The organism is Paenibacillus sp. JGP012, assembly GCF_014203995.1.
GTDB classification, from domain to species: domain Bacteria; phylum Bacillota; class Bacilli; order Paenibacillales; family Paenibacillaceae; genus Paenibacillus; species Paenibacillus silvae.
Window position 1 is genome coordinate 53,821 of record NZ_JACHKG010000007.1, and the last position, 115,343, is coordinate 169,163.

Genomic DNA, 115,343 nt, shown 5'->3' on the forward strand with positions numbered 1-115,343 from the left:
CCTGATTCACGTATTTTTCAAATGGCTCTTGATCATTTTGGACTGAAGCCTGAGCAGTGCCTCTACATTGGTGATCATCCGGTAAACGATATACAGGGGGCAGCGAAGGCAGGCATGAGTACGATCTGGATCAAGGTGAATCAGCCTTGGCGTGAGGGGATCGAGGCAGCACCGATACATACGATCCATCAGCTCCACGAATTGAGAAGCCTATTGTAGATGATCTTAAGTTGAATTATTCTTTTACACGTTAACGGAGAGGACAGAAAAAACCTGAAAAAGCGAAGCGGTCGCCTTTATCACCGGATTTTTCCCTTTGGAAAAGGGAATCCAAAAAATCTGGGGATAACAGCGATTGGAAGGTTATTCTGTCATCGGAGTGGACTGTGTATAATCTTTAGTTCAACTTATATAGAGACAAAAACAGAGATAGACCTATACAGGAGGGCATATGTAATGAACAAGTTACAGGAAGAACTGGCGGAGCTGCTGCCGCTTGCACAACTTGAAGAGATGTCAGGTGAAGAAATCGTAGGTGGCATTGCGATGGATATGTATCGGGCTGAATTTTCAGTGATTCGCGAACGACTCTCTGAGCTGCCGGAAGTGGCAAGGGATATTCTGCTGATCATTGATCTGGACACCGAGCTGTCGATGAATGGCTTAACAGGTTACCTCGAGAATGCGAGTGGGCAGTATTTGGGCCAGACGATTGAGGCATTGGTGCGAATAGGTGATGAGACAGACGCGGCAATTTTGCAAAAGGTGCAGCAACTCCTGTCGGAACATCATGTCACCGTAGACCAGTTAAGAGCCAATGTCGAGAGTCTGTCAGAGCACGATATTACAACAAGCTTGCAGACGCATGGAGCACATATCCATGAGGTGCTGCAGCAAGTGCAGAAGGAAGCGGATTCGCTAAGTTTTCAAACGGATAATGAAGAAAGCTTTGATCTGCTGTATCAGTATGTTGATGAACATAAGGATCGGTTGAGACAGCAGCTGGAACAGTTTCTCACATGAAAAAAAGGAGCTGAATGAAAGCACATGAACAAACGTTTGGGGATCGAAACGATCGTAGTTACTTTCGTATGGGTACTTGTCCTGTTGGGTTGGAATGTAGTTCAAGGCATGCTGGCCACATTCAAGCACGCGCCGAAGATAACACAACTGCACCCATCGGGTGCGGTATCACGAGTAGAGTTCGGCAGTGTGACAACTCCCGATGTACTTATGATTACTTTGGGGGCAGTCAGTGCCTTGCTGTTTGCTGTAATCTATTACGCAGCTCGCAGCTGGCAATTGAAAAAAAGAAACCGCACATCGTGATTCGGCTTGTTTGTATTTATTCCGTTAACAAGCTATTGACCAAAGCAGTTCTTTCCTGAACAGGCTGAGAGAGAGAACTGCTTTGATCAGGAGTTATATTACAACCAAGAAGTATTACAGATGTTTGGAAATGACTTCTTCCAGACCTTGTGCGACGGAATGTGCCCCTCGCTCCAGATGACGTTCATACAGGTGAAGTCGCACATACGTTTCATCCGTGCCCATAGCCTCCGATAACATGCCGCTAAGTCCACGAGCACGGCGGTCGATCTGTAATAACAGCTCCAGTGAATCGCCCATGGGATAAAAAAGTACTTCCAGTTCGTCCAGATACCCACGGAACTTGCTGGTAGGCACATATTCGAATTCCTGCACAAATGGCAGATTGCCGCCAAGCTTGGGCGCATAGTCGTTGGTCACTTCACGCAGCTTGAATCCGAGCAGATCAATGGCATCCAGAACGATCTGCATCTCACGGGATGGCACCACATGTAATCGGTCCCGATCTGAAGGGTCTACTGCGCTGGAGATATCCAGCCCCGTTTCCACCCATACGTCCGCACGGTGAAGGGTAATTGGAAGATTCTGTGGCAGATCGAATTGAAAGCTCTTCTCGAGCTTGTCACCAGGCTGCAGCGTGAATCCATCTGTAAGCAGATATTTTGCAACGACAGCCGTCTCCTGTATTTTGCGATCGTTGCTTTCCCGAATGTAGTGCGTTTTGATAGACAGATAGATTCGATCCACCTGCTGCTCCACGTCCCCACCTTCAATATACACAACCCCGGACAGAGTACCTCCCGGCATGACCTCTGTTGTATGTAATTCTGTATTTACCTTTGCTGCACCTACACCAACACTAGCCAACATTTTTTTGAAAAATGACATGATAGCAACCTCCAGATTCCATGGTTTTTGAGAGGGGAAAATTAGGGCGTGTCTGAAAACTCTGAAGGCGGCAGATTTTGCTGAATTTTCGTTCCAAGCCAGGAAGTTTTCCGCAGGCGTGCCGGGGCACGTCAAGGGAAAGTGACGCAGCAGGGGGCGAAAAGGCGGTAAAAGATGCACTTCAGTAGGTTTCAAGACACGTCCTAGACTTCGAGCTTAATACGGCTTCCAGAATAGATACGTTTCAATTTTTGAAAAAACAGGGGAAACGGCATTTTTCTGTCGAATACTGGATAGAACAGAACTGTTAAAATGCGTAAAATGGCAACAAAAGGATGGAGGAACGGCATGCGAAAAACGATGATATTCGGAATAATCGGAGTAGTGTTGTTAGTCCTCGTGAGTGTATGGATTTACCGTTATGCTGCACCGAGTCTGACTGAACAGGACGTTACAATGACCGGCACCATAAGGCAGCTGGATTTGGAAACGGTTGAAGTAGTGCTGGCGGTTACACGAACCAAAGAGGAGCATGAACCACATTTTATCTTCCCTTTAGTTCCCGGCTGGGGAGGGCTTTCATTCACAGAGGGGCAAGAGAAAGGGTTATTCAGGCCTTCGTCCGTAGGAACTTCCTATCATGATCAGGTTATTCTGGAGCAGACGGTGAAAACAGAGGATCACAACGATAATCAGATCACAAAGCAGGTACTTTCACAAGATCTGACAGGCTTTTCTGTACCTGATGAGGAGGGAACATATAAGATGCGTTTTACGCTTAAATCACTGGATGAAACCGTTCAGCCGCTTCACAATCCGATGGTTTATTATGTTCATAATGAACGGTGGTTGGGTAAAAACCTGAGCTGGGCAGCTGGCCAGAAGCTGGATATCGTGAAGGAGGAGGTGGAATGAACAACGTATATCAAGCGGGGGAAATAACGGTTCGGTTGCTGGAGACAAGGGATCAGCAAACGCTTGTAAAATGGTTGTCCGACCCGGAGGTGCTGCAATATTACGAGGGCCGGGATCAACCGCATGATCTGGAGCGGGTAAGAACACATTTTTACAATCAGGAGGATGGAGCTTGCCGCTGTATCGTGGAATTTAACGGTAGGCCAATCGGATATATTCAGTTCTATGAACTTGAGGCAGAGGAACGTGCGGCATATGGTTATGGTGAGAAGGATGGATTGATCTACGGGACAGATCAGTTTATCGGTGAACCGGATTGCTGGAATAAAGGGCTCGGTACACAATTAGTACAGTCTATGACGTCGTATCTGGTCCACGAGAAACGGGCTCGAAAAGTCGTGATGGACCCGCAAGCATGGAATGAACGGGCATTGTCCTGTTATGAGAAGTGTGGCTTCAGACGGGTTAAACACCTTCCGAAACATGAATGGCATGAAGGACAGAAGAGAGACTGCTGGCTGATGGAATATACCCCTTAGCGTACAGTGCAGACCGTGTTAAGATGAAGATTAGATTATCAAAGGGGGACTTGAAATGGACTTCAGATATCCAATTGGGCAGTTTGCACATACAGGTGAAGTTACACTGGCTCAAAGGAAGCAGTGGATTCAGGATATTGCCGAACTGCCTCAACAAGCAAGAGAAGCGGTGAAAGGCCTTAGTGAAGAGCAGTTATGCATGCCATACCGGGAAGGCGGCTGGATGCTGAAGCAGGTCATTCACCACATGGCAGACAGTCATATGAACAGTGTGATTCGTTTCAAGCTTGCTCTGACAGAGGACACCCCTGCAATTCGGCCTTACGACGAAACACGCTGGGCAGAGCTGAGTGACTCCAGAGAGCTGGATATCGAGGTTTCCTTACAGCTGCTAGAGGCTCTGCATCACCGCTGGACGGCATTGCTGAATACCTTGTCTGATGAGGATTATGCCAAACAGTTCTATCATCCTGCATCGAAGGAAACGATGCGACTCGACTATTGCGTGGGATTGTATGCGTGGCATGGCAAACATCATGTGGCACACATCACTTCGCTTCGAAATCGAAAGGGAATATAAAATGCGCAGCAAACTTTGGTTGCTGTACAAATGTTTATGAATATGAGGAACAAAGAACACGATTAGGAGGAGAATAGCGTGAACAGCATACATATTCGCCTTCTGGATAGACAGGACCCTCCGGTTATTGCACAGGCATTTCAGGAGCAGGGATGGTATAAGCCTTCGGAATTATATGAGCGGTATTGGGAAGAGCAACAGAACGGGGAACGTGTGACGCTGATCGCTGAACTGGACGGGCAATTTGCCGGTTACGTCAATGTGATCTGGACATCGGATTACCCTTCGTTTCTGGAGCAGGGCATTCCGGAGATCAGTGACTTCAATGTGTTGATGAAGCACCAGCGTAAGGGCATTGGTTCTGTGCTGATGGACCGGGCCGAGCTGATGGTGAGGGAACGTTCGGATATGGCCGGTCTTGGTGTGGGGGTCTATGCCGATTATGGCAAAGCCCAGGTGTTATATGCCCAACGTGGATATATTCCAGATGGCCGGGGGCTTTACAGGCAGGATCATTACCTTCAACCGGGTGAAGAGACCGTTATCGACGACGATGTTGTTCTGTATTTAACCAAAAAGCTGGGGTAACATGTTATACTCAACTGGAATCTGAGCAACCTAAAGCAGATGTCTATGAAGATGACTTGATTAGAGGAGTGGTGCAGGCATGTTTAGCAAAGTAGGCCAGATTATGCTGTACGTAAATAACCAGGATGAAGCACTGGCATTCTGGACGGAGGTTGCCGGATTCCATATTGTGGACGAGGTTACCCTTGATGGAGGAATGCGCTGGATCGAGATCACGCCGACAAAAGACTCACAGACAAGCATTGTATTGCATGATAAAGAGGTCGTGGCACGGATGTCGGAGGGCATCAATCTGGGTACACCTTCCCTGATGTTTTTCACAGATGATCTGGATCGGTTACATGCGGATTTGTCTGCCAAACATGTAACGGTTGGAGAGATCGTTGAGATGCCAACAGGACGTGTGTTCAATTTTGCTGATAATGAGAAAAACTATTTTGCCGTCATGGAGCGGAAGGGTTAAAAATAGCCGAAACATAGCTGGTTCATCATTGTGATTTCAAGCGGGCGACATGTACTGTCGGCCGCTTTTTCCATGTGGAAGAACAGAGGAAATAGCTCATTAAATATACAAGGAAAATAGAGAATGAATGGTTAAAAATGTTATAATAGAGTGTAGATTGTTACGCTGAATGTATTGATAAACTGTGGTGAAAAACATGGATGTTAAGTGATGAAACGAGAGGGGTTTGGACTTGGGAAAAACGATTAAACGTGTGCAGGATCTCTATGACATGCTCGATGCAGATTTCAGATCGGCAAAGCAATTTTGGGAGCCGTTCTATGAGAATCGGGACAGACCCATTCCTTTTTTTCCAAACAAACCAGATGAAAATTTAGTTGAGAGTGTAGATGCAGGCCTACTGAGCGGGGGCAGGGCACTCGAACTGGGCTGCGGGCCAGGTCGGAATGCATTGTATCTGTCTCGCCAGGGTTATCAGGTCGATGCGTATGATCTGTCTGAGACTGCGATTGCCTGGGCAAAGGAACGGGCTGCTGAAGAGCAGCTGGATGTGAATTTTGAATGTCGTTCGGTGTTTGAACTGGCACCACAGGAGGAATACAATCTTGTCTATGACTCGGGTTGTCTTCATCATCTGCTGCCGCATCAGCGAATTCCTTATCTCGAGATGATTCAGCATGCGCTGAAGCCGGGAGCCTATTTCGGCATGACCTGCTTTGCGCCGGGTTTCGGTGGCCAGGGTGGGCCGGAGCATGTGATGGATGATTGGGATGTCTATCGCGAGAAGTCGATGCGGGGCGGGCTTGCTTTTACAGAAGAGAAGCTTCGTTATTTACTGGAGGATGCATTCGAGTGTGTAGAGCTGCGCCCCATGAAGGCGATGGATCAGGAAGAGGCTTATTTTGGCCTGCCTATTCTGTGGGCGACGTTGTGGAGAAAGAAGCAGTAGAAAGGTGGAGAGCTGATGGGAAGCAGATACTTGATCATCACAGGCACATCGAGAGGCATTGGCAGACAGCTTGCAGAGCTTTGTTTGGAAAAAGGAGATGTGGTCTACGGTATAGCACGCGGTACATCCGACTTGGGGGATACGTACGAGCGGTATACTCACGTGCAGTTTGATGTCGAAGACATCCACAGCATCGATGATCTGATCTCGGGCATATTGGAGCAGATTCCGCTTCTTGATGTGGAATGCATCGGACTAATAAACAATGCAGCCATGCTTGAGCCGTTGAAACCGATCGACCAGTGTCTTGCGGATGAGATTAGCGTTCAGCTGAATATCAGTTTGGCTGCGCCGATGATTTTGACGTCATCTTTTATCCATTATACGAATCATATGACAGCAGAGCGCAAAATCATCAATGTAAGTTCTGGATCGGGCAGTTATCCCGCGCCTTCCATGGCAGCCTACTGCACGTCGAAAGCCGGAATCGACATGTTTACAAAGTGTGTAGCGATGGAACAAACCTCGCAGCCCAATCCGGTGCATATTATCGCCTTTGATCCGGGCATGGTGGACACGGAATTGCAGGCTGTGGCAAGAGAGAAGGATGCAGAGGAATTTGTACTCTCCAGTGTATTCCAGGAGGCATACGAGTCAGGTCAACTGAAATCCCCGCGTGACGTGGCGCAGGATATCTTGAAGCTGCTGGAGGAAAGCGGTTATCCGTCCATAAGCAACTAAACAGGAGGAGGAAAAAGAACAGTGAATCTGGTATATCATCGTAAATTATAAGTGGTTGAGATAAAAGTACAAATATTGCCTTGTTGGCCCTGCACTTTCTGTGCAGGGCTGTTGGCATTGTTTTTTGTACAAAATGGTGTGCGGCAGGAACGTTTTTCCCTGTATACTTAGATATATAAATGTACTTACGACGATTTCTAAAATGTGCACTTCAGTACGGGTTCAGGAGGATTACATGCAGCAAGAACAAACGGCTGGTTTCCAGGGCGACTGGCTTCAATTTATGATTATGACCAACAAACTGGAACTGCCTCCGCTGCCAGCGGATACGATGGATCGTCCGAGGCTTAGTTCACAATACACTGAAGTTATTCAGTCCAAAATGACCTTGCTGACTGCCCCCGCCGGCTCGGGGAAATCAACGTTACTAGGTAGTTGGCTGAGAAGCGCGGCAGGACATGCCGCCTGTGTCTGTCTGGATGAGAAGGATCAGGATCCCCTTCAGTTTTGGCTCTATATCATTCATGCCCTGGAACGCGTGAGGCAGGGGTTATGTGGAGATGTTCTGCCTTCGTTTTTGCAGCGATATGCAATTGATCCGAGATCAGCATTAATATTGTTGTTAAATCGTGCTGCTCAGAGCAGTCAGCATGCACTGCTTATTTTGGATGATTACCATGCCATAACGCGGCCGGAAATTCATGCGCAGATGCAGGAGTTTATTGAACACCTTCCTTCGTCTATTCATCTGGTCATATCGAGTCGCACGTATCCTGCGTTTAAGCTTGAGAAGCTGCGCCTCAGAGGAGAGTTGAAGCAGCTTACACTTCAGGAGCTTGCGTTTACAGCCGAGGAGGGCATTGAATTTTGCCAAAACGTTATGCATATGGAACATGCCAGCAGGGATGCGCTTGAGTGGGTACAACAGACGGAGGGATGGGCAGCGGGTCTGAAGCTGCTTGCTTTATCTCACACATTGAGCATAGACCCGGTCAAAAGTTCAATGCCCTTGATCTCCTCATCCCGATATCGTGCAAATGATGCAGAGACAGGAAACAGAGTCATTTCGGATTATTTGTTAGAAGAGGTATTCCAGCGTCAGTCATCGGAAATGCAGCGCTTTTTGCTTCGAACTTCGATAGCAAGAAGCATGAACAGCCATTTATGTCAGGTTTTAAGCGGTTTGGAAGAAGCTCCACAGTTGTTAAGACAGCTCGAGAAGGAGCATCTTTTTCTTATCCCGCTTGATCGGGAAGGCGTGTGGTATCGTTATCATCATTTATTTTCGGCATTTCTGAAGCGTGAGCTGCTGCGCAATCATTCAGCAGAGATAAATGATTTACATGGACTTGCCGCTCTGTGGTATGAACAGCAAGGCTCCCCATCCGAAGCGCTTGATCATTATATTCTTGGACAACATTTACAGGACGCGGCCAGGCTGCTGGAAGAGCTGTTTGCCCATTTTATTATGGGAGAGTGGTGGACGCTCCGTAAATATTTTGATGTTTTGCCGCTGGAGATTGTGAAGGCTCGTCCCAAGTTGTATATGTCTTATCTGTTTCTTGTTGCGCGCGAAATGCCTTACGGAGAAATGGTGAAGCAACTGGATGAGTTGGAGCAAGTCATCCGCGTGCGTCTTCAAGGGCAGGTTGCACCAGAAGTTATTGAATATTTGCTGCAAGTGATCTGCGTAATGAGGGCCTATGTGGCTTATCTTAATCGGGATTTGGAAGGACTATCGTCTTATCTCGTGTCTTATATTGATCAGGGCTACCCGGATGATATCGCTTTTCAGTATATGGACTATGATCGAAGAGAAAGTATGCGGCTGCGCAGCTTTCATGGCGTTCAGGGTTACTTGAGGAGAGCGGAGGCCTGTTTTGGAGCCATTACAAAACGCTGGTTTGCCGAGCCTGCCTATGTAACGTCCTACTATGGTGTTGGATATGGCGAGGTTTTAATGGAACAGGATCAGTTATTGGAAGCCGTGAAGTATGCGGACCTGGCCCTTGAAGTGGCTTTACAAATCAAGGTGGCGGCGCTGCTCGTTCCTGCATATGTTCTGAAAGCCAGAATTGAATTCAATTTGGGCAGACCTGAGGAGAGTGTCAAGCTGCTGCTGCAGGTCGAAAGTCTGTTATCTGTTAAGGATAAGGATTACTGGCAGCCGACTTTGGAAGCACATCGTAACCGAATAGGGCTTGAACTGAGTCCTGTGGACACCGCCACGCGTATTCTCGCTGACACTGTAGATGGAGATATTCATTCCTTTGAATTAAGCTGTGACCAACTCTTTCAGTGCATGGTTCGCATACGTGCAGCAATAATTGTTGAGCGGTATGATTACGCACGAGAGGAACTGAAACGAGTTCGTGAATACGCTGAACAACGTGATCTGTTGACTGAACAGATTGAATGCGGACTGTTAGAGTCCATATTACTGCAAAAGCAGGGATCTCCGGACGCTGGTATCACTGCGCTATCCCGTGCCCTGATTTTGGGGGAACCTGAGGGATATATCCGTTCGATTGTTGCTGAAGGAGCACAGCTGAAACATTTGCTGCAACAATACTTGCTTCTTCGCCGTACCAAGGCCATTCCGGATGACGGAGTGAAAATGACGTATGTGAAACAACTGCTGTCTGCTTTTGTCCGAGACCAAAAGGTACGTGGGCGTTCTGCAGCCTACGAAGTGAAGCAGGATCAGAAGGAAGTGGGGTTAAGCCCCATGGAGCAGAAAATATTTGCTCACATCTCAGAAGGCTTGACGAGCAAGCAGATTGCAGCCGAATTCGGGATATCACCTGGCACAGTAAATACACATATTCGCCGTGTGTTTGCCAAACTGGGAGCAAGCAGCCGTACACATGCCGTGCAGATTGCTGAGCAGCGTGGCTTGTTATAATGTGTGGAACAATGTCTACTTTTTTGTAGACTGTCTGAAAGATGAACTGTCTCCTACAATGAACATATTGAAATAACGCTCTGAACCTTCGGTGTCATCAGCGTTAAGATCCTGTAGGAGGTCGTGTATAGAAATGTCTAATCGTATATCCAATCGCAAAGGGTACGCTGAGCACAATAGGAAAAAGGTTTCGCCGTATTTGGCAGCCATGCTATCCTTGACGCTCATTGGAGCTCCAGGAGCAGTGAGTGCGGCTGATGACGCCACAAGCATTCAAGACTTGCAGCAGGCGGCACCATGGGCCAAGGAAGCCATTGAAAGGGCAGCCCAGCAGCAGTTGATTGTTCCAGACGGAGCAGGTCGTTTCAACCCGGGCGCATCCATGACAAGAGGGGAACTGGCACATATGCTCGCTCAGCTTCTGGAGATAGACACCTCATCGTCAAACCAACGTCCAGGTCAGTCATTTAAAGATCTGGAGCAAACGAGTGCGAACGGATCTTATATCTATGCTCTCCATTCATCTGGAATTATGAAGGGATATCCGGATGGAACGTTTCGGGCGAATGGTTTAGTGACCAGGGAAGAGCTAGCTGTTACGATGATTCGGACATTACAGAGCATAGGGTATGATGGGGTGTCCAATCAGCAGCAATCTTTATCATTTAAGGATACAGCTGTTATTAGTGCATGGGCTCTTCCCAGTGTGCAGCAGGCCGTTGAATTAGGTATCCTCAAGGGAGAGAACGGATATTTCGCGCCAAAACGCTCTACGTCCAGACAAGAAATGGCTGTTATTGCGGTGCGTGCAACGGAAGCAATTAAAGCATTGAATGAAGCAGCGGGTTCAGAACAGGGTGGTTCCAACCCGGCGTCCCCAAACCAAAATTCGGGCAAGGTAACAGAAACACAGGGTACGACATCAGGATCGGCTGGAACAGGGAATAGCACGGGGAACAATAACAGTAATACTGGAGCTACGCCAGGTGGAACAGCAGGTGGAGGAAGCGGATCAGGATCGGTTAATCCAAGTAACCCTGCTGGCCCCTCGAATCCTTCTAATCCAACTAATCCGTCAAATCCGGGAAGCGGTAACCGTGCGCCTGTTGTTGCTCCGGGAGGTTTGCCTGCTCAGGAATTGACGCTGGATCATCCTTTTAAAGAATGGCAAGCCTCCTCTTATTTCAGTGACCCGGATGGTGGAGCATTGAAGTATGTTGTCTTGTCGGGGGATGAGAATGTCGTATCCTATACTGTGATTGGGCAAGTGATTCGACTTGTACCGCGGAATGCCGGTGAGACGATGCTGACTATTCAAGCCGTGGATGACCAGGGTGCAAGTGTAACGGCACAGCTTCAGGTTAAAGTACAAGTGAATACGATTAGCCGTCAATTCCCTGATCCGCATTTGGCTGGAGCTATGGCGTACTGGCTGCAAAAGGATGTGAATGATCCGCTGACCAGAGAGGAACTGGCCGAGGCTCTTGTTCAGACGGATGGCGGATTGTATGCGACCAATGCAGGTATTTCCGATCTTACGGGTGTCGATATATTTAAAGGATTAAATGTCGTTGAAATTGATCTTTCCGGTAACGAAATAAGCAAAGCGGATGCCTCCGGATTTAAACAATTACGTTGGTTGAAACTATCAGGGAATAAGCTGAGTGAAATGAATGTTACAGGACTGGATCAGCTGCAGTATTTGAATCTGGCAAATAATCGGCTTACAGCGTTGGACGTGGGTGGACTACAAGCATTGCAGACTCTGGATGTGGAAGGGAATGAGCTTGTTCATCTGCCCGCCGGCATTACTGATTTGCCCGAACTGAAATACTTGAACGTCAGTGACAACCCGATACGTCTTAGAGAAGAGCCCGATTTCACAATGCATCATGCGCTGCTGCAGCGTTTGTCGATGTATGGTTTTGATGATGCTTCACCTGATGTGGTAGAGGCCCCTGCGGGGAATATCGCTTATGTAGGTGAAGGTGAGCTTGAAATCGACCTGTCTTACATGTTTGAAGATGAAGATGACGACAGGTCCACGCTTGTACTACAAGCTAAATCGCCTGATGCCCAATTGGCAGCTGTCAGAATGGATGGGCAGAAGATGTATGTTACTGCACTTGGAGCGAGCAGTCAGCCGGTTCGATTTGAGGTAGAAGCTACAGACCCTTTGGGCAAGCTTGGAATAGGTTACGTATATGTTGATCTGAAAGAAAAAGAATAGAGAATTGAAATCAGATTAAAATGATTTACAGTAGACGCACTTTCCTGTCAGGAAGGTGCGTTGTTTCTATTTTAGATCAAATTGTATAAGATGAAGTGGAGTCGTGTTCGAATGCAAACGATGGGAAGCAGCCCTGATTTATAATGAATTACATCATGACGAAAAGGGGAATAAAGAATGACACTTGTAAACATCACACCAAGCACAGCAGAGGATTCCGCATATGTTCGCCAGCAATTAATAGCTTATAACGCGGCACATGTGAACGAAGCGTTAAGAGATCGATACGAGGAGCTTCACTTCCATATTCGAAACGAAACGGGACAGATCGTGGCCGGGGTACTCAGCACGCTATGCTGGAACTGGGTAGAGCTGGATATTTTGTGGGTCGATGCGAACGAAAGACACAAAGGATATGGGACACAGCTGCTTCTGGAGGTTGAGCGTTTGGCCCGGGAGAAGGGCTGTGATTTCATCATGTTGAACACGTTCTCGTATCAGGCTCCGGAATTTTATCGAAAACACGGATATCAGCTCATGACCATGATTGAAAATGCACCCACGGGACACCAGCATTATTATTTCAAAAAGGATATTTCACCTGAGAACGGGAGTGATGTCTAACGATGATTACGATCAAGCAGATTGAACCACAGGATTTGCCGGGGCTAAACCAGCTATATCATGAATTAATGGGCACACCGCCCGATGAACAGCAGATGAATGAGCAGCAAATGCAAAAAACGTTTCAATATATGGAGAAGAACGGGCATTACTATGTGCTTGGAGCCTATGATCATAATGAGCTTGTTGGATCGGTCATGGGGATTGAGTGTATGGATTTAATGGGTTCATGCGAGCCATTTATGGTTGTAGAAAACGTCATTGTTTCGGATCGTGTACGCAGGCAGGGCATCGGACAGAAGCTGATGCTTCAGATTGAACAGATTGCGAAAGATCTGGGGTGTGCTTACATCATTCTGGTGTCCGGTGATCAGCGTAAGGAAGCGCATAGATTTTATGAGAAACTGGGCTTTAGGGACGAATTGGTTCAAGGGTATCGCAAACATTTGGAAGACAAGAAATAGGAGGAAGATGTGTTCCTCCACATCGTGAAAGAGGGAGTGAACCCTTAGCGGACGCTCTCTTTTTTTGTTACACTTTCAGAAAAAGAATACATAGGAGGTTACCGAAACATGCGTATCGTGGATAACATTAAGGTCTGGGGGGAACCGCTGGAGAATGCTGTGAGTCAGGCGGTAACTTGTTCCCAACATGGAGACGTGCTGGGTGTAGCTCTTATGGCCGACCATCACAAGGGATATTCGCAGCCGATTGGCGGGGTTGTTGCTTATCGCAACATGATCAGTCCATCCGGGGTAGGTTATGACATTGCCTGCGGTAACAAAGCTGTGCGCACCAATCTGATGTGGGACGATATTCGTGACCGGATTGCCGTCATTATGGATGATATTCAGACAACCATCTCATTCGGCGTAGGCCGTAACAACCCTACTCCAGTCGAGCATGAGCTGTTCGATGATCCGAGCTGGAAGCTTTTTGATTCGATCGAAAGCGGACTGCAGCAGAAGCTGAAAGTTCTGGCACGTAATCAACTTGGAACCGTGGGCAGCGGCAATCATTTTGTGGATATTTTCGTGGAGGAGAAGACGGGCAAGGTATGGATTGCCAATCATTTCGGCAGCCGTGGCTTCGGGCATAAAGTGGCGAGCGGGTTCCTCAATCTGGCAGCAAGACGAGAGTTCAGTGGTAAAGCTCCGGGTGAATCGATGGATCAGCCGCCAACCCTGTTTGATCTGGACAGTGAAATGGGTGATATGTATTGGGCAGGTATGACACTGGCTGGGCGTTATGCATATGCCGGACGAGATTACGTGATTGAGCAGGTGCTGGGTATCCTTGGTGCGAGTGCTGAATATGCCGTACATAATCATCATAACTTTGCGTGGAAAGAGCAGCATATGGGCGAGGAAGTCGTTGTTGTTCGTAAAGGGGCTACACCACTGGCTCCAGGGCAGCTTGGTTTTGTTGGTGGGAGCATGGGAGACATGTCCGTCATTGTGGAGGGTATCCAGAGTGAGGAAAATACCGATTCCTTCCGCAGCACGGTTCACGGAGCCGGGCGCATCATGAGTCGTACCCAGGCGGCAGGCAAAATGAATTATAAGCTCCGCAAACGTATGGGCGGCGAGATTAGTGAAGAGCAGATGCAGGCGGCGATTCGGGCTTACGGGGTAGAGCTTCGCGGAGCTGGCACGGATGAAAGCCCGTTCGTATACAAGAAATTGCAGGATGTGCTGACTGCACATGCAAATACGCTCAAAATCAATCATGTGCTGCGCCCGGTAGGCGTTGCGATGGCTGGAAGCAATGAGTTTGATCCTTACAAGGACTAATCAAGGTTTAATCAAAGGCTGATCGAGGACTCATCATTTTGAAGCAAACTCTGACATAAGAGAGGACGAACGCAATGAGAAATTGTGCAATATACAGCTCCCAGTTTGATCTGGAGCAGCTATATGAGATCATTCAATCCATCTATCCTGACGCTTCCATTCAGCGAGGAGAAGACCAGACGCACATTCAAGTGACCCGGAAAAAGTGGTTCAGCAAAAAAACGAAAGGTTTCAATATCATGACCAGCCAGACCCATCCCGAAGAGTTCGGCACGATGATTCAGGGCATGCTTGGTTTTCTAAGTCAGATCGAGGGGCGTAATGCTGCGCTTCAGGAAAAGGTACTGATCAAGTGCTCCACCCTGAACATGGTAATTGGCATTGAGACCGAGGAAGATATCTCGGAAGAGTTCTTTAACGAATTATTGCAGTTGGCTGAAGCGCTGGATGCCGTCATTTTCTGGGGAGGCGGCTCCCTGCTGAATGCTCAGGGTCAGCTGCTCCTGGATGTGAATGGTGAATCCGAGGTAGAGGATTACACGGTAACCGCACACACCAGTTATCTGGATGACACCCGCCCGCCTTCAGCGGATGCTTCAGAGCGCAAGGCACATTCAGAGCAGCGGCTGACAGAAGAGGGGATTCCGTATAATGTGAATCTGCCGGCACGAGCAGGGGAGAAAGACACGACGATTCGAACGAAGGAAGAGGTGGCGCAGCGTGCCGTTGCTCTCTGCCTGGCTGCACTGAAGGACGAGTGTCTGGGAGCAGGCGAAAGTGACGATGACACCGCAGCACTTGTGCAGGAAGTGATCGATAAATATGATGCATCCAGCTTTTTTTCTCCCGATGAAAAGTCATTTCTGGATCAGCATGGAGCAGAGCAGCAGGATGTCATTCGTTTCTCCTGGGGATATGAGGCATACCATGTCATGTTATGGGCTCTTGGGTACGTAGAGGAATTGGGTGCACCGACAGAGCTGTGTAACGTAAGCAAGGATGTCGGTTATTTACAGCAAAAGGATAGCTTTGCGGAATTTCTATCAGAAGCCACACTGCGTAGCAAAAACGAAATTCTGGATGAGGCCGACCTGATTTATCGGTACAACTGGGTGTGTGTGAACAGCCGGATTAAAGGGGAAGCTGCGCCTGCCGGGCTCAATCCCGGTGTAGCCTATGAACGGCATCGCGCACTCAACTGGCTGATCTGTTATCTCGATCAGGATTGGGACGAGGTGCGTACGGATACGTAACAAAAAGCCACGAAACTGATCGATTCGATCTGATTCGTGGCTTTTATCTTATACGTGCTCATGTTGAACAAGGTTGCTATAGAGTGTTATGGAGTGCTTGAGGGTTACGGTTTAAGGGGAACATTCGTTTCCAGCTCTTTGATATATGTCTTATCGCCGCTGCTCAAAACTCTGCCCTTTTCGTCCAGCTTCTCTCCTACAACGCTCCAATTGTCCGTGTTGACTGTGAATGTGTACGGTTTGATCGTCACTGATTTTGCGTTTGGACTGATCGCATCATACAATTCATCCACTTGATACTCCAGATCGGGAGCCCTGTGGAAGAAGCCAAGCTTCCGTTGATTCAGAACTTTGCCTTGATCGTCTACGATCTCATAGTACATCATGGTCGGAGCATATTTTCCTGTTTGCTCAGAGGAAGCGGGCACCTTTCCCGTGCTTTCGAGAATTAGGCGTGTATTGGTTACGGTAGATTCTATTTTTTGCAAGGTGTAACTGAAATTTTCGTAGCTTTTTGTCTCATTCGGTTGAATGACAAGTTTGGTGTCACTGATTTTTACGGGTACTTTGAATTCAAAAGGTTCCTCTACCCGAGTTACTTTTGTCCGAACGGTAAGCTCAAATTCATTAGGCAGTGAGCCTAGATTCGTATATTCAGCAAACACAGCGTTTGAGTTGCCGATATCATCTCCAAAAGAGCGAAAGGACTTCAACTCTTCATTGTTAATAAAGGTTTCAGGTGCTGTGACATAGCCCTTCTTCTGCTGCTGTTCCGGTACCTGGCGAGATTTCTTCCATTCGTTGTCTCCCGAAATAATCTCGCTTTCCATAGGAATGTACGGGCTAGGGACTTCCTGCGGGAGATGCTCTCCGGCACGTTCAATGGTGTAGCTCAGACGGGTTCCGTCATATAATACGTTTGTAAGTGTTAAGGTCACTCCGTCTTTGGTGATCTGTTTCAGCGGCTGTGTCAGGATACCTTGATCCACTGCTCGTCCAATCTCGTCAGAACTCAGCCCGTAGAACATAGATCCGATTCCTGGAATTTGTTTCAATGCACTAGCCATTGTTGGTGATACGAATCCTGCGCCTATAGCACCTGCGCCCATAACTGCAGCAATGGAGGCTGCGGTTAACGTCCGTTTTAGTATTGTAGATCCATTCCGTGGTTTGTTCATGTTTCTTCCTCCGATTTGATTCATAATTTCACTGCTCATACTATGTCGCGGCATGGGTGTGTTGCGTATTCGCTGCTCCAATTCTTCAAGCCGCTGGTCAGGAAAAGGGCTGGGCTGTTTGTCCATGCAGTTGTCCTCCTTTGGTTGTCTGCTCCATCAGTTTACGGCGAAGACGTTCGTACTTCTTGCGCAGGGTAGCAGACCTGGTATTCATAATGATGGCAATCTCCTCAAAGGTGTACTGTTCCACAGCCTTCAACAGCAGGATGTGACGTTCTTCCGGTGTCAAATATTCCATGAGCTCTTCAATAACTGTTGCATAAGGATATTCCTGTACGACAGGTTTGTGGTGTTTATACTCATCCACCAGCTTCAACCAGCGGCTGTGCCTTTTCTTCATATTCATCAAATGATTGTAGGCTACTTTATACAGCCACGAGGAGAAGCTGACCTTTCTTTTATAACTACTCAGATTCTCGTAGGCCCGGATGAAAATCTCCTGTACAGCATCCTCAGTCTCTTGATGATCTTTAAGAATGTAATAACAATAGGTGTACATCTGACGCTCGAATTCCTGTATGATCAGCTCATAGGCTTCTTTTTCGCCAGTGATCACTCGCTGTACAGCTCGTTCGATTCGTTCATTTTTTTCTTTCCTAACCTGCATGTCCCCGGGGATGGCGGCCTGCATGGGCTCACCTCCTTGTCTTGATGTTTATATAACAATCTGAAAGAGTTCATCTGTGACATGATTAAAAGTTATTTTGTGATGTGAATTGAGGTTATTTTGTAATGTTAACTTTCATTTCTAATTCCTTGATGTATGTTTTCGTTCCGGAGCTAACGATTTTCCCGTTTTTGTCCACTTTTTCTCCGACAATGCTCCAATCCGAAGGTTTTACTGTGAAGGTGTAAGGTTTGATTGTGATCGACTTGGTTTGCGGACTGACGGCATCATATAGTTCGTCAATGTGATACGTCGTGCCGGGCTTTTTGGAATAGAAACTTAATTGTTTCTGCTTCAGCGTCTTGCCCTGGTCATCTACCATGTCGTAATACATCATGGTTGGTGCATATACCCCCGTTTGCTTGGAGGAAGCAGGTACTTTTCCTTGGCTATCCAGCACGAGTTGGGTCTGGGTAGAAGTTACATTTATTTTTTTTACTGTATAACTGAAGCCTTTGCTTTCCTTTGTCTGATTCGGTTTGATTTGAATGATTCCGTTTTGTTTCTTAACAGGAATCTTAAACTCGAAGAACTCCTTAATGCTGCTTACAGGCATTCGAAGGGTCAATTCAAATTGGTCTGGAAGAGAGTCGGATTTATATTCCAAAATGGCACTATTTTTTTCTTTTACATGACTACGTAATCCAAACGTGGCTTTATTGTCTTTTTGACCATTGATTAGAATTTCAGGTGTCTTCAGATGGCCTTTCACGATATTTTTTTGATTATAGGAAGCCATCATTCCCTCAGGCAGACCCTTGCCTTCACGTTTTATCGTTATTTTTAGTAACAAACCATCATACTCTACCTCAGACAACGTAAGTTTAACCCCATCATGAGTTACACTTTTGGCGTTTGCCTTACTTGCTTGAGCTGCTTCTGCTGTAGATGAAAAGTTCCACAATGCTCCTGTTCCTGTCGTTGTTACAGCCGCAGCCATAAAACAAGCCACAGCCACTCTTCTTAATGAGAGGTTCTTCCTCATTTGATCTTTCATGCTTTTCCTCCTATGTCATATGATTATCCGGATATCTATGTAACAATTCTGATCTTGATATTGTGACATGAATAGAATAAGAGACCTTATAGACGGAGCATGGAGCATGAGTTATGTCTTTTTATGTATCAGTTCGGTCTAAGATACGCTGTAATAGAGAGGGATTTATTAAGGATAAGAAAAAAGCCGCAGAACGTTCTCTACGGCGTTTAAAAATATGAGAAGCTCGTCAAACGGACCATTAACTAGCCGAGTGAGTAAGGAGGGTTTTAATTGCGGGATACAAATTCAGGCTGTTTGTAAATAGAATGTACGATTGCTGAGTGGTACGGATCAAAATCCGTTCGGTGGTGCCGTTGACAGGCCCGATCCGAATCGCGGAAGGTTCACTGCCTCCGTATGTATCGTCCAGCGTGACAGATGTGATCTGTGCAAAAGGGATTTCAATTTTGGAAAATTGCCAACGGATAACCAGTCGATCCTCTACTTGTTTTGCGCTTACACCAAACATCAAATGACCTCCTTGATCTAAGAAGTTAAAATAGTTGGATGAGAATAGTTTAGTTTTAGTATATCATTTTTGGTTAAAAATCCCTAATTAATATAGGTGGAGTCAGGTATGGGGTTAAATACATCATTGACCTAATGGGGATATAGGAGATGAGCTGTATGGAATGCCTGGATGCGTATCATTATTTTGAAAAAGGGAGAGGCCCTTTCTGCAATCTCTCCAGTTTATCCCTGGAAGAGTCAGAGACAATCTCGCAGCAGATTCGGGAGAACGGACGAACTTTTGCCAGTCAGCGGTCTGCTGAGTATATGGCTATCAGAAGGGAGCTTGAGCAGATGGCATTTGCGAAGTTTCTGGCCAAAGGAGGTCAGCCGGTTCAACCCTACCCGCAATATCTGACCCTTGGTGAATGCCCTTGGCTTGAATCCTGGTACTTGGAACCAAAACATGTTATCATTCCGTGGCATAAGCTGCCGGCAGAGGTTGTGAGCTTCACGTATGGCGATCTCTTTCCAACGATGCGTTATGCCGATGATAAACCTTATCGCAAGCAGGTCTTTACCAAACATGAAATCATTGAACAGATACAGACCTATGGCTTTCCGCAGGATTGGAATCGAACGGGCGAGCAGGGGCCCGAACGATATATTGAGGTTCAGGTCTGGGACAATCGGGTTATTGATGCCTTTCGTTAAGTTTGCTGATTAAGCTGGATTTGCTCGGAGGAATAATCCAAGCTAATGACTTTGAAAGCCGAGTCCATTGTCAATTCGCAATGACCGATTCAATCTCCAGCCGCTTTAAATGTTCAAGCCATTCTAAAGGACAGCCTGCATCTGTGATGACCATGGAAATATGCTCCAGAGCTGCGATTTTAGCAAAAGTCGAGCGTCCAAACTTGCTATGATCGGCCACTAAAATCGCTTCTTCTGCCCGTTCAATCATTTTACGAGAGATCAGCGCTTCCTCCAGTACATAATCGGTGATGCCGTCCGAGAACGAAATACCACCGGCCGAGATGAAGGCTTTGTTCACTTTGAATTGATCCAGCATCTCATGAGCCGCAGGGCCGGTAGACGCTTGCACCGCCTTATGAATTTCTCCCCCGGCAAAAATGATTTTCCCTGCAAAGGACTCCATGGCCATGGTCAGAACGGGAACTGAATTGGTAATGACCGTGACCTGAGAACGATGCTGCAGATGCCGCATAATTTCAATCGGAGTAGTGCCATTGTCGAGCATAATCGTTTCACCGTCTTCAACGAGTGCAGCGGCAGCGGCGCCAATAGACTGTTTTTCCTGGAGCTGAAGCTGTGAACGCTTTTGAAAAGGGGCCTCCACCATGCCTGAGCGCACACGTACAGCGCCCCCATACACTTTACGCAGCTCGCCTTCTTTCTCCAGACGGTCCAGATCACGTCGAATCGTCTCGGTAGACACCTGAAACAGCTGAGCCAATGTCTGCACCTGAACTTTGCCTTGTGTGGCAAGCTGGGCAAGAATAGTATGTTTTCGTTCCTCGTATGTTAATGACATCTGGTCCGCCCTCCTTATATTCTCAATCTTTAATTGTTGTGGATTGTTGTTGTTTCTTCTAGTGTAATTTTGATGATAGTCTGCTGTCAATTTCAAACAGGAAAAGCAACTTATATTCCGCTGGAAATATATATTGAAAGATATATTGACAGCTGTATCAAGTAAGAGTAGCATCATATAAAACAACTTAAAACCACATGAAAAAAACTAAAAACCACGGTGATTTGCTTACAATCACACAAAGGGTTAAGAGTAATTCCGGGGAGGACGAAACATTTGAAACCGCATCTTTCTTTTCGCGAAAATAGCACCTTTACCATCGTACAATTCACCGATCTGCATTGGAAGGACGGACGGCCTGAGGATCTTCGCACCCGGCGGATGATGCAGAGCATCATCGAGCTGGAGCAGCCTGATCTCGTTGTGTTTACTGGCGATGTGATCTACACCGGGCCTGTCGAGCCGGGAAACAAGGCATGCGAGCATCCAGAGCAGGCCTTCCGTGATGCCGTCTCGGTTGTAGAGCAGAGCGGAGTACCGTGGGCTTTTGTGTTCGGCAACCATGATGCCGAGCAGCGAATCACCCAGACGGAGCTCATGCAGGTTGTTCAGGAACATGCGTACAGCGTGACAGAAGAGGGACCGCGTGACATTGCGGGGCTGGGCAATTACACGCTGGAGATTGCCGGGGCTGATGGCCTTCCGGCAGCTGTCCTGTACCTGCTCGATTCGGGGAGTTATTCAACCGTGGAATCGATCCCGGGTTATGACTGGATTCAGCAGAGTCAGCTGCGGTGGCTGATGGATGAATCCATACGCGTCAATCCCGGCCGCAGTCGCGGGGATAAGCTGCCAGCCTTGGCGTTTTTACATATTCCGATCCCGGAATATCAGACGATGTGGGATACGCAGACCTGTTATGGCCATAAATTTGAACCCGTCTGCGCAGCACAAGTTAATTCAGGGTTGTTCGCTGCGCTGCTGGAGATGGGGGATGTGATGGGCACGTTCTGCGGGCATGATCATGTGAATGATTTTCACGGGCAGTATCACGGAATTCATCTCTGCTACGGACGTTCCAGCGGTCACAGTACCTATGGAAGAGATGGCATGCTGCGCGGGGGGCGTGTCATTCGATTGCGGGAAGGTGAGCGCACGTTTGATACCTGGCTGCGTCTGGAGGACGGATCGGTAGTGAAGGAGCAGCCGGAGCATCAGCCTGAGATTCATTAGAAGCTGCATGCGTGAGCAAGAGAACAAGAGAGGAATATGAACAGCATGATTTTACCTTTAATTCTGGTGCTTGCTTCGGGGATGGCGCATGCCGTCTGGAGTATGTTTACGAAGCGGAGTTTGAACAAAAGTGTGTTTTTGTGGTCCATTATGATGATCCCAACAGTGCTGCTGCTGCCTGTGCTAGTGATGGAATTGTCCCGTGAGCCGCTGACGATGCCAGTCTATATGCTGTTAATCTTGTCGATGGGGCTGCAGGCATTGTATTCGTGGTTGTTGTCCCGAACGTATGAGCTTGGCGATCTGTCCCAGATTTATCCGATTATGCGGGGAACGAGCACACTGCTGGTGCCTTTGATCGGGGTGGCTTTTCTAGGGGAAAAGCTGTCTGTATACGGCTGGATGGGTATCGCCTGCATGATTGTCGGGTTCACGATTCTCAGCGGCATAGGGAACCGGAGGCATGCTTCCGGTTCTGGAGCTGGAGTCCAGGGGGCAAAGCCGATACTTATGGCCTTATGTGTTGGGCTTTGTACGACCAGTTACGTCTTTGTAGATAAATTGAATTTGCAGCATATTTCGCCTCTGGCACTGCTGGAAGTAACAAACATCGGCTTTGTGGCGGGGTTAACACCGGCCCTGCTCGCTTCGGGCGGCCTGCGGCGAGAGTGGAAGCTGAATCGTTCAACCATTATGCTGGGAGCTTTGCTGAACCCGGGCTCATATCTGCTTTTTCTGTTTGCGCTGGAGCAGGCCCCGATGGCCAGGCTGGGTCCGCTGCGGGAAGTGGGAACCGTGTTTGCGGCTTTTCTCGGTATATGGTTATTAAAAGAACAGCAGGGCATGAAACGTATTCTATGTTCCATCGTGATTTTTGGCGGAATTCTGCTGATTGGTATGTGGGGGTAAGTTTCTGGAAAGCCAAGATCAGGTTCGACTGGACAGATGAAAGCAAGATAAGACAGGCTTCTGCTCGCTGTATCCTGTATGATAGGGAGCAAGGAGTGATGTAACGTATGAACTGGATTGAATCCATACAGAAGTCTGTACACTATATAGAAGAACATTTGCTGGAGTCTGTGACGGTGGAAAAGGTTGCAGCACAGGCACATATGTCAGCGTTTCATTTTCAGCGTATCTTTGCTCTGATGACGGATGTGACCGTGGCCGAATATATCCGGCGCAGAAGGCTGACACTTGCTGCCCATGAATTGCTGCAAGGGGATTACAGAATTGTGGACGTGGCACTCAAGTATGGCTATGAGACACCGGAATCCTTTTCCAAAGCATTTCAGAGACAACATGGCGTTACACCAAGTGAGCTGCGAAAATCCGGTGCACCCGTTCAGTCGTATAATCGTCTGGTTATTCAAGTAAGTTTGCAGGGGGTCGAGCCAATGAAGGTTCAACTTGTTGAGCAAGGGGCCTTTTCCATTACAGGTGTCAGACAAACGTTCTCTTACGTGGACGGACAGCATTTGCAGGGGATTGGAACGATGTGGCAGGAGACATATAAGAGTGGCATGGAGGATCGAATTGGTGCGCTGAATGACGGAGTGATTCCGGGTTTGCTTGGCGTCTGCGTGGATCAGGGTGAAATTCAGGACAAACAGATGGAATACTGGATTGCCACAACCTATACAGGCGAGCAGCAAGAAGGACTATCTGTATTAACGCTGCCAGCCAGCAATTGGGCGGTATTTGAGGTTCAGGAGCCCATGCCCCAAGGCATGCAAAAGCTGTGGAAGCGAATTGTAACGGAATGGTTTCCGTCCAACCCTTATGAACATGCCTGGCTGCCGGAGCTTGAGGTTTATCGGGGCATGTACGATGCGCCTCAGATCTGGATACCGATTAAATAAAATGCTTCAATCACAACTCCTCTCAGGAACCGTAGTTTTCAATGTGCATTCGCTGTGGATGTGCTTGGAAATATCAGCTTGAGGGGAGTTGTTTATTTTATTCGAGAGATAGAAACATGGTATATTGGAAAATAGCAAAGAAAAGAGTAGTTGATCTCTCTTTGAGTGAGCAGGCTTGAGTTAGGGAGGGAATGCCGTGCAGTACGAGGAACAGCTGGTCAGAACACTGCGGCAGCAGGAACAGATCATACAGGATTTGCGACGTGTGCGTGAGCTTCAGCTGCCCGATTGTTATATCGGTGCGGGCTATATTCGTAATTACATATGGGATGAGCTTCATGGATATGCGAGACGAGAGCTGCACAGTGATATTGATGTAGTTTATTATGATGCCACGAATCTGTCTGAAGCACGGGATAGCCAGCTTGAGCGTGAGCTTTGTGCTGTTACAGGCAATGACAAGTGGTCGGTGAAAAACCAGGCGAGAATGCATCTGCGAAATGGTGACGCACCGTATCAGTCTACAGAGGATGCACTGCGTTATTGGCCGGAGTGTGTAACAGCCATCGCGGTGCGGCTGGATGCACAAGATCAAATCAGGATATGTGCTCCTTATGGGCTAGAGGATTTATATATGCTGGTTGTGCGCAAAAGCCCTTCTTTCGCGGATACAGCCTATTATAACAAGCGTGTTCTTCAAAAAAACTGGAACGAACACTGGCCTAAACTGACGATTGTACGGGCATAAGTATAGAAGGGAGTGGTACTGTATTGATTCTGAAGTTTATACGGGAGAAGGGACACATTTTTGATCTGATTCTGCTGGTTTGTCTGGCGTTTTTTCTGGTATTCTGGGGCTGGAACTTCGCCGTGCAATTTTTTACGTTAATAACTGCAGCATTCATCCTATTAAGACGCATCAATTACGAGAAATATATCTGGCTGAAGCGCATACTGCTGACCGGGTTCGGAATCGTGGCTGTTTCTTTCGTTATTATAGAGGCACTTGTGTTCACCCAGCTGGGGTCAAAGGATACGGAGCAAGCCGATTATGTTATCATTCTGGGCTCGGGGATCAAAGGCACGGAATTGACGTTGACTTTGCAGCAGCGACTTGATGCCAGTCTGGAATATATCCGCAGTCATCCGCAGATTCCGGTAATTGTATCCGGGGGACAAGGGCCTGGTGAATCCATTCCTGAAGCGCTTGCCATGAGAAATTATTTGGTGGATCAGGGCATCGATCCTGCTCAGATCACGATGGAGGACCGCTCGACCACAACACAGGAGAATCTGGCTTTTTCCAAAAAAATAATGGATGCTGCGGGGATTGAACATCCCGAAATTATGATTGTAACGAGTGACTACCATATGTTCAGAGCGAAATATATCGCTGCCAAAAACGGCTACGCCGCTGAATACGGCATATCCGCCCCCTCGCCTGGTTATCTGAAGCCGATCAATATGATCCGTGAATATTTTGGCACGATCAAGGCACTGCTTTACTTGTTTATTCACTGAGCGTGCATGCGTGATAATTCCTTTATTTACTAACTATATCAAGCAATGCCTGCTGCAAGTGAGCGGAGCATTGCTTTTTTCGTGATATAATATACGACAATCATACAAGAATGAGGCAGGAGTGAACGATGATTACAGCATATCAATTACCCGCTTTGGCGGAGCAAAAAAAGGTTACGAACGATGAGATGCAGGATATTATACGCATGCTGGCCCATGCGCCTTTATTATATGATGACGGGCGGCACATTAGGGTTGAGGATTACCTGGGAGGTCTGGAGAGCCAACTGAAGCATGATACTCGCCAAGCCGCGATCGAGCTGTATGAACTGGGTGTCAAGGCGTGTCGCCAATTTCAGGATTCCTTTCATTACGAGCAGCTTCAGGATGTGCTTGGACTGCAAGCGGAGTTATGGCAGGAAGGGATTTTTGCGCTGCACGACTGGATGAACTGGCTGAAGCAGATCGGTGAGGGGCAGCAAATTCTGCCAGAGTATGATTTTGCTGCAATGCTGGGTGAACTGCCTGAAGGTTATATGATTCATGATTTCCATGATGAGCTTCAATATCGGCTTGAACAGGATGCTGCAAATGTCTGGGCCAATGAAGAGCGAAACAAGCTCTATGTTGGGCTTGGTGTGAAGTAAGGTGCTTCACTGTTTGGTTAGATCGCTGCGGGAGCAGCTTGTTTCAAACGTGAATCGGGTGTCTGAATAAAGCTGTAGAGATGTATGTGTATAGTGGCCCAAGCAAGCCAGGAAAAATGTGTGCGCGGCGTCAAACGAAATGCTCCATAGTGTTGTTTAATCTGATATACAGGCAAGATAGCATGATTTCTACAGGAAATTGAAGCGACACTTCTACAGGAATTTAGAAGCAATACCTCTACAGGGAAACGAGGAGATACTGTGAAAAAGGTTGTGCTTGCAGGTGGAACTGGATTTGTTGGTCAGGATTTTGCGCCAAGGTTTGAAAAGCTGGGGTACAGTGTCTATATAATCTCTCGCCAGCCGGGGCATATATCCTGGGAGGATCGAGGAGCGATCGTTGAAGCTCTTGATGGAGCAGCGCTGCTGATTAATCTGGCTGGCAAGTCGGTGAACTGCCGTTATACAGAGGAGAACCGCAGAATCATTATGGATTCCAGAACGGTAACGACACAGATTCTTGGAGAAGCGGTGCTGGCATGTACCCGGCCGCCTGAATTGTGGATTAACTCCAGCACAGCAACGATATACAGACATGCGGAGGATCGTCCGATGACGGAAAAAGATGGTGAGATCGGCTCAGGGTTCTCAGTGGAGGTAGCCAAGGCGTGGGAGCGCGCTTTCTTTGAATTTGAGCTGCCATCTACAAGGCAGGTTGCGCTGCGTATTGCCATTGTGCTTGGCAAAGGCGGGGTAATGGAGCCCTTGACGAATCTGGTACGTTTTGGTCTTGGAGGGGCACAAGGCGCAGGAACCCAGCAATTCAGCTGGATTCATATTGAGGATTTATTCCGCATGGTGTTGTTTTTACAGGAGCAGCGTCAGCTGGAAGGAGTGTTCAACGCTTCATCACCCCACCCGGTGACCAATCGAGAGCTGATGGCAAGTCTCAGGCAGCAGATGGGAGTACGTGTAGGTCTACCTTCACCGCGCTGGATGCTTGAACTGGGAGCTATATTTATTCGCACCGAAACAGAGCTGGTGCTCAAAAGCCGATGGGTCATCCCTGACCGAATGGAAAGGGAAGGCTTCACTTTTACTTATGCTACGCTGGACGCTGCGCTCGCTGACATTCTACAACCGACCAGGTAGTGTGTGCTCCACAAAGTACACGTATATACACTGGCAAAAGTAAAACAGAGATGAAGCCAACATGCTGCGCAGCGGCATCTTCAGAACCGTACCCGTATGGGAGAAGAAGTTGGTTATTTAATACCGGGAGGGCAGAGCAATCTGCCCTTCTGTTAATTCTGAAGATCTGCAATAGGACTTGATTTTAAAGATATATAATACGGAAGAGGTTGGCATATGCAGCTTAGAAGAGTAAGAATTGCAGGTACGGGGAAATACCTGCCTCAGATGAAAGTGACAGATGAGGAACTGGATGAGCGCCTCCATGTACCGGCAGGTTGGGTCAGCAAAGCGACAGGCGTAGGGTTTCGTTATTATGCCTCGGACGAGGAGACTTCTTCGTATATGGGGGCAAGGGCAGCAGAAGCGGCTCTTGCTGATGCGGGGCTGTCCTTTGAAGAGATCGATTGTCTGGTATGTACAAGCGGTACGAAGGAACAGCCGCTGCCAAGTACAGCTGTTTTTATCCAGCAGGCGATGGGGCAGGAGGATTCGGGTGTGCCTGCTTTTGATATGGATGCAACCTGTCTGAGTTTCCTGAATGGATTGGATGTCATCTCTTATATGGTGCATGCGGGACGTTTCCGGCGTGTTCTGCTCGTAGCTACCGAGATCGCTTCAGCCGGATTGAACTGGGATGAGCCGGAAAGCGCTGCCTTGTTTGGGGATGGAGCAGCAGCTGTCATTATTGAGCATGCGCCAGCGGGTTCAGGCTCGCAGATCGTACACGCATCATTTCGCACGTTCAGCCGCGGAGCACGTTTATCAGAGATTGCGGGTGGAGGAACCCGGCAGCATGCCGCCAAATATAATAACGAGCAGCCAGCCCCTTATCTCTTTCATATGGATGGCCAGGCCATTTTCCGCATGGCATCCAAGCTGTTACCGGGTTTTATGGATGAGATGCTTCAAACCTCCGGGAACCGGATGCAGGATTTCAGACTGGTTATTCCGCATCAGGGCAGTGCAATGGCGATGCGTCTGATTCGGAAGAAGCTGGGCATTCCGGAGGAGCGATTTATGGATATTACACGGGGGCATGGCAATACCATCGCCGCTTCCATCCCGATGGGGCTGCACGAAGCCATTCGCCAGCAGCGCATTCAGCGCGGTGATCGCATACTTATGATAGGAACAGCCGCAGGGCTTTCTCTGGGAGGACTTATTCTTGACTATTAGATCAGGAGAGCGTCAGGAACAGACATGTACACCAAGCAGAGTGCTGCTTACCGGGGGCAGGGCCCCGGTAACACTGGATCTGGCACGTATGCTGCACCGATTCGGTCATCGGGTGTATATTGCCGAGAGTATGGAACGGCATCTATGCAGAGGGTCCGTTGTAGTGGAGCAGTGTGCCCTTGTGCCATCGCCGCGCCATCAGACAACAGCATATCTGTCTGCGCTCGAAGCCTGTGTCAAGAGATGGCAGATTGACCTGCTCATTCCGATGTGTGAGGAAATTTTCTACGTGGCTCAAGGTGCGGAACAGTTACGGCAGCATTGCCGTGTTCTGGTATCCAGCCCGGAGCAGCTGCATGCATTGCATCATAAATATGATTTTATTCAACTGGCGAAGTCGATGGGGCTGTCTGTGCCAGATACATATCTGATTCAAAGCTCACAGGAGCTGCTGGAGATTCAGCATGTGCTGAACAAGTCCGGGGAGTGGGTATGGAAGCCGGTGTATTCCCGTTTTGCTGCCAAAGTACGTATGCCAATACATCATGCACCGCCGGGTGAAGAGCTGATATCCATATCCCGAGGTTCGCCTTGGGTGGCACAGCGTTACATCCATGGACGCGGGCTGTGTACCTACAGTGTTGTGCATGAAGGACAGTTGGTTGCTCATGCCGCTTACGAGAGCAAATTTCGTACAGGTGACGTAGGCGCAAGTGTTTTTTTTGAACAGGTAGAGCATGAGGCGGCGTATCAGTGGGTCAAACAATTTGTGCAGCAGGCAGCCTTTAGCGGACAGATCGGTTTTGATTTTATTGAAGCGTTGGACGGTCGAGTATATGCCATTGAGTGTAATCCGAGAGCGACCAGCGGTATTCACCTGTTTCATCCTGGCGATGGCCTGGTGCGTGCTTTGCTTGAACCGGAGTCACTATTAAACGAAAAAAAAGAGATTATACCCCAGTCAGGTGATAAAGCGATGCTTGCACTGCCTATGCTGGGAAGTGGTATTCGGCAGGCCAATAGCAGAGCGAACCTGCGGTCATGGATGACGGCCTGGCACGGGGCAAGAGATGTGGTGTATACGAGGCAGGATACGCGTCCTTTCTTTGCACAAATTGCAGTGGTGCTGGCAGCTTGGCGTATTGCCCGTGCTCAGCGGATCACACTGACCGAGGCGTTGACTCATGACATAGAATGGAACGGTGAACAACAATGAAGAGAGCATTGGTAACAGGGGCTACGGGCTGTCTTGGCAGACATCTGGCTGTTCGCCTTGCCCAAGAAGGCTGGGACGTCACGGGCCTTGGGCGTCAGCAAGCGATAGGAGATGCGTTAGCTGCGGCAGGAGTTCGTTTTCATCAGGGTGATATAAGGGACCAGCAGACGGTGGATGAAGCCTGCGCGGGTCAGGAGGCTGTATTTCACTGTGCCGCGTTGTCGTCTCCCTGGGGAAAGTATCGGGACTTCTACAGCAGTAACGTGCAGGGAACACAGATTTTGATTGATAGCGCTATGCGCAGCCAGGTGCAGCGTTTCGTGCATGTCTCGACGCCAAGTCTCTATTTTAACTTCAACCCGCGTTATGAGGTGCATGAAGATGATGTGCTGCCAGCCAGACCGGCCAATCACTATGCGGCTACCAAGTATCTTGCTGAGCAGATCGTTATGGATGCACATCGTCAAGGCTTGCCATCGGTTATGATTCGTCCGCGGGCAATTTTTGGCCCGTATGACCAGACGCTGTTTCCGCGTATTGTGGCAGCGAATGCCAAACGTGGAGTCCCGATGATTGACGGTGGACGGGCACTTATTGATCTGACATGTGTAGATAATGTAGTCGATGCCTTGTTACTGTGCCAACGTGCTTCGGCAGATGCGCTGGGGAGGGCCTACAACATATCCAACGGGGACCCGCGGCCTTTTGCCGAACTGGTCAGCAAGCTGTTTGACATGCTGGATATGCCGCTGAAGCGTTTGAGCATTCCATACAAGGTGGCCTATGGGGCCGCTGCTGTGCTTGAGAATGTGCATCGGCTCATTCCTGCTCTGGGTGAGCCACTACTTACCCGATACACTGTGGGGTCCCTGGGTGTACCGCAGACATTAAACATCACCGATGCCAGGGAGCAATTGGGGTATACACCTCGGGTATCTATTGAAGCAGGTTTACAACAATTTGCAGATTGGTGGAGGGCTGAATCATGCTGACTTCTACTCCAGTTCAGTTATATTTGGGTGCGGCAGGGTATTGTACACATCCGGAGGTTCTAACGCTGAGGGGCGGGAGCATCAGACCTGTGCGTTTTCCGGCGGGCTTTGCCTGCATCATTCATCCGGTGCATGGCGCGATGCTGCTGGATACAGGGTATAGTTCCCGCTTTTTCGATGAGACTGCCCGGCTTCCTAATGCATTGTATCGTTACATCACCCCTGTTGTGTATCAGGAGCAAGACAGTGCGGTTCATTTTCTGAAACGGATTGGACTCCGTGCATCAGACATTCGTTATGTCATTCTTTCGCATTTTCACGGGGATCATATCGCAGGTGTGCGGGATTTCCCTCAAGCGCAGTTTATTTACCTGCCGCAAGCGTATGATGCAGTCCGCTCACTTGGCCCATTAGCGGCAGTAAAGGCCGGATTTCTGTCCGGATTGCTGCCTGAAGATTTTACCCGGCGGTCACTGCCTCTGACTGGACGGCCCAAACAGTGGACTGAAGTGAGAGGAGCAGAGGTAGCTGGAGGGAAAGGGAGAGGATCAGAGATGATTGGACGGACAGTGACCGGGACAGAGACTGAAGCACCGTCTGTATTCCCTTGGGATGAGGTGTACGATATCTTCGGGGATGGCAGTCTGCTGGGTGTAGTTGTGTCGGGTCATGCAGCAGGCATGATGGGCATTTTGCTGCGTACAGAGCAGCATGAATATTTTCTGTGTGCGGATGCGGTGTGGTCAAGCCGGGCTTTTCGTGAACAGCGAAGACCTCATGCGCTTGCAGGCATTATTATGTCTGATCGGCGGGAATACAGGTCGAACTTTGATAAGCTGGTTCAATTGCATCAACAGTTTCCTGCCATTCGCATTGTGCCAAGCCATTGTCAGGAGGCGCTGAACGCATGGGGAGCAGGAGGTACAGCGCATGAGTAATGTCTTTCGCATTGCAGCTCATTATGCACTTGCACGCGGCCTGCGCAGATGGAGCACACGAGTGCAGCTTGAACGCTGGCAAGAACGCCGAATCATACGCCATGTAGAGCGTGTGCGGGCACAATCGCCATTTTATCGCACATGGTGGGATGGAAGGGGTGCATCGGCGTGGAGACAATTTAAGCAGATTGACAAGTCCACGATGATGCAGCATTTTGATACGCTGAATACCGTAGGGATTTCGAAGGAAGAGGCGTTAATACTGGCAGGAGAGAGTGAAGATACCCGTGACTTCAAGCAGTCTTCCATTCAAGGAATAACTGTGGGGTTATCTTCAGGCACATCCGGCAACCGGGGGATATTTCTGGTGAGTGATCGGGAGCAGGATGCGTGGACGGGAACAGTGCTGGCCAAGCTGCTGCCAGGCGGATTGTGGAAGCCGGCCAGGATTGCTTTTTTTCTGCGTGCAAACAGTAATCTGTATGAATCGGTGAAGCGCGGCAAGCTGCAATTTCAATATTTTGATCTGCTGGAGCCTGTGAATGTGCTTGTTGAACGTATGGAGCAATACCAGCCTACGGTGTGGGTGGCGCCGCCCTCCATGCTTCGCATGCTGGCTGAGGCTTATGAGCAGGGGCATTTAACCCATACGCCGCACAAAATCATATCCGTCGCCGAGGTGCTGGACCCGCTGGATCGAAGTGTGCTGGAGCGTGTCTTCAAGCAGACAATTCATCAGGTGTACCAGTGTACGGAGGGTTTTCTGGGTGCGACGTGTGAGCACGGTACGTTACATCTGAATGAAGACATTGTTTATATTGAAAAAGAATACCTCGATCCTGCCACCCGGCGGTTTGTGCCTGTGATTACAGACTTCTCCAGAACATCACAGCCGATCATCCGATATCGGCTGAATGATATTTTAACCGAGGCGGCAGAGCCGTGCGCCTGTGGTTCGCTGTTCACTGCCATTGAGCGGATCGAAGGCCGCTGTGATGATACGCTTTATTTTACACATCGACATGAGAACCAAGCGGTTACGGTATTTCCGGATTTCATCAGTCGTGCGGTGATTGCGGCTTCGCCGGCCATTGAGCACTATCGTGTTGTACAGCGCAGCAACGGAAGGCTGGAAGTATCGATGCGAATTCATGAAGAAGCCAGTGAGGAACAGGTAAAGGTCGCTGTAATGCAACAATTGAATACATTAGCAGAGCGATTGCAGTGTATGCTGCCAGAGGTAAATTTTGTACCCTACACGTTTGAGGCGGGGGTCACAAAACTGCGGCGGGTGGAGAGACGTGCGGATTAACAGGTGAAGAATACATTTGGAGAGCTGGTGATGATATGAGCGTGTGGGCTTATAAAATAGGAGAAGATTCGCTGCCAAACAACGCGGATGATGCAGGCACGGCAGGGAACAGAACAACGGAATCCGGGCATATCGCTGAACCTGCCGAAAAAAGAGCTCATAGCCACGGACAACAGCATCCGGTAGCACTAATTACAGGCACATCCAGCGGCTTCGGTATGTTGACCGCCATTACGCTGGCGAAGCAGGGATATCATGTTGCAGCTACGATGCGCGATCTGGGCCGCAAGGGTGAGCTTGAGGGCCGGGCTGAAAAAGAGAATCTTGGCGACCGTATCCATTATGTTCAGCTCGACGTGACGGATTCAGAATCGGTCCAGACGGCTGTAGATATGGTTATGCAGCAATATGGACGGATTGACGTGCTGGTGAATAATGCAGGCTTTGCGGTGGGCGGGTTCATTGAGGAAGTGGCGATGGAGGATTGGCGGCGGCAGATGGAGACCAATCTTTTTGGACTTATTGCGGTGACACGCACCGTCCTGCCGGTGATGCGTAAGCAGCAGAGTGGATTAATTATTAATCTTTCCAGCGTAAGTGGTTTGTCGGGTTTTCCGGGGTATGCGCCCTACGCTGCTTCCAAGTTCGCCGTGGAAGGATTCACGGAAAGTCTGCGTCATGAGATGTCTTCCTTCGGTATTCGGGTCGTGCTGGTGGAGCCTGGAGCCTACCGTACACCGATCTGGAACAAAGGTCTGGGTGAGATTCATCGGTATGAGGACTCACCTTATCAGCATAAACTGGATGCAGTCCTGCGATATTCCCGACAAGCGAGTGAGACTGCACCTGACCCGCAGGAGGTCGCTGATCTGATCGGGCGGATCACCCGGATGCGTTCGCCAAGATTACGATATGCGCTGGGCAAGGGCTCGCGGTTACTTATTATCGGCAAGGCCTTGCTGCCTTGGAAGTGGCTGGAGCGGCTAATCGCGCGGGGCCTTCAATCGTAGCTGGTGTTACGGTGGGATATTTCAGGGGGAATAAATAGCAGGATTCACCTATTCAAAGGTGAATCCTGCTATGAAATCCTTCGAGCTACTTAGCCATTCCATTTTCTTGCTGATGAGGTATAACTTCCATTCCCGCTAATATTGATAATTAATTCACCGCTAGTAGTCTGAGGTTTGACTTCCCAGACTCCAAAACTTGTTTTTATTGATGATTTAACACGAATAGCATTAGAATCGCCAGGAGCCGGGCCTACACCAGGTACTTCGCTATCAAGATTCCAAAGACTCCAAATTGGGCTATAAAAACTTGTAGTTGGGACTGAGTCATGCCAAGTAATCTTACTACCATTAGAAATATAAGATTGTTGCAAAGTATACGTCCACAGCAATAAGTTATCACCTGTAATAGCGCTATAGGCACTCAATGAAACCGAAGCGCTTTGAATATTGTTGGATGCAGCAAGTTTGGATGAGGTTGATAAATTGTTGTTTGTTGAAGTGGAACTGAGTTGAATGTAGCTTCCATCATCAAACGTATATGTAGCTACTGGGATAGATTCACTTACAGTAAGATTACCAGACTCAAGAGCCTCATTAATTTTAGCTGGGTCATTAGCGTCAACAGTTAGCTGAATTTGGACATCATCAGCAGGAGCGGCGTTAATTTCTGCAGCGAATGTGGCTGTTGAAGAAGATAAAACTAGCGTTGCAACGAACAGACTGATTAAGTGCTTTTTCATTTTGTTACTCCCTTCTTATTATAATATGGTATAATTGGTTTATACAAATATATAATACCAGTATATTCTAAATTGGTGAACCCTTTTTTATTATTTTTTTAATTTTTGGAAGGAGGTGGGATTGTGCTTGATATAAAACAATTAAGAAAAAAAGACTATATAATATTCTTTTTTATTGTTTTTTTAGGTATGATTGTGAATCTGACCTCGGATACAGGTAGCTCGATTATTTGGTCTGTTGCAAAAATATTTCTAGTTTCTATTTTAGTAAGTGTGGTGTTCGGTACATTAACAAATTTAATCTTCAAAAACAAAAATTTAAAATCTTAACTGTCATGAAACTTTTGAAATCAGGTGTATTTTTCGAAGGAAAGAAATACAATGATTACAAATCACTTAAAAGTCGCGATCCTAGCGACTTTTTTATTTTGAATATATCCATTTTTGTGGATTGTTTGATATTAATATGATTTTATTAAAATGAACTAAGCTTACAGGGAGTGGATGAAACATGAATATAGATGCTGGGCGAGAGAAGTACATGCTGCGTAATATCGAGCGGGAAGAATCCGACGTATATTGGCCCTTGCGGCTGGAAGCGCTGCGGACCCATCCAGAAGCTTTTGGAGCATCTTATGAACTGTCAAGCCAACTGCCGATGAGCGAAGTGAAAGATCGCATACATAACGAGCAGGATGATTATATTCTGGGCGTATTTACACCTGATGGCATACTGGCTGGCATTATGGGGTTTAAAAGGGAATATGGCCCGAAGCTCAGGCATAAAGGATTCATCTGGGGAGTATATGTATCGCCTGCTTATCGGGGGAAGGGGCTGGCTTCCCGTTTATTATCGGAAGTGTTGGAACGGGGAAGGCATCTCGAAGGGATCAAGCAGATTAATCTGAGTGTGGTTACTACGAATGCTGCTGCAAGACGATTATATGAGCGTTACGGGTTTGAAGTGTACGGTATAGAGCGAAATGCGCTGGAAGTGGAAGGTCAGGGGTACGATGAAGCACACATGACCTATTTTTACAACCAGAGCTTAGACCAGAAGCAATGTAGTAAATAGATATATCAAAGAATGTAGTAAATAGATAAGGGGGTGCTCTGATGGTGCATCCGGTTATTCATGAGATCGACGGCGTTACGTTCGGGTTAAAAGAAGAGCATGACTTCAGCTGGCTAACGCCCCTGGGCACAGTCTTCCGTGGATTTGACCAACAGGACTCTGGTAATCTCTCTTTTGGATTAGTCAGAGCAGATGGTCGAAAGCAGTTTGTGAAGTATGCAGGGGCATGTACCATCCACGCCAATACAACGGGAAATCCAGCCGCAGCTGTACAGCAGCTGCAGTCTGCTGTCTCGATCTATGAAGATTTGGCACATGACTGCCTGATTCGATTAACGAACCATTTTGCCACAGAAGAGGGTTATGCTTGTGTATTTGATTGGGTCGAAGGAGAATGTCTGCATTCGCACTGGTCTTTCCCTCCGCCAGCTAAATATGAAGATCCTCGGTCGCCTTATGTTCAGTTCAGGAAGCTGCCGGTGGAGATGCGCATTCAAGCGATGGAGCGTATTCTGGACTTTCATATCGAGGTGGAGCGCAAGGGTTATGTCGCTGTAGACTTTTATGATGGCAGTCTGATTTATGATTTTACGGCAGCGGAAATCCATATCTGTGACATTGATCTGTATCACAAAGGCGCTTTTGTCAATACAATGGGGCGAATGTGGGGTTCATTCCGATTTATGTCTCCTGAGGAATTTCAGCTCGGGGCGCCGATTGATGCGATTACGAATGTGTTCAATATGGGAGCTATGGCATTTGCACTGCTTGGGGGAGAACTGGATCGTTCGCGTGAGCGTTGGGATGCCGGGCAAGCATTGTATAAAGTGGTCATACGTGCGGTGAATCCCGACCGTTCCCTGCGTTACAACGCTGTGGCAGAGTTTGCCTTAGCCTGGAAAGAGGCAGTTGCGCAATGATGCAATAACACATTCGTAACTTTACATTCAATCCCGTATAATGGAAATGATGAGGAGGTGATGACGATGTGCCGATATGCTATGTCTGGACCTTATAAAGAAATATTTGCTTGTTTTAACTGCCGCAAGTCATTCAAACAGGTTTCACCTTATGATTTGAGCCCGGAAACGGCTGCAGGTATGGAATATAAGTGTCCGCAATGTGCGGAAGTCATGGTGAATATGGGGCATGATTTTCAGGCTCCGAAGCAAAAGGACATCAAGCAGTGGACAAAAGTCATAACACTGTATCGTCACGGTGTGACCTATCATAATTGCGGATGTGGAGCAGGATATCGTCCGGCTGATCTGCGAGAGGTGCCAGATTTCCTGGAAAAGCAAGCAGTGGGTCAGAGAAGTGAAGGTGAGAAGCTGCTCTACAGATTATTGAATTAGGAGAAAATTACAGCTATGATTCGTTCGTTCATACAAAAAGACCTGCAATATGTCATTGAAGCGCATATCCGTATTTATCGGGACGAGTATAATTATGATAATAGCTTTGCAGTCTTTATCTCTGATGCGGTGCAGACCTTCGCCCGTACGGGAGATTTCACAAGAGAGATGTTGTGGATTGTGGAGCTGGATCATAGGCCTTATGGGTCGATTGGGCTGACACGTGTAAACGATTCAACTGCTCAGCTGCGGTGGTTCCTGCTTGAACCTGAAGCCCGGGGTGCAGGCTGGGGGAGAAGGCTTATTGAACACGTGATTGCGTATGCGATTCAGCAGGGATACCGTTCTATTTTATTGTGGACCAATCAATCGCTGCTCGGTGCAAGAAAACTATATGAATCTTACGGGTTTGAAGTCAAAGAGATTCGAACACAACTATTATCCGGCCAGGAATTGACGGAGGAGCGATGGGAGCTTGATCTGAGGCCGGGATAGAGCAATGGCAGAAACTGTGTTTGGAGGTGTGACCATGAAGACAGAACCTGTGTATGCTAAGAACATAATTGCTTGTGTTTGTTTTCAGGGCATGTGGCGATGGTATGTTACCGAGCGAGAATACTGGTTTCTGAATGTAGAGATGGAAGAACGGTTTGGCATCCAGGTGTTGAACGAGGATACGGCCAATGCTTTTCTGGAGGCGATTCAAGAGGAACAGGTGAGCACGGCAGAGCTGAGAAGCGGGCTGCAGCATTTTCGTGAAACGCATCATGAGGGTGACGAATGGCTCAAGTATGTGCCGTCTTTCCTTGTTGATTTTGATCAAAAGCTGTTCTTCTCCATGTTCCCTGAACCTGCATCCTATGAGCATTACATGCCTGAGGGCTGGACGGGGAGTTACTCGGATTTTCTGGAGCGAGTTCCGGAGACGGAACGTTATTGGGAGGTACAAGGCAAATCTCTATTTGAAGAAAGTTTTTCTTAACGGGGGTATTTCGATGAAATGTAAATGGTTCATGATGAGCTTACTATCGCTATGTACAGCGTTAGCTTTATCAGCTTGTGCAGTTCCGGCAGATCATCGTTCCGAGGCAGATACCATTAAACAGAGCTTGAATGCAATAGTCAGCGAGCCTGCTCTGGCTGCCAGCAGCAACCCGAATGATTATATTGCAGGCAATCGAGACTTATATGATGCAATCCTTCAAACGGGTGAAGGAGGACTTCAGTTCTTGTTGAATCAGCTTGAGTCCAGTCCGGAAGATGGCTTGAAGGAGTGGATTATGGCTCAGGCCAGCGCCGAACTGCTGGGAGAAGACAATCCGGTGCATAGCTGGAAAAGTGGTAAAGACTGGATCAGACAATATAAAACGAATTCAGATCAGGTTAGTTAACTTCATTGATTTAATCTTCACCTCCAGTCAGCATGAGCAGTAATGAACGGTTCCCGGAACCGAAAGAATACGTTATAGAGGTGACATCCTTGACGAAAAAAATTGCTTTTTTTGATTCAGGCATCGGCGGATTAACGGTACTGCACAAGGCTTTACAGCAGTTTCCCGAAGAGTCCTATATATATTATGCGGATACCCTGCATGTACCTTACGGAACGAAGTCTGCAGACGAGGTGCGTGGATATATTCTGGGCTGCATTGAGGCTATTGCACGGCAAAACACAGAAGCTATCGTAATCGCATGTAATACAGCAACCAGCCTGGCCGTCAGTGAGCTGCGTTCCCGATACGATATCCCCATCATCGGCATGGAGCCAGCTGTGAAGCCGGCTGTAGAGATGAACCGGGATAACGGCAAACGAGTGCTGGTATTTGCGACAGCTCTGACACTGAGCCAGACAAAGTATAACGAGCTGGTATCCCGAGTGGATGATGAGCATCGGGTTGATTCGCTTGCGCTTCCTGAGCTCGTAGAGTGGTGCGAACAGCTGCAGTTCGATCCGGTCACCATTGCAGCGTACTTTCGTTCCAAGCTATCCCGTCTGGATATGAAGCAATATGGAACAGTGGTGATGGGCTGTACACATTACCCGTTCTTCTCTTCGATTTTGCGCGGGGTGCTGCCGGATCATGTTCAGATTGTAGATGGAAGTGCAGGCACGGTGAATCATTTGAAGCAGAGGCTCGCACTCCAGACTCTTCGGCATGACACGAGCGGGGGAATCGGGAAGCAGGAAGATGTGACCTTTCTTAGTTCATCGGGCCGAACAGAAGATCAGCGTAAAATGCGTATTGCACTCCAGTATCTAAAGGAAAATTCATTGTAGCCCAGACAACCGGAGGTGTTGTACATGGAGTCCATTTATCTGATTCGTCACGCCAAGGCCGAAGGACAGGAGCCATATGCCAGTCTGACAGACGAGGGGTACAGGCAGGCAGAAAAGCTGGCAGAGCTGCTGTCCAGTCATGGGATTTCCTATATTGTATCCAGTCCCTGGAAAAGAGCGGTGCAGACGGCCGTTCCTTTAGGAGCAGCCATTCAGCAGCATATTCATACGGACGAACGCTTGCAGGAGCGTGTGCTTAGTACCGTTGATCTGCCGGACTGGATGGAGGTGCTGAAACGTACATATGATGATGTCGATTGGGCGGCAGAAGGCGGCGAGTCTTCAAGAATCGCAGCTCGCAGGGGCCTGGCTGTGCTGGAGGAATGCTGGAACAGACCAGAGCCGCATGGCGCGGTTGTCACACATGGCAACCTGTTATCGTTAATTATTCGTCAGTATGTTCCGTCTTTTGGTTACCCCGAATGGGCCAAGCTGTCCAACCCGGATGTATATGTTTTGAGACGGGAGCAGGAGCATACGGATGCGGGAAAAAGGAAAGAAGCCAGCCTTATGTTCAGCATCCGCAGACTCTGGCTGGATTAATGCCCTCAAAAAAAGAGCGTTCGGCTTCAGGTTCGTTCAGCCAGAACACTCTATTTAAAATTGAAGGAAGACTTTGTCACATGAATTAGAAGGAAGACCTTGCTATATGAATGTGAGGGAAGACCTTTTGCAAGGTTACAATGCAGCAAATAGCAGTGTGACCCAACCGGCAAGGAAGGCTACACCACCCAAGGGTGTGACAGCTCCCCACTTGCGTACACCTGTAATGCTAAGGGTATAGAGACTGCCGGAGAAGAGTAGAATTCCTGCAAACAACAGCCAACCTGCGGTGAGCACGAGTGATGAGGAGGACAGTCGCTCTGCGAACAGTCCGAGCAGAATGATGCCAAGTCCATGGGCAATATGGTACTGCACACCGGTTTCATAGATTTTAATCATATCAGCCGATAACTTGCGCTTGAGCGCGTGTGCCCCGAAGGCACCCAGTGCAACAGCCAGAAACATCATCACACTGCCGAGAATAACGAGAGTTTGCATTTTATTTCGCTCCTTTTTAATATCTACAGCTTGCGTAATTGAATCTGCTGTATCGAGTGATCAGCTTCTTTTTTCAGAATGAGCCGGGCTCTGCCTTTGGTTGGCAAAATGTTTTCATGCAGGTTTTTGGCATTGATGTCCTGCCAGATTTGATTCGCTGTTTCAACCGTTTCCTCTTCATTAATATTGGCGAATCGCTGATGGAAGAAGGAATCCTTATTCTGGAATGCTGTCTGGCGAAGCAGCTTGAAACGTTCTACGTACCAGTGCCGAATATGTTCTTCTTCTGCATCAATGTAGATGGAGAAGTCAAAGAAATCACTTACCAGTAAAGGGGTCTCCCGTTTCACCTGTAACACGTTGATGCCTTCAATGATCAGGATGTCTGGCTGGCATATCAGCTGCTCTTGTCCCTGAATGACATCGTAAGCCAGATGGGAGTAGACCGGAGCTTTGACTTCCGGCTTGCCGGATTTGACATCTCCCATGAATTGAATGAGTGATTTGATATCATAGCTTTCCGGGAAACCTTTGCGGTTCATGATGCCCTTCTCTTGCAGCACCGCGTTTGGATATAAGAAGCCGTCCGTGGTGACGAGATCAACTTTGGGGCTGCTCTTGCCTCTGGCGAGAAGAGCCTGAAGCAAGCGGGCTGCTGTACTTTTTCCCACGGCAACACTGCCCCCGATCCCGATAATATAGGGGGTGTGAAGGGCTTCCTTTTTCATAAAAGAGGCGGTTAACCGATCAAGCTCTCGCGAAGATCTGGCATATAAGTCAATGAAGTGGGTAAGGGGCAGATAAACTTCCTCCACTTCCTGTATGGACACTTCTTCGTTCAAGCCCTTTAACTGTTCCAGTTCAGCTTCCGTCAGCGGAAGAGTAACCTGATGCTCTTTGAGTCCAGCCCATTCCTTGCGGTCAAACTCGATGTAAGGTGAGTATAAATTCATGAGATCCCGCTTTCTGTATGTAATGTAATCGGTGACACAATCATTAGTGTACCAAATTTCAGGAAACTGACAACACCTTTACAACCTCTGTTTATTATGAGACGTTATGAATCCAGGGGATGAAGCACCTTAGAGATGGGTAAAAGCGACTTATAGGAAAGTGTAACCCAATTAATGTAAAAGTCAACGTATACCATGCGGAAGGGTGACAGCAAATGATCATATATGAGAGAGAGCATGATTTTGTTTTGACCGCACAGCATGAACATGGAGTGGCTGCTGGAGATATGGCTGCTCACTGGAAAACAGCGTGGCTTCCACCTGGTTCACACCGGGATGAACTGATTTTGGCTGCGAAGGAGCATGACCGGGGCTGGATCGAGCTGGATGCTGCGCCATTATGGAATGATTACAGTCAGGTTCCTTACTCTTTCCGTGATTTTCCACTGCGTCCGCGTTTTGTATTCTATCGCAAGGGGATTGAGGAAGTGAGACAGCACAATGCGTATGCGGGACTGCTGTGCAGCCTGATGTATACAGAGTTGTTTCAGAAAACGCTGGGTGCCAATCCTCAGGATGATGAGGATATTCGTCAGTATCTGCTCGAAGAACAGCAGCAGCAGGATAACTGGAAGCGGGAGCTTGGCGGTGATGCAGCAGCCCTGGAGCAGCGACTGAAGAATGATGTGGAGACGATGCTGTTCTGTGACCAGCTCAGTCTGTTCTTATGTATGGAGGAGCCGGGTACACCTGCATCACGTTATGATTTTTTCGCAGATGGACTGAGCTGTGCTTTCGACCATTGTACCAGCCCAACCGTTAAAGCTGAATGGATATCAGGAGAGAAGGTAGGTCTGTCTTTTTTTCCATTTAATGAAGAGTTTGAAGTGAGCATGTCTTACAAAGCAGTGCCCAAAGCCAGTATCCGCAAATTCGGAATGCTGCAGGCTTATCGCCGGGCCGATTGGAAAAAACGCCGGGTGGTCATCACTGCGTTAACATAAAGAAATGTGCTGCTGTATATTGCAATTGGAAGCACATTGAAACCATGATATCTAGATATCAAGGCCACCCAGACGGGCTCCGAAGTAAACCGGCGTCCGTCTTTGATATGCCTGCATGTGCTGTTGTCTGATGTTCATGTTAAATACGGTTTAACCCACACTGTATAGCAGGAATACACACATGATCTCCAGAAATCATACGGGAGGTGTGGAATACGTTTGGATTAATTAGAGATAAGGAAGGCGTTTGGATGAGGAGAATGAAAAATGAGCGTTAAGGTCGAGATGTATACGATGTCTATGATATGGAATCCGGATAGCGATCAGGTTCTGTTGATGAATAGACCAGACCGCAAAGGGTTTCCAGGTTATATTGCACCTGGTGGCAAAGTAGAGTTTCCCGAAAGTATTGTGGATGGAGCCATACGTGAAGTTCGAGAAGAGACGGGACTTCAGGTGAAGCGGATCATGTATAAAGGACTGGATGAATTCTGTGACCCGGAGCAGGGATTGAGATATATGGTGTTCAACTACCTGGTTACTTCTTATGAAGGCGAGCTTCTGGCAGACCCGCCAGAGGGAGAGCTAAAGTGGGTATCCTTGCAAAAGGCACTGGAGCTGCCGATGCAGGACTGGTTTGCAGAGCGGTTTCCGCGCTTTTTTGATGCGGGTACGTTTGAACGAAGTGTAGTCTGGGAAAAGTCGAGTGGGCAAACCCTGCAGGAGACGTTCAAGACCTACAGCGATGAAGCTGTACGGAAGTAGACAGGGTAACAACAGTTTGTACAAAGACAGAGGGGATGAATAAGATGGGATATGAGCAGGCGCTGAGGGCATATATAGAAGCAACCAATACACATCAGTTTGATGAGGTAGGCAAGCTGCTTGCACCAAATGCACTGTATTGGTTCACAGGCACTTCCTGCACAACGCTCGCGGAGATACGAGCATATTTTGAGAACGCCTGGGAGACAGTGAAGCACGAAGTGTATCGCGCAGAGGATGTGCAGTGGATTGCTGTGGACCAGCATCAGGCGGTGTGCACCTATACGTATCACTGGGAAGGATATGTGCGTGGAGAATATGCTTCAGGACAAGGGCGTGCAACAAATGTGTTTGTCCAGAATGATGAAGGGGATTGGAAACTGGTTCATGAACATTTAAGTGCAGGAAAATAAATAGGTAAACACACATTATTTAAGTTGAACTATTCATTAGCTTATAGTATCCATATCTATATATTTTGTTCCATATATTATGATATAATGGAGTTTGGTCTTTTTGAAGAGGGGTGTATAAGTGGGCATTGTATTTCGTAAAACACTGGCTGGAGTAGAGCTTAAGCAGTTAAGCGGAGGTTTTTTCGACGGGTGGCCGAATCCGCCTTCTATTTCAACGTTTTATAAAATGTTGGAGCAGTCGTACGCGATTGAACTGGCTGTTGATGAACAAACCGGAAATGTAGTTGGTTTTATTCAAGCCATCTCGGACGGGGTACTCAGTGCTTATATTCCACTTCTGGAAGTGCTGCCCGAATACAAGGCTCAAGGAATTGGTAGTACGCTTGTGCAGCGTATGCTTGAGCGGCTTCAGGGACTTTATATGATTGATCTTCTGTGTGATCGGGAAGTACAGACCTTTTATGAAAGACAAGCTATGCAGAGAGCAACGGGCATGTGTATTCGTCATTATTCCAATCAAGCAGGACGCATTGACAGTAGACAGAGTGACTAACATAGATTGTGGGACAGCAGAAACATGACGCATGAAACATTCATTTATATAAGTTGAGCTATTCATTTACACGTTAACGGAGAGGACAGAAAAAACCTGGAAAAGCGGAGCGGTCGCCTTTATCACCGGATTTTCCCCTTTGGAAAAGGGAATCGAAAAAATCTGGGGATAACAGCGATTGGAAGGTTGTTCTGTCATCGGAGTGGTTTGTGTAAAATCTTTAATTTAACTTATATAAAACCGAGCTGATTCGGGAAAAAAGATTTGTAGATTTGCCATACATAGGCTTCTGCAAAAGGCATGAAAAAGTATAATTTGGTTGATGAAAAGGTGGGGATTGGCATGAATTTGTCGTTCCGGATTTTGGACTGGGATGAAGAAAAACCTTATGAACTCTTGCTGATGGCAGACCCTTCGAAAACGATTGTAGATGAATATCTGAGCAGAGGAGTTTGTTTTATCGCGGAGTATGAAGGAGAGATGGTGGGGGAGTTTGTACTGCTCAAGACACGTCCCGAGACTGCAGAGATTGTGAACATCGCCGTACAGGAGGAACTGCAGGGGCAGGGTGTAGGTAAACACATGATCAAAGAAGCGATGGAAGCTGCGAGAAGGCTGGGATGCCGAATACTGGAGATTGGAACGGGCAATTCCAGTTTTCATCAATTGAAATTATATCAGCGCTGCGGTTTCCGCATTACGGGTGTGGAGCGGGATTATTTTGTAACCCATTATGAGGAAGAGATTATCGAGAATGGTATTCGCTGTGTGGATATGATTCGCCTTGCTGTTGATCTGGATACCATAAGAAATGAGGATAAGAGATAGAGGGCTTCAGGACAGTGAAAGTCCCTCAACCGGGGAGGCTCATGAAAGTGAACAAACATACGCATCTAGGTGTATATGGGCTGGCTGAGTGGGAGCAATCCTATCTTTTGATTCAGAAGGCGCGGGGTCCATACGTTGGGAAATGGGATCTGCCGGGCGGAAGGATGGAATTCGGAGAGCAGCCAGAAGCCGCATTAATACGTGAATTTGAAGAGGAAACGGGTCTTGTTCCAGCGAAGGTTTCCATTTCTTCTTCCCAATCCACTGTATTGCAGTGGGAGATTCAGGGTGAACCCGAGGAAGTGCATCATATCGGTATTTTATACCATGTGATTAGTCTTCAAGGTCATCAGCTGCAGCATATCAAAAGAGTGGCTGACGGGCATGATTCGCTCGGTGCAGAATGGTTTACATCGGATCAAATCAAAGATATGGAACTGACGCCCTTTGCAAAATACATGATTGATCTTCGTTCATGATAAGGAACGTCTTAGCTAACTGAAAAACGAAAGCAAGGCTAACGGATCAAAGCCGCCGGAGATTTGCATTCGGTCGGCTTTGTTCTGCTGCATGTTGCCTTGTCCAAAGTTGTCAAGAGAGCAAACCATTTTTCTGTTGAATGGTATGCCAATTGGTTAATGTTATAATGGACGGTTTGTTTTTGTGCAGAATGGACCACAATTGTAAAAAAGAGGTTTAAACGGAATTCAGGTCTTGACTATGATGTAATTCAGCGTTCGCGTTTTCAGTTAAAATCGTGTAAATGACTCGATTCATCTAATTTATGCATCAATTGGACTAAAAATAGGAAATGCTCCTGAGCCAAAAAGTTTATAGAATAGATATTAGAACACGGGCTTTGCTAAATTCAGGGAAGCACGTATACCTTCGAACGGATCAGGACAGTATTCGACATCTGTGCGACGGTAGAAATAATCATTGTTTTACTTTGATTTTGAAAACGCAGACAAACCTTTGACGGGAGCGTCGGAACAACGTTATTACCACGAGCAGCACGACTATTGGACTTCATGAAAAATTTCGCTTAAAATGTTGAACGAACGCGAATTACAGCTTATTCAATGATTTCCGTCAAACCCTATGACAAAATCAAGACGGAGGGAACGTCGATGACGATCGAGAAAGGCAACATGAAACCCTGGGAGAGTTACTATGGTCCCAATATGGGATACGTGCAAGAACAATATGAATTATTCACCCAAGATCCGGGTGCAGTAACGCCGGCTTATAGGGAATTGTTTGAACAATGGGGCGCACCGCCGATGTCTGGCAAGGGTGCAGAGTCTCTTTCGAATTCCGGGAACGCCCAAACTGCTTCCGGAAGCGTAGATATCCAGCTATTACAGAAAGCGGTTACAGCGGGCAAGCTCGTATGGAATATCCGTACGTACGGACATCTCGCTGCTGATATTGATCCGCTTGGAATCAGTGAAGCAACCGACACGTCCTTGCTGGAGCCGAAGCATTTTCAATTAAATGAGGAAGATTTGAAGGCACTGCCTGCTTCCCTGATCTGGGAAGGTGCAGATGGTCAGACCACAACTGGCTGGGATGCGATTCAACGTCTTCGTCAGATTTATACAGGACCGATTGCTTACGAATTCAGCCACGTTCATGAAGTACAGGAGCGTGAATGGCTGAATCGTCGTGCGGAATCCCGTACATCACCTGCCCCGTTAACACAGAAAGAACGTACAGCGCTGCTGGAGCGTCTGGTCGAAGCGGAGCAGTTTGAAGATTTCCTGCACAAAACGTTTGTAGGACAGAAGCGTTTCTCCATTGAAGGTAACGATGTGCTCGTGCCGATGCTGGATGAGGCCGTTCGTCTGATGACAGAAGCTGGCTCAAGCCACATTCTGATGGGGATGGCTCACCGTGGACGTCTGAACGTTCTTGCTCACGTGCTTGGCAAGCCATACAGCAAAATTTTCTCTGAATTTCATCATGCCCCGAACAAAGATTTGGTTCCATCCGAGGGTTCAACCGGAATCAATTATGGCTGGACAGGGGATGTCAAATATCATATGGGCGCAAACCGTTTTGTAAAAGACGGAGAGACGGTACAGGCTCGCCTGACACTGGCTAACAACCCGAGCCATCTGGAGTATGTCAATCCTGTGGTGCAAGGTTTTGCTCGTGCGGCTCAGGATGATCGCCGTGAACCAGGTTATCCGAAGCAGGATGTAACCAAAGCAGCAACCATTCTGATGCACGGGGATGCGGCATTCCCAGGGGAAGGCATCGTGGCTGAAACGTTGAACTTCAAAGCATTGCCTGGATACCAGAATGGTGGAACCATTCACATTATCGTGAACAACCGTCTTGGTTTTACAACAGATAGCAGTGACTCACGTTCAACGTATTATGCAAGTGACCTTGCCAAAGGATACGAAATTCCGATTGTACATGTGAATGCAGACAACCCGGAAGCTTGTATTGCTGCAATCCGGATGGCTGCGGAATACCGTAATCGATTCAAAAAGGATTTCCTGATCGACCTGATCGGATATCGCCGTTATGGTCATAACGAGACAGATGATCCTGAAACAACTCAGCCGCTTGTTTACGACAAAGTGAAAAATCATCCGACGGTCAGCCACCTGTATCAGGAGGTGCTCAAGAAGGAAGCGGTCATCGATGATGCGTATATTGCGAACATTCGAGATGGCGTAGCGAACCGACTGAAAGAAGCTTATGACCAGATGAAGAAAAATGAAGTACATGAATACTATCAGCGCAACATCAGTGAGTCCGAGGCGGTTACCGTTATGCCAACTGCGGTTCCGCTGGAGCAGCTGCGCAGCATTAATGCAGATCTCTTGAAATGGCCGGAGAATTTCAACGTTTATCCGAAATTGCAGCGGATTTTGCAGCGTCGCAGTACAGCTCTGAATGAAGGAGAAAAGGTAGACTGGAGCCTTGCGGAAACATTGGCCTTCGCAACCATTCTGGCAGACGGCAAACCGATCCGTATCAGTGGTCAGGATGCAGAGCGCGCTACCTTTGCGCACCGTAACCTGGTTTTGCATGATGCGAAGAACGGTGACAAATTCTGCCCGCTGCATCATCTGCCACAAGCGAAGGCATCCTTCGCAATCTATAACAGTCCGTTATCCGAAGAATCAGTTGTCGGATTTGAATATGGATATAACGTATATTCACCAGATACACTTGTGATTTGGGAAGCGCAATTCGGTGATTTTGCAAACTGTGCACAAGTAATCTTTGACCAGTTTGTATCGGCAGGCCGTGCAAAATGGTCTCAAAAATCAAGTCTGGTTATGCTGCTTCCTCACGCGAACGAAGGTCAGGGACCGGAGCATACCAGCGCGCGTCTGGAGCGTTTCCTGCAGCTGTGTGCTGAGGACAATATGACGGTGGTTAACCTTTCCAGTGCATCACAGTATTTCCACCTGCTGCGTCGTCAAGCTTCGTTAACGGAGACAGAAGATGCACGTCCGCTTGTGATGATGTCACCAAAAAGTTTGATCCGTAACCCGCGTGTGGCGTCACCAGCTGTGGAATTCAGTGAAGGCAAATTCGAACTTGTGCTGGAGCAGCCGGGACTTGGTACTAAACCGAATCAGGTAGAACGTATCATTCTGTGCAGCGGTAAAGTTGCGATTGATCTGGAAGATGCGATTGACAAGGACAAAGAAGCAGACTGGTCCTGGCTTCACATTATCCGCGTAGAGCAGCTCTATCCGTTCCCGGCAGAAGAGATCAAACGTGTACTCGCACGTTTCAGCAAACTGAAAGAGCTGGTATGGGTACAGGAAGAGAACAAAAACATGGGCGCATGGACGTACATGGAGCCTCGTCTCCGTGATATCGCACCTGAAGGTACAACCGTGAGATACGAAGGCCGTCCTGAACATGCAAGTCCTTCCAGCGGTTATCAGCTTGTGCATAGTATGGAGCAGCAATTGTTTATTACAGCAGCGTTGAAACAAACGACGAAAAATAATATTCCACTGGGGAGGTAACAGCTGTGAGTGAAATTAAAGTACCTGCAATGGGTGAGTCAATAACGGAGGGAACGGTATCCAGATGGATGGTCAAAGAAGGAGACACCGTTAACCAGGGTGATGTTCTGCTCGAACTTGAGACAGATAAAGTCAACATTGAGATCAGTGCTGAAGAGAGCGGTGTACTTGAGAAAATCATTCGTCAGGAAGGCGAGACCGTTGAGATCGGTGAAACGATCGGTACTCTTTCAGCTGGAACAGGAGGAGGCAGCGCTCCGGCTGCTTCCGAGCCGGCAGCGGCTGAGTCCAAACCTGCTGCCCCTGAGGCTCCGGCAGCTGCACCAACACCAGTAGCTGCGCCGCCTGAGTCATCGGATAGCACCAAAACAGCTTCTCCTTCTGCTCGCAAGCTGGCTCGTGAGCGTGGAATCGAGCTGGATCAGGTGCAAAGCAAAGACCCTATCGGGCGTGTATATCAGGAAGATGTGAAAAGCCACGGCAGTCAGCCTTCCGCTCCAGCAGCACCGTCTGCTGCGAAAGCTCCTGCTGCAGCACCTTCGGCTCCAGCGGCAGGTGGCTCTGCATTTACCAAGCCGGTAGAGCGTCAACGTATGTCTCGCCGCCGCGCGACGATTGCGAAACGTTTGGTTGAAGCGCAGCAGACGGCCGCGATGCTGACAACCTTTAATGAGGTTGATATGACAGCGATTATGGACGTTCGTAAACGCCGTAAAGACAAGTTCAAAGAGAAGCATGATATCAATCTTGGATTTATGTCGTTCTTTACCAAAGCGGTAGTTGGCGCACTGAAAAAGTTCCCTACGATTAATGCCGAGATTGATGGCGAAGACGTAGTATTGAAAAAGTTCTACGATATCGGAATTGCCGTATCAGCCAAAGAAGGTTTGGTCGTGCCTGTTGTGCGTGATGCCGATCGTCTGGGCTTCGCCGAGATCGAAAGAAGCATTGCTGATCTTGCTTCCAAGGCTCGCTCCAACACGCTGGCTTTGTCTGATCTGCAAGGTGGAACGTTTACCATTACGAATGGCGGGACATTCGGCTCCCTGCTGTCCACACCGATTCTGAATACGCCGCAAGTAGGTATTCTCGGTATGCACAAAATTCAGCTTCGCCCGGTGGCGATTGATGCTGAACGAATGGAAAACCGTCCAATGATGTATATTGCCCTGTCATATGATCATCGGATCATTGATGGAAGCGAAGCGGTTCGATTCCTGGTAACGGTAAAAGAACTGCTTGAAGATCCGGAATCCTTGCTGATCGAAGGTTAATGAGTTTCAATGTCTGCAACGGACTTTATTTCATTCCTATGAGATTTGAGATTGAGATTCCGCAATAGAATGGAAAATCCCCTGAACGGGCACAGTACGGACTGTGCCTGGTTCAGGGGATTTTGCTTTAATGCCAGATTAGATTTGAAATATCTGCTGGAATTGCCGGTTCGCCTGCTCCTGTTGATTATCCGGCATATGGCGCTCAAGCCAATCCAGAACATCCAGTGTGACTTCTGTCCGATTGGTCTCGTGCAGCATCTCATGGCGCCCGCCAGGGTACAAGCGATATTCTACATCCTGGAGCCCAAGCTTCATATACTGGGAGTATAGATTAAGAACACCTTTGCCACGCAGACCGACAGGATCAAGTTCACCTGAAAAAAGGAAAACTGCTTTATGCTTGGGGATGCGCTCCATATGCTGTGGTAGGTGGATCTCCAGCAGCAGCTTGAAGAAATCGCGGAAAAAACCTGCTGTACAGATGGCTCCGCACATCGGATCATCAATGAAGCGCTGTACCTCGTCATGGTCACGGGACAGCCAGTCAAACGGAGTAGCAGCAGGGCGGAACGCTCGGTTGAATCCGCCAAATACGATAGCATTCAGCAGCATACTGCGATGATTGTCGCCCTGAATACCACATTGGAGCAAAGCCAGTTTTTCTCCAAACCGGAGCAGCCCTCGTTTCCCGTTGGTACCAGACAGTATAAACGCATGGTATTGCTCATGCCCCGCATACATCAGATACTGAACGAGAAAGGAACCCATACTGTGTCCCATAAGAAACAGAGGCGCCTCTGGATGGGCTTTTGCCGCTGATTCCCCCAGATTAAGCATATCACTAGCCATCCAGCGAAAAGCGTCCACACCAGCATCACCCAGTGCTTCGGGGTTCTCCACGGTTTTGCCATGCCCTCGATGATCATTGGCATATACAGCGTAACCATGCTTGGTAAGATAACCCGCAAATTCGGCATAACGTGCTGCCGTCTCGCCCATTCCGTGTGCGATTTGAACAACAGCTCGAATGTGTTCGTCTGCATCGGGAAGCCAGCGGTACACATGAATACGGGCCCCTTCATTGCCGAGCAGCGTAAAGGTAGATTCCTGCATCTCGTGTCATTCCTCCTTCACAGGTTATCTGTAACATTATTGAAGTTATCTCCAGGTCTTTCGTTATGAAGTTATCTCCAGGTCTTCGGTTATGAAGTTTTTCTGCAAGTCTTTCGTTAAAGGTTATGGAAGATAGGAGCGAAGAACGGTGGTGTTCCCGCTCAAGGTGTAAGATCCCAGGTTGGCTGGCAGCAGATAACATTGACCTGCTTTCAGCTTCAGATGTTCGTTATCAGCGCCAGACCAATCCAGTCTGCCTTCGCCCTCACACACAACCAGAATCGTGAAGCTGTCCGGTGTAGTATGCAATTCCCAACGATCAGTCACAAGCCCTTTTTCTACAACAAAGTACGGACATGCAGCAAGCTGGAGCCATTCTCCCGGAACAGCATGGTTTGTTTTCATTGTTGTTGCTCCAGCGCCTTCATATGCCGTAACATTCAAAGAATCCTGCACATGCAGTTCCCGTGGTTTGCCATCCAGTCCAGGACGATTATAATCATAAATCCGGTAGGTGGTATCCGAGTTTTGCTGTATCTCGGCTACGACAACACCAGCACAGAGTGCGTGCACTGTCCCGGCAGGAATAAAGAAGGAATCTCCAGCCTCAACAGGAACCTGACGTAAAGTGTCCATCACAGTACCGTTTTCCAGCGCTTGCTTCAAAGCTTCCCGATCCACGCCCTCGTTCAATCCATAAATGATATGAGCGCCAGGCTTGGCGTCAAGCACGTACCACATTTCCGTTTTGCCCAGTTCACCTGGAGGAAGAGCCTCGTAATCATCGGTCGGGTGGACCTGAACGGACAGATCGTCATTGCAGTCAAGCAGCTTGATCAGCAGAGGGAAACGTCCTCCTTTTTCAGATACACCTTTCGTTCCAAGCCAAGCCGTGCCGAACTGTTCGCGCACTTCATCCAGACCTCTCCCGGCCAGTGGACCGTTGAGAACCTTGGTTGTACCATTGGCATGATCGGCAATCATCCAGCCTTCACCAATATGTCCTTCAGGTGGGGTAAGGCCAAAATGCTCGAGCGCTCGACCGCCCCATACACGTTCTTTGAATTCAGGCTGGAATTGCAATGGATATGGCGTAGACATGGTATCTCTCCTTTAGTATATGAAATGGTGAATCGCTTTAAACGGTTCCAGGTGGGGCATGTGTATTCTTACTTTTTCTCGATGCCAATCAGATATGGAGATGCTGCTCGCTGTAACTGGCGATAAATGACAACCTGAGCCTGCTCAACAGGTAGAGCTGCGGCCCATGCGGATACAGCTTCGGCTTCCTGAGCGCCTCCGTCATGGCCTGGATAAAGTACAGCTGTAATAATACCGCGTGTACGCAACAAGGACAGCGCTGCTTCAAGCGCTGCAATTGTACTGCTCGTCTCGGTGATAATGGAAGCATCTGCACCTTCAGCAGGCAAATAGCCTAGGTTAAACATGACCGCCCCTACCTGTCCTGCCCACGTCTCAGGAACAGCTTCAGTCATCCGTGCATGACTTAATTCCAGCAATGAAATGGAGCCAAGCTTGCTGCCTTCGGAATGTTTGCGGATTCGCGCCTGAGCCAGTGTCAGGGCTTCACTCTGGATATCAAATCCGATGACCTGACCACGATGCCCTACCTGCTGCGCAAGAAATAACGTATCAGCACCTGTGCCTACCGTGGCATCAATCGCCAGATCGCCCGGCTGCAGCCGTGAACTAATCCATTGGTGGGCACAGCTTAAAACGGATAAAAAGCCCAATTTATGCTCCCCTCCAATACTTACCCTGCCAGGAGTCCCGTTCACGCAGCTCGCGGTCAATGGAGTTCAATACTTCCCACTTGTTCAGCGACCACATCGGTCCAATCAGCAGGTTGCGAGGGGCATCTCCTGTGAGACGGTGTACAATCATTTCAGGCGGAAGCATTTCAAGCGTATCAACAATCAGTTTAATGTACTCGTCCTGCTCAAGGAATCGAAGCAAACCAGCTTCATACTGTTTCACCATTGGTGTTTTGCGCATCAGATGCAGCAGATGTATTTTGATCCCCTGCACATCCATATGAGCAACTGCTCGTCCGGTATCCAGCATCATTTCGTGTGTTTCCTGAGGCAAACCGTAGATAATATGTGTACATACCCGAATATTGTGCTCGCGTAGCTTTTTCACAGCGTCTTCGTAACAATGTGTATCGTGTGCGCGGTTGATCAAGTTTGAAGTAGAGTCGTGAATCGTCTGCAGTCCCATTTCTACCCAGAGATATGTGCGTTTATTAAGGTCTGCCAGGTACTCAACGACATCATCGGGCAAGCAATCCGGGCGGGTAGCGATGGATAAGCCGACAACACCGGGCTGCTGCAAAATCTCTTCAAAATATTCGCGCAGCTCTTCAACTGGCGCATAGGTGTTAGTATAGGCTTGGAAATATCCGATATAGTGAGCTGACGGCCATTTCAGATGCTGCTTGTCCCGAATGGTATTAAATTGAGTGACAAGATCTTCGCGTCTGCTGCCTGCAAAATCACCCGAACCTCTGGCGCTGCAGAACGTGCAGCCGCCTTTGGCGATAGAGCCATCCCGGTTGGGACAGGTAAACCCGGCATCCAGCATGACTTTGAACACCTTGTTATTAAATTGATCGCGCATTTCGTAATTCCAGGTGTGGAATCGTTTATCCCCCCACATCAGCGGAGCTTGTAAAGCGGGTGCATTCATGTTTAAGGTACTCCTTTAAAGTCTGTGTCTTCAGATCTTCATAATCTTTATAACTGATACGGGAACAGCATACTTGAACTTGGGCGTTGGATGCTATGCTTGTTTTCGTCATTTATTGTATCAAATATCTGAAAAAAAGGGGAATGAAAACGTAAAAAAGGGGCTTGAAATCAACCGTTTTCACTTGAAGTACTTTACACCTTATGTTATATTTAAACTAACGTCAGACACCATCCAGTGAGTAGTTTTCATCGTAGCATTTGAATGAATGCTGACGTCATGGATCATACTATACCGTGAGGTGATATGAATGAATTCACAAGTTAAAAATAATGAATTTCAACACGTATCCGTTGAATTGACTGCAGAAGAGGCACTGGCCTTGACAGGTGTTCGTTTTAATGGGAATCCGGAAGTGAAAGCGATTGCAAGAAAAAAAGTTCGCGATGCTTTCGAAAAGACATTTGATTTTTCACACCAAGATAAGGTAGACTATGAACTACTAAAGTAGTTGGACCCCAATTCCAAATAAATCGAAAAGGGAATCTTTGAGATCTGCCCAATCTGGCAGGTCCGAAGATTCCTTTTTCATTGCTCTTTACAATTGGCCGGTTCTTCGGCAAAATGAGTCTGAGACAAGTATGGACAAACGGAGGAATAAAATGCGTTTACGTGGCAGAAAAGGGATTCGAGAAAATCTGGAGCAGCAGGAGGATCTTGTTGTACTGGAGCCAAAGCAATACAAAGGCAAGTGGGCCGAGCTGTTTGGCAACGATCATCCGATCTTTGTGGAGTTTGGCATGGGTAAAGGTCAATTCATCAGTCAAATGAGTTATAAATATCCGCAATACAATTTTATCGGCATTGATATGTATGATGAACTGGTGCGCCGTGCGAGTGAGAAAGCACGTAACGCCTGGAGTCAGGCTGAGGTGGAGACGCCGCCGAACCTGAAGCTGGCACTGGCCAACATTGAACAGATCGAAGAGGTGTTTGAACCGAAGGAGCTGGAACGTATTTATTTGAATTTCAGTGATCCTTGGCCAAAAGCGAAGCATGCACGCCGCCGCTTGACACATCCACGCTTCTTGAAAAAATATGTGGACTTGCTCAATCCGAAAGGACAGATTCATTTCAAGACGGATTCCGAAACGCTGTTTGAGTTCTCTTTGAATGCCATCGCTGACTTTGGCCTGCAGATGACAAACCTGTCGTTGAACCTGCATCGTGACGGTCTGAACGAAGAGCATGTCATGACCGAGTATGAGCAGAAATTCATGGGTAAAGGTATGAACATCCACCGGGTTGAAGTTATTGTAGGGGAAGAGGCGCTAAGAGAGTATAACGCAATGCGTCTGGACAAGTATAAAGTGCGTGAAGCGACAGATGAGTCTGGTGAAAATCAGGACGAAGAATAATTAAAAAGCGGTATCTGAGGTTAAGGTTTGGTCCTCGGATGCCGCTTTTTTGTGTATAGGGACGAGTTAGAAATCAGTTAGACAGCTAGAGCTGGTCAGCGTGAAGCTCTTTCCTGCGATAATCGTTAGGAGTCACGCCGTTGAATTTTTTGAACATGCGATAAAAGTAAGAGCTATTCGTAAAGCCGGTTCGCTCGGCAATATCTGCGACAGAACTTTCGGTCTGAATGAGTAGATGCTGCGCTTTGGTAATCCGTGTCTCATTAATAACGTCTGTAAGACCTTTTAAGGTGAGCTGTTTATACAGCCTACTGACATAAATGGGCGACATGGATAACTCATCGGCAATGGAGGTCAGGCACAGATTCGGATCGGCGTAGTTTCGTTCAATGATGTCATTAATTTTGCGAATGAGTTCTTCGTGCTTGAGTGTACGCTTTTCCTCGACCTTGGAGCCGAGCTCATCAAACATTCGGTAAAAGTGCTCATGCACCTCGCTGATATCCTCTGCATTTTTCACGGGAAGCATCAGACCGCCCGAGACGGAATCCAGTCGAAGCTGATTATTTTTCTTGAGCGTGTTGCGCACATGATTCAGCGTCATCGTCAGATGGGACAGGGCAAGCTGAAAGACGTTGAACGGATAAGCCACTGTTTCACTGACGATGTCGGCGTAGATCAGCTTGGCTTCCTCCGTTTTGCCAGTCATCAAACAGTCCACAAGCTGTCTTTCCTTGTTGGCAGGGAACGTGTATTCCTTGGTCTGATATGCCATGATGTTTGATGTAAAGATGAGACAGCCCGGCCCCATGAACAAACGGTGAAGAGAGGCCTCGGCAGAACGTGCATAACCTTCAATACAATCCTCAAGTGACTGCTCCTCGGGACCTACTGTGCACGAAATGGAGCATTTGAGATGAGTCATGACCGCAGCCTGCATCATACGCAGCAGTTCTTCGATCTGATGACAGGCACTGCCCGAGAGCGAATCATGCTCGGATTTTTCATTAAACAGAAGTGTAATCAGGTCACCGCCCATATCTACCGCTTCTGCATGGTAATGAAGGTCGGCTGTCTCGGTGCAAATATTCATCATGGCGTATTTGACCAGCTTGGTATCGTCCCGGTAAGTCTCGCAAAATTCAGTATAGTGATCGATGCGAAGCAGCACCAGTCGGGATGTCCGATGTACGTCAACAGCAGAACCGTAGAATTTCATCCGTTCCTCCAGCATATTGCAGGTGACCGTTTCCCTTCCTTGCAGTGCACCGCGCAAAAAGTCCTGCCTTAACAGGTGCAGACTGCCCCGGCGCTCAGCCTCCATCACACGCATGCGGACAAGCACATTATTAATCGGATGGTACAATTTACGGGATACCAGATAGGATAAAATCAGCCCGGCAGCCAGCAATACAGCACAGAACAGCAGCGTATGGGTGCGCATATTGCGAATATCTGATGTAATAAGGTCATAGGGAGTAATTCGTACATAACGCCATCCGAGGCTGTCTGGAGCAGTATAGGTAATCAGTGATTTTTCTCCGTCCACTTGCTCGGTAAAATAAGCAGAATGCTCTGTATCCTGCAGAATCGGACGCATGAAGGTTTCGTCAGAGAGGTTGTTAAGCAAAGCACGATCTCCGAAGTCGGATAACAAATCTCCTTTTTCGTTGATGATAAAGGTTTTGCCTGGTTGATCTACCGCGTTCATATTGGGACTAAGCCAGTCATCCTTAATGTTAACGACAACGGCATAATTCAGCTTGGCATTGTCATTGATTGTGTCATAGCACAGATACGTATAGCTGTTCACTTCACTGGCCCCGGTCGAGCCAACCTTGTATGTACGCGGGATGGGCACAAAGGGTTTATAATCATGGAACCGGTCGAGAATGCTTTTAATTCCTTGATCATCGATTTCGGATACAGACTGCTGCCCGTTGCGAACACCATCGGAGCTGATAAAAAATTCATTGTTTCTTGAATTGTAGACATAGATGGATTCAATAAAAGGAAGAGACATACGGTAATTATCGAGCTGCTCCATTGCGGAGGTGATTTGATAGATGCTTGGCTTGGAATAGAGCAGCAGGGAAGAGATGGTATAGTCCTGATAAATCTGGTACGAGAGCGACTTGGCGCTTTCAGTCATCTTGGCTACCTCACGGCTGGTCTGGGTGAGACTGTTCATATCTGTACGGTAGACCTGCCGCAAAGCAATCCGATTATAATTTACATATAGAATAGCCGAAGCCACAAGCAGTGTTGCTGCTGTGCTTATAATAATGCCGATTAGAATCCGCGCGAATACCTTCTGGCTGTCCTCCGAACGTTTGCGCATTGGTTTTCCCCCTTGAACCTGCTGATGAATAGGAGTGAACTTATATATTTTTATGTGATTTCACATGAGAAACCGGATTGAATAAGTTGTGGAACAGAATGAGAAGAGTACCTTGAATTATATATCATGTATGCGTTTTCATCAATGTGGAACAGGCATTTTAGTCCATTATCACTACATAAAGTTCAACTTTCGCTGAATTGTTCACCTGTTGAAGAGCATGCACGATATCAACTTTTGTGAACGTACGTGTGCTCATTTCATGATTGGTGCAAATTGTTCACAGCCGAAATCACAGTATCGTTCATGATCCGGCAGGAAGCTTCAGTATGCAAAAGAAAGAATGGCGGTCTACAATAAATCCAGAGCTTCACGATGCATCTTCGTCACATATCATGTACGTCGTTACATCACATTAATCATGCGCATCGCTGCTACAATTCGGGAGGGATCGAGCCATGCTCAAAGAATTGAACAAAAACAAAATCATGTTTCTGATGTTGCTGCCCACGCTGATCTTTTTTCTAATTAACTCGTATTTTCCGATGGTCGGTATTTATTACGCGTTTACCAGTTATGATTTTGCAGGAGGGCTGTTTGGAAGTCCGTTTGTCGGGCTGGATAACTTCAAGTTCCTCTGGCAGTCCGGCATGCTGCTGAAACTGACGACCAACACGGTCGGTTACAACCTGGCTTTCATTATACTGGGGAACGGTCTAGCCATCTTTTGTGCAATTATGCTCAGTGAAATTCGGGGCAAGCTGTTCAAAAAAATAACCCAGTCCGTCATGTTTCTGCCGTACTTCATCTCTTTTGTTCTATTAAGTGTAATCGCTTACAACATGTTCAATTATGAATCCGGGTTTGTGAACACGGTGCTCAAGCGGTTTGAGGCAGGGCCGGTTGATATTTACAACACACCATGGATATGGGTGTTTCTGATCATTATTTTTTATCTATGGAAAAATCTCGGGTACAGCATGGTCATCTATCTGGCTGCAATTACAGGTATAAGTGACGAGTATTATGAAGCAGCCCGAATTGACGGGGCCAACATCTTTCAGCGAATCTGGTACATTACGGTACCGATGCTTAAACCAACATTTGTAATCCTGCTGTTGTTCTCGCTGGGCAGTATTATGAAAGGGCAGTTTGATCTGTTCTATCAACTGATCGGAAATAACGGCGTGCTTTACAACGCTACAGATATCATTGATACGTATGTTTACCGCTCTTTGAAAGTGACCTTCGATATTGGTATGGCAACCGCAGCGGGGCTGTATCAGTCGTTGTTTGGCTTCATACTGATTATGACGGTCAACTACATCATTCGCAAAATTAACGAAGACTACGCCTTGTTCTAATACATCCGCCCGCAGGGCAGAAGGGAGAACCATATGAGCACACAAACGCATACGCAAAGGGGAATTCGTACCCGCACTCGTGCCAAAGATTCCGAATTCAACCTGGTTTTTCAAGTGATTGCTTACAGTATCATCATTATTTTGTCATTAATGTGCCTGCTGCCATTTCTGCTTATATTGTCAGGCTCATTCAGCAGCAACGAATCCATCGTACGGGACGGCTATCATCTGTTTCCCACACATTTCTCGCTGGAAGGTTATAAGATGGTGTTTAAATTCCCCACTCAGGTTCTGAAAGCATACGGGGTGACGGTGTTTACAACGGTAGTCGGCACCACACTGGGCTTGTTCTTTATCACGATGGCTGGATTTGTACTGCAGCGCAAAGATTTCAAATACCGGAACAAGTTCTCCTTCTTCATCTACTTCACAACCTTGTTCGGCGGTGGACTTGTGCCCTGGTACATTATGCTTGCGAACTATTTCAATCTTACAGATACGTATACGGTGTTGATTTTCCCGGGACTGATGACGCCGTTTCTGATTATTCTGATGAAAAACTTCATTCGCTCTGCTGTCCCCGATGAACTGATCGAATCCGCGAAGATTGACGGAGCTAACGATTTTCGAATTTATGTCAGCATTGTGCTGAAGCTGGCGATGCCTGGTATCGCAACAGTAGGTCTGTTTCTTGCCCTTGGATACTGGAATGACTGGTTTACATCATCCTTGTTCATTAACAATCCGGATATGTACCAGCTGCAATTTTATCTGTACAACACGATGAATACGATTACATTTATTGACCAGATGGCGATTGGTACAGGCGTTACGCTCAGTCAGGACGTTCCGACAGAATCCACCAAGATGGCGATGGCCATTATCGTTACCGGGCCGATACTGTTCCTGTATCCGTTTGTGCAGCGTTATTTTGTCAAAGGACTCACGATTGGTGCAGTCAAAGGTTAGAACGTATACACGCTGGGGACTTCAGGCCTACGTGCTGGTGAGGGTCTGATGCATAGCGGGTCTGCGCTAACATATATAAGGTCTAACACAAAAAGGGAGGATGCGTATGCGTAACAAAATGATTCGGCACCTGTCTCTGGTACTTGCCCTGATGCTGTTTGCCGGGGTGCTGGCCGCTTGTAGCAGCGGTTCTGGAGGAAATGCACAAGGCAGTGAGCAGGGGGGCTCATCCGATAATAAAGGTGAGAAGGTAACGCTGCAATTTTACATGCTGGGGGACGCGCCTAAAGACCTGCCTGTGATTGAATCCGAAATAAACAAGCTGGCAGAGGCGGATTTGAACGTCAATGTAAAATTCAACTATACCTCCTGGACTGACTGGGATCAAAAATATAAATTGCTTCTATCCTCCGGTCAGCCAATCGACTTGATCTTCACAGCAGACTGGACGAATTATCAGTCGTATGCGAAGAAAGGTGCTTTCCTGCCGCTGGACGAACTTTTGGCTAAAACACCTGAGCTGAAATCTCATGTTCCAGATGATATGTGGAATGCAGTTAAAATCAACGATAAAATCTACACGGTTCCATCCACATGGATTGAATATGTAACGGAAGGTATTGCGTACCGCGAAGACTTGCGCGAGAAGTATAATCTGCCGAAGCCGGAATCCCTGGAGACGCTGGAGGCTTACCTGGATGGCATCAAAGCCAATGAGCCAAACATGATTCCGATTGCAGACAGCAATGCAAACCATACACACGGCATTCGTCAATTGACTTCCAAGCTGGTAAATACAGCAGGACAGCTTCCATATGGACTGGATATTATGTATGACACGCCATCCACGGTGACATCTTACTGGGGTTCCGCACAGCATCTGGAGGACCTGAAAACATACAAACGCTGGATGGATAAAGGTTTTTTCCCGAAAAACGTACTGAACGTCAAGGATACTTCCAATTCTCTGCTCCAAAATGGCAAAGCGGCTGTCGTTCTTGCCGGAGAGAATCCGAACAAATTCAATTCCGACGTCATCAAAATTCAGTCTACTCACCCGGACTGGAAGCTGGGATATTTCCCGTATCCTAATGCAAAAGGCTTTGCACAGCCAGTTCATCCAATTCACAACGGCTTTGCTATTCCGCGCAGCAGCAAAAACCCGGAAAGAGCGCTTGCATTCTATGAAAAATTAGTTACCGATAAACGGTATAACTGGTTGACCGAGTACGGTGTAGAAGGCAAAAACTTTGAAGTGAAAGATGGGTATTATGAAATGATCGGAGATGCACAAACCAATGGCTTCCCGCGTGAAGGCATGAATGGCTGGGCATGGCGTAATCCGGAATTTATGCTGTACGATAAGAGCTTTGATGAAGTGCTGACGATGTTCAAGGATCTGGATAAAATTAAAAAGCCGGACATCTTCACTGGTTTTGCAGAAGACTGGACTCCTTATCAAGCGGAGAAAGCCGCTTTGGAGCAAGTGGAGAAGCAATATTTGTATCCGCTTAACGTGGGCCTTGTTGCCGATGTTGAGAGTGGACTGAACACCTTTATGGAAAAGGCAAAACAGGCAGGTCTGGAGAAAATTCAGTCTGAGTATACGAAGCAATGGCAGGAGTACCTGAAGTCTGCGGGAATACAATAAGCAGCAAAGTGGAAATTGAAGAGAACTTGAATAGCAAAAAAAGGTGCCTTCGCTCTGAAGGCACCTTCTTAGTTAGATGTCTATAAATGATTCCGTTTGTACTGCTACCAAACTCAAAGTTATACGGGTGTTTCCTCTGAGGAGGAGGGTCGTACATCCTGCAGCAGATTCATAATACATTGAGCACTTTCCATCGGATGCACTTTGGCTATTTCCGCCAGATGCTGTTCTCGCTTCTGAACTACTTCAGGATAATGGTGAAGCAGTGTGTTCATCCATTTGACAACGACATCCAACGAAGTGATAAGTTCACCGAGACCTTTGGCTGTGAAGTAATGTACGTTTTCTTCTTCCTGTCCGGGAATCGGATTATGAAACAGCATCGGAATGCCTTTGGCTAATCCTTCACTGCAGGTCATTCCGCCAGGTTTGGTAATCAGCAGATCCGAAACTTCCATTAATTTGTCAATTTCCGTTGTGTAACCAATGATATGAATGTTTTCTTTTTGAAACCGAGGGTCCTGTTCCATGCTGATCCGTGCTTTGTCATTGCGGCCGTGGCAAAAAATAATCTGGATATCCTCATGCCAGCGCGCTAACAGCTGGTGAAGCACCTTGTCGCTGAGCATTCCCCAGCCACCGCCCATCACAAGCACAGTTGGCATGTTTCTCAGATTGAATCTGGAACGAATCTCATCATGACGGGGATGCTCCCAGAAGTTTGGATGCACAGGTATGCCTGTGACTTTGATTTTGTCAGCAGCTACTCCCCGGTGCATCAGCTTGGCCTTCACCTCTTCGGAAGAAACGAGGTACAGATCCACCTCCGGGCTAATCCATGTGCCGTGTGCATCATAATCCGTCAGGACGTTGCACAGCGGAACCTGTGTGCCAAGCCGCTTCAACCTTGATATAACAGCACTTGGAATCGGGTGTGTACACACAATCGCATCGGGATGCAGCTGACGAACGACACTGCGCGTATGGGTGTAGAACAATTTGTGCAGTGCAAGAGTAGTCAGCCGATTCAATGGTTTTTTATACTGCTGCTTATATACATATCCAACAAGTTTCGGCTGATTGGTTACTGTTTTTTTGTATGCATTAATAATAAGCGGTGCAACTTTCGGGTTCAGGAAGCTTCCAAGCTCAAGCACTTTCGTTTGCAAATGAGGTGATAACTTCCTTAAATGGCTGGACAGTGCATAAGCTGCCTGAGTATGACCTGCTCCGAAACCTTCTGATAATAGTAAAATTCTTTTCTTTTCCACGCTTGCTTCACCTGTTCCTGCTAGGTTTTCCTGAGTCTAACATATCGGCTTTAAGCCCAGAATGCAACTGTCGCAAGTGCGACTAAAGTACCGATTGTCGCTCCTGCCAAAACATCGGATGGATAATGAAGCCCCAGATAAATTCGAGAGAATCCGACAATTATAGCCACAGGCAGCAATGTGAGCAAAAGAAACGGCTCAGCAGCCATAAAGGGCACGGTAACCGAAAAAATAGCTGTTGTATGCCCTGATGGAAACGAATGATCCGTTAAAGGATTGCGAAAAGTGATCGTATCCGGCATGGCCAGGTATGGCCGGATGCGTGGATACAGTTTTTTGGCTATAGCTACAGGAATATGACTCACAGCTAAAGCAATGCAGGCCTGAAGCCCGATCGTGCTCCATGGAGCTGGTGCGAGAAGCCAGATGATCAGAGATACAGCAATGGAAGCCGTTGCGCCGCCCAGGTGGGTGAAATAGTACAGCCAGAAGTTCATAAACCGGTTATGAAGACGGCCATTGATCCACATAAACACATTACGATCATACTGTTGAAACTTTAAGATAAAACGGCTCATATTGGCCTCCTGCCAGTCAGGCCGCCCCGAGGGCGGCAGTATTTCCGGGATGTTACCAGTGTCCGGTTTCGCCTTGATTACGATATACCCCCTGTTCAAGGTATTGAAATAAATGTCCTCGAGGTTTCGAGGTTATTTCAGGGTTATGTTTATCATATTTTTAAATGTTGTCCTTTTCAAGAAGAACACATGTAAAGAACGTAAAATTCATGTAAAAGAGTGGGTGAAGAACCAGTGCTTCTTTTTGACTTCGGTTGGTGAAAAAAGATACAATGATTCAATGCGGCTGAATTGAGGTAAAAAAATGTGAGTTTCAATCCAAGTAAAAAAAATGTGAGTTTCAGATTAAACTTTTTGGGACCCGATTACGTTATTAGAGGTAGGAGCACGCTTAAACTACAGCAAACCGCATAAAAAAGAAGGGACTTTAGAAATAAAAATCAAGAAAACGGCTGAAAATAAGATATAACAGGCATGAATGCGAGGTTGTGGCATGACGGAGTGTATATTCAGCGTTTTAAGTTCACATTTCTGCTTCAGGAAGTGGAATTGGGGTTTTGACAAAAAGCTGAAAAGAATACAGAATCGATAAAGCGGCCCACAGGTCGCTGCCATGAGTTGAAACATTGCCTGCAATATTTGCGTAGTACTCAAAAGAACAGAACAGGGTCATATTCTGCAATGTACAAAAAAATGAGATGCAGAATCAGGAAGAGAAAAAACTTATGTAATCTGGGTTTTAAAAAAAGGGGGTAACAGAGAACGATGTTGGACGCTATATTCGTCACGCTGCAGGTCATCTTGGCGCTGCTGGCTGTGTACCAATTCACGTTTTCGCTGTTCGGTCTGTATAAGAAAAAGAAAAAGAAAAATTATCCTGCTACAAAATCATTTGCTGTGCTCGTAGCGGCACATAATGAGGAACAGGTTATCGGTGCGCTGATGGAAAATCTGAAGCAGCTGGATTATCCACGGGATCTGTATGATGTATTTGTCATCTGTGACAACTGTACAGACAGTACAGCGGACATTGTCCGTGAACATGGCTGGAATGCTTGTGTGCGTACTAATCCGGACCTTAGAGGTAAAGGGTATGCCATCGAATGGATGCTCAAATATTTATGGGATTTGCCACGCCAGTATGATGCGGTAGTCATGTTTGATGCCGATAATCTGGTGGAGCAAAACTTCCTTACTGAAATGAACAATGATCTGTGCAATGGAGCACGTGTTATTCAAGGCTATATCGATACGAAGAACCCTGAAGATTCCTGGATTACAGCTGCCTATGGTGTATCATACTGGTACATCAATCGTCTATGGCAGCTGTCCCGTCACAATCTGAACATGGCCAATTTCCTTGGCGGTACCGGAATGTGTTTTGAGACGAACCTGCTCAAAGAGATTGGCTGGGGTGCGACAAGTCTTGTAGAGGACCTGGAGTTCACCATGCGGAGTGTGCAGCGTAATGTATACCCGGTGTTTAACTATGATGCCAAAGTGTTTGATGAAAAACCATTGACGTTCAAAGCTTCAGCGAGACAACGTCTGCGCTGGATGCAGGGTCACTTTACGGTAGCAAGAAGATATTTCTTCCCGCTATTATGGCAGTCTATAAAGGAACGCAGCCTGGTTAAGTTCGACTTGGCCGTTTACGGTGCCAATGTGTATGTCGTACTGCTGACCTTCCTGCTAACCGCTGTGATGTCACTGGACATCTATGTGTTTGATGGCCCGCACATTGCAAACATTTACGGATATTTCCCGTTGTGGGTTGGTTTCATCGCGATCGGAATGAACGTGCTGACGTTCCTGTTGTCGATGGCGCTCGAGAAGGTTACTTTTGCCAAAGTATATCTGTACCTGGTTTTGTTCCCGATCTATCTGTTGTCCTGGTATCCGATTACGTTCTATGCGTTCTTTACACAGAACAACAAACAGTGGAGTCACACGCAGCATACACGTGTTGTACGTCTGGATGAGGTTCAAAGTAAACAGGGATAATTTGCACACAGGTTATATGCTATGCACATTCACAAAGGTTGAAAAAAAATGCTTTTGCTGTTGACAATGATGCTCGCCAGATGGTATAGTATTCAAGTGTGTTAAACAAATAGCAAAATGGAATCACAAGCAGAAGTCCGACTTCTCACCTGTCCAACAGCAGTTGGCTGGTCAACGATCCCAATAATTTATGAAGTGTATACTCATGAAGAATTGTGTTGATTACAGGGATGTCGGTAGCTTGACCGGCATCCCTTTTATTTTTGTGTAACAGGATATTTAAAATGACCTGGAGGTGGACGGTTATTAGTAAAGATCACATGATTAATGACGAGATTCGGGCGAAGGAAGTACGCCTTGTCGGAGCTGAAGGAGAGCAAATCGGGATTACTCCTATTCGTGAAGCACTTCAAATGGCAATTGACCTGAACTTGGACCTGGTCAATGTGGCGCCACAGGCTAAACCGCCGGTGTGCCGCATCATGGACTATGGCAAATTCCGCTATGAGCAGCAAAAGAAAGAAAAAGAAGCCCGTAAGAACCAGAAAATTGTTGACATTAAAGAAGTATGGTTCCGTTCCAATATTGAGGAGCACGATTATCAAACGAAGCTTCGTAATGTAGTCAAGTTTTTGAAAGAAGGCGACAAAGTGAAATGTTCCGTTCGTTATCGCGGACGTGAAATTGCACATGCCGCTATTGGTCAACGGATTTTGGAACGTGTGAAAACGGAAGTTGCAGAACTCTGCACCGTTGAGCGTCAGCCAAAACTGGAAGGCCGCAGTATGATCATGATTCTGGCTCCTAAAGCCTGATAACATTGAAGGAGGAAACACAACATGCCTAAAATGAAAACACACAGCAGTTTGAAAGGACGCTTCAAAATTACCGGTTCCGGTAAAGTCCTTCGTTACAAAGCTTACAAAAATCACTTGCTTTCCCACAAATCCAAACGTGCTAAGCGCGTTCTGAACGGAAATCCGGTAATGGCAGCAGGCGACGTGAGACGTTTGAAACAAGGTTTGGCTAACTTGAAATAGTACATCCGTATGGGGGATCGGCTCGGGCCGAGCACATATCACGGATACATTTAATATTTATTTGGGAGGTTCTTTAATATGGCAAGAGTAAAAGGCGGTTTTGTAGTACGTCGTCGTCATAAAAAGGTATTGAAACTGGCAAGAGGTTATTTCGGTTCTAAACACCGCATTTTCAAAACAGCTAACGAGCAAGTAATGAAATCCCTGGTTTACGCATACCGTGACCGCCGCAACACGAAACGTAACTTCCGCAGACTGTGGATCGTTCGTATCAATGCTGCAGCACGTCAAAACGGTTTGTCTTACAACAAATTGATCCACGGATTGAAACTTGCTGGTGTAGACATGAACCGTAAAATGCTGGCTGATCTGGCCGTTAACGACATCAATGCGTTCAACTCTTTGGCTACTGTAGCTAAAGGCAAAATCAACGCTTAAATCTGTATTTGCAAGCCGCCGTACATGGCGGCTTTTTTTACGGATTGGGAATAAGAACGGGATAGGAAGAACAAGCTACATATATCGTCAGAGGCTGGAAATGCATCGGGCAAGAAGCAACGTTAGTGAATAACACAACTTGGTATTACATAAACTACAACTGTGAAAAAGTGCAAACGAAAACCTTTGTTTTATATGAAATTCAGGGATGGTTGAGAGGTATTTGTTATGTAACATCACATCGTTGTAACGTTAGTGTGTTAAAACATTAAATTATTAAGCGCTTTCAACAAAAAAAGTACAAAAATAAGTGAACTTTGGTGATTATACATCTGGATTTTAACACTGGTTGATTGTATAATCACCTCTAGTAGGCCAGTCCTAAATTTTTCTTTCGGGTCATAATGTTCGGGTTTTCGACAGATGAGAAGCAAGAGTGAAGATAAGAATGCGCTTTTAGTCGTACATTAAACAGACATTTTTGCTTCGAGCATGCTATTCTATCTGTTGATAGCGCAACGCAGACAGGATTTGAAAGGGACATATTATTAAGGGGGAAAAAGAGAAATGAAAAAAATGCTCAGCTTGTCTCTGGTGATGTTGCTGGCAGTATCGGTTATGCTCGCAGGATGCGGAAGCAAACCGAAAGAAGAAACGAATGCCGGAGGAGACAACGGTGGAACTTCCACTGAAGCGAAATCCGACCTCAAAATCGGTATGGTTACTGACGTAGGCGGCGTTAACGACAAATCCTTTAACCAATCCGCTTGGGAAGCTCTTCAAGCAACAGAAACGGAAACAGGTGTAGCAGTTAAATACCTGCAAAGTAAATCTGACGAAGAATACATTCCAAACCTGAACGAATTCGTTAAAGGTGGATATGATCTGACCTGGGGTATCGGTTTCCAATTGGCAGATGCCATCAAAACTGTAGCTGAGCAAAACCCTGATTCCAAGCTGGCAATCATCGACAGCGTTGTGGATGCACCTAACGTAAAATCCGTAACTTTCGCTGAAGAAGAAGGATCTTTCCTGGTTGGCGTTGTTGCTGGTCTGACAACAAAAACAAACAAAGTTGGTTTCGTTGGTGGTATGGAAAGCCCGCTGATCAAAAAGTTTGAAGTTGGTTTCAGAGAAGGCGTTAAAGCAGTAAACCCTGATGCTCAATTCATTTCAAACTATACAGGTGCTTTTGACAAGCCTGACCTGGGTAAAGCAGCAGCTGCTACACTGTATAATCAAGGTGTAGATATCATCTTCCACGCTTCCGGTGCAACAGGTAACGGTGTGTTCAACGAAGCAATTGCTCGTAAGAAGCAAGGTCAAGATGTATGGGTAATTGGTGTGGACAAAGACCAATCTTTGGAATTTGGCGATGATGTAACACTGACTTCCATGATTAAAAAAGTAGACGAAGCGGTTAAACGCGTAAACAAAGAAGTTGTTGACGGTACATTCAAAGGCGGTTCCGAGAATCTGACACTGAAAGAAAACGGTGTTGGAATTGCGGACACTTCCAGCAAAAATGTAAAACCTGATGTTTTGGCTAAAGTTGACGAATACAAAGAAAAAATCATCAGCGGCGAAATCAAAGTACCTACAGAGTAATACGTAGAGAATTTGAATCTGCTGTAACACCATCACCGGGCCGGTCTTGACCGGCCTTGTGATTGTAAACAGAGGAACATTTGATCAAGCTATCATAACATTTGTACAAGTAGTCATTTGTGCAGTAACGCTCCGGTAGGAGCTTTTCTTTCGTTTGCGGAACCACACTATATCAGTTATAAGGGTGATTACATGGGTGCAGCAACCCCCGTCGTTGAGTTGAAACAAATAACGAAGCGTTTCCCAGGCATTGTTGCCAACGACGCCATCAGCCTTCAGCTTCGTAAAGGCGAGATTCATGCTCTACTGGGCGAAAACGGCGCTGGTAAGTCAACATTGATGAACATTGTTTTTGGTCTCTATCAGCCGGATGAAGGTTCCATTGAAGTGAATGGCAAACCTGTCATCATCGACAGTCCAAACCGGGCAATCGATCTTGGCATCGGTATGGTGCATCAGCACTTTAAGCTTGTACAGCCGTTCACGGTAACAGAGAACATTATTTTGGGGTCCGAGCCTACGAAGGGTCTCAATATTAACTATAAAAAAGCCGCTGCTGAAGTGCAGCGTTTGTCCGAGCAGTATGGACTCAAGGTTAATCCGCATGCCAAAATTCATGATATTTCCGTCGGTATGCAGCAGCGTGTCGAGATTGTTAAAACGTTGTATCGCGGTGCGGATATTCTGATCTTTGATGAACCAACGGCGGTGCTTACCCCTCAAGAGATCAAAGAGCTGATGATTATCATGAAAAAGCTTGTAGCAGAAGGCAAGTCAATCATTTTGATTACCCATAAGCTGAAAGAAATCATGGAGATTTCGGATACAGTTACGATTATTCGTCGTGGTAAAGTCATTGATTCCGTCAAAACATCGGAAACGAATCCGAATGAGCTGGCAGAAAAAATGGTCGGCCGCAACGTAACGTTTAAAGTGGACAAGAAACCTGCAACGCCTGGAGCCAACGTGCTTGAGGTTAGCAAGCTGACGGCCAAAAACAAAGAGGGAATCGCGGTTCTGAACGAATTGAACCTGAATGTACGTGCTGGAGAGATTGTCGGCATTGCCGGCGTTGACGGTAACGGACAGAGCGAATTGATCGAAGCGCTCACAGGTTTGCGTAAAGTAGACAGCGGCTCAATTCGTCTTCAAGGAAAAGAACTCTCGAATCATTCGCCGCGTCATATCTCGGAGGCTGGCGTAGCGCACATTCCTGAGGACCGACATAAGCACGGGCTTGTACTGGATTTCTCGGTAAGTGAAAATATCGTGCTGGAATCGTATTACAAAGAGCCGTATACACGCAAAGGTTTCTTGAACTTTGATGCGATTAAAAAACAAGCCAAACGGCTTGTTGAAGCATTTGACGTACGTACGCCCAGCATTGAGACGAAGGCGCGTTCCTTGTCCGGAGGAAACCAGCAGAAAGCAATTATCGCCCGTGAGGTGGATAAAAACCCTGAATTGCTGATCGCAGCCCAACCGACTCGTGGGTTGGACGTTGGAGCGATCGAGTTTGTGCAAAAGCAATTGATTGCACAGCGTGATCAGGGTAAAGCCGTTCTGCTCATTTCTTTTGAACTGGATGAGATCATGAACGTTTCAGACCGCATTGCGGTGATCTACGAAGGGCAGATCGTAGGTGAGGTGCTGCCAGAAGAAACCAATGACAGGGAGCTCGGCTTGATGATGGCGGGCAGCACCCAAAAGAGAGGTACTGCACATGAATAAAGTGTTAAAATGGTTTACCCGGGATTCATTTATTTTGCCGATTGTGGCAATTTTGATGGGGCTTGTTCTCGGTGGAATTGTTATGCTGGTGGGCGGTTATAACCCGCTAGAGGCATATGGTGCATTGTTTACAAAGGTATTTGGGGATATGTACAACTTCGGGGAAGCTGTACGGGAAATGACCCCACTCATTATGACAGGACTGGCATTTGCCTTTGCTGCTCGCGCAGGTTTGTTTAACATCGGGGGCGAAGGACAGTTTCTGGTCGGTATGACAGCAGCTACTTTTGTCGGTGTCAAATTTGCAGGTTTGCCAATTTATATTCACGCACCGCTGGCTCTGATTGCGGGAGCGGTATTTGGCGGGCTTTGGGCTGCGATTGCGGGTTATTTGAAAGCTGCTCGCGGAGTAAATGAGGTCATCAGCAGTATTATGCTGAACTGGATCGGACTGTATTTAGCTAATTTGATTGTGCGTCAGTTTCTACTGCTTCAGGGGGAGAATCGCTCCGTAAATATTAGCGAGTCCGCCTCGATCAGTTTGAATTGGCTATCTGAATTAATGGGCAATTCCCGTGTTCACTTGGGTACTTTAATTGCGCTTGTTATCGCTGTGCTCTTTTATATTTACATGTGGAAAACCAAACAAGGTTTTGAAATTCGTGCTGTAGGGTATAACCCGAATGCAGCGGAGTATGCGGGGATGCATGTCAACCGGAATATCGTCAAAGCGATGTTTATCAGCGGTATGCTCGCGGGTCTTGGCGGGGCGTTCCAGGTACTTGGAGTATTCCAGTATCAAACGGTAATGTCAGGCTCCCCAGGTACTGGTTTTGACGGTATTGCGGTTGCCTTGATCGGTCTGAATCATCCGTTTGGAGTGCTGCTCGGTGCGCTGCTCTTTGGTACGCTCACATACGGTTCGGCAGGTATGAGCTTTGCTGCGGATGTACCACCTGAGATTATTCGGATTGTCATCGGTTCGATTATCTTCTTCATTGCTGCACAAGGCATCGTGCGCTGGGTACTTAAACCGTTCTATTCCAAGCGCAAGAAAGAGAAGGTGTTGTAGATGGACTTGTTGACAATCGGGCAAATTATCAATACGACGCTTGTCTTTGCTACGGCATTGATTTTTGCTTCCCTCGGCGGGATTTTCTCGGAAAAATCCGGGGTGACAAACCTCGGGCTTGAAGGTTTTATGGTGTTTGGTGCATTTGCAGCCGGTATTGGTGCTCACTATGCCCAGGAAGCGGGTATGGATGGTACAACAGCAGCCTGGATGGGTGTATTGCTTGCCATTGTTCTCGGTGTACTGGTATCCCTTATTCATGCTGTGGCATCGATTACGTTCAAAGCGGATCAGATTATCAGCGGTATTGTTATTAACTTTTTGGCAGCAGGAAGTACATTGTATCTAGTAAAACTGCTGTTTGAAGGTTCAGGTGATTCGCCATTGGTACAGGGCTTCAATAAATTCAGTGTGCCCTTCTTGCAAGATATTCCATTGCTTGGGGAAGCATTTTTTAAAAATATGTACCCAACAACTTACCTGGCGATTTTGTTTGTATTCCTGACCTATTACATTTTGTTTAAAACACCGTTTGGATTGCGTCTGCGCTCTGTTGGTGAACATCCAAGTGCGGCAGATACAGTGGGTGTTAAAGTACGTCGTTACCGTTATATTGGGGTTATGATCAGTGGTGCGCTTGCAGCTATTGGGGGAGCGGCAATTACACTGACAACGACAGGCACATTCTCACACAATACGGTTTCCGGTCAAGGTTACATTGCCATTGCGGCGATGATCTTTGGTAAATGGAATCCGATGGGTGCTTTTGGGGCGGCAGTATTCTTCGGCTTCTCTCAAGCAATTCGCAACTATGTGCAGCTGTTTGAGTGGTCGCAAAGTATTCCCCAGGAAATTATTTTCATGCTGCCTTACCTGCTCACCATTATCGTTCTCGTGGCTGCAGTTGGGCGTTCATCGGCTCCATCTGCACTGGGTGAACCTTATGATCCTGGTAAGAGGTAGCCTACACGTAAATTGGATTTTGGTTGAAGAAAATAGAGTATAAGCACAGTAAAGGTCCGCACTCTTGCGGGCCTTTTTGCATGCATAAAAGCACCCAACTTTTGCAGTAGGGACAAAGAAACAAGCGAATCCGGTCATGGACGAATACACTGTTTTGAATGATCCGAGGAGGAGGGATAGTATGAAAAAACATGTTACGCGTACTGAAGCGATGAAACTCATAGGCAAAAACATTGTTGCGATCAAAAAAGACGGTACTCGGGTTACAGGGAAGCTCATAAAGGTATCTGGCGATAAACTCGTGCTTAAGCGTTTAAGCGGAAAAAAAGTGCGGACCAAAGCTATTTTGCCACTGGTATTGTTTGATTTGCTTGCGATTGCCACCTTGCCTTATGCGTATGGTCCTGGTCCAGGATTCGGTCCCGGCCCCGGCCCAAAACCTTGCCCTTACGGTCAGGGATACGGACCAGGGTATGGTCCAGGCCAGGGATATGGCCCGGGTTCAGGCTTCGGGCCTTATGGTCCCGGCCCAAGACCGCCAGGTTTTTTCTAGGAATATAAATTTTTTTCCATTTCATAGCATCGACTCATTCCAATATATCTAAGGGTTTGATATCCATTTTTCTGGTAAAATTGACATCCCTTTGTGTTGCCCTCATCTACCATGACTTTGGATCTTCGGCAGCCGCGAGAGACTGCAAAATGTTCTGCTTTTTGAAGTAAAGTCTGGCCGTATCGTTTACGCTGCTCTTTTGTGCTAACAGCCATCATATCCACGTAAAGCAACTCGCCATGCATGAGGAAATGGATGAAAGCAATAGCCGCTTTGTTAGACTCCGGCGAGATTACAAAGGTCATGCCCCTGTTCATCCGCAGGGGTATTTCCTTGCGGATTTTATTGATTTCCTTCTCACTCATATGGGATAAAGGAACAAGTTGAGTATCAATCAACTTTAGAATTGCGCTATCATCCAGCTTGGATGAACGTTGACGAATAATCATACGGAGCCTCCTTTCGGGACCAGTCGTGCGGCCCGTATATCCTATGCCCGAGGCGAGATAAAAGGTGACTGTATGAAGTTTGGAAGTTGGGGCATTCTAGGATTGGAATATTAGCAGGAAAGAGCTCTGCGCATTTTTATCAAAAACAGGTATTGACTTATCGGTTAGAGGAATCATATAATGTTCCTAACATTTAACGAGAATATTTCATCGGCTATGAAGAGGACGAAGTTTTAAGGGCTCTTTTGCTCAGAGAGTGGATGGATTTGCTGAAACCACCACCATTACCCCTTATATACGAGCTCACCTCGGAGCTGTTTTCCTGAAAAGCATTGGATCGTCAAATCCTTGCGTATTAGGGAAAATCGTAAGTCTGCGTTACAGACAACAGGTATGGGAGACGACTCTGTTCGTTTGAACATCGTTTTGTTATACCTGGTAAGGTCCGTTATTGCGAAATTTCGGACAAAGTTGGGTGGTACCACGGAAGCGATAACCTTTCGTCCCTCGCAAGCATGAACTTGTTTGCAGGGATGGAAGGTTTTTTTTGTAACTTTGAATGTCAGAATGGTGTAAATTCCGAGAGGAGGATGACTGATGGGAGCTCATATTCCAGAAGTACGATCGACAGATGAATTACGTGAAAAATGGATGAAGCCGGAGGTCATTAGCGGCTCCGAGATTCTGCTGAGAAGTTTGCTGCTTGAAGGTGTTGAGTGTGTATTTGGTTATCCAGGCGGCGCCGTGTTGTATATCTACGATGCGATGTATGGCTTTGAAGATTTCAAACACGTTCTTACACGTCACGAACAAGGAGCGATTCACGCAGCTGATGGTTATGCACGTGCGAGCGGCAAGGTTGGTGTCTGTATCGCAACCTCCGGTCCCGGTGCAACAAACCTTGTAACCGGTATTGCAACAGCTTATATGGATTCCGTTCCTTTGGTGGTTATAACAGGTAATGTTGTTTCCAGCCTGATTGGCTCGGATGCTTTCCAGGAAGCAGACATTACGGGAATTACAATGCCGATCACCAAACACAGCTACCTTGTCAAAGACGTAAAAGATCTGCCGGGTATCATTCATGAAGCGTTCCACATTGCGAACACGGGTCGCAAAGGACCGGTACTGATTGACATTCCAAAAGACGTGTCTGCAAACAAAACGTTGTTTGAACCACACACGGAACCTGTTATATTGAGAGGGTATAATCCACGGACGGTACCGAACAAGCTGCAGGTTGACCGTTTGGCACAAGCAATCCAGGAAGCTGAACGTCCAATGATTCTTGCTGGCGGCGGCGTAGTATATTCCGGTGGACACGAAGCGCTTTTCGAGTTTGTAGAGAAGACAGGCATCCCGATCACGACAACACTTCTTGGACTCGGCGCTTTCCCAAGCGGGCATGAGCTTTGGACCGGAATGCCGGGAATGCACGGAACCTACACATCCAACATGGCAATTCAGCAATCCGACTTGCTCATCAACATCGGTGCCCGATTCGATGACCGTGTAACGGGTAAGCTGGACGGATTCGCACCACATGCGAAAATTGTTCATATCGACATTGATCCGGCAGAGATCGGCAAAAACATTGCGACAGATATTCCGATTGTAGGCGATGTGAAAACGGTACTGGAGATTGCGAACAAGGAAGTTGGACGTGCTGAACGCGCAGATGCATGGAGAGATCAGATCAAACAGTGGAAACAGGAAAAGCCATACACCTATACGGATTCGGATGAAGTGTTGAAACCGCAATGGGTGGTTGAATTGTTAAACGACACCACTAAAGGTGAAGCCATTGTTACAACGGATGTAGGTCAGCATCAGATGTGGGCAGCGCAGTATTACAAGTTTAATCAACCGCGTTCCTGGGTAACCTCGGGTGGTCTGGGAACGATGGGCTTTGGATTCCCTTCAGCAATCGGTGCCCAGATGGCAAATCCGGACAGACTGGTTATCTCCATTAACGGAGACGGTGGAATGCAGATGTGTTCGCAAGAGCTGGCCATCTGTGCAATCAACAACATTCCGGTTAAAATCGTAATTATCAACAATGAGGTTCTTGGTATGGTACGCCAGTGGCAGGAATTGATCTATGAAAATCGTTACAGCCATATCGACCTGGCAGGAAGCCCGGATTTCGTGAAACTGGCTGAAGCGTATGGTGTTAAAGGACTGCGTGCAACGAACAAGGAAGAAGCTGAACGTGCTTGGCAGGAAGCTTTGGACACACCTGGACCAGTCGTTGTAGAATTCGTGGTACGAAAAGATGAAAATGTGTATCCGATGGTTCCGCAGGGAGCGACAATCGATCAAATGCTGATGGGGGATGGCGAAGAATGATAAGACATACAATTTCGATATTGGTTAATGACCAGCCAGGCGTCCTCCAGCGTGTATCCGGATTGTTTGGTCGTCGCGGCTATAACATTGAGAGCATTACGGTAGGACAGTCTGAAGAGCCTGGACTTTCCCGGATGGTCATTGTTACCATTGGTGATGACAAAACATTGGAGCAGATTGAGAAGCAGCTGTATAAGATCATTGATGTCATCAAAGTGGTTGATTTTAGCCTGAAACCGATGGTTGCTCGTGAACTCGCGCTGATCAAGGTGAAGGCAGATCCATCCGAACGTCCCGAAATTTTGGGCGTGGTGGAAACATTCCGCGCATCGGTTGTTGACGTTGGACCGACAAGTCTGATGATTCAGGCGGTTGGAGATACGGACAAAATTGATGCGATGATCGAATTGCTCAAGCCATATGGCATTCGTGAATTGTCTCGTACAGGTGTTACTGCATTGGTGCGTGGCAACGTATAGAGGTATAATGGTTTCAGGACGGGCTGAGACATACATGCGCACAATGATTTCGTTGTGAAAGTGCACGGTTAGTTGAACAAGAAGACTACCTGTTGAACATATGTCAGTCCGCTATCTGCTGTAAAGTAACATTTTAGTGATGTAACGCTTGAAAAGATAGCCACACCCCCGCATTAACGGGCGGGTGTCTGAACGGATCTGGCATCGCGGCTTCAGCAGTGATGAGGCGGTTCTGGCTACCCGCTTGGTCAGGATCACAGGTCCATTGAGACACCCGCTCATTAATGAAGGGTTCTTTACAATACAAAGGAGGACTTATAAAATGCCAGTAACTACTTATTATGAACAGGATGCAGAGCTTAGCGTATTGAAAGGAAAAACGATCGCGGTGATCGGATATGGTAGCCAAGGTCATGCTCAGGCGCAAAACCTGCGTGATAGCGGATTGAACGTAGTCATCGGACTTCGTGAAGGTAAATCTTTTGATGCTGCGAAAAATGATGGATTCGAAGTATTGTCTCCGGCTGAAGCAACTAGCCGTGCAGATGTAGTTCAAATCTTGCTGCCAGACGAAACACAAGCTTCTGTATACAAAAACGAAATCGAACCAAACCTGAAAAAAGGTGCTGCATTGCTCTTCTCTCACGGTTTCAACGTTCATTTCGGTCAAATCGTTGCTCCAAAAGACAGCGATGTATTGCTGGTAGCTCCTAAGTCCCCTGGTCACATGGTACGTCGTACCTACGTGGAAGGTTTCGGTGTTCCTGGTCTGATCGCGATCGAGCAAGATGCAACAGGTAAAGCAAAAGATATCGGTCTGGCTTATGCTAAAGGTATCGGCTGCACACGTGCTGGTGTTATCGAAACTTCCTTCCGTGAAGAAACAGAAACAGACTTGTTCGGTGAGCAAGCTGTTCTGTGCGGCGGTGTAAGTGCCCTCGTTAAAGCTGGATTCGAAACGTTGACAGAAGCGGGTTATGCGCCTGAGATGGCATACTTCGAGTGTCTGCACGAATTGAAACTGATCGTTGACCTGATGTATGAAGGCGGACTTGCAAGCATGCGTGATTCCATCAGTAACACAGCGGAATACGGTGACTATGTAACTGGACCACGTGTCGTTACAGAAGATACGAAGAAAGCAATGAAAGAAGTGCTTTCCGATATCCAACAAGGTAAATTCGCACGTGACTTCATTCTGGAGAACCAATCCGGTCGTGCATTCCTGACAGCTACTCGTCGTAACGAAGCTGAACACCCGATCGAAGTGGTTGGCGGACAATTGCGTGAAATGATGCACTGGATCAAGAAGTAATAACGGCTTTTGAATGAACAAGCAACTTACAGCGTGAACTGGAAATAGCGGCCGTGCTTATGCGTGAGCCGCTATTCTGGTTTGTGGAAACATATCGAAGCAGGAGGTGCGAGGCGTGCGTAAAATTTACGTTTTTGATACAACGCTGCGTGACGGAGAGCAATCTCCGGGAGTCAATCTGAACACTCGTGAAAAGGTGGAGATTGCCCATCAACTGGAGCGGCTTGGCATTGACCGGATGGAAGCAGGTTTCCCGGCAGCATCTCCAGGTGACCTGGCCGCAGTAAACGCCGTAGCGAAAGCGGTTAAAAATGTTACAGTGATTGGTTTGTCCCGCTCCAGAGAACAGGATATTGATGCGGTCAAAGAAGCACTTAAAGGTGCACAGGACCCGTGTATTCACGTATTCCTGGCGACCTCGCCCATTCACCGTCAGCATAAGCTGCGCATGGATAAAGGTCAGGTGCTGGATACGGCACGCTCTGCGATCCGTTATGCAAAGAAGACATTTTCCAAGATTGAATTCTCTTTGGAGGATGCAGGCCGTACAGAATATGATTTCCTCGTCGAAATGGTCAATATGGCGGTCGAAGAGGGTGCTTCTGTCGTCAATATTCCGGATACAGTCGGGTATCTGAGCCCGTATGAATACGGGAATATTTTCAAACATCTGAAAGAAAATGTTCACAACATTGATAAAGTACAGCTAAGTGCGCACTGCCACAACGATCTCGGCATGGCAACAGCGAATACACTTGCGGCAATTCTGAATGGCGCTGATCAGATTGAAGGCACCATCAACGGGATTGGGGAGCGCGCAGGCAACACGGCGATTGAAGAGATTGCGATGGCACTCGAGACACGCCAGGAGTTTTTCCAGGCCAAAACGACGCTGCAATTGTCCGAAATTGCACGCACCAGCCGTCTGGTCAGCCGTCTGACAGGCATGGTTGTACCGGGAAACAAAGCGATTGTTGGAGCAAACGCGTTTGCACATGAATCCGGTATTCACCAGGACGGCATGCTCAAGGAAAAAACGACATATGAGATCATGACACCGGAAACGATTGGTCTGAAAGAGAGCAAGCTGGTGCTTGGTAAACACTCTGGCCGTCACGCATTCCGTGAACGTCTGATCGACCTGGGGTATGAACTGGAAGAAGAAGCACTGAACCGGGCGTTTGCACAGTTCAAAGATCTGGCAGACAAGAAAAAGGAAGTTACGGATGAGGATCTGCTCGCTGTAATCGAAGAGAAACTGCAGGATGCACCTGAGGTGTACAAACTGGAATCGATTTTTGTGACATATGGTGATGAATCGGTGCCAACCGCTAAGGTGCGGATTGCAACTCTGGATGGAGAAACAGTCGAGAAGCAGGCTGAAGGTAATGGTTCGGTGGATGCGATCTACAATGCGATTGATCAGGTGAGCGGAGAAGAGGTTACGCTGTCTGATTATTCCATCAAATCGGTCACACATGGCAAAGATGCGCTTGGTGAAGTTCATGTTGTATTGACACAACATCAGGTCTCCGTTCAAGGACGCGGTGTGAGCACCGATATTCTTGGCGCAAGTGCACGTGCATATGTGGACGGCTTGAACCAGCTGATTGAGAAACGTAAAACATATACGAATCGTGTGAATGTGAATTTGTAGATGATGAGCACTTGAGCACCTAAAAAGTCTGACTCGCTGGAGTCTTCTGTTCGTGTCATATCAACGCTGTTAGAACGTTGATATGATATAAACAGTCCAGCAGGGTCAGACTTTTCTCATGGCAACCTTATTTTAGAAAATTACCATGCGTACGCGTTAGGTGCGTGCCCGCCAGGGCCAGGGAAGATTTCATCCAGACGCCGAAGCGTTGATTCATCGAGTATCAGTTCGAGGCATTTTAATGCCGTTTCGAATTGCTCCAGCGTGCGTGGACCGATGATGGGTGCTGTTACCGCCGGATTGGCTGCAACCCAGGCAAGGGCTACCGTATCCTGCGGCTCACCTAGATCACGGCACAGAGCAGCGAAATCCTCAAGCTGTGACTGCTGTTTCTCGATGCGCTCAGCAATGCCGCCGCTGCGAGTGCCTTCAAGCTTCTGCAGCGCATTGCGTCCCAGGAATCCGCCATCCAGCGGGCTCCACGGGATAACGCCAAGACCTAACGCTTTGGCAGCTGGCAGTACCTCCAGTTCAGGAAGTCGGCAGTTCAGGCTGTATTTATGCTGCTCGGACACAAGTCCAAGGAAATGGCGGTTTTTGGCTTCGCTTTGAGCCAGAGCGATCTGCCAGGCGGCAAAATTGCTGGAGCCTACATATCCGATCTTGCCCTGATATACCGCATGCTCAAATGCTCCCCAGAGCTCGTCCCATGTAACGGCAGGATCGACATGGTGCATCTGATAAAGCTCAATATGGTCGGTTTGCAAGCGCTGCAGCGAGCCTTCGAGATGACGTCTGATTTTATATGCGGAGAGACCGGCTTCGTTGTTCGGACCGTCTGTTTCATCATGCATGGAGCCGTAAACTTTGGTGGCAAGCACAACCTTTTCACGCCGTCCACCACCTTGTTTGAACCAGCGACCGATAATCTCTTCAGTCAGACCGGAATTTTCTCCCCAGCCATAAATGTTAGCGGTATCAAAAAAGTTCACTCCGGCATCCAGTGCTGCATCCATAATGCGGAATGCTTCTTTTTCGTCCGTGGCAGGTCCAAAATTCATCGTTCCAAGACAGATGCGGCTGACTTTAAGGCCTGATTTACCCAGATAAGAATATTGCATGGTTTAACATCCCTCCAGCATTTCCTGATTTTGACTCAGGTATATTTTACCCTACACTGTTCTGAGGAACAACATGCAAACAGGGGCTCCGAACCTTTAAGCAAGCATTGGATGCGGCTCTTATAGGCAAAAACTATTAAAGTCATAGATTGTATATCTTGGTCAAATGACCGTAGAATATGATACAAAGAAGAGAGTTATTAATGAGACGAGGTTTGAACAGCAAGTCAGAGAATTTAAGAATGACTTTGTGAAAAGATGAAATGAAGAATGATTGAATAAGAGGGAGTGTACAACCTATGGCAGACGTGAAAAAAATTGCGGTAATCGCAGGTGACGGAATTGGTCCAGAAGTGGTGGCCGAGGCTGAGAAAGTTCTGAAACGTACGGAGGAAGTGTTCGGTTATCGTTTTGAAACAGAGCATGCTTTGTTTGGTGGTATTGCGATTGACGAGAAGGGCACACCGCTGCCGGAAGAAACATTGACAGTATGTAAAAATGCAGATGCAGTGCTGCTCGGCGCAGTTGGCGGACCGAAATGGGACAATAACAGCAAGGAACTGCGTCCTGAAACAGGCTTGCTTGGCATTCGCAAAGCGCTTGGTTTGTTCTCCAACCTGCGTCCGGCTGTCGTATTTGACTGCTTGAAAGACGCATCCACGCTGAAACCGGAAGTGCTCGAAGGCACTGACCTGATGGTTGTTCGTGAACTGACCGGTGGTATTTATTTCGGGGAGAAGTTCAGACGTGAAAGTGCACAAGGCGAAGAGGCTGTGGACACTTGTGCGTACAACGTTGCTGAAGTTGAGCGCATCGTTCGTCAAGCATTCGAGATCGCTCAGGGCCGCCGTAAAAAGCTGGCTTCGGTTGACAAAGCAAACGTACTGGAAACCTCCCGCCTCTGGCGTGAAGTGGTTAACCGCGTAGCTCCCGATTACCCGGACGTTGAACTGGAGCATGTGCTTGTAGACAACTGTGCTATGCAGTTGCTGCGCCGTCCGGCAAGCTTTGACGTTATCGTAACTGAAAATATGTTTGGTGATATTTTGAGTGATGAAGCGGCAATGCTGACCGGTTCCATCGGTATGCTGGCTTCCGCCTCACTGGGCGAAGGAAGCTTCGGACTGTATGAGCCCGTGCACGGCTCTGCGCCGGATATTGCTGGTCAAGGATTGGCAAACCCGATCGCAACAATTCTGTCGCTGGCATTGATGTTCCGTACAACGTTTGGATACGCGGAAGGTGCGGATGCCATTGAAGAAGCGGTAGCCAACGTATTGAATGCGGGCCACCGTACAAGTGACATCGCTGTTGACAAGAGCAAAGCCATCAGCACCACGGAGATGGGCGATCTGATTGTCGCAGCTATTCAGAAAAAAGCATAGCCTTTCCGATTCAATTTCCATATAACAAAATATCATAGAGGAATCGATGCTCTGTGATGAATAATAAACAGCCCTTTGCTTCCCATGTCCAACCACCTTTGTTGGTTCCAATCATGGAAAAAACAGAGGGCTGTTCTTTTACAATTTTGGCACGGAAATTTCTTATTTATAATTATTATAAAAAAATAACGTTTATAATCTTGACTTTGAGAAGTACGGATGATAACATTTTAAATGTACTTGAGAACAAGTATCAAGCTGATTAATGACAGGACAAGCGCCTTGCGTGCTTCCTGATGATGAGCAATCCATATGGATGCTTACATAATCCCAAAGGAGGAATTTTTAGTTATGGCAGAACGTTTGGTTGGTAGACCAGCACCAGATTTCGCAATGGAAACAGTATCGGGAGACGGACAAGATTTTGGTTCCGTTAAATTGTCCGATTACCGTGGCAAATGGCTCGTATTCTTCTTTTATCCTTTGGACTTCACATTTGTGTGCCCAACTGAAATTACAGCTTTGAGCGACGCTTCCGAGCAATTCAAAGCTTTGGATACAGAAATCCTTGGCGTGAGCGTAGACTCCGTACACAGCCACAAAGCATGGATCAACACACCGAAAGACAGCAATGGTCTTGGCCAGTTGAACTTCCCGCTCGCTTCCGATATCACGAAGCAAGTAGCTAAAGATTACGGCGTTCTGATCGAAGAAGAAGGCGTAGCATTGCGCGGCCTGTTCATCATCGATCCAGAAGGCGAACTGAAATATCAAGTGGTTAACCACAACGATGTAGGCCGCAGTGTTGAAGAAACACTTCGCGTACTGCAAGCACTGCAATCTGGCGGATTGTGTGCAATGAACTGGAAACCAGGCGACAAAAACCTGTAAGCCGGTTTTTCTTGAACTCTTCATGTTCAAGCCCTCATCCCACTCGGGATTGAGGGCTTTTTGCAACCTTTTGCAAAGATAAAACGTTATCTTAATCAAAGTGTTTGAACAAGCTTTCAGGCGTGTTAATAATGTAATAGAAGAATATCTTAATTTTGGGTAGAGGAAAGAGGAATTGAAGGCTTGTAAGGCGAATAGGGTATGGAAACCCGGTAATTATTCCGGTGCTCCGCATTTATAATTTGTTTATAAATGTGATACACTGTTTGAACACGATTCCCTTTCGGAAGTTTTTGAAGTGCACGGGATTGCGTAATAGATAAATTCCGGCACCTAATAAGGAGGGTGAACAAAAATGAGTTACTGTTGTGGGGCTAGTATGGTGGGAACGAAGGGCACGCTGAAGCATTACCGCACCCAGGTTCATAATGTTCCCCTGCTGTTTTGTCCGGTGTGTCACCGGGTTGAGGTGCATTACAAGGTTGAGAACGAATATGAGATTCTTGCTGAGTATGCGCATGGTGATGGAGCTTCCGAGATTGATTTTCAAGACTATGTCACAGAAGACGAGGATGCGATCTTCGAAAATTGCGTCAATCGTGAAAGTGAAGATGCGATGGTGATTGTGCAGCGTCAGATTGACATGTCACTGGATCTGCTGCGGCTCGCCAAGGAAATGAAGGATGAGAAGTGGGAGAGCGAGTTGAAACGTCGTCTTGCTGTCATGAGTCAACGAAAGTTGAAAATTCAGCATAACAAAACGGGACTATAATTACGAACCGTGACATCTTATGCACGCATTATATTCAATAAAACGATACTAAACGAAGCTGATTTACCTTTAAGGTGAGGAGGCTTCGTTTTTTGTGCGTTTTATGTCCATATAGGCTGTTATTTTTGCAAAATAATTTCCATTCGACACTTTCTCCGATTGACTCTCTTCCCCAAACTTGTCTATGATAAAAACAGACTTGAAAAGAGACGGAGCAATGCTTGAAGTTTTCGTCTGGCAATGAGAGAAGTTTGGAAAGGAACCCGGTAATGAACTTAAATCGGCCCTTCCTGTTTCTGTGATGATATGATGTCCGTATGGCAATGTTTATCATTTACGTGAAAAGGAGGAACCTGAATTGATTAGTGAATTTCAGGATACAGTGCCTCAGCGAGCAGATGTACCTCCTCAAGTGCATCTGGATTACAATAAGTATGAGAATGTTTTGGAACACATGGATAGTGGAATTATGTTGTTTGACAACCGCGGTATCTTGACGTTTATTAATGTTCAGATGGCCAAGCTGTTGGAACTGCCGAGAGATCTGTTAAGTGGATGCACGTTGATGCAGATGCTGAGTCTGCCTCAAATGAGTCGATTCAAGAAAAAGAAAATTTTAAGAATTTATCGGGAAACTATCTTTCATCGTAAGCGTTATCATGAGTTGACAGACGAATACGGAAGGCACTGGCTCGTTACGGTTACCTATGGTGATCAGATGGATGGTGATTTTTTATTTAGCGTCAAGGATGTATCGGATTACAAGCAGATCGAGCAAACCGCCTATCAAAATGACAAGCTGGCAATGCTTGGACGTATCTCCGCCTCCATTGCCCATGAGATTCGCAATCCGTTAACCGCTATTCGCGGCTTCATCCAGCTATTGCGTCCTCATCTGCTGCAGCTCGGCAAAGACGAATACGCACGAATTATTTTAACGGAGATTGACCGGGCTAACGATATTATTTACGAGTTTCTGAATTCCTCGAAACCTTCCGCTCCGCAGAAGACAATTATGACTGTAGAATCCTTGCTCAAGGAGGTTGTTCTGCTGACAGAGAGTGAAGGTCTGATGAAGGGCTGCGAAATCTTGCTGGAGGTTGATGATACACCACTTAGCGTATCGATCGACGTTAAGCAGATCAAGCAGGTCATTCTGAACATGGTGAAAAATGCGATGGATGCCATTGAAGAAGTGGGTGAAGAGCATACAGGCATGATTCGAATTAAAACAGCCACAGATAATAACTTTGTGCAGATTACGATAGCTGATAATGGTCGCGGCATGGATCATAATACGCTGGTACGCCTGTTTGATCCGTTCTTCACTACCAAAGAAAGTGGGACCGGTCTGGGGCTTTCTGTGAGTTACCGTATCATTAAAAATCATGGCGGCACCATCTCGGTGGATAGCCAAAAGGGCGAGGGCACCAGCTTTATGATCAAGCTCCCACTGGTATTTTAATAGAGATCATGTCAGAAGGGATCGGTGTGCTGCCGATTCCTTTGTTTTTTGTCAGAGCGATTAGGGTTATATTTAGAAATGTATGCGAATACATATGCTCACTGCGGAAGGATGGGATTACATGAATATTCAGGATATGGAGAGCATGAATCAGCAGTTGATTGAACATGTAGGTAGAGTAATTGTTGGTAAAGAGCGTACGGTGGAACTGGTGCTGACAGCCATTATTGCTTCTGGTCATGTGCTTCTGGAGGATGTGCCGGGCACGGGGAAAACGATGCTTGCCAAATCAGTGGCAGCCTCGCTGGACTGCACGTTTCAGCGGATACAGTTTACCCCCGATCTGCTGCCGTCCGATTTGACGGGCATTCATTTTTATAATCAAAAATCAGGAGATTTTGAATTCAGACCAGGTCCACTTTTTGCCAATCTTGTGCTGGCAGACGAGATTAACCGGGCCACACCGCGAACACAGTCCAGTCTGCTCGAATGTATGGAAGAACGTCAGATTAGTATCGACGGCTCTACCCGGCAGCTAGAACGACCGTTTATTGTCATTGCAACCCAGAATCCGATTGATAATCAAGGCACATTTCCGTTGCCTGAAGCCCAGATGGATCGGTTTATGATGAAAATTCGCATGGGTTATCCGAGTGTAGAAGAGAGCATCGAGATTCTCAAAAGAACAGCCGCCAGTCGCTCCGTGCATGATCTATCTTCATTAATCTCGCGAGAACAGCTTCTGAAAGCCCAGGAAATGTATACGAGTGTTACTGTAAAAGAGGATTTGATGCGTTATATCGTGCAGCTTGCGGAAGCAACCAGAGCACATGCTGAATTATCACTGGGTGTTAGTCCAAGGGGCGCACAGGCACTGCTGAGAGCTGCTCAGGCATGGGCTGCATTGCACGGCAGAGATTATGTTGTGCCGGATGATATCAAAATGCTTGCAGAGCCCGTACTGGCACACCGTTTGGTATTTCGTAATCGGGTGAGGCAGCAGGAAGGACTGGCCGAACAGATTATTCAGCAGATTTTAAGCCAGACCGAGGTGCCGACTGAGACACTGACAACAGGCGGGCGCTAGGCTTATGGAACTTCTCTGGCTTGTTGTGGTTGGAAGTCTCATTATGGTGCTGCATGGTGTATGGTTTGGGCGTCCAGTGCTGCGTAACCTCAAGTACAGCAGACAATTCAGCAAAATGCGCTGTTATGCCGGGGACGAACTCGAGATGATTGAGACGATATCCAATGAAAAACGAATCTCCGTTCCGTGGCTCAGACTGGAGGCGATGATGCCGGCTTCATTTATTTTTCGCACCGGCTCAGGCATGGATATCAGTCAAGGGAATATTTATCAGAACCATAAAAGTATTTTTACATTAAAACCCTATAATCGGATTACACGCACACATCCGTTTGTCTGCTCGAAACGTGGTATTTACAGGATGGATACAGCTACAATGACCGGTGGAGACCTGTTTGGTGTGTGGCGTTCCACAAAACCGATCCCTGTAGAGATGTCGATGATTGTGTATCCTTCACTTGTAAGCATAGAAGATATGCCGGCAATCTATCAGGTATGGCAGGGCGAGGTGGAGGTGTCACGCTGGATTGTAGAAGATCCGTTTCTGATCCTGGGTGTGCGGCCTTACGGAGCCGGTGATCCAATGAATCGTATTCATTGGAAAGCCAGTGCGCGTACCGGTGAGCTGCAGGTGTACAAGCAAGGCTGGACCGCTGATCCCCAGTCATGGATTATCGTCAATATTCAGGAATCGGCAGACATGTGGAGTGTAGTCACCCGGCCTGAGCTGATTGAGCAGGCGCTTCGCTTCGCAGCCACCGCAGCTACCGATGCGATCGGCAGAGGGCTGCCTGCCGGATTTGCTCATAACGGATACAGAGCAGACGGAGGCCGTGATGTGCTTCGAATCGAGCCGGATTACGGAACACCACATCTGGAGATGTTACTGGAGGCTATGGCTGAAACCGAGTTGAAATGTTTGGTGCCGATGGAGCAGTTTTTGCAGGATGAGGTTAAATGGAGTGAAGAAGAGCAGCAGGTCCGCAGTTATTTGTTAATTACGTCCTATGTATCAGCGGCTATGGAGTATGAAATCATGCGTTTGCAGGAGCAGGGACATCGGGTAACCATTCTGCCTGTCGAGCAGTTGAAGAGGAAAACAGAGGCGGTGGGCGCATGAACGAAAACGATGAAAGAAAGCGTATGCACAGCATCGCAATGCTGGCTTTATTAAGCATCGGTGTATATCTGTTTCCAATCATGACGATCACGTCGCTCTATGCTCAAAGGGTGATCCCGTTTATATTATTTGGTTTATTTGTTGTGGCTGGCTGGTTTGTTCAATGGCTCCAGCATCGCTTCACTGGTTTGATGGAACGCAGCTCGTTCGTTCGGAGTGCTGCAGCACTGGTCATCGGAACTTTGTTTGCTATAATTCCGGGCATGCTGCTGCATCTCTCGCTTCCAGTTATTATAACGTTGGCTGCTTGTTCGATTACAGCATCGTTTACAGGCTTTCAGTACGATCACGGTTATCATTCCACGATGCTGTGGCGCTTGCAGATTATGGGTGTACTCAGTGCCATTGTGCTCACGATTGCGGCAGGTCAGGTTCCATTTTTGTGGCCCATGCAGATGTACAAGATGTATATGTATGCTGCCGGCGTAATCAGTTTTGTGTTATGGATTGTTGCACAGTACAGGACACAGCTCGATCGGGCGGTGCTTAACGATGGGAGTCGGAGGCTGGTGCTGCGGGAATTTACGCGGGCGAACCATCAACGGATCATATGGATGTTGGTGGTAATCGTCGGAATTGGTGCTTTTCCAAGTCTGGCGGCCTGGCTTGCACCGCTGCGTGATCGTGTGCTGGCGTGGATTCGAAGTTTATTGGGAACCTCGTCCCCGCAGCAACTGCCTGATACACCTCAGACTCCTAACGACCCGATGACCTTGCCTGATGAATTGAGGGGTCCTCCTTCGGAACCTTCTATGTTCTGGGAGATTCTCAGCTGGGTTGTTTTTGGTGCAGCGGCGGCAGTGATGATCTGGCTTCTCGCCAAACTGGCAAGAGTGATCTGGAATAAACTTGAGGAACGATTCAAGGGTATGCTGCAGCCTGTCCAGAAAAGGGAAGCACCGAAAACAGAGTATGTAGATATCAGTGAATCGCTGGAAGTGCCAACGCAGGTTCGCAAGCGATGGTTCCGCAAAAAGGAATCGGTTCCTGCACAGAGCGGCGAACGTATTCGTTATTATTATCGAACATGGGTAAATCAGGCGTCACAGCGTGGAGTCGGGATCGAAAAGTCACATACACCTTTGGAGGCAGCAGAAATTATTATAAAAAGCAGCTCCAAACCTTTGAATGCGAAAAGCCATTTCAAGCCTGGCGAGCAGGAACTGGCTGCACGGCTTCCTGCCGCATACAACGCTGTTCGTTACGGGCGGAACGGGGAAGATCATCCGGATGTGATTGAGATGGATCGAATCTGGAAATCTTACAGTAAATAAGCCCGGAATCCCTTTACTTTTCTTATCACGTTCAAGTATCATGAGAGGAATACACAAGTTGGTCAGAAAAGGAGCAGACATTGATGAAGACAAATCATTGCAAGATTGTAGACTGTACCATCCGTGATGGTGGATTGGTGAATAATTGGGATTTTAGCGTAGACTTTGTTCAAAAGCTGTATGCAGGCCTGAACGAAGCTGGCGTTGATTATATGGAGATCGGCTACAAAAACTCCCCTAAATTGCTCAAAGGTGCAGAAGAAGCCGGACCATGGCGCTTTCTGAACGATGATTTTCTGCGCAAAGTGATTCCGCAAAAAGGAAATACCAAATTGTCTGCACTTGTAGATGTGGGCCGGGTAGATGAGAATGATATTTTGCCGCGTAGTGAAAGCATGCTGGATCTCATTCGTGTGGCTTGTTACAGCAAAGATGTGGACAAGGCGCTTGCATTGGTGCAAACATTCCATGACCGCGGTTATGAAACGACACTGAATATTATGGCCCTCTCCAATGTAATGGAGAATGAGCTGCTGGAAGCGTTCGAAATGATTAAAGACAGCTCGGTTGATGTGGTTTACATCGTGGACTCTTATGGAAGCCTGGATCATAACGATGTGAAATATCTGGTCGAGAAGTTCAAAACACATCTTCCGAATAAGCGCCTTGGTGTTCACACGCATAACAATATGCAGCTTGCCTTCTCCAACACACTTGTAGCAGCGGAGCTTGGCGTTGAATTGCTAGATGCTTCTGTATATGGTATGGGGCGTGCAGCAGGGAACTGTCCGACTGAACTGCTTGTAGCTCATCTGAAAGGAACTAAATATAATTTGCGTCCAGTACTTGACGTGTTGGAGCAGCTGATGGTTCCGTTAAGAGAAAAAGAAGAATGGGGATACATCCTGCCTTACATGATCACAGGTGCACTGGACGAGCATCCTCGTTCGGCTATGGCACTTCGTGCATCAGAAAACAAAGACAAAGTGGTTGACTTCTATGACAAGCTGACAACCCCTGAAGTGAATTTCGATAAATGAAAAATAGTCTGAAATAAGGTTGAAAATCAAAAAAACATGGTTTCTCACTTGAGAACCATGTTTTTTTAGTTCTTTGTTCCTTGTTTTTAGTCATTTTTATGAATAGATATTCCTACTTATAACTATTTTTTAGTTCACGAACGCGGATTTAAATGTTATTATGTACCAGATAGAACATGCAGAATATAGAATTAAACATTGGTCAATATATTTTTTTGTCGAAATGTGTAATATACTTGGTGAAATAGAGAAAAATAGCGTTCATTCTTACACGTATTTCAGGATAGTGATCCCGGGAAGGAAAAAATGCATGAAGGTTAAAATGCAAGATCAGAGTCAAATAGGTTGGGTCGCCGCAGGCGGCTTATTGTTTTTCCTCGTAAGTCAATGGTTTCGTTCTTCTTCAAACTCTGATCTGATCATTTCGGGTTACCCGGTGTTAACATTGCTGGGTGGATTCGCTGAAGCCGCCGCTTGTATAGGCATCTACAATCAAAGCTGGCTGTTCCAGACCCAAAAATTGACGCTGCGCAGAGTGTTAATGACAACACTTTTTCTCATGGTGGGTCTATTTGAACTGGTTCATATCGTTTCATTTGCTGAAGAAGTTCCTTATAAAGCGATGATGGAATCCAACTTTTCCTTGATGATGACTACGATGGGATCACTGATTTGTTCCGCGGGTCTCTTATTCATTTATACGGTCCAGGAGAAACAAGTTGCATTACCGCGCAAATTTTTTCTGTTTAGTGTGACACTGGGCAGCTTTCTCGTTCTGTACATACTTGCTATCCAGGAATGGAGCTGGATGCCCAAGATGCTTGATGGGCAGGAGCTTGGTGAAATATTCAATGTTATGCACGGAGTGGCAGGTCTGATGTATGTCTTTAGTGCTCTCATTCTGTATGCAGAGTGGAGAAAGTCTAGAGACTTCAATATTCCGCCTATACTCTGTGGTATACTTTGTTTCTTGTTAGCTCAAGGCTTTCTTGTATTCTCAGATACAGTGGAAGATCTGAATCTGCTCTTTGGTATGCTTAGCAATTGTATGGGGTACTTTTTCATTCAAAAGGGGCTTTACTCCTCTGTGGTGGACACACCTTTCTTGCAGCAGCAGGCAGCTGAGGCCAAAATGAATTACATAGCGCATCATGATGATGTTACCAGTCTTCCGAATCGCCGTCGTCTCACCCAGCAGCTGAAAGTGATGATGGACGAGGCTGTTGCGGAGGAGAAGCTCGTTGGTGTGCTGGTGCTCAATATTAATCGGTTCAAAACAATCAACGATTCACTCGGTCAGCAGGCAGCTAATCGGGTGTTACATCAGGTTGGACAACGCTTGAGCCATTCTTCCCTTCCGGGAGAAGAGGTATTCGGATTAGGGAGAGACGAATTTGCGCTGACGATGACAGATTTCTACGGTACGGACACGGCTGTGTGCCGAACACGATCCATTCTGCAGCTCTTTGAGAAGCCTGTCATGGTGGATGGGAACGAGTATCATCTAACATTAGGTATCGGTATGGCCATTTTCCCTTACGACGGGAAATCTCCGGAAGAAATGATACAGAATGCAGATACCGCACTGCACAGTGCGAAAGAACAGGGGATAGAGCTTAACCGTTACGCACATGCGATGCAAATGAAGGCACAGGAGCGTTTGCAACTGGAGAATGATCTGCGTAAAGCATTGGTTCGTAATCAATTTTACCTGGTATACCAGCCTCAGGTGAATCTGCAGAGCGGACTGGTTGTAGGCATGGAGGCGCTCGTAAGATGGCAGCATCCGCAGCGAGGCTCCGTATCGCCAGCAGAGTTTATACCGTTGGCGGAGGAGAGTGGTCTGATCGTTCCGCTGGGAGAATGGGTGCTGCGTGAGGCGTGTGCTCAGAACAAGCGGTGGCAGGATGCGGGATATCGTAAATTATGCGTGTCAGTCAACCTCTCGATGAGACAGTTCAGGCATTCCCATCTGCTCGATAGTATCAATAGCATCCTTAGAGAGACGGGGCTGGAGCCTGCATGGCTTGAACTTGAAATTACCGAGAGTATGACGTTTGACAAGGATCGGGCTTTTGAACAGCTTCGTAAAATTAAGGAGATTGGTGTACATATCAGTATTGATGACTTTGGTACAGGATATAGTTCATTGCATTATCTCAAGGATTTGCCGATTGACCGGCTCAAGATTGACCGTTCTTTTGTCAATGAAATTATGGAAGATAGCAACAACGCCGCTATTGTATCCACCATCACTTCGATGGCACACCATCTGCAGCTGAAAGTGACAGCTGAAGGGGTAGAGAATGAAGATCAGATATTGTTTTTGCGCAACCAGCACTGCCATGAGGCTCAGGGGTATTTCTTCAGTCAACCGATTGAAGCTGCCGTTTTCGAGAAGAAGTTTCTAAGGGACATAGACATACCTGCGGGGTAAGAGCAGCAGGGCCGCGAGAGCGTTCCTGCCTTTTGGTACCCTTTTTTATGGTAAAAATCGTAAAAGAACCTTGCGCGTTCTTATGGATCATGTTATATTAAGTTTTGTAAAATTACTGTTAACTTCCACTGGAATTTAACGGGACGTAGCTCAGCTTGGTAGAGCACCTGGTTTGGGACCAGGGGGTCGCATGTTCAAATCGTGTCGTCCCGATCATTACATTTTGCGGGTGTAGTTCAATGGTAGAACTTTAGCCTTCCAAGCTAATAGCGTGGGTTCGATTCCCATCACCCGCTTCATAAGCAGCACCGGAAACCCTTGGATTCAAGGGTTTTTCTTTTGTTCATTTTTAAAGATTTGCGACAGCTTATTTATTGAGATTGGCTTTTTTTCAATGATCTGGTACAATAGCGAGGTATTGATACTACATATGAATGAGAGGTAACCATACGTCCCATGAAGTAAGACACATGAATTGAACCCCAGTTAACTGCACATTGATGTATGACGCAGTCAGCCGAGCGGCTGAGCAATGAGGGGATTCGTGTGTCCAGATTCAGCTATGGGAATGGTATGGGACCAATGAGAAGAGCGGGCTTGGAAGCTTTGCTGTACTCCAATTTGGGTTTCTTTGTTCATGCCATTGTAGACCTATGTCTGTGTTTGAATGCCTGATTCCATAACAATTGCTAAACCGCCGGCTGATGCCAGCGGTTTTTTTGTTCAGGAAAGGATGAGGACTCATGATGACATTGGTACGCTTGCATGAAGTATCAAAAGAGTGGAACGGACATGAATTGTTTGCAGGATTAAACCTTGAAATTAACGAGGGCGAACGCCTTGCTATTCTGGGTCGCAACGGATGCGGCAAAACCACCTTGTTACGCATTATATTAGGCGAGGAGCAGGGAGGTGGACGGATCGATCGGCATCTTGCGCTGCAGGAATGGGGTTTTATGCGGCAGCGCACAGACGTAACGGATGACATTCAGGTGCTGGATGCAGTACGCCGGGAGAGTGGACGGATTGACGAGATCAAACGGGCACTGGAAGACATGGAGCACCGGTTAAGGGATTCAGATGCAGGGGAGGACACTTCTTTGCTTGACCAATATGCTCGTTCTTTGGAAGAATATGAGCAGCTGAACGGGTACATGTGGGAAACAGAGGTAGAGAAGGTGTTGACCCGGCTTGGTCTGACGGCAGAGCATTGGGGCAGGCCTTACCACTCCCTTAGCGGCGGTCAGAAAACGAAGGCTCGGCTGGCAGGGCTTCTGGTGAGCAAGCCCAGGTTTCTGATTCTGGATGAGCCAACCAATCATCTGGATGAAGAGAGCATGCGCTGGCTGGAAAGCTGGCTGTCTGCATATGAAGGCACGGTGCTGTTTGTATCCCATGACCGTACGTTTATAGATCAGGTTGCCACAGGTGTCATCGAATTCAGCGCAGATCGGCTGACCAAATACAAGGGCGGTTACTCCGATTACAAGGCACACAAGGAGCGTGAGCTCAAAGAACAGGAGACGATTTATCGCAAGCAGCAGTTGGAACGCAAAGCGCTGGAGGAAACCATTCGTAATTATCAGCAGTGGTTTCATAAAGCCCATAACTCGGCAGGAGATCAAGAGGCGAAGATCACCCAGAGCTTTTACAAGGCCAGGGCCAATAAAAATATTTCGCGTTACCACGCCAAACAGAAGCAGCTGGAACGGCTGGAGAATGAACGGGTGGATAAACCGCGTGAAGCAGCCAAGCTGAACATGGAACTGCAGATGAGCACACTTGGTGCGCGGCAGCTTCTGGCGCTGGAGGGAGTCAGCTTCTCCTATAAGCCGGAGCAGTCTTTGCTTCGTGATATTCAAATAGCAGTGGAGCGCGGGGATCGGCTTGCGGTCCGCGGACCAAATGGAACAGGCAAAAGCACGCTGCTGAAATTAATGATTGGAGAGCTGCAGCCTGTGCAGGGGCGAGCCACCCGGCATCCGCAGCTCCGCATCGGTTATTTTTCACAGGAGCTGGAAGGTCTGCCTGAACACATGACATTGCTGGACAGTCTGCTTGTGCTTCCCTCGATGACACAGAGCGCTGCGCGCACAATTCTGGGATGTTTTTTATTTTCAAGAGAAGATGTGTTCAAGCGTATTGGAGATTTAAGCATGGGGGAGAAGTGCAGGGTAGCGTTTCTGCGTTTGTACTTTGGCGGTGCCAATCTGCTTGTGCTGGATGAACCGACGAATTATCTGGATATCGATACGCAGGAAGTGATGGAAAATGTACTGAAAGAAGCTTCCGGCGCGTTAGTTCTTGTATCTCACGACCGCATGTTAGTCCGAACGCTGGCGAATCGCCTGTGTGACTTGAAGCCAGACGGAACGGCATCACTCTTCGAGGGTGGTGTAGCCGATTGGGAACAAACGGTGCGGCTGCGGGATTCTGCGCTGGATACACGGGATTCGGATGATGAACGGCTGCGTCTGGAGATGAGGCTGTCGGAATTGCTTTCCCCGGTCAGTGCTGCGGGGGCAGAGCAATTGATCACTGCCGAGGATGAGGAGAGACGGGAGTCGGAAGCCGCCGAGATTCGTAAGATTCAGCAGCGATTGAAAGAACTGAGGAATCAGGGGAACGCTGCAAATTAACATCTGGGCAAGCTTGCTATTTCGAGGTATTTTGCTTATAATAATGAACGATCAAGCGATCATTGGAATGTATAAGCATAAGTTTAACTTGAACAAACGTATTGATGGAGACAAGTAAGCAGTGCCTCTGGACAGGGAGGAAGCGCCATAGATTGAGAGCGTTTCTGTAGAACCAGGCTGCTGAAATTCACTCCGGAGCGGTTCCCTGAACCTGTTGATGTGTGTATGCACGGAAGCGACAGTAGGGGTAAACGGTTAACGGTCGTTATTCCGTACAGAGTGAGGCAGAACGTGCAGCAGCGGATCATTAATCCGATGTGACAACGGGAGTCTAACAAGGGTGGTACCACGGTCTTTTCGTCCCTTTTGGGGAGAAAAGGCCTTTTTTTGTTGCAATCACAGCATTTAAAGGGGGCAATTACACATGAAAGAACGTTTAGAGGCATTGAAGATCGAAGCGCTGGAGCAGCTGTCCGGCGTAACCGATCCGCAGACGCTGGCCGATCTGCGTGTAAAGTATTTGGGCAAAAAAGGTGCATTGACTGAAATTTTGCGCGGCATGGGTGCACTTAGTGCAGAGGAACGTCCAGTCATCGGGCAAGTTGGTAACGAAGTGCGCGCAGCCATTGAAGAGGTCATCAACAGCAAGCAGGAGCAATTCCAGAAGGAGGAGACCGCGAAGCGTCTGCAATCCGAGAAGATTGACGTGACCTTGCCAGGACGTCGTGGACGTCAAGGCGGTTTGCACCCGCTGACCAAAGTGGTGCAGGAGATCGAAGATATTTTCATCGGCATGGGATATCGTGTAGCGGAAGGTCCAGAGGTCGAGATGGACTATTACAACTTCGAAGCGTTGAATCTGCCTAAAAATCACCCGGCCCGTGATATGCAGGATTCCTTCTACGTGACAGAGGACCTGCTCATGCGTACACACACCTCACCTGTGCAGGTTCGTACGATGCAGAGCATGCAGGGTGAAGTTCCCGTAAAGGTTATCTGCCCAGGTAAAGTATACCGCCGTGATGACGATGATGCGACGCACTCCTTCCAGTTCCATCAGGTAGAAGGTCTCGTGATCAGCGAAAACATCCGCATGAGTGATCTGAAAGGAACACTGCTGCAGTTTGTACGTGAAATGTTCGGAGCTCACACGGAAATTCGTCTGCGTCCAAGCTTCTTCCCGTTCACCGAGCCAAGTGCTGAAGTGGATGTAACCTGCGTGCAGTGCGGCGGCAGCGGTTGTCGGGTTTGCAAGCAAACAGGCTGGCTTGAAATTTTGGGCGGCGGTATGGTTCACCCGAAAGTGCTTGAGATGGGCGGATATGACCCGGAGAAATACAGCGGTTTTGCCTTTGGCATGGGGGTAGAGCGGATTGCGATGCTCAAATACGGCATTGACGACATTCGCCATTTCTACAACAGTGATCAGACGTTCCTGAAACAATTCGGACGGCTGTAATTCAAATAAACGTCAAACCAATATATAGATTAAGGAAGTGAACATGCATGAGAGTATCGACAGATTGGCTGTCTGATTATATTTCGCTTGAAGGTGTGACACCACAGGAGCTGGCAGAGAAAATAACCCGTGCAGGGATCGAAATTGATGTTGTGGAGAACCGCAATCAGGGCGTAAACAAGGTCGTTGTAGGCTACGTCAAAAGCAAGGAGAAACACCCGGACGCGGACAAACTGAATGTATGTGTTATCGATGCAGGACAAGAGGAAGATCTGCAGATCGTATGCGGCGCCAAAAATGTGGATGCGGGTCAAAAGGTAGCGGTAGCCCTTGTAGGTGCAAAGCTCCCTGGCGGTCTGGATATCAAAAAGGCGAAGCTGCGCGGCGTGGTATCGCTCGGCATGATCTGCTCCGCCAAAGAGCTGGGCATGAACGACAAATTGCTGCCGAAGGATCAACAGGAAGGCATTCTGGTTTTGCCGGAGCAGACCGAGATTGGTACGCCGATCAGCCGGGTGCTGGGTCTTGACGATCATGTGCTGGAGCTGGATCTGACGCCGAACCGTTCCGACGCTTTGAGCATGCGTGGTGCAGCATACGAAGTGGGGGCCATTCTTGGCCGTGAAGTGAAGCTGCCGAATCCGAAGGAACAGTTGGTCGAAGCTGGCGATGAAGCCGCTAAGCATATCTCGGTAGAGATCAAAGCGCAGGAGCAATGCAGCCACTATGCGGCTCGTTATGTGACTGGCATCAAGCTGGGGGCTTCCCCGCTGTGGATGCAAAACCGTCTCGTTGCGGCCGGCGTACGTCCTATCAACAATATCGTGGACATTACGAATTATGTGATGCTGGAATATGGTCAGCCTTTGCATGCGTTTGACGCGGATAAGCTGGAAAATGGATGCATTGAGGTGCGCATGGCGCATGAGGGCGAAACGATTGTGACGCTGGACGGTCAGGAGCGCAAGCTGGAGCCGCATATGCTGCTCATTACCGATGGCGTAAAACCGGTTGCCATCGCAGGGGTGATGGGCGGTGAAAACTCCGAGGTATCGGAGGGAACCGTAAATCTGCTTCTGGAGTCCGCCAAGTTTGATGGCGGAACTGTGCGGAAGACGTCGCGCCAACTGGGGCTGCGTTCCGAAGCAAGCTTGCGTTTTGAAAAAGAGGTGGACCCGGGTGCGGTCATTACGGCTCTGGATCGTGCGGCTGAACTCATTCAGCGTTATGCGTCAGGGATTGTGCATCAAGGGATTGTACAGGCTGGAGCGGAGGCTTCCGAGAAACGTGTCATTCAAATGTCGCTGAGCAGGCTTAACCGTTATCTGGGTACAGACTTGTCTTTGCTAGAAGTGAAAACGATCTTTGCCCGGTTACATTTTGCATGTGGTGATGCGGAGCAGGGAGTGCTGGACGTTGAGGTGCCGACGCGCAGAGGAGATATTACGCTGGACGTGGATTTGTTTGAAGAGGTTGCCCGTCTGTACGGGTATGACAACATTCCAACGACATGGATCGAAGGACCGACGACACCGGGAGCATACACACGTCCTCAAGCCATTCGTCGTACGATTCGCAGTGTAATGTCCGGCAGCGGCTGGCAGGAAATGATCAGTTATTCGTTTGTGCACCCGGACAAAGCGGTGTTGTTCCCAGCTCTGACTCAAGGAAGCAAAGCGGTTAAGCTGGCCATGCCGATGAGTGAGGATCGCAGCGTGCTGCGCACAAGCATTTTGCCACAGATGCTGGATGCTGCCGTGTACAATATGAACCGGAAACAGGATTCACTTGCGGTGTTTGAAGTGGGCAGTGTATTCTTCACGGAAGAAGAAAAGCTGACCAAGCAGCCACATGAAATTCCGGTACTCGCTATGCTGCTTACAGGCAATCGTGCAGCGCAGCAATGGAATGTCGGGGTGGAGAAAGTGGATTTCTTCGACTTGAAGGGAGCGCTTGAACATCTGTTTGCTTATCTGGGATTGGGGCAACGAATTCGTCTTGTGGCGAACAGTCCGGAAGGTTACCATCCTGGGCGTTCTGCTTCCGTGCTCCTGGACAGCAAAGATGGCAGTGAGAGCACGTTGATCGGTACAATTGGTCAATTGCATCCAGAGCTGCAGCAACAGTATGATCTGAACGATGTTTATGTGGCTGAAATTGCCCTTGAGGCGATATATAAAGAAGCTGACGCGGAAATTCGTTATCGCGAGCTTCCGCGCTTCCCGGCTGTAGAACGTGATATCGCTGTAGTGGTAGGCAAGGATATTGAAGCTGGAGACATGCTGCGCGTTATTCGTGAATCCGCAGGTGAACTGCTGGAGACCGTGCAGGTATTCGATGTGTTCACAGGCAGCAAGCTTGGTGAAGACAAGAAAAGTGTGGCGATGGCTCTCGTATATCGGAACCGTGAACGTACGCTGACGGATGAAGAGATTACGGAAGTGCATGCACGTGTTGTCACACGTTTGGAAGAGCAATTCAATGCAGAACTGCGCAAATAGAACGGAAGTCAATTTTTTGAATAGAGATTAGCAGGAATTGCTTCAAGTCACATCGAATCCTTAGCAGTAGAGGATCGATGTGACTTTTTTGTCATGACAGCTTAGAATCAACATACAGACTTGAAGGAGGGCACAACTGTGACTACACCTGATCGTACACGCGTCACCGTAGAGATTTACGGGACTTCCTATAAACTGGTTGGCAGCAGTGCCGACTATATGAAACAAGTAGCAAACCTGGTAGATGAGCGTATGAGCGCTATTTCAAAAAGTCATTCCCGTTTAGATACGCCGCGCATTGCTGTACTTGCGGCTGTACATATGGCTGAGCAGTCTCTTCAGACGGAGGAAATCCGCAATGAGCTCAAGATGCTTACGGGAGAACGTACAGAGCTTCGCAAAGAAATCAACCGGTTAAACGCCATTCAGAGTGAACATCAAAACGAATTGCAGCTGCGCGACCAGTCTCTTCATGAGGTTCGTCAGCAGAAGCAGGAAGCGGAGCAGGCTTTGCAGAAGCTGGCTTCAGAGAAGCAGGCCGAAATCTCCAGGCTGACTGCGCTATTGGAGCAGGAGCGCAGTCAGATGAAGCAGCAGATTCAGAAGCTGCAGACTCAAAGTGCGGCACAGCTTAAAGAAGCGGAGGCCAAAGCTGCTGCACGTGTTAAGGAAGCAGAGGAAAAAGCGGCTAATCAGCTGAAGCAAGTGCAGGCGCAGTCTGCGGTGCAGCTTAAGGAAGCTCAGAACCGTGCGACAGCGGAGCTGCAGCAGGTGCAGGCCAAAGCTGCTGCTCAATACAAAGAGCTGCAGGACAGAAGCGCAGCTCAATTGAAGGAAGCAGAACGCCTGGCGGCGGCTGAACGGCAGAAAGTGGAGGCTCAGGCGGCACAGCAGGTACAGGCGGCCAAGGAAGAAGCTGAAGCAGCTATTCTGTCTGAACTGGAGCAGGCTGAGGTTAAATTGCAGCAGGTGCAGGAGGAAGCAGCTGTTCAATATGCTGAGCTGCAGGAGCAGATGAAGCAGCGTCTGGAGCAAGCACAGCATGAAGCCCGGAAGCAGGCAGATGCTTTGACTGCGCAGGCGAAGCAGGAGCGAGAGGTTTTACAGGCTGAAGCCGAACAGAAGCAGCGTACTGTGATGGAGCAGCTTGAGGCCGAATTTAAAGCTCTTGCAGAGCAAGCTGAACTGGAATGGATGGAGAAAGAAGCATTGCTTGAAGAGCAGCTGAAAGAAGAGCAGGAAGCGGCAGCTGTCCGTGCGGCCGAGACAACAGCAGCCGCTGAGGAACGCCTTAAACAGGAAAGAAGCAAGCTCATACATCAGCTTGAGGAAGAACGTGGGCAGGCGAAAGCTCGTATACAACAATTGAATGAACAGCTTGAAGCAGTGCAGCAGCAGCTGAAGCATGCGCAGGAAGTGGTTTCCGAGCAGGAGCAGCTGCTGCAGACGGAACGTACACAAGTACAGTCGCTGCATGAGGAGCAAGAGGCTCTCATGCAGGAGCAGGAAATTCAGGCACGCCGCATTGTGGAGCTGCAGCAGCAGCTGGAGCAGATTAAAGGCGACAGCAGCGAACTGCAAACCAAGCTGCGCGAAACAGAGCAATCGTTGAAACAGGCTCAGGCGTCCCAACAGCAATGGCAGGAGCAGTACAACGAAGCGGTGGAGCGTGAGACAGCACTTACAGCTCAACTGCGCAAGCTTCAGGAGCAGCACGCCCAGCTTGAGCAGGATGCACAGCATCTGCTTGAAGCGGAAGCGAAGTCGGAGGAAGAGCAACGCAGATTGCAGAAGGTGCTTGAACAGGCTCATGCGGCTGTGCGTACATTGCAGAATGAAATTAGCGGACTCACCGAGAGCGAGAAGTCTTGGAAGGTGCTTGCCGAGCAGCGCCTGGCTGAAATTGGCGATTTGGAGAATCAGATTCTTGAAGCTGCCGAGCAAAATGAAACGCTGGAATCGGGCGTGCAGTCTTTGCATGATGAGCTGACGGTTGTCAAAGAAGAAGCGCGTCTTTACAATGAGGAGGCCGTGCGATATGAGAAAGAAGCCGAGGAGCTGGGAGTTCAGCGCGAGCAATTGGTTGCGGAGCTGGACGGCACTCGTAATGAACTAGATGTCACTCGTAATGAACTGAATGAAACTCGTCATGAATTAAATGATACGCGTGAAGAATTGAATGAAACCCGTGATCAATTGAATGGGGTCCATGATGAATTAAATGGGGCTCATGATGAACTGCAAAGCGCGCAAGAGGAATTAATCCGTCTGCAAGAGCAGTACAAACAGATCCGTAATGATTATAGTGATGCGCTGCAGCGTGAAGAGAACATCGGCTCCCGTATGAGTGAGCTTGAAGCAGAGAGACAAGGCCTGGAGGATGCGCTTGACGATGCAAGACAGTCAGCCGAACAGCTTGCCAAACGTTATACGGAGCAGGCGAATCAACTTGCTCAGACTGAAGAGGAGGCTCTGGAATGGCAGATTAAACATGAGGATCTGTCAGCTAATCAGGCAGAGCTGTCTTCTCGCATCGAGCAACTGACGGAACGTGAAGAAGGGCTCCGAGCTCAATTGGAACATACGGTACAGGCAGCCAAGCAGAACGAGCAGGTATGGAAGCTTCGTGCGGAAGAATGGGCGTCCCAGGAGCAGGCATGGCAAGAACGATGGACTGCACTGGAGAGCGAGTTGACGGCGTGGCAGCGTGAAAGTGCGGTGAGTTCAGAGAAGCTGGAGGAACTGGCACAGGAGCGAGACCAGCTCTTGAAGGAGCGCACACAGCGGGAGCAGCTGCAAGCTGAGGCAGACGAAGAGAAGCAGATTATGGAGAATGAACTGAGTGAAATTAGTGAACGTTATGAACTGGCGGCCAATCAGCTGCGGTTAATGCAAGTTGAGCGGGAAATGGAACAAGAGAAGGCGGAGCAGCTGAATAGGGAATATCGCCAGCTCCATGATGAATATACGAAATTACAGACGGAATATAACGAATGGATTGAATTGATTGAGCAGGATCAGACATAGCGGTTTGTTTCCGTAAGGTTCTGATCAGCAAACTCTTGCACAATTTGTTATAATACAGGAAGAGCCCCCGTCGCTGCGGGGGCTCCTTGTATTGAATGTTATTCCTCAACAATAATTTTGGAGATCATGCTGCTGTGACCCGAGCCGCAAAAAACGGAGCAGGACATTTCGAATTCACCAGCTTTGTCCGGGGTAATCACTTTGGAGTTTTTCTGCGTGTCCAGTTGCAGATTCAATTCTGGCACAAGTATCCCGTGATTTCCGTTCACATTTTCATACACAATTTTGACCGGAACGCCCTTTTTGATCCGGTATTCAGGTTGATCGAACTCATAGTTGCTTGCCTTGATGACCAGTTGTTCACTGGCTGCCACTTCCGGTTCGGATGCTTGGGAGTTTGAATCGTTAGGGTTTCCGCATGCAGCCAGAACAAGGATTAACATACAGGCGGCAAGCCAAGCCATACCTTTCTTCATGATGTGCCTCCTAACATGTAATATGGATAAAATTTGAATCATTCCTGAAGTCATCATACCGCAATTGAACAATGCCTGTACATGTCGGGTATGTCGTTTTATTGAAAATTGATGCACATGCGTACGAAGGGATCTGGCATGGATAAGATTGTGAATAAGGGTATGGATTGACTATAGATAGACTGTAAGCAGGCTATAAATAGGTAAATAGAAAAACCTCTTCAGGCTGAAAGCCTTCAGAGGTTTAAGATGCCTTGCTAGAGCCAGGTCGGCACATGCACTGTGTTTAACTCTTGGAGCTGCGTCCGGCATCAAACGGGGTGGACACCGGAATGAAGAGATCGATAATCCCGATAACCAAAGCAGCAAGAATGGCACCGAGCAGGCTGACATGAACGTGATCAACGACATACTGGCCTAGCCAGATAACCAGTGCGCTGACGATGAAGCCGACAATTCCTCTGCCGAAGGGATTGACTCTTTTGCCAAAGATGCCTTCAACGATCCAGCCAAGCAAAGCGATAACAAGAGCAAGCATAAGCGCGCTCCAGAAACCGCCGACGGCGAAGCCGGGAACAATCCAGCTCACAACCATCAGTACAATGGCGGCAATAATAAATCGTACGACATGGCCCAGAAAATTCATGGGGTTACCTCCTTTGTATCAGATTGGATTGACTAATTGAATTCAAATGGTGCTGCTGTGCTTGGGCTTTTGAATTGTATAGACAATCCTGACCATCGTAGTTTGCTGCTTTACAATCAAACTTATGTGTGGAAGGATTCGTTAAATAGCGCAGCACAGGTTCTTTCGTTATAATACAAATATAGTTTGGAAGGAGTTGTAAACTTGGACACGAAAATTTTACACACACTGGAATATCGCAAAATTTTAAATACATTGCTCGGCTTCGCTCAAACATCAATGGGCAAGAAAAAAGCGGAGCAGCTTGAGCCGATTAGTGAACTGGAGGAAGTAAAACGTTTGCTTCAGCAAACGGACGAAGCGTTTACCTTTGATCGGTTGAAAGGCTCACCGTCCTTCGGCGGAATTGTTGACATTACAGCTTCCGTGAAACGTGCTGAAATTGGAGGTACTTTGAACCCGCATGAGCTGCTTGGCATCTCTAATACAACGCATGCAGCCAGACGTTTGAAACGTCAGATTGCAGCACTTCATGAGGATGAACCGATTGAATCGCTCTTTTATATCAGCGATCAGCTGTCTGAGCAAAAGGATCTGGAGGATGCGATTCGCATCTGTATCGACGACAATGCAGAGGTTGCAGATACGGCAAGTGTGACGCTGGCACAGATTCGCCGTGAGCTGCGCGGGGGAGAAGCTCGCATTCGTGAGAAGCTGGATTCCATGATTCGCTCGTCTACCGTTTCCAAAATGCTGCAGGACCAGCTTATTACGATCCGGGGAGATCGTTTTGTTATTCCGGTTAAAGCAGAGTACCGCTCGTACTTCGGTGGTATCGTGCATGACCAGTCAGGTTCAGGAGCAACACTTTTCATTGAGCCGGAATCTATCGTGGCTATGAACAACAAATTACGCGAGACCCGGATTCGGGAAGAACGTGAAATTGAGATCATTTTGCAGAAATTGACGGCACTTGTCAGTGAGCAGGGCGAATGGTTGTTATATGATGTCGATTTGCTGGCATCCCTTGATTTTATTTTTGCCAAAGCACGCCTGGCTCGTGAACTGAAAGCAACGCTTCCTCGGATGAATGATCGCGGTTTCCTCAAGCTAAAAAAGGGACGGCACCCGCTTATCCCGATTGAACATGTCGTTCCGATTGATGTAGAGCTGGGCAATGACTACACTTCTATTATCGTGACGGGTCCGAATACAGGTGGTAAAACGGTAACACTGAAAACGATTGGTCTATTAAGCCTCATGGCTATGTCAGGACTGTTTGTACCAGCCGAGGACGGCAGCCAGCTCTGTGTATTTGATGCCATCTATGCCGATATTGGTGATGAGCAGAGCATCGAACAGAGTCTGAGTACATTCTCCAGCCATATGACCAACATCATTCGTATTCTGAAAAATATGACGCCGAAAAGTCTCGTCCTGCTGGACGAGCTTGGGGCAGGGACCGATCCCGCAGAAGGTTCTGCACTCGCGATCTCGATGCTGGAGCATATGCACCGGACAGGTTGCCGGATGGTTGCCACAACTCACTACAGTGAGCTGAAGGCCTACGCCTATGAGCGTAAAGGTGTCATTAATGCAAGCATGGAATTTGATATCAATACACTTAGTCCAACGTATCGCCTCTTGGTCGGTGTACCTGGTCGCAGTAACGCTTTTGCGATCGCGGAGCGCCTCGGGTTGCCAGGATATATTCTCGATTATGCGCGTGGTGAAGTGAAGGAAGAGGATCAACGGATTGAGCATATGATCGCTTCCCTCGAGGAAAATCGCCTTACCGCTGAACAAGAACGCCAGAAGGCGGAAATCCTTCGTCAGGACATGGAGAAATTACGCAGCCGCCATCAGGCCGAGCTGGAGAAGCTGGAGCAGCAGCGTGACCGCCGGATTGAAAAGGCAGAGGAGGATGCTCGCAGCATCGTAGACAAGGCTCGTGCAGAAGCTGAGAAAATCATCGCTGATCTGCGGCAGCTTGCGATGGAAGAGGGAGCGTCTGTCAAGGAGCACAAGTTGATCGCTGCACGCAAGCAGCTGGATGAGGCTGAACCAGAGAAGCGCAGAAAAACGGTCAAAAAATCAGCTGCTCCCAAAGCTCGTGCCATTGGGCCAGGGGATGAAGTGCTCGTCTACAGTCTCAACCAGAAGGGCCATGTCGTGGAGATGGCTGGCAGCAAGGATGCGGTTGTACAGCTTGGTATTATGAAGATGAAGGTATCGCTGGATGATCTCGAATTGCAGCAAGCAGCGCCTGCTGTGAAGCAACCGAAGCAGAAGCCGGTAACAGGCATGAAACGTACGCGAGATGACAATGTAAAAAGTGAGCTGGATCTGCGCGGTACTAATCTGGAAGAAGCGCTGATGGAGACGGATCGATTCATTGATGAGGCATTCCTCGCCAATCTGGGAATGGTCTACATTATTCACGGCAAAGGAACAGGAATTTTGCGTTCTGGTATTCAAGATTACCTGCGTAAGCATAAACATGTTAAAAGTTATCGATTGGGCAATTACGGAGAAGGCGGCAATGGTGTGACCGTCGCTGAACTGGAATAGCCAGAACACTATCTGCTGTCCTGATCATTGGGACAGCGGATTCGGAAGGAGAATGAGGCGTGAAAGAAGCGATTGACGGACTGCTGTCTCATCCGTTGGGGATGGTCCTCGGTTTCTTCTCGGTAGCAATTATGGAGCTGCTTATTTTTCTGGCATGCTTCGAGCTGGTGACCAAGTATAAATGCTGGTCGGAGATCAAAAAAGGCAACGTGGCTGTTGCAATGGCTACGGGAGGCAAAATCTTCGGGATTTGCAATGTACTCCGTTTTTGCATCCAGGCAAAATCCTCGGTATACGATGCAATGACATGGTCAGTTGTTGGCTTTGTGCTGCTGCTGGTGGCGTATTTCTTATTTGAGTTTCTGACCCCGGTATTTTCGATTGATCGGGAGATTGAAGCGGATAACCGGGCAGTCGGCTTGATATCGATGATCATTTCGGTTTCATTGTCCTTTGTTATTGGTGCAAGCATTATCTAGGGGGATCGATGATGAAAATATTGATACGGATTTTGTTTGCGGCATCACTCGTGTTTTTTGCCATCGGTGTGATTTATGTAATGAATACATGATTATTTGAAGGAGAAAGGTTGATATACGATGGAAACAACAGTATGCCCTTGGTGTCACACAGAGATCGTTTGGGATGAAGAGCTGGGCCCAGAGGAAGAGTGCCCTTATTGCCACAATGAATTGAAAGGCTACCGTACACTGAATATTAGCATCGGGGACGAAGAAAATGATGATGCGGATGAAGCGTTCTATGATACGGACAGCGTAACAGAGCAAGAGCAGAGTTCAGACCTGACTTCGTTATGGGGCGATGAAGTTGAGCTTAAATTGCCAGAGCTTCGTACGCTGAACAAATATGCAGACGAAGGCAATGATCTGATCCAGTATGAGCAGGGTGTGGAGAAGCAGCTGGATCAGCAAGAGGAAGTGCCGGAGTGCCCGAATTGCAGAGAATTTATGATTCTTGCCGGCTCACAGGCAGCCAGTCCAGATACGTTTACACCGATGGCCAATGCGGCTTCAGGGAAAGGGTCCGTATTGTCACCTCCATTTACAGTTCTGACTTATGTGTGCTCCGGATGCTTCCAGGTGCAATACAGTTTATCTGAAGATGACCGTCTGCGGTTGATCCAGAACCTGAGCGCACAGTAACTGTATAAGGACAAGTATGGTTTGAAAGCTAATTTTATACAAATCCAAAGACTCATCATGTTTTTCTTTCACTTGGGGCAGGTTAATGCCAAGAGCCGCCTGTTCGGGTTTTGGCTGTTGGCTTCAGGTGATAAGGAGGGGCAGATGAAGATTACTTTGGGAAGACAATCCATTCTGCTTTTGGGCGTGAATGGATTGTTTGCGTTAGCGGGAGCGCTATCAGGCACATTCCTGAACGTGTTTCTCTGGAAGAGCCGGCCGGATTACACCATGATCGGCTGGTTTACAATTAGTCAGCAATTGGCGATTGGCATCACGTTTTGGCTTGCTGGCAAGTGGGTTAAGGAGCATAACAAAATGGCTGCGCTAAGGCTGGGCACGGCCTTTTCAGGAATATTTTATCTGCTTGTGTTATGGACGGGAGAGCAGGCCGTTGACTGGATATGGCCGCTAGGCTTACTGCTCGGCTGTGCCTTGGGGCTATTCTGGATCGCATTTAATGTGGTGTACTTTGAAGTGACCGATCGGGAGAACAGAGACCTGTTTAATGGATGGGTCGGGTTGCTGGGCTCCATGGCTGGTATTATTGGCCCGTGGTTTTCCGGTCTTATTATTTCACGTATGTCAGACAATACAGGCTACCGGTTTATTTTTACGGTGTCGCTTGTCATCTATATCGTCGCGGTGATTTGCAGTTTTTTTCTGAAAAAACGAAAAGTCAGCGGCACATATCGTTGGTTTGAACCGATCAGGCAGTTATCCATTCCGAATAGCCCTTGGCGGCCGCTGGCTATGGGATTGTTTGCTCAAGGGGTCAGGGAAGGTGTCTTTGCTTTTCTGATTGCGCTGCTGGTATATTTGGCGACAACACAAGAGTATAAGCTCGGACAGTTCTCGCTGATTACCTCAGCGGTGGCACTGGTCAGTTATTGGGCGGCAGGTAAATGGTTTAAACCGCATTACAGATATAAAGGTATGTTTGCAGGAAGCTTGCTGCTGCTGGTTGTACTGTTTCCATTGCTCTGGAAAGTAACGTATGGAACATTGCTCTTTATGGGAATTGGAAGTGCGGTAGCGATGCCTTTATATATATTGCCGATGATCTCGGCAGGGTTCGACATGATGGGCACAAGTGGCGAAAATGTAGAGAAAAGAGTTGAACTTGTCGTATTACGAGAGCTGTGTTTGATGTGTGGCAGACTGTTTGGTCTGACTATATTTATGATCACTGTCGTCAACTCTCCTTCTCAGAAGGTATTAATCTGGCTGATCATTGCTCTTGGTGCATTCCCGCTCATCGGGTGGGCCTTCATGCGCAAGCTGCTGCTTAAATCGTTGGTCCAGGAAGTGTCTAAAGAGCAAAAATGAAAATGAACAGGCAAAGGTACGGCCAGGGAAAATACAAGTTCCGGTGCCGTACCTTTTTGCGTGATTACATATTGATGTAAGGATCAAAATAAATCTGGATATTTTGTTTGTGTGCCTGATTAGTGGCAGGTAAGCACTAAGCAGGGGAAGGCTTGCTGGTTCTCGTTAGAGAGAACAGCTGCATATCTTCTTCATTGGTCTTGCCGCTGATGGCATCTGCAATGAGCGTAGCAGCAATCATGCTGTACACTGTGCCATTTCCTCCGTAACCTTCAACGAAATAGGAATGCGGGTAGTCCGGATGTGTGCCAATCAGGGGCAGGCCATCATGTGTATTACCAAATACAGCGCCCCAAGCATAATCCATCTCAAGTGCATCGAGCGGGAAATAGGATCTGACCTCTTCAAGCAAAACCTCGCCCTGATGCTTGGCACGAAGCTCGCGCAGATCTTTGTCAGGTGATTCTTCATCCAGCCCGCCTGCAATAATGCGATTGTCCGGCGTGGTACGCATGTACAGATATGGGCGTGCAGTTTCCCAAATCATGGCCTGTTCATGCCAGCTGCTCAGATCAGGCAGTGGTTTGGTTGTGATGGCATACGTAGATTTCAGGTAGGCTGCGCGATCTTTTTTGATCTCCTGTGTCTCATAACCGGTAGCATAAACAATCCGCTTGGCTCTTATTTTCCCATTAGAGGTATAACACCACACCCCCTCGTCATCATAGTCACAGTGTATCATTTCCGTTTGTTCGTAGATGCGTGCCCCATGTTGACGTGCGGATTCAAACAACCCTTGAACAAAGCGATACGGATTCACTTCCGCATCCCCCTTGGTGTATAACGCAGCCGGCTTTTCAAAAGGAAAATGCTTTTTAATCTGATCTGCATACCACAGCTCGGCTTCAAATCCGTACTTTTGCAGGGTTTGATATTCTTCCTCAAGCAATGCAACATCTTCTTCAGAGCTGGCAAAACAAAAGCTGGTGCGCGGGATAAACCACGGATCGGTGTCCAGCTTTCTGGCAATTTCGGTGAGCTGCTTCATCGCCTCACGACACAGCTCGTAGAAGCGCACTCCTTTGTTTTCTCCAAATGTATGAATACATGAGGTTAGCGTTTTGTCGTTGGTATATTGCAACAAGCCGGTATTGGCTGAACTGCTTCCATGAGCAATTTTACGTTTATCAATAACGACTGTATCCAGTCCGCGTTCTGCCAGCAGTCTGGAAGTAAGGGCGCCCCCCATCCCCCCGCCTATGATCAGGCAGTCACAGGAGATATCGGTATCCAGGGATGGATAGTCCGCATCAGATTTGTAGGTAGAAGGCCAGTACGGTGTGCCATAAACGAGATCCATTGCAAACGACTCCTTTATCATCTTATTTGGTATAGTTTTGCAATTCAAGGTAACAATAAGCTCGGATAAACTTTAGATCAAGGAGGTTAGACGTACATGCAGCATTCACAAATGCAAGCACTCAGCCCAAAGGAATTGAACTATATTGCCGATTCCATCTCTAATGAGGAGATGCTGATCAAGCAATGCGCCGCTACAGCTTCCATTGCAACACAACCGGCCATCCAACAGGCATTGAATCAATATGTTCGTTCTCACGAGCAACACATGAACACGTTGATTCAAGCACTGCATCAGCACCAGTCTCTTGCACCCTCCCAATCGCAATAAAGTTACAGACACCTTGCAGTACTATCAACGCATAGGAGGAAAAACCATGTACAATCAAACCGGACAATTTATGCAGGAACAGGATTTGTTAAAAACCATTCTTGCCGATTTAAGACGTACTTCACGCGAGTATACAACAGCTACGACTGAATCTTCCTGCCCCATGATTCGCAGTATGTTCAATGATCTGACCAATGATACATTGAGGCTGCAGGGTGAATTGTTCAACCTGATGCAGCAGAACAACATGTATTCTGCTTCGGCTAAAGCTCCTCGCCAGGATCTGGACAAGCAGCTTCAATCTGCACATCAGGCACAGCAGAAATGTCAGCAGTTCGTTCAGGAGAAAACTGTGCAAAACAATCCTTACAATCAAGTGCCGAATGTATCTCCGCGTCAGCCGAATTACGGTAACCCTTATTACATGTAACCTGTAGATACCGGGTTTGAAGCACATATTCTGAGGTACCATACCACCGCTTGCCTGAATTGAGGGCAGGCGGTCTTTTGTCTATGCATCGACGTTAAATTCATGTAATATAAGTATTAATTCATTTTCAGGAACATGGATGACGCTGGAGGGAAAACGATGAAGGAATTGAACGATCTGCAGCTTAAAGTGCTGGATCTGTTGAAGGAAGACGCGAGAAGGACTCCCGCACTGCTTTCTACGCTGCTGGGGGAGTCGGAAGATAAGATTAAAGCTGCTGTAGCTCAGCTTGAACAAGACCACGTCATCGTAAAATATGCAACGGTTGTAAACTGGAGCAAAATTGATGATGAGAAAGTAACCGCTCTGATCGAGGTGCAAATTACACCGGAGCGCGGACGTGGCTTCGAGGGTATTGCTGAACGCATCTATCTGTACCCGCAAGTGAAATCCGTATATCTCATGTCAGGTGCGTATGATCTGCTCGTTGAAGTTGAGGGTGGCAACCTGCGTGAAGTCGCTAATTTTGTGTCGGAGAAGCTGTCTCCGATTGATTCGGTTCTTTCAACCAAGACGAATTTTATTCTTAAAAAATATAAGCAGGACGGGATTATTTTTGAAGACCATCAGGAAGACAACCGTCTCATGATCTCGCCGTAAAGGAAGATGTGTCATGATAGTGAATGAACAGACAACCGGGAATAACAAAACAAAAGCAATGTCCTCATATCTGGCTCCGCTGGTTAAACAGATCCCTCCATCCGGTATCCGCAAGTTTTTTGATCTGGTGGGTGATAACAAGGATATCATCACGCTGGGGGTAGGGGAGCCGGATTTTGTAACACCATGGCATATGCGCGAAGCATGTGTATATTCACTCGAAAGAGGCATGACAAGTTATACCTCGAATGCAGGTATGCCCAAGCTGCGCGAGGCTCTCAGTCAATATCTGGAGACGCAGTTTGATACCAAATATGATCCAAAAGATGAGATTATTGTCACCGTAGGCGGCAGCGAAGCCATTGATCTGGCTCTGCGCGCACTGATTGTTCCAGGAGATGAAATTCTGATTCCTGAACCGTCTTATGTCGCATATTCGCCAATTGCATCTATCGGTGGAGGTATCCCGGTCGGGGTGGAAACTTACGCGAAGGACCAATTCAAGGTAACTGCGGAAGCGCTGGAAGCCAGCATTACACCGAAATCCAAGGTCGTTATTTTATGTTATCCAAGCAATCCTACAGGAGCAATCATGACGTATGAGGACTGGCTGCCGATTGCAGAAGTAATCAAAAAACATGATCTGATCGTCATTGCTGACGAAATTTACGCTGAATTGACGTATAATCAAAAACATGTCAGCTTCGCGTCTATTCCTGACATGAAGGATCGCACCATTCTCGTCAGCGGTTTCTCCAAAGCATTTGCGATGACAGGCTGGAGGATTGGCTATATGTGCGGTCATCCCGAACTGATTGCAGCCATGCTCAAAATTCATCAGTACACCGTGATGTGTGCGCCGGCTATGGGGCAGGTAGCTGCCTTGGAGGCTTTGACCAACGGTCTTGGTGAGAAGGATCGCATGGTGGAATCGTATAATCAGCGCAGACGTTTAATTGTGCAGGGGTTCCGTGATATCGGACTTGATTGCCATGAACCGCAAGGGGCATTTTACGCTTTTCCAAGCATCCAGAAGACAGGCCTGAGCTCCGATCTATTTGCTGAACGCTTGCTGACGGAGAACAAGGTGGCCGCAGTACCGGGGAACGTATTCGGACCGCAAGGTGAAGGGTTTTTACGCTGCTCATATGCTACTTCAGTGTCCCAATTGAATGAAGCGCTGGAACGCATCGGAAATTTTGTTTACAAGGTCCAAAAAGAGGGTTAATGAGAGTAAGAAGTACAGAACAAATCAGGTAGTTGGAACTTTTCCAAAAAAATACTTTCTTTTACAAAATATTATGATATAATTTCAATTTGAAATAAGATTTCATATATTTGGAAAACTATTTTTTCAAGGAGGGGTTAGCTTTGTTTTGTGTTGAATATGATTTACCGACGAATCGTGGACACGTTCTGGCAGAAGGCGATCATGGCGACCGATGGTCGGTGAACCCTGATCACGCATCCATGCCTAACATTTCCTTGGAAGATGAGATTCGTATGCTCCGAAGCAAGATGGAACAGATTTTCATGGAAGAGAAGTCTTTTACATCTGATGTTGTTATTGAGATTAGCAGTCTTCTGGATTTGAAGATTAATGAATACATGAAGGCAAATCCGATCAAACCGAAATAAATTTTCGGATGGGACGAATATGCCGATATATCAAATCGCAGAAGGAGATCCGAGAGGGTCTCTTTTTGCTGTGCAGCATGTTATTACGGTGGAGCAGTACTGTTATTTTTTTGCGTGGAACAATTGTGATATATTGGACATAGGAGACTAAAGGGGGAACTGGAATGAAGAGATTTTGGGGACTGATGGCAATGGTTTCACTTATTTTCTTATTAGCCGGTTGCGGGGGCAAGGATGGATTTACGGTGTTTATCATTGATAACCAGGGCAATCCATCGGGCATTTCGGAGAAGCTGCAGGAAAATCTGCAGAAAAAGCTTGGGGAAGAGCCTAAAGTGGAGATCATTACGAGTGCTATGTACGATGTTCAGAAAATATTGGTTGAGTATGCAGCAGGCAGCCACGACATCTTTATTTTGCCTGAGAATGATATGAAGCAGTATGGTCAGAATGGCTCGAATGTTCCGCTGGACGATACCTTTGATGCCAAGAAATACGAGCGTGGTGTGTTTGAAGGGTCTGTACTGGTCGAAAAAGGGAAGGGCGATGATGGCTCCGACATGAAAAAGGAAACCCATCTGTACGGCATCCCGCTGGAGGACATGCAAATGTTTAAAGATGTAAACTATGCACCAAGCAACTTATTCGCTACAATTCCATTGTCGGCGGCTAACATTGAAGAGTCGAAAAAAGTGCTGAAGGCACTAACAGAATAAGATTTAAATCAGAGCAGATGTGGAAGGGGGGAGCGGATTGTTAATTACGGTCACAGGCGGCATAGGCAGTGGAAAAACGCGCTTTGCGCTGAAATACGCAGCCCAAATCAGCCGGGAAGGTGTCTATCTATCCACTGGTGATCATGATCCCGTTATTCCCGAATTGCCATCCGCTCACTATCGTGCGATTCAGGCAGGAAACGGGTTGAGGCTTGCTGAGCTTGTGACACAGATTAATCGGGAGTCCAATCTGTTTCTGGCGGATCAGCGCATCGTTATCGTAGATAGTTTGACGTCCTGGATGGCGGCTGGCTTCAGAGCAGCAGAAGACCTTGATCAACAACGACTGGAAACGCAGCATTTGCTTGACGCCTTGCTGTCCTATCAGGGCAAAATTCTGGTGATCACTAATGAGATGCATGGAAGCTTGTATCCATCAGAGGAAGAACGTATTTTTGCCGCAAGAATGGCCTCGGTTAACCGAATTCTGCAGACACATGCGGAGCAGATGTATATGCTGGTTTCCGGTCTTGTTATTGATCTCAAGGCTCAACAAGTACGGTATGAAGATGAGGGAAGATAAGATGAAAGCAGCATGTTCGGTTGAGAAGCACCGGCATGTGTGCGATCACTCAAATTGACAATTGGAGGGGTTATGATGGGGATCTATACGAGAACCGGTGACGAAGGCCAAACTTCGGTTATCGGCGGCAGGGTTATCAAGGATGATGACCGGGTAGAGGCTTACGGTACGATTGATGAATTAAATTGTTTTGTGGGGCAAGCGATTAGTTTGATCGATGCGGCGAATGGGGATTTCGAGGACTTGCGGGAGCATCTGCTGGAAGTGCAGCAGGAGCTGTTTGACTGCGGATCGGACCTGGCCTTTGTACGTATTAGTGAAACAAAATACAAAGTACGGGATGAGATGGTTACCCGTCTGGAGCAGTGGATTGATCAATATGATGCCGAGAATCCTAAAGTGGAACGTTTTATTATCCCGGGAGGAAGTCAGCTCTCATCTGCACTGCATGTGTGCCGTACCGTATGCCGCCGTGCGGAGCGCCGTACGGTTACGCTGGGACAGCACACGGATATTAATCCGTCGGTGCGACGGTATTTGAATCGTTTGTCGGATTATTTCTTTGTTGTGGCACGGACAGCCAATGCGAGACAACAAGTTGCTGATATTGAATATGTGCGGAGCAAAAAAGTATTCCGCCGTAAAGAATGAGCCAGTATTACGCGCCGATTACTTACAGGGTTACCGAAATGGAGGACGGCTGGCTGCTGAAGACCGTGCTTCAGAAGCGACTGCAGGTATCGCGCAAGCTTTTGTCCAAAATCAAATTAACAGAGCAGGGTGTCATGCTCAATGGTGAACGGGTATACATCAGTGTCAAGGTTAGTGCAGGTGATCTGGTGGAGGTGCGGATGGAGCAGGAGGAATCGGATGATATTTTGCCAGAGGATATTCCATTCACCGTGCTGTATGAAGATGACCATCTGCTGATTGTAAACAAGGATGCGGGCATTATTGTACATCCAACGCATGGACATTACACAGGTACGCTGGCGAATGGTGTGGTGCATTATTGGCAGAAAAAAGGCGAAAAAGTCCGCTTTCGGCCGATTCACCGACTGGATCAGGAAACATCCGGTGTGCTGGCGATTGCCAAAAATCCTTATGTGCACCAGCATGTGTCCGAGCAAATGATTGCAGGCACGGTGGATAAAAAATATATTGCACTGGTTCATGGTACTCCTGTTCCTGAACAGGGAGCAGTTGATGGTCCGATCGACCGTGATCCCGAAGAGCCGCATCGCCGTATCGTTACACCTGACGGGTATGCCGCGAGAACGCTGTATACAATGTTGACGCGCTGGGCAGACGGCACAGCCAGTGCGGTAAGTCTCAAGCTGGAAAGTGGACGGACACATCAAATCCGGGTACATATGACGTCCATCGGCTGCCCCTTGATTGGTGATCGCATGTATAAAACACTGCCTGTGCATCAAGTCGATGAGCAGACGATGCTTGTTCGGGAAGAGCGGGATACATGGATCGAACGCCAGGCACTGCATGCGTGTGAACTGACGTTTGAGCATCCGATTTCTCGCGAACGCATGACATTCCAGGCGCCACTGCCGCCAGATATGGCCGCACTGGAGAAACGTTTAGATGCCGAAGCATGCCCGCGAGAAAAGCTGTAAGATCCAATGCAGAGCAGGAAGCGAAGCCCTGAACCACACGCCGCAGGCTAAAGGGACTTTGAAGCTTCTAAGGTTTAGCTTTGCAGAGCAGGAGGCGAAGCCCTGAACCACATGCCGCAGGCTAAAGGACTTAAAAAGCATCTAAGGTTGTTCTGGCTCTAGGCAATGGAGTCTTCAACATGCCCTTGTCAGGCAGTGTTGAGTGGAAAAAGTAAAGGCAGA

Annotated in this window: 114 protein-coding genes and 2 tRNA genes (2 of these 116 only partly in view); 94 read left to right on the forward strand and 22 right to left on the reverse strand. The window is 47.6% G+C overall.

From position 1 onward, the window contains the following. The 3 genes from HNR77_RS11230 to HNR77_RS11240 all read left to right on the forward strand — a co-directional run. A protein-coding gene (locus tag HNR77_RS11230; RefSeq protein ID WP_184183817.1) for an HAD family hydrolase crosses the window boundary here: on the forward strand, positions 1-219 show its final stretch. It extends 444 nt beyond the left edge of the window; 219 of the gene's 663 nt are visible here — the last part of the coding sequence; the start codon falls outside the window, past its left edge; its stop codon occupies positions 217-219. A gap of 237 nt (positions 220-456) precedes the next feature. Then, positions 457-1,023, forward strand: coding sequence for a DMP19 family protein (locus HNR77_RS11235; RefSeq protein WP_184183820.1), 567 nt, complete (start codon positions 457-459; stop codon positions 1,021-1,023). Between the two features lie 24 nt (positions 1,024-1,047). Then, on the forward strand, positions 1,048-1,329 hold the full coding sequence (locus HNR77_RS11240) for a hypothetical protein (RefSeq protein WP_184183822.1): 282 nt from the start codon (positions 1,048-1,050) through the stop codon (positions 1,327-1,329). 114 nt (positions 1,330-1,443) lie between these two features. Here the strand turns inward: HNR77_RS11240 and HNR77_RS11245 are convergent, their stop codons facing one another. Continuing rightward, entirely contained in the window at positions 1,444-2,217 is a 774-nt protein-coding gene (locus HNR77_RS11245; protein ID WP_184183825.1) for a sporulation protein, read from the reverse strand. A gap of 348 nt (positions 2,218-2,565) precedes the next feature. Here HNR77_RS11245 and HNR77_RS11250 point away from each other — a divergent pair, with 348 nt between their 5' ends. From HNR77_RS11250 to HNR77_RS11310, 13 genes are all read left to right on the forward strand, one after another. Further along, entirely contained in the window at positions 2,566-3,132 is a 567-nt protein-coding gene (locus HNR77_RS11250; protein ID WP_184183827.1) for a hypothetical protein, read from the forward strand. Then, positions 3,129-3,671 (forward strand): GNAT family N-acetyltransferase, encoded by a 543-nt coding sequence (locus HNR77_RS11255; protein WP_184183829.1) that lies wholly within the window; start codon positions 3,129-3,131, stop codon positions 3,669-3,671. Before HNR77_RS11250 ends, HNR77_RS11255 begins: the two co-directional genes overlap by 4 nt. Positions 3,672-3,726: 55 nt before the next feature. Further along, positions 3,727-4,251, forward strand: a complete 525-nt coding sequence (locus HNR77_RS11260; protein WP_184183832.1) for a YfiT family bacillithiol transferase — start codon at positions 3,727-3,729, stop codon at positions 4,249-4,251. Between the two features lie 78 nt (positions 4,252-4,329). Then, positions 4,330-4,839 carry a GNAT family N-acetyltransferase gene (locus tag HNR77_RS11265; RefSeq protein ID WP_311768606.1) on the forward strand — a complete coding sequence of 170 codons (510 nt, stop codon included), beginning with the start codon at positions 4,330-4,332 and terminating at the stop codon, positions 4,837-4,839. Positions 4,840-4,918: 79 nt separating this feature from the next. Next, positions 4,919-5,302 carry a VOC family protein gene (locus HNR77_RS11270; protein WP_184183835.1) on the forward strand — a complete coding sequence of 128 codons (384 nt, stop codon included), beginning with the start codon at positions 4,919-4,921 and terminating at the stop codon, positions 5,300-5,302. 271 nt (positions 5,303-5,573) lie between these two features. Next, positions 5,574-6,251, forward strand: coding sequence for a class I SAM-dependent methyltransferase (locus HNR77_RS11275; RefSeq protein WP_184184220.1), 678 nt, complete (start codon positions 5,574-5,576; stop codon positions 6,249-6,251). A gap of 15 nt (positions 6,252-6,266) precedes the next feature. Beyond that, positions 6,267-6,992 (forward strand): SDR family NAD(P)-dependent oxidoreductase, encoded by a 726-nt coding sequence (locus HNR77_RS11280; RefSeq protein WP_184183838.1) that lies wholly within the window; start codon positions 6,267-6,269, stop codon positions 6,990-6,992. Positions 6,993-7,227: 235 nt separating this feature from the next. Further along, the gene (locus HNR77_RS11285) at positions 7,228-9,897 is read left to right on the forward strand and encodes a winged helix-turn-helix domain-containing protein (protein ID WP_184183841.1); all 2,670 of its coding nucleotides are present in this window, start codon (positions 7,228-7,230) and stop codon (positions 9,895-9,897) included. A 133-nt stretch (positions 9,898-10,030) separates the two neighbouring features. Then, complete coding sequence (locus HNR77_RS11290; protein ID WP_184183844.1) at positions 10,031-12,127, forward strand: S-layer homology domain-containing protein; 2,097 nt, start codon at positions 10,031-10,033, stop codon at positions 12,125-12,127. A gap of 177 nt (positions 12,128-12,304) precedes the next feature. Continuing rightward, positions 12,305-12,751 (forward strand): GNAT family N-acetyltransferase, encoded by a 447-nt coding sequence (locus HNR77_RS11295; RefSeq protein ID WP_184183847.1) that lies wholly within the window; start codon positions 12,305-12,307, stop codon positions 12,749-12,751. Between the two features lie 2 nt (positions 12,752-12,753). Then, on the forward strand, positions 12,754-13,215 hold the full coding sequence (locus HNR77_RS11300; RefSeq protein ID WP_184183850.1) for a GNAT family N-acetyltransferase: 462 nt from the start codon (positions 12,754-12,756) through the stop codon (positions 13,213-13,215). Between the two features lie 108 nt (positions 13,216-13,323). After that, the gene (locus HNR77_RS11305; RefSeq protein ID WP_184183853.1) at positions 13,324-14,544 is read left to right on the forward strand and encodes an RtcB family protein; all 1,221 of its coding nucleotides are present in this window, start codon (positions 13,324-13,326) and stop codon (positions 14,542-14,544) included. Between the two features lie 74 nt (positions 14,545-14,618). Next, entirely contained in the window at positions 14,619-15,797 is a 1,179-nt protein-coding gene (locus HNR77_RS11310; protein WP_184183856.1) for a DUF4272 domain-containing protein, read from the forward strand. A gap of 104 nt (positions 15,798-15,901) precedes the next feature. Here HNR77_RS11310 and HNR77_RS11315 read toward each other — a convergent pair whose 3' ends face one another. From HNR77_RS11315 to HNR77_RS11330, 4 genes are all read right to left on the reverse strand, one after another. Beyond that, positions 15,902-17,101: a DUF4179 domain-containing protein gene (locus tag HNR77_RS11315; protein WP_184183858.1), complete on the reverse strand. Its 1,200-nt coding sequence runs from the start codon at positions 17,099-17,101 to the stop codon at positions 15,902-15,904. Further along, positions 17,073-17,666: an RNA polymerase sigma factor gene (locus HNR77_RS11320; protein WP_184183860.1), complete on the reverse strand. Its 594-nt coding sequence runs from the start codon at positions 17,664-17,666 to the stop codon at positions 17,073-17,075. The genes HNR77_RS11315 and HNR77_RS11320 overlap by 29 nt, the downstream gene beginning before the upstream one ends. Before the next feature lie 91 nt (positions 17,667-17,757). Continuing rightward, the gene (locus tag HNR77_RS11325) at positions 17,758-18,699 is read right to left on the reverse strand and encodes a DUF5643 domain-containing protein (RefSeq protein WP_184183862.1); all 942 of its coding nucleotides are present in this window, start codon (positions 18,697-18,699) and stop codon (positions 17,758-17,760) included. A 241-nt stretch (positions 18,700-18,940) separates the two neighbouring features. Beyond that, positions 18,941-19,210 (reverse strand): SunI/YnzG family protein, encoded by a 270-nt coding sequence (locus HNR77_RS11330; RefSeq protein WP_184183864.1) that lies wholly within the window; start codon positions 19,208-19,210, stop codon positions 18,941-18,943. A 158-nt stretch (positions 19,211-19,368) separates the two neighbouring features. Here HNR77_RS11330 and HNR77_RS11335 point away from each other — a divergent pair, with 158 nt between their 5' ends. Beyond that, positions 19,369-19,905: a hypothetical protein gene (locus tag HNR77_RS11335; protein ID WP_184183866.1), complete on the forward strand. Its 537-nt coding sequence runs from the start codon at positions 19,369-19,371 to the stop codon at positions 19,903-19,905. 70 nt (positions 19,906-19,975) lie between these two features. Here HNR77_RS11335 and HNR77_RS11340 read toward each other — a convergent pair whose 3' ends face one another. Further along, positions 19,976-20,746 (reverse strand): DeoR/GlpR family DNA-binding transcription regulator, encoded by a 771-nt coding sequence (locus HNR77_RS11340; protein WP_184183867.1) that lies wholly within the window; start codon positions 20,744-20,746, stop codon positions 19,976-19,978. Between the two features lie 276 nt (positions 20,747-21,022). On the opposite strand from HNR77_RS11340, the gene HNR77_RS11345 reads away from it, so the two are divergent. The 13 genes from HNR77_RS11345 to HNR77_RS11405 all read left to right on the forward strand — a co-directional run bounded on the left by HNR77_RS11345 (position 21,023) and on the right by HNR77_RS11405 (position 33,847). Beyond that, the gene (locus tag HNR77_RS11345; RefSeq protein WP_184183869.1) at positions 21,023-21,979 is read left to right on the forward strand and encodes a metallophosphoesterase family protein; all 957 of its coding nucleotides are present in this window, start codon (positions 21,023-21,025) and stop codon (positions 21,977-21,979) included. 36 nt (positions 21,980-22,015) lie between these two features. Beyond that, positions 22,016-22,888 (forward strand): DMT family transporter, encoded by an 873-nt coding sequence (locus tag HNR77_RS11350; RefSeq protein WP_260410506.1) that lies wholly within the window; start codon positions 22,016-22,018, stop codon positions 22,886-22,888. 107 nt (positions 22,889-22,995) lie between these two features. Next, positions 22,996-23,841: an AraC family transcriptional regulator gene (locus tag HNR77_RS11355; RefSeq protein ID WP_184183874.1), complete on the forward strand. Its 846-nt coding sequence runs from the start codon at positions 22,996-22,998 to the stop codon at positions 23,839-23,841. A 196-nt stretch (positions 23,842-24,037) separates the two neighbouring features. Beyond that, the gene (locus HNR77_RS11360; protein ID WP_184183877.1) at positions 24,038-24,589 is read left to right on the forward strand and encodes a nucleotidyltransferase family protein; all 552 of its coding nucleotides are present in this window, start codon (positions 24,038-24,040) and stop codon (positions 24,587-24,589) included. Between the two features lie 23 nt (positions 24,590-24,612). Continuing rightward, positions 24,613-25,362, forward strand: a complete 750-nt coding sequence (locus tag HNR77_RS11365) for a YdcF family protein (protein ID WP_184183879.1) — start codon at positions 24,613-24,615, stop codon at positions 25,360-25,362. Positions 25,363-25,490: 128 nt separating this feature from the next. Continuing rightward, positions 25,491-26,009: a BAR domain-containing protein gene (locus HNR77_RS11370; RefSeq protein WP_184183882.1), complete on the forward strand. Its 519-nt coding sequence runs from the start codon at positions 25,491-25,493 to the stop codon at positions 26,007-26,009. A gap of 261 nt (positions 26,010-26,270) precedes the next feature. Continuing rightward, the gene (locus HNR77_RS11375; RefSeq protein WP_184183884.1) at positions 26,271-27,161 is read left to right on the forward strand and encodes a TIGR01777 family oxidoreductase; all 891 of its coding nucleotides are present in this window, start codon (positions 26,271-26,273) and stop codon (positions 27,159-27,161) included. Between the two features lie 216 nt (positions 27,162-27,377). Further along, a complete protein-coding gene (locus tag HNR77_RS11380; protein WP_184183887.1) occupies positions 27,378-28,379 on the forward strand; it encodes a beta-ketoacyl-ACP synthase III in 1,002 nt (333 codons plus the stop codon). After that, positions 28,369-29,595 carry an ATP-grasp domain-containing protein gene (locus HNR77_RS11385; protein WP_260410508.1) on the forward strand — a complete coding sequence of 409 codons (1,227 nt, stop codon included), beginning with the start codon at positions 28,369-28,371 and terminating at the stop codon, positions 29,593-29,595. Before HNR77_RS11380 ends, HNR77_RS11385 begins: the two co-directional genes overlap by 11 nt. Further along, complete coding sequence (locus tag HNR77_RS11390) at positions 29,592-30,587, forward strand: NAD-dependent epimerase/dehydratase family protein (RefSeq protein ID WP_184183890.1); 996 nt, start codon at positions 29,592-29,594, stop codon at positions 30,585-30,587. Before HNR77_RS11385 ends, HNR77_RS11390 begins: the two co-directional genes overlap by 4 nt. Continuing rightward, entirely contained in the window at positions 30,581-31,525 is a 945-nt protein-coding gene (locus HNR77_RS11395) for an MBL fold metallo-hydrolase (protein WP_184183893.1), read from the forward strand. Before HNR77_RS11390 ends, HNR77_RS11395 begins: the two co-directional genes overlap by 7 nt. Beyond that, positions 31,518-32,837, forward strand: coding sequence for a F390 synthetase-related protein (locus tag HNR77_RS11400; RefSeq protein ID WP_184183896.1), 1,320 nt, complete (start codon positions 31,518-31,520; stop codon positions 32,835-32,837). The genes HNR77_RS11395 and HNR77_RS11400 overlap by 8 nt, the downstream gene beginning before the upstream one ends. 35 nt (positions 32,838-32,872) lie before the next feature. After that, the gene (locus HNR77_RS11405; RefSeq protein WP_184183899.1) at positions 32,873-33,847 is read left to right on the forward strand and encodes an SDR family oxidoreductase; all 975 of its coding nucleotides are present in this window, start codon (positions 32,873-32,875) and stop codon (positions 33,845-33,847) included. 89 nt (positions 33,848-33,936) lie between these two features. Here the strand turns inward: HNR77_RS11405 and HNR77_RS11410 are convergent, their stop codons facing one another. Then, complete coding sequence (locus HNR77_RS11410) at positions 33,937-34,587, reverse strand: hypothetical protein (protein ID WP_184183901.1); 651 nt, start codon at positions 34,585-34,587, stop codon at positions 33,937-33,939. A gap of 123 nt (positions 34,588-34,710) precedes the next feature. Between HNR77_RS11410 and HNR77_RS11415 the strand changes: the two genes are divergently transcribed. The 9 genes from HNR77_RS11415 to HNR77_RS11455 all read left to right on the forward strand — a co-directional run bounded on the left by HNR77_RS11415 (position 34,711) and on the right by HNR77_RS11455 (position 39,898). Beyond that, positions 34,711-34,917, forward strand: a complete 207-nt coding sequence (locus HNR77_RS11415; RefSeq protein ID WP_184183904.1) for a hypothetical protein — start codon at positions 34,711-34,713, stop codon at positions 34,915-34,917. Between the two features lie 181 nt (positions 34,918-35,098). Further along, on the forward strand, positions 35,099-35,662 hold the full coding sequence (locus HNR77_RS11420; protein ID WP_184183907.1) for a GNAT family N-acetyltransferase: 564 nt from the start codon (positions 35,099-35,101) through the stop codon (positions 35,660-35,662). 41 nt (positions 35,663-35,703) lie between these two features. Beyond that, positions 35,704-36,582, forward strand: coding sequence for a serine/threonine-protein kinase (locus HNR77_RS11425; protein ID WP_184183910.1), 879 nt, complete (start codon positions 35,704-35,706; stop codon positions 36,580-36,582). 66 nt (positions 36,583-36,648) lie between these two features. Next, the gene (locus HNR77_RS11430; protein WP_184183913.1) at positions 36,649-37,017 is read left to right on the forward strand and encodes a hypothetical protein; all 369 of its coding nucleotides are present in this window, start codon (positions 36,649-36,651) and stop codon (positions 37,015-37,017) included. Between the two features lie 15 nt (positions 37,018-37,032). Continuing rightward, a complete protein-coding gene (locus HNR77_RS11435) occupies positions 37,033-37,512 on the forward strand; it encodes a GNAT family N-acetyltransferase (RefSeq protein WP_184183916.1) in 480 nt (159 codons plus the stop codon). A 34-nt stretch (positions 37,513-37,546) separates the two neighbouring features. Continuing rightward, entirely contained in the window at positions 37,547-37,999 is a 453-nt protein-coding gene (locus HNR77_RS11440; RefSeq protein ID WP_184183919.1) for a hypothetical protein, read from the forward strand. A 31-nt stretch (positions 38,000-38,030) separates the two neighbouring features. Next, entirely contained in the window at positions 38,031-38,408 is a 378-nt protein-coding gene (locus HNR77_RS11445; protein ID WP_184183922.1) for a hypothetical protein, read from the forward strand. An 89-nt stretch (positions 38,409-38,497) separates the two neighbouring features. Beyond that, a complete protein-coding gene (murI, locus tag HNR77_RS11450) occupies positions 38,498-39,295 on the forward strand; it encodes a glutamate racemase (RefSeq protein ID WP_260410510.1) in 798 nt (265 codons plus the stop codon). Between the two features lie 24 nt (positions 39,296-39,319). Continuing rightward, positions 39,320-39,898 (forward strand): histidine phosphatase family protein, encoded by a 579-nt coding sequence (locus HNR77_RS11455; RefSeq protein ID WP_184183929.1) that lies wholly within the window; start codon positions 39,320-39,322, stop codon positions 39,896-39,898. Between the two features lie 135 nt (positions 39,899-40,033). Here the strand turns inward: HNR77_RS11455 and HNR77_RS11460 are convergent, their stop codons facing one another. Further along, positions 40,034-40,396, reverse strand: a complete 363-nt coding sequence (locus HNR77_RS11460) for a DUF423 domain-containing protein (protein WP_184183932.1) — start codon at positions 40,394-40,396, stop codon at positions 40,034-40,036. A gap of 23 nt (positions 40,397-40,419) precedes the next feature. After that, positions 40,420-41,349 (reverse strand): type I pantothenate kinase, encoded by a 930-nt coding sequence (gene coaA, locus HNR77_RS11465; RefSeq protein ID WP_184183935.1) that lies wholly within the window; start codon positions 41,347-41,349, stop codon positions 40,420-40,422. A gap of 215 nt (positions 41,350-41,564) precedes the next feature. On the opposite strand from coaA, the gene HNR77_RS11470 reads away from it, so the two are divergent. The 8 genes from HNR77_RS11470 (at position 41,565) to odhB (ending at position 50,196) form a co-directional block, all read left to right on the forward strand. Next, a complete protein-coding gene (locus tag HNR77_RS11470; protein ID WP_184183939.1) occupies positions 41,565-42,353 on the forward strand; it encodes a DUF3891 family protein in 789 nt (262 codons plus the stop codon). A 267-nt stretch (positions 42,354-42,620) separates the two neighbouring features. Next, the gene (locus HNR77_RS11475; protein WP_184183942.1) at positions 42,621-43,118 is read left to right on the forward strand and encodes an 8-oxo-dGTP diphosphatase; all 498 of its coding nucleotides are present in this window, start codon (positions 42,621-42,623) and stop codon (positions 43,116-43,118) included. Between the two features lie 44 nt (positions 43,119-43,162). Further along, the gene (locus HNR77_RS11480) at positions 43,163-43,531 is read left to right on the forward strand and encodes a YybH family protein (protein WP_184183945.1); all 369 of its coding nucleotides are present in this window, start codon (positions 43,163-43,165) and stop codon (positions 43,529-43,531) included. A 121-nt stretch (positions 43,532-43,652) separates the two neighbouring features. Continuing rightward, on the forward strand, positions 43,653-44,087 hold the full coding sequence (locus HNR77_RS11485) for a GNAT family N-acetyltransferase (RefSeq protein WP_311768607.1): 435 nt from the start codon (positions 43,653-43,655) through the stop codon (positions 44,085-44,087). A 342-nt stretch (positions 44,088-44,429) separates the two neighbouring features. Continuing rightward, a complete protein-coding gene (locus HNR77_RS11490) occupies positions 44,430-44,915 on the forward strand; it encodes a GNAT family N-acetyltransferase (RefSeq protein WP_184183948.1) in 486 nt (161 codons plus the stop codon). A gap of 47 nt (positions 44,916-44,962) precedes the next feature. Then, positions 44,963-45,394, forward strand: coding sequence for an NUDIX domain-containing protein (locus tag HNR77_RS11495; RefSeq protein WP_184183951.1), 432 nt, complete (start codon positions 44,963-44,965; stop codon positions 45,392-45,394). Positions 45,395-46,045: 651 nt separating this feature from the next. Further along, positions 46,046-48,922: a 2-oxoglutarate dehydrogenase E1 component gene (locus HNR77_RS11500; RefSeq protein ID WP_184183954.1), complete on the forward strand. Its 2,877-nt coding sequence runs from the start codon at positions 46,046-46,048 to the stop codon at positions 48,920-48,922. A gap of 5 nt (positions 48,923-48,927) precedes the next feature. Beyond that, entirely contained in the window at positions 48,928-50,196 is a 1,269-nt protein-coding gene (odhB, locus tag HNR77_RS11505) for a 2-oxoglutarate dehydrogenase complex dihydrolipoyllysine-residue succinyltransferase (RefSeq protein WP_184183956.1), read from the forward strand. Between the two features lie 138 nt (positions 50,197-50,334). Here odhB and HNR77_RS11510 read toward each other — a convergent pair whose 3' ends face one another. The 4 genes from HNR77_RS11510 to mnmL all read right to left on the reverse strand — a co-directional run bounded on the left by HNR77_RS11510 (position 50,335) and on the right by mnmL (position 54,021). Beyond that, a complete protein-coding gene (locus HNR77_RS11510) occupies positions 50,335-51,312 on the reverse strand; it encodes an alpha/beta fold hydrolase (RefSeq protein WP_184183959.1) in 978 nt (325 codons plus the stop codon). 123 nt (positions 51,313-51,435) lie between these two features. Next, positions 51,436-52,413, reverse strand: a complete 978-nt coding sequence (locus tag HNR77_RS11515; protein ID WP_184183962.1) for a type I phosphomannose isomerase catalytic subunit — start codon at positions 52,411-52,413, stop codon at positions 51,436-51,438. A gap of 68 nt (positions 52,414-52,481) precedes the next feature. Then, complete coding sequence (mnmM, locus tag HNR77_RS11520; protein WP_260410513.1) at positions 52,482-53,066, reverse strand: tRNA 5-(aminomethyl)-2-thiouridylate-methyltransferase MnmM; 585 nt, start codon at positions 53,064-53,066, stop codon at positions 52,482-52,484. Position 53,067: 1 nt separating this feature from the next. After that, the gene (mnmL, locus tag HNR77_RS11525) at positions 53,068-54,021 is read right to left on the reverse strand and encodes a tRNA modification radical SAM protein MnmL/YtqA (protein WP_184183965.1); all 954 of its coding nucleotides are present in this window, start codon (positions 54,019-54,021) and stop codon (positions 53,068-53,070) included. A 310-nt stretch (positions 54,022-54,331) separates the two neighbouring features. Between mnmL and HNR77_RS11530 the strand changes: the two genes are divergently transcribed. Continuing rightward, positions 54,332-54,532 (forward strand): hypothetical protein, encoded by a 201-nt coding sequence (locus HNR77_RS11530; protein WP_110897666.1) that lies wholly within the window; start codon positions 54,332-54,334, stop codon positions 54,530-54,532. 151 nt (positions 54,533-54,683) lie between these two features. Next, the gene (gene trmB / locus HNR77_RS11535) at positions 54,684-55,439 is read left to right on the forward strand and encodes a tRNA (guanosine(46)-N7)-methyltransferase TrmB (RefSeq protein WP_184183968.1); all 756 of its coding nucleotides are present in this window, start codon (positions 54,684-54,686) and stop codon (positions 55,437-55,439) included. 85 nt (positions 55,440-55,524) lie between these two features. Here the strand turns inward: trmB and HNR77_RS11540 are convergent, their stop codons facing one another. After that, positions 55,525-57,780, reverse strand: a complete 2,256-nt coding sequence (locus tag HNR77_RS11540) for an AraC family transcriptional regulator (protein ID WP_184183971.1) — start codon at positions 57,778-57,780, stop codon at positions 55,525-55,527. Between the two features lie 458 nt (positions 57,781-58,238). Between HNR77_RS11540 and HNR77_RS11545 the strand changes: the two genes are divergently transcribed. The 3 genes from HNR77_RS11545 to HNR77_RS11555 all read left to right on the forward strand — a co-directional run bounded on the left by HNR77_RS11545 (position 58,239) and on the right by HNR77_RS11555 (position 61,764). After that, positions 58,239-59,144 (forward strand): ABC transporter permease, encoded by a 906-nt coding sequence (locus HNR77_RS11545; protein WP_090922181.1) that lies wholly within the window; start codon positions 58,239-58,241, stop codon positions 59,142-59,144. A 33-nt stretch (positions 59,145-59,177) separates the two neighbouring features. Next, positions 59,178-60,113, forward strand: a complete 936-nt coding sequence (locus HNR77_RS11550) for a carbohydrate ABC transporter permease (protein WP_260410516.1) — start codon at positions 59,178-59,180, stop codon at positions 60,111-60,113. Between the two features lie 100 nt (positions 60,114-60,213). After that, positions 60,214-61,764: an ABC transporter substrate-binding protein gene (locus tag HNR77_RS11555; protein ID WP_397366614.1), complete on the forward strand. Its 1,551-nt coding sequence runs from the start codon at positions 60,214-60,216 to the stop codon at positions 61,762-61,764. A gap of 119 nt (positions 61,765-61,883) precedes the next feature. Here HNR77_RS11555 and HNR77_RS11560 read toward each other — a convergent pair whose 3' ends face one another. Together HNR77_RS11560 and HNR77_RS11565 are read right to left on the reverse strand one after the other, a co-directional pair. Beyond that, entirely contained in the window at positions 61,884-63,035 is a 1,152-nt protein-coding gene (locus tag HNR77_RS11560) for an MGDG synthase family glycosyltransferase (RefSeq protein ID WP_184183977.1), read from the reverse strand. A 50-nt stretch (positions 63,036-63,085) separates the two neighbouring features. Next, positions 63,086-63,613 carry a phosphatase PAP2 family protein gene (locus HNR77_RS11565; protein WP_184183981.1) on the reverse strand — a complete coding sequence of 176 codons (528 nt, stop codon included), beginning with the start codon at positions 63,611-63,613 and terminating at the stop codon, positions 63,086-63,088. Positions 63,614-64,378: 765 nt separating this feature from the next. On the opposite strand from HNR77_RS11565, the gene HNR77_RS11570 reads away from it, so the two are divergent. The 9 genes from HNR77_RS11570 (at position 64,379) to HNR77_RS11610 (ending at position 73,022) form a co-directional block, all read left to right on the forward strand. Next, complete coding sequence (locus tag HNR77_RS11570) at positions 64,379-65,617, forward strand: glycosyltransferase family 2 protein (protein ID WP_111272367.1); 1,239 nt, start codon at positions 64,379-64,381, stop codon at positions 65,615-65,617. 320 nt (positions 65,618-65,937) lie between these two features. Beyond that, complete coding sequence (gene infC, locus HNR77_RS11575) at positions 65,938-66,432, forward strand: translation initiation factor IF-3 (RefSeq protein WP_110897658.1); 495 nt, start codon at positions 65,938-65,940, stop codon at positions 66,430-66,432. Between the two features lie 24 nt (positions 66,433-66,456). Next, positions 66,457-66,657: a 50S ribosomal protein L35 gene (gene rpmI, locus HNR77_RS11580; RefSeq protein WP_184183984.1), complete on the forward strand. Its 201-nt coding sequence runs from the start codon at positions 66,457-66,459 to the stop codon at positions 66,655-66,657. A gap of 78 nt (positions 66,658-66,735) precedes the next feature. After that, the gene (gene rplT, locus HNR77_RS11585) at positions 66,736-67,095 is read left to right on the forward strand and encodes a 50S ribosomal protein L20 (protein ID WP_095288335.1); all 360 of its coding nucleotides are present in this window, start codon (positions 66,736-66,738) and stop codon (positions 67,093-67,095) included. Positions 67,096-67,662: 567 nt separating this feature from the next. Then, entirely contained in the window at positions 67,663-68,703 is a 1,041-nt protein-coding gene (locus HNR77_RS11590) for a BMP family lipoprotein (RefSeq protein WP_184183987.1), read from the forward strand. Positions 68,704-68,895: 192 nt separating this feature from the next. Further along, positions 68,896-70,434 carry an ABC transporter ATP-binding protein gene (locus HNR77_RS11595; protein WP_184183990.1) on the forward strand — a complete coding sequence of 513 codons (1,539 nt, stop codon included), beginning with the start codon at positions 68,896-68,898 and terminating at the stop codon, positions 70,432-70,434. Continuing rightward, positions 70,427-71,506 (forward strand): ABC transporter permease, encoded by a 1,080-nt coding sequence (locus HNR77_RS11600; protein WP_184183992.1) that lies wholly within the window; start codon positions 70,427-70,429, stop codon positions 71,504-71,506. The genes HNR77_RS11595 and HNR77_RS11600 overlap by 8 nt, the downstream gene beginning before the upstream one ends. After that, on the forward strand, positions 71,507-72,469 hold the full coding sequence (locus HNR77_RS11605) for an ABC transporter permease (protein ID WP_184183994.1): 963 nt from the start codon (positions 71,507-71,509) through the stop codon (positions 72,467-72,469). It begins immediately after the preceding gene. Positions 72,470-72,650: 181 nt separating this feature from the next. Next, complete coding sequence (locus tag HNR77_RS11610) at positions 72,651-73,022, forward strand: hypothetical protein (protein ID WP_184183995.1); 372 nt, start codon at positions 72,651-72,653, stop codon at positions 73,020-73,022. Here the strand turns inward: HNR77_RS11610 and HNR77_RS11615 are convergent. Further along, complete coding sequence (locus HNR77_RS11615; RefSeq protein ID WP_397366652.1) at positions 73,019-73,468, reverse strand: GNAT family N-acetyltransferase; 450 nt, start codon at positions 73,466-73,468, stop codon at positions 73,019-73,021. The genes HNR77_RS11610 and HNR77_RS11615 overlap by 4 nt on opposite strands. Positions 73,469-74,068: 600 nt before the next feature. Between HNR77_RS11615 and ilvB the strand changes: the two genes are divergently transcribed. Both ilvB and ilvN read left to right on the forward strand, forming a co-directional pair. Beyond that, positions 74,069-75,820 (forward strand): biosynthetic-type acetolactate synthase large subunit, encoded by a 1,752-nt coding sequence (ilvB, locus tag HNR77_RS11620; protein ID WP_145403119.1) that lies wholly within the window; start codon positions 74,069-74,071, stop codon positions 75,818-75,820. After that, complete coding sequence (gene ilvN, locus HNR77_RS11625) at positions 75,817-76,299, forward strand: acetolactate synthase small subunit (protein ID WP_184184000.1); 483 nt, start codon at positions 75,817-75,819, stop codon at positions 76,297-76,299. Before ilvB ends, ilvN begins: the two co-directional genes overlap by 4 nt. Positions 76,300-76,432: 133 nt before the next feature. Here the strand turns inward: ilvN and HNR77_RS11630 are convergent, their stop codons facing one another. Next, the gene (locus HNR77_RS11630) at positions 76,433-76,573 is read right to left on the reverse strand and encodes a hypothetical protein (RefSeq protein WP_184184002.1); all 141 of its coding nucleotides are present in this window, start codon (positions 76,571-76,573) and stop codon (positions 76,433-76,435) included. A gap of 48 nt (positions 76,574-76,621) precedes the next feature. Here HNR77_RS11630 and ilvC point away from each other — a divergent pair, with 48 nt between their 5' ends. Next, positions 76,622-77,614: a ketol-acid reductoisomerase gene (gene ilvC, locus HNR77_RS11635; RefSeq protein WP_111272358.1), complete on the forward strand. Its 993-nt coding sequence runs from the start codon at positions 76,622-76,624 to the stop codon at positions 77,612-77,614. 115 nt (positions 77,615-77,729) lie between these two features. Next, entirely contained in the window at positions 77,730-79,271 is a 1,542-nt protein-coding gene (locus HNR77_RS11640) for a 2-isopropylmalate synthase (protein WP_184184004.1), read from the forward strand. Positions 79,272-79,411: 140 nt separating this feature from the next. Here HNR77_RS11640 and HNR77_RS11645 read toward each other — a convergent pair whose 3' ends face one another. Continuing rightward, on the reverse strand, positions 79,412-80,392 hold the full coding sequence (locus HNR77_RS11645) for an aldo/keto reductase (RefSeq protein ID WP_184184007.1): 981 nt from the start codon (positions 80,390-80,392) through the stop codon (positions 79,412-79,414). Between the two features lie 299 nt (positions 80,393-80,691). On the opposite strand from HNR77_RS11645, the gene leuB reads away from it, so the two are divergent. The 15 genes from leuB (at position 80,692) to zapA (ending at position 101,549) form a co-directional block, all read left to right on the forward strand. Then, positions 80,692-81,777, forward strand: a complete 1,086-nt coding sequence (gene leuB, locus HNR77_RS11650) for a 3-isopropylmalate dehydrogenase (protein ID WP_110897647.1) — start codon at positions 80,692-80,694, stop codon at positions 81,775-81,777. A gap of 351 nt (positions 81,778-82,128) precedes the next feature. Beyond that, positions 82,129-82,668, forward strand: a complete 540-nt coding sequence (locus tag HNR77_RS11655) for a peroxiredoxin (RefSeq protein WP_111272355.1) — start codon at positions 82,129-82,131, stop codon at positions 82,666-82,668. 355 nt (positions 82,669-83,023) lie between these two features. Next, positions 83,024-83,440: a hypothetical protein gene (locus tag HNR77_RS11660; RefSeq protein WP_090922221.1), complete on the forward strand. Its 417-nt coding sequence runs from the start codon at positions 83,024-83,026 to the stop codon at positions 83,438-83,440. Positions 83,441-83,798: 358 nt separating this feature from the next. Beyond that, positions 83,799-84,905 carry an ATP-binding protein gene (locus tag HNR77_RS11665; RefSeq protein WP_184184010.1) on the forward strand — a complete coding sequence of 369 codons (1,107 nt, stop codon included), beginning with the start codon at positions 83,799-83,801 and terminating at the stop codon, positions 84,903-84,905. A 121-nt stretch (positions 84,906-85,026) separates the two neighbouring features. Further along, a complete protein-coding gene (locus tag HNR77_RS11670; RefSeq protein WP_184184013.1) occupies positions 85,027-85,992 on the forward strand; it encodes an AAA family ATPase in 966 nt (321 codons plus the stop codon). Between the two features lie 4 nt (positions 85,993-85,996). Beyond that, a complete protein-coding gene (locus tag HNR77_RS11675) occupies positions 85,997-87,112 on the forward strand; it encodes a DUF58 domain-containing protein (protein WP_184184016.1) in 1,116 nt (371 codons plus the stop codon). Continuing rightward, entirely contained in the window at positions 87,109-88,446 is a 1,338-nt protein-coding gene (locus tag HNR77_RS11680) for a hypothetical protein (RefSeq protein WP_184184019.1), read from the forward strand. Before HNR77_RS11675 ends, HNR77_RS11680 begins: the two co-directional genes overlap by 4 nt. A gap of 83 nt (positions 88,447-88,529) precedes the next feature. Beyond that, entirely contained in the window at positions 88,530-89,486 is a 957-nt protein-coding gene (locus HNR77_RS11685) for an aldolase catalytic domain-containing protein (protein WP_184184022.1), read from the forward strand. A gap of 310 nt (positions 89,487-89,796) precedes the next feature. Next, positions 89,797-91,923, forward strand: a complete 2,127-nt coding sequence (locus HNR77_RS11690; RefSeq protein ID WP_184184025.1) for a bifunctional diguanylate cyclase/phosphodiesterase — start codon at positions 89,797-89,799, stop codon at positions 91,921-91,923. Positions 91,924-92,062: 139 nt separating this feature from the next. Continuing rightward, positions 92,063-92,136: transfer RNA gene (locus HNR77_RS11695), tRNA-Pro, on the forward strand. 12 nt (positions 92,137-92,148) lie between these two features. Further along, positions 92,149-92,219 (forward strand) — tRNA-Gly (locus HNR77_RS11700). Positions 92,220-92,666: 447 nt separating this feature from the next. Then, a complete protein-coding gene (gene abc-f, locus HNR77_RS11705; RefSeq protein ID WP_184184028.1) occupies positions 92,667-94,562 on the forward strand; it encodes a ribosomal protection-like ABC-F family protein in 1,896 nt (631 codons plus the stop codon). 424 nt (positions 94,563-94,986) lie between these two features. Continuing rightward, positions 94,987-96,021, forward strand: a complete 1,035-nt coding sequence (gene pheS / locus HNR77_RS11710) for a phenylalanine--tRNA ligase subunit alpha (RefSeq protein WP_184184032.1) — start codon at positions 94,987-94,989, stop codon at positions 96,019-96,021. A gap of 47 nt (positions 96,022-96,068) precedes the next feature. Continuing rightward, entirely contained in the window at positions 96,069-98,522 is a 2,454-nt protein-coding gene (gene pheT / locus HNR77_RS11715) for a phenylalanine--tRNA ligase subunit beta (protein ID WP_184184035.1), read from the forward strand. A gap of 138 nt (positions 98,523-98,660) precedes the next feature. Further along, complete coding sequence (gene zapA / locus HNR77_RS11720; protein WP_184184038.1) at positions 98,661-101,549, forward strand: cell division protein ZapA; 2,889 nt, start codon at positions 98,661-98,663, stop codon at positions 101,547-101,549. Between the two features lie 98 nt (positions 101,550-101,647). Here zapA and HNR77_RS11725 read toward each other — a convergent pair whose 3' ends face one another. Next, entirely contained in the window at positions 101,648-102,025 is a 378-nt protein-coding gene (locus tag HNR77_RS11725; RefSeq protein ID WP_184184041.1) for a cupredoxin domain-containing protein, read from the reverse strand. Positions 102,026-102,311: 286 nt separating this feature from the next. Further along, positions 102,312-102,671 (reverse strand): phage holin family protein, encoded by a 360-nt coding sequence (locus HNR77_RS11730; RefSeq protein WP_111272344.1) that lies wholly within the window; start codon positions 102,669-102,671, stop codon positions 102,312-102,314. A gap of 204 nt (positions 102,672-102,875) precedes the next feature. Here HNR77_RS11730 and HNR77_RS11735 point away from each other — a divergent pair, with 204 nt between their 5' ends. The 4 genes from HNR77_RS11735 (at position 102,876) to HNR77_RS11750 (ending at position 107,773) form a co-directional block, all read left to right on the forward strand. Next, positions 102,876-105,242: an endonuclease MutS2 gene (locus HNR77_RS11735; RefSeq protein ID WP_184184044.1), complete on the forward strand. Its 2,367-nt coding sequence runs from the start codon at positions 102,876-102,878 to the stop codon at positions 105,240-105,242. A gap of 59 nt (positions 105,243-105,301) precedes the next feature. Next, a complete protein-coding gene (locus HNR77_RS11740; RefSeq protein WP_311768608.1) occupies positions 105,302-105,721 on the forward strand; it encodes a DUF350 domain-containing protein in 420 nt (139 codons plus the stop codon). A gap of 120 nt (positions 105,722-105,841) precedes the next feature. Then, on the forward strand, positions 105,842-106,405 hold the full coding sequence (locus HNR77_RS11745) for a hypothetical protein (protein WP_184184047.1): 564 nt from the start codon (positions 105,842-105,844) through the stop codon (positions 106,403-106,405). A gap of 144 nt (positions 106,406-106,549) precedes the next feature. Beyond that, positions 106,550-107,773 carry an MFS transporter gene (locus tag HNR77_RS11750; protein WP_184184050.1) on the forward strand — a complete coding sequence of 408 codons (1,224 nt, stop codon included), beginning with the start codon at positions 106,550-106,552 and terminating at the stop codon, positions 107,771-107,773. 136 nt (positions 107,774-107,909) lie between these two features. On the opposite strand, the gene HNR77_RS11755 is transcribed toward HNR77_RS11750, so the two are convergent. Further along, entirely contained in the window at positions 107,910-109,133 is a 1,224-nt protein-coding gene (locus tag HNR77_RS11755) for an NAD(P)/FAD-dependent oxidoreductase (RefSeq protein WP_184184053.1), read from the reverse strand. A gap of 96 nt (positions 109,134-109,229) precedes the next feature. Here HNR77_RS11755 and HNR77_RS11760 point away from each other — a divergent pair, with 96 nt between their 5' ends. From HNR77_RS11760 to HNR77_RS11805, 10 genes are all read left to right on the forward strand, one after another. Further along, a complete protein-coding gene (locus tag HNR77_RS11760) occupies positions 109,230-109,463 on the forward strand; it encodes a hypothetical protein (RefSeq protein ID WP_184184057.1) in 234 nt (77 codons plus the stop codon). Positions 109,464-109,509: 46 nt separating this feature from the next. Beyond that, complete coding sequence (locus HNR77_RS11765) at positions 109,510-109,893, forward strand: spore coat protein (RefSeq protein ID WP_184184060.1); 384 nt, start codon at positions 109,510-109,512, stop codon at positions 109,891-109,893. Positions 109,894-110,052: 159 nt separating this feature from the next. Beyond that, the gene (locus HNR77_RS11770; protein ID WP_110893970.1) at positions 110,053-110,553 is read left to right on the forward strand and encodes an Lrp/AsnC family transcriptional regulator; all 501 of its coding nucleotides are present in this window, start codon (positions 110,053-110,055) and stop codon (positions 110,551-110,553) included. Between the two features lie 13 nt (positions 110,554-110,566). Then, positions 110,567-111,781: an aminotransferase class I/II-fold pyridoxal phosphate-dependent enzyme gene (locus tag HNR77_RS11775; protein WP_184184063.1), complete on the forward strand. Its 1,215-nt coding sequence runs from the start codon at positions 110,567-110,569 to the stop codon at positions 111,779-111,781. Between the two features lie 221 nt (positions 111,782-112,002). Then, positions 112,003-112,191 carry an aspartyl-phosphate phosphatase Spo0E family protein gene (locus HNR77_RS30295; RefSeq protein ID WP_311768613.1) on the forward strand — a complete coding sequence of 63 codons (189 nt, stop codon included), beginning with the start codon at positions 112,003-112,005 and terminating at the stop codon, positions 112,189-112,191. A 164-nt stretch (positions 112,192-112,355) separates the two neighbouring features. Continuing rightward, positions 112,356-112,907, forward strand: coding sequence for a hypothetical protein (locus HNR77_RS11785; protein WP_184184066.1), 552 nt, complete (start codon positions 112,356-112,358; stop codon positions 112,905-112,907). A gap of 37 nt (positions 112,908-112,944) precedes the next feature. Beyond that, entirely contained in the window at positions 112,945-113,490 is a 546-nt protein-coding gene (locus HNR77_RS11790; RefSeq protein WP_184184068.1) for a bifunctional adenosylcobinamide kinase/adenosylcobinamide-phosphate guanylyltransferase, read from the forward strand. Between the two features lie 75 nt (positions 113,491-113,565). Further along, the gene (locus HNR77_RS11795; protein ID WP_111272333.1) at positions 113,566-114,141 is read left to right on the forward strand and encodes a cob(I)yrinic acid a,c-diamide adenosyltransferase; all 576 of its coding nucleotides are present in this window, start codon (positions 113,566-113,568) and stop codon (positions 114,139-114,141) included. Continuing rightward, complete coding sequence (locus tag HNR77_RS11800) at positions 114,138-115,121, forward strand: RluA family pseudouridine synthase (RefSeq protein WP_184184071.1); 984 nt, start codon at positions 114,138-114,140, stop codon at positions 115,119-115,121. Before HNR77_RS11795 ends, HNR77_RS11800 begins: the two co-directional genes overlap by 4 nt. Before the next feature lie 198 nt (positions 115,122-115,319). Next, on the forward strand, positions 115,320-115,343 hold the beginning of the coding sequence (locus HNR77_RS11805; protein ID WP_184184074.1) for a hypothetical protein. Its footprint extends 144 nt past the window's final position; 24 of the gene's 168 nt are visible here — the first part of the coding sequence; its start codon is at positions 115,320-115,322; its stop codon lies off the right edge, out of view.

Coding starts and splice junctions, on each gene's coding strand:
- HNR77_RS11235 (WP_184183820.1), top strand. CDS start 457: ATGAACAAGTTACAGGAAGAACTGGCGGAGCTGCTGCCGCTTGCACAA.
- HNR77_RS11240 (WP_184183822.1), top strand. CDS start 1,048: ATGAACAAACGTTTGGGGATCGAAACGATCGTAGTTACTTTCGTATGG.
- HNR77_RS11245 (WP_184183825.1), bottom strand. CDS start 2,217: ATGTCATTTTTCAAAAAAATGTTGGCTAGTGTTGGTGTAGGTGCAGCA.
- HNR77_RS11250 (WP_184183827.1), top strand. CDS start 2,566: ATGCGAAAAACGATGATATTCGGAATAATCGGAGTAGTGTTGTTAGTC.
- HNR77_RS11255 (WP_184183829.1), top strand. CDS start 3,129: ATGAACAACGTATATCAAGCGGGGGAAATAACGGTTCGGTTGCTGGAG.
- HNR77_RS11260 (WP_184183832.1), top strand. CDS start 3,727: ATGGACTTCAGATATCCAATTGGGCAGTTTGCACATACAGGTGAAGTT.
- HNR77_RS11270 (WP_184183835.1), top strand. CDS start 4,919: ATGTTTAGCAAAGTAGGCCAGATTATGCTGTACGTAAATAACCAGGAT.
- HNR77_RS11275 (WP_184184220.1), top strand. CDS start 5,574: ATGCTCGATGCAGATTTCAGATCGGCAAAGCAATTTTGGGAGCCGTTC.
- HNR77_RS11280 (WP_184183838.1), top strand. CDS start 6,267: ATGGGAAGCAGATACTTGATCATCACAGGCACATCGAGAGGCATTGGC.
- HNR77_RS11285 (WP_184183841.1), top strand. CDS start 7,228: ATGCAGCAAGAACAAACGGCTGGTTTCCAGGGCGACTGGCTTCAATTT.
- HNR77_RS11290 (WP_184183844.1), top strand. CDS start 10,031: ATGTCTAATCGTATATCCAATCGCAAAGGGTACGCTGAGCACAATAGG.
- HNR77_RS11295 (WP_184183847.1), top strand. CDS start 12,305: ATGACACTTGTAAACATCACACCAAGCACAGCAGAGGATTCCGCATAT.
- HNR77_RS11300 (WP_184183850.1), top strand. CDS start 12,754: ATGATTACGATCAAGCAGATTGAACCACAGGATTTGCCGGGGCTAAAC.
- HNR77_RS11305 (WP_184183853.1), top strand. CDS start 13,324: ATGCGTATCGTGGATAACATTAAGGTCTGGGGGGAACCGCTGGAGAAT.
- HNR77_RS11310 (WP_184183856.1), top strand. CDS start 14,619: ATGAGAAATTGTGCAATATACAGCTCCCAGTTTGATCTGGAGCAGCTA.
- HNR77_RS11315 (WP_184183858.1), bottom strand. CDS start 17,101: ATGGACAAACAGCCCAGCCCTTTTCCTGACCAGCGGCTTGAAGAATTG.
- HNR77_RS11320 (WP_184183860.1), bottom strand. CDS start 17,666: ATGCAGGCCGCCATCCCCGGGGACATGCAGGTTAGGAAAGAAAAAAAT.
- HNR77_RS11325 (WP_184183862.1), bottom strand. CDS start 18,699: ATGAAAGATCAAATGAGGAAGAACCTCTCATTAAGAAGAGTGGCTGTG.
- HNR77_RS11330 (WP_184183864.1), bottom strand. CDS start 19,210: ATGTTTGGTGTAAGCGCAAAACAAGTAGAGGATCGACTGGTTATCCGT.
- HNR77_RS11335 (WP_184183866.1), top strand. CDS start 19,369: ATGGAATGCCTGGATGCGTATCATTATTTTGAAAAAGGGAGAGGCCCT.
- HNR77_RS11340 (WP_184183867.1), bottom strand. CDS start 20,746: ATGTCATTAACATACGAGGAACGAAAACATACTATTCTTGCCCAGCTT.
- HNR77_RS11350 (WP_260410506.1), top strand. CDS start 22,016: ATGAACAGCATGATTTTACCTTTAATTCTGGTGCTTGCTTCGGGGATG.
- HNR77_RS11355 (WP_184183874.1), top strand. CDS start 22,996: ATGAACTGGATTGAATCCATACAGAAGTCTGTACACTATATAGAAGAA.
- HNR77_RS11370 (WP_184183882.1), top strand. CDS start 25,491: ATGATTACAGCATATCAATTACCCGCTTTGGCGGAGCAAAAAAAGGTT.
- HNR77_RS11380 (WP_184183887.1), top strand. CDS start 27,378: ATGCAGCTTAGAAGAGTAAGAATTGCAGGTACGGGGAAATACCTGCCT.
- HNR77_RS11390 (WP_184183890.1), top strand. CDS start 29,592: ATGAAGAGAGCATTGGTAACAGGGGCTACGGGCTGTCTTGGCAGACAT.
- HNR77_RS11395 (WP_184183893.1), top strand. CDS start 30,581: ATGCTGACTTCTACTCCAGTTCAGTTATATTTGGGTGCGGCAGGGTAT.
- HNR77_RS11400 (WP_184183896.1), top strand. CDS start 31,518: ATGAGTAATGTCTTTCGCATTGCAGCTCATTATGCACTTGCACGCGGC.
- HNR77_RS11405 (WP_184183899.1), top strand. CDS start 32,873: ATGAGCGTGTGGGCTTATAAAATAGGAGAAGATTCGCTGCCAAACAAC.
- HNR77_RS11410 (WP_184183901.1), bottom strand. CDS start 34,587: ATGAAAAAGCACTTAATCAGTCTGTTCGTTGCAACGCTAGTTTTATCT.
- HNR77_RS11420 (WP_184183907.1), top strand. CDS start 35,099: ATGAATATAGATGCTGGGCGAGAGAAGTACATGCTGCGTAATATCGAG.
- HNR77_RS11425 (WP_184183910.1), top strand. CDS start 35,704: ATGGTGCATCCGGTTATTCATGAGATCGACGGCGTTACGTTCGGGTTA.
- HNR77_RS11430 (WP_184183913.1), top strand. CDS start 36,649: ATGTGCCGATATGCTATGTCTGGACCTTATAAAGAAATATTTGCTTGT.
- HNR77_RS11435 (WP_184183916.1), top strand. CDS start 37,033: ATGATTCGTTCGTTCATACAAAAAGACCTGCAATATGTCATTGAAGCG.
- HNR77_RS11440 (WP_184183919.1), top strand. CDS start 37,547: ATGAAGACAGAACCTGTGTATGCTAAGAACATAATTGCTTGTGTTTGT.
- HNR77_RS11445 (WP_184183922.1), top strand. CDS start 38,031: ATGATGAGCTTACTATCGCTATGTACAGCGTTAGCTTTATCAGCTTGT.
- HNR77_RS11455 (WP_184183929.1), top strand. CDS start 39,320: ATGGAGTCCATTTATCTGATTCGTCACGCCAAGGCCGAAGGACAGGAG.
- HNR77_RS11460 (WP_184183932.1), bottom strand. CDS start 40,396: ATGCAAACTCTCGTTATTCTCGGCAGTGTGATGATGTTTCTGGCTGTT.
- coaA (WP_184183935.1), bottom strand. CDS start 41,349: ATGAATTTATACTCACCTTACATCGAGTTTGACCGCAAGGAATGGGCT.
- HNR77_RS11470 (WP_184183939.1), top strand. CDS start 41,565: ATGATCATATATGAGAGAGAGCATGATTTTGTTTTGACCGCACAGCAT.
- HNR77_RS11475 (WP_184183942.1), top strand. CDS start 42,621: ATGAGCGTTAAGGTCGAGATGTATACGATGTCTATGATATGGAATCCG.
- HNR77_RS11480 (WP_184183945.1), top strand. CDS start 43,163: ATGGGATATGAGCAGGCGCTGAGGGCATATATAGAAGCAACCAATACA.
- HNR77_RS11490 (WP_184183948.1), top strand. CDS start 44,430: ATGAATTTGTCGTTCCGGATTTTGGACTGGGATGAAGAAAAACCTTAT.
- HNR77_RS11500 (WP_184183954.1), top strand. CDS start 46,046: ATGACGATCGAGAAAGGCAACATGAAACCCTGGGAGAGTTACTATGGT.
- HNR77_RS11510 (WP_184183959.1), bottom strand. CDS start 51,312: ATGCAGGAATCTACCTTTACGCTGCTCGGCAATGAAGGGGCCCGTATT.
- HNR77_RS11515 (WP_184183962.1), bottom strand. CDS start 52,413: ATGTCTACGCCATATCCATTGCAATTCCAGCCTGAATTCAAAGAACGT.
- mnmL (WP_184183965.1), bottom strand. CDS start 54,021: ATGAATGCACCCGCTTTACAAGCTCCGCTGATGTGGGGGGATAAACGA.
- HNR77_RS11530 (WP_110897666.1), top strand. CDS start 54,332: ATGAATTCACAAGTTAAAAATAATGAATTTCAACACGTATCCGTTGAA.
- trmB (WP_184183968.1), top strand. CDS start 54,684: ATGCGTTTACGTGGCAGAAAAGGGATTCGAGAAAATCTGGAGCAGCAG.
- HNR77_RS11540 (WP_184183971.1), bottom strand. CDS start 57,780: ATGCGCAAACGTTCGGAGGACAGCCAGAAGGTATTCGCGCGGATTCTA.
- HNR77_RS11545 (WP_090922181.1), top strand. CDS start 58,239: ATGCTCAAAGAATTGAACAAAAACAAAATCATGTTTCTGATGTTGCTG.
- HNR77_RS11550 (WP_260410516.1), top strand. CDS start 59,178: ATGAGCACACAAACGCATACGCAAAGGGGAATTCGTACCCGCACTCGT.
- HNR77_RS11555 (WP_397366614.1), top strand. CDS start 60,214: ATGCGTATGCGTAACAAAATGATTCGGCACCTGTCTCTGGTACTTGCC.
- HNR77_RS11565 (WP_184183981.1), bottom strand. CDS start 63,613: ATGAGCCGTTTTATCTTAAAGTTTCAACAGTATGATCGTAATGTGTTT.
- HNR77_RS11570 (WP_111272367.1), top strand. CDS start 64,379: ATGTTGGACGCTATATTCGTCACGCTGCAGGTCATCTTGGCGCTGCTG.
- infC (WP_110897658.1), top strand. CDS start 65,938: ATGATTAATGACGAGATTCGGGCGAAGGAAGTACGCCTTGTCGGAGCT.
- rpmI (WP_184183984.1), top strand. CDS start 66,457: ATGCCTAAAATGAAAACACACAGCAGTTTGAAAGGACGCTTCAAAATT.
- rplT (WP_095288335.1), top strand. CDS start 66,736: ATGGCAAGAGTAAAAGGCGGTTTTGTAGTACGTCGTCGTCATAAAAAG.
- HNR77_RS11590 (WP_184183987.1), top strand. CDS start 67,663: ATGAAAAAAATGCTCAGCTTGTCTCTGGTGATGTTGCTGGCAGTATCG.
- HNR77_RS11595 (WP_184183990.1), top strand. CDS start 68,896: ATGGGTGCAGCAACCCCCGTCGTTGAGTTGAAACAAATAACGAAGCGT.
- HNR77_RS11600 (WP_184183992.1), top strand. CDS start 70,427: ATGAATAAAGTGTTAAAATGGTTTACCCGGGATTCATTTATTTTGCCG.
- HNR77_RS11605 (WP_184183994.1), top strand. CDS start 71,507: ATGGACTTGTTGACAATCGGGCAAATTATCAATACGACGCTTGTCTTT.
- HNR77_RS11610 (WP_184183995.1), top strand. CDS start 72,651: ATGAAAAAACATGTTACGCGTACTGAAGCGATGAAACTCATAGGCAAA.
- ilvB (WP_145403119.1), top strand. CDS start 74,069: ATGGGAGCTCATATTCCAGAAGTACGATCGACAGATGAATTACGTGAA.
- ilvN (WP_184184000.1), top strand. CDS start 75,817: ATGATAAGACATACAATTTCGATATTGGTTAATGACCAGCCAGGCGTC.
- ilvC (WP_111272358.1), top strand. CDS start 76,622: ATGCCAGTAACTACTTATTATGAACAGGATGCAGAGCTTAGCGTATTG.
- HNR77_RS11645 (WP_184184007.1), bottom strand. CDS start 80,392: ATGCAATATTCTTATCTGGGTAAATCAGGCCTTAAAGTCAGCCGCATC.
- leuB (WP_110897647.1), top strand. CDS start 80,692: ATGGCAGACGTGAAAAAAATTGCGGTAATCGCAGGTGACGGAATTGGT.
- HNR77_RS11655 (WP_111272355.1), top strand. CDS start 82,129: ATGGCAGAACGTTTGGTTGGTAGACCAGCACCAGATTTCGCAATGGAA.
- HNR77_RS11660 (WP_090922221.1), top strand. CDS start 83,024: ATGAGTTACTGTTGTGGGGCTAGTATGGTGGGAACGAAGGGCACGCTG.
- HNR77_RS11670 (WP_184184013.1), top strand. CDS start 85,027: ATGAATATTCAGGATATGGAGAGCATGAATCAGCAGTTGATTGAACAT.
- HNR77_RS11675 (WP_184184016.1), top strand. CDS start 85,997: ATGGAACTTCTCTGGCTTGTTGTGGTTGGAAGTCTCATTATGGTGCTG.
- HNR77_RS11680 (WP_184184019.1), top strand. CDS start 87,109: ATGAACGAAAACGATGAAAGAAAGCGTATGCACAGCATCGCAATGCTG.
- HNR77_RS11685 (WP_184184022.1), top strand. CDS start 88,530: ATGAAGACAAATCATTGCAAGATTGTAGACTGTACCATCCGTGATGGT.
- HNR77_RS11690 (WP_184184025.1), top strand. CDS start 89,797: ATGAAGGTTAAAATGCAAGATCAGAGTCAAATAGGTTGGGTCGCCGCA.
- abc-f (WP_184184028.1), top strand. CDS start 92,667: ATGATGACATTGGTACGCTTGCATGAAGTATCAAAAGAGTGGAACGGA.
- pheS (WP_184184032.1), top strand. CDS start 94,987: ATGAAAGAACGTTTAGAGGCATTGAAGATCGAAGCGCTGGAGCAGCTG.
- pheT (WP_184184035.1), top strand. CDS start 96,069: ATGAGAGTATCGACAGATTGGCTGTCTGATTATATTTCGCTTGAAGGT.
- HNR77_RS11725 (WP_184184041.1), bottom strand. CDS start 102,025: ATGAAGAAAGGTATGGCTTGGCTTGCCGCCTGTATGTTAATCCTTGTT.
- HNR77_RS11730 (WP_111272344.1), bottom strand. CDS start 102,671: ATGAATTTTCTGGGCCATGTCGTACGATTTATTATTGCCGCCATTGTA.
- HNR77_RS11745 (WP_184184047.1), top strand. CDS start 105,842: ATGGAAACAACAGTATGCCCTTGGTGTCACACAGAGATCGTTTGGGAT.
- HNR77_RS11750 (WP_184184050.1), top strand. CDS start 106,550: ATGAAGATTACTTTGGGAAGACAATCCATTCTGCTTTTGGGCGTGAAT.
- HNR77_RS11755 (WP_184184053.1), bottom strand. CDS start 109,133: ATGGATCTCGTTTATGGCACACCGTACTGGCCTTCTACCTACAAATCT.
- HNR77_RS11760 (WP_184184057.1), top strand. CDS start 109,230: ATGCAGCATTCACAAATGCAAGCACTCAGCCCAAAGGAATTGAACTAT.
- HNR77_RS11765 (WP_184184060.1), top strand. CDS start 109,510: ATGTACAATCAAACCGGACAATTTATGCAGGAACAGGATTTGTTAAAA.
- HNR77_RS11770 (WP_110893970.1), top strand. CDS start 110,053: ATGAAGGAATTGAACGATCTGCAGCTTAAAGTGCTGGATCTGTTGAAG.
- HNR77_RS11775 (WP_184184063.1), top strand. CDS start 110,567: ATGATAGTGAATGAACAGACAACCGGGAATAACAAAACAAAAGCAATG.
- HNR77_RS11785 (WP_184184066.1), top strand. CDS start 112,356: ATGAAGAGATTTTGGGGACTGATGGCAATGGTTTCACTTATTTTCTTA.
- HNR77_RS11795 (WP_111272333.1), top strand. CDS start 113,566: ATGGGGATCTATACGAGAACCGGTGACGAAGGCCAAACTTCGGTTATC.
- HNR77_RS11800 (WP_184184071.1), top strand. CDS start 114,138: ATGAGCCAGTATTACGCGCCGATTACTTACAGGGTTACCGAAATGGAG.